The 112,630-nt window shown below is 62.0% G+C and carries 111 protein-coding genes (1 of these 111 cut by a window edge); 63 read left to right on the top strand and 48 right to left on the bottom strand.

Annotation, left to right across the window (positions count from 1 at the left end; translation table 11 throughout):
• On the top strand, positions 1–300 hold the 3' portion of the coding sequence (locus ACYPXD_RS32815; RefSeq protein WP_459722195.1) for a helix-turn-helix domain-containing protein. It extends 273 nt beyond the left edge of the window; the window shows 300 of its 573 coding nt (coding positions 274–573); its start codon lies beyond the left edge, outside the window; it ends in the stop codon at positions 298–300.
• Between the two features lie 37 nt (positions 301–337).
• Entirely contained in the window at positions 338–1,012 is a 675-nt protein-coding gene (locus tag ACYPXD_RS32810) for a hypothetical protein (protein ID WP_459722192.1), read from the top strand.
• A gap of 106 nt (positions 1,013–1,118) precedes the next feature.
• Here the strand turns inward: ACYPXD_RS32810 and ACYPXD_RS32805 are convergent, their stop codons facing one another.
• On the bottom strand, positions 1,119–2,018 hold the full coding sequence (locus ACYPXD_RS32805) for a LysR family transcriptional regulator (protein ID WP_459722185.1): 900 nt from the start codon (positions 2,016–2,018) through the stop codon (positions 1,119–1,121).
• A 263-nt stretch (positions 2,019–2,281) separates the two neighbouring features.
• On the opposite strand from ACYPXD_RS32805, the gene ACYPXD_RS32800 reads away from it, so the two are divergent.
• The 7 genes from ACYPXD_RS32800 (at position 2,282) to ACYPXD_RS32770 (ending at position 8,549) form a co-directional block, all read left to right on the top strand.
• Positions 2,282–3,235: an aromatic alcohol reductase gene (locus ACYPXD_RS32800; RefSeq protein WP_459722182.1), complete on the top strand. Its 954-nt coding sequence runs from the start codon at positions 2,282–2,284 to the stop codon at positions 3,233–3,235.
• A 147-nt stretch (positions 3,236–3,382) separates the two neighbouring features.
• Positions 3,383–5,350 carry a PhoX family protein gene (locus ACYPXD_RS32795; RefSeq protein ID WP_459722176.1) on the top strand — a complete coding sequence of 656 codons (1,968 nt, stop codon included), beginning with the start codon at positions 3,383–3,385 and terminating at the stop codon, positions 5,348–5,350.
• A 362-nt stretch (positions 5,351–5,712) separates the two neighbouring features.
• Positions 5,713–5,916, top strand: a complete 204-nt coding sequence (locus ACYPXD_RS32790; protein ID WP_459722170.1) for a cold-shock protein — start codon at positions 5,713–5,715, stop codon at positions 5,914–5,916.
• A gap of 337 nt (positions 5,917–6,253) precedes the next feature.
• The gene (locus ACYPXD_RS32785) at positions 6,254–6,478 is read left to right on the top strand and encodes a hypothetical protein (RefSeq protein WP_459722166.1); all 225 of its coding nucleotides are present in this window, start codon (positions 6,254–6,256) and stop codon (positions 6,476–6,478) included.
• 510 nt (positions 6,479–6,988) lie between these two features.
• Entirely contained in the window at positions 6,989–7,255 is a 267-nt protein-coding gene (infA, locus tag ACYPXD_RS32780; RefSeq protein WP_459722160.1) for a translation initiation factor IF-1, read from the top strand.
• A 113-nt stretch (positions 7,256–7,368) separates the two neighbouring features.
• The gene (gene rpsU / locus ACYPXD_RS32775; RefSeq protein WP_459722439.1) at positions 7,369–7,581 is read left to right on the top strand and encodes a 30S ribosomal protein S21; all 213 of its coding nucleotides are present in this window, start codon (positions 7,369–7,371) and stop codon (positions 7,579–7,581) included.
• Positions 7,582–7,931: 350 nt separating this feature from the next.
• Entirely contained in the window at positions 7,932–8,549 is a 618-nt protein-coding gene (locus ACYPXD_RS32770; RefSeq protein WP_459722154.1) for a rhomboid family intramembrane serine protease, read from the top strand.
• Between the two features lie 177 nt (positions 8,550–8,726).
• Here the strand turns inward: ACYPXD_RS32770 and ACYPXD_RS32765 are convergent, their stop codons facing one another.
• A complete protein-coding gene (locus ACYPXD_RS32765; RefSeq protein WP_459722151.1) occupies positions 8,727–9,698 on the bottom strand; it encodes a LysR substrate-binding domain-containing protein in 972 nt (323 codons plus the stop codon).
• 136 nt (positions 9,699–9,834) lie between these two features.
• On the opposite strand from ACYPXD_RS32765, the gene ACYPXD_RS32760 reads away from it, so the two are divergent.
• Entirely contained in the window at positions 9,835–12,129 is a 2,295-nt protein-coding gene (locus ACYPXD_RS32760; RefSeq protein ID WP_459722146.1) for an NADP-dependent malic enzyme, read from the top strand.
• Between the two features lie 124 nt (positions 12,130–12,253).
• On the opposite strand, the gene ACYPXD_RS32755 is transcribed toward ACYPXD_RS32760, so the two are convergent.
• From ACYPXD_RS32755 to ACYPXD_RS32735, 5 genes are read right to left on the bottom strand one after another with little or no spacing between them, the layout of a single operon-like run.
• Positions 12,254–13,708, bottom strand: coding sequence for an efflux transporter outer membrane subunit (locus tag ACYPXD_RS32755; protein WP_459722140.1), 1,455 nt, complete (start codon positions 13,706–13,708; stop codon positions 12,254–12,256).
• 13 nt (positions 13,709–13,721) lie between these two features.
• A complete protein-coding gene (locus ACYPXD_RS32750; protein ID WP_459722134.1) occupies positions 13,722–14,882 on the bottom strand; it encodes an ABC transporter permease in 1,161 nt (386 codons plus the stop codon).
• On the bottom strand, positions 14,879–15,871 hold the full coding sequence (locus ACYPXD_RS32745) for an ABC transporter ATP-binding protein (protein WP_459722131.1): 993 nt from the start codon (positions 15,869–15,871) through the stop codon (positions 14,879–14,881). The genes ACYPXD_RS32750 and ACYPXD_RS32745 overlap by 4 nt, the downstream gene beginning before the upstream one ends.
• Entirely contained in the window at positions 15,868–16,842 is a 975-nt protein-coding gene (locus ACYPXD_RS32740) for an HlyD family secretion protein (protein WP_459722128.1), read from the bottom strand. Before ACYPXD_RS32740 ends, ACYPXD_RS32745 begins: the two co-directional genes overlap by 4 nt.
• The gene (locus ACYPXD_RS32735; RefSeq protein ID WP_459722124.1) at positions 16,839–17,546 is read right to left on the bottom strand and encodes a TetR/AcrR family transcriptional regulator; all 708 of its coding nucleotides are present in this window, start codon (positions 17,544–17,546) and stop codon (positions 16,839–16,841) included. Before ACYPXD_RS32735 ends, ACYPXD_RS32740 begins: the two co-directional genes overlap by 4 nt.
• Positions 17,547–17,845: 299 nt before the next feature.
• Between ACYPXD_RS32735 and ACYPXD_RS32730 the strand changes: the two genes are divergently transcribed.
• Entirely contained in the window at positions 17,846–19,018 is a 1,173-nt protein-coding gene (locus ACYPXD_RS32730) for a porin (protein WP_459722121.1), read from the top strand.
• Positions 19,019–19,113: 95 nt separating this feature from the next.
• On the opposite strand, the gene ACYPXD_RS32725 is transcribed toward ACYPXD_RS32730, so the two are convergent.
• From ACYPXD_RS32725 to argC, 6 genes are all read right to left on the bottom strand, one after another.
• Positions 19,114–19,830, bottom strand: a complete 717-nt coding sequence (locus tag ACYPXD_RS32725) for a transposase (RefSeq protein WP_459722117.1) — start codon at positions 19,828–19,830, stop codon at positions 19,114–19,116.
• Between the two features lie 260 nt (positions 19,831–20,090).
• Positions 20,091–20,561: a ribonuclease gene (locus ACYPXD_RS32720; protein WP_459722113.1), complete on the bottom strand. Its 471-nt coding sequence runs from the start codon at positions 20,559–20,561 to the stop codon at positions 20,091–20,093.
• A 131-nt stretch (positions 20,562–20,692) separates the two neighbouring features.
• Positions 20,693–21,046 (bottom strand): hypothetical protein, encoded by a 354-nt coding sequence (locus ACYPXD_RS32715; protein WP_459722110.1) that lies wholly within the window; start codon positions 21,044–21,046, stop codon positions 20,693–20,695.
• Between the two features lie 181 nt (positions 21,047–21,227).
• A complete protein-coding gene (locus ACYPXD_RS32710) occupies positions 21,228–21,557 on the bottom strand; it encodes a cupin domain-containing protein (protein WP_459722106.1) in 330 nt (109 codons plus the stop codon).
• Positions 21,558–21,883: 326 nt separating this feature from the next.
• Positions 21,884–23,350, bottom strand: a complete 1,467-nt coding sequence (locus tag ACYPXD_RS32705) for an amidohydrolase family protein (RefSeq protein WP_459722100.1) — start codon at positions 23,348–23,350, stop codon at positions 21,884–21,886.
• A gap of 273 nt (positions 23,351–23,623) precedes the next feature.
• Positions 23,624–24,553 carry an N-acetyl-gamma-glutamyl-phosphate reductase gene (argC, locus tag ACYPXD_RS32700; RefSeq protein WP_459722096.1) on the bottom strand — a complete coding sequence of 310 codons (930 nt, stop codon included), beginning with the start codon at positions 24,551–24,553 and terminating at the stop codon, positions 23,624–23,626.
• A 129-nt stretch (positions 24,554–24,682) separates the two neighbouring features.
• On the opposite strand from argC, the gene ACYPXD_RS32695 reads away from it, so the two are divergent.
• From ACYPXD_RS32695 to ACYPXD_RS32680, 4 genes are all read left to right on the top strand, one after another.
• Positions 24,683–25,567 carry a LysR family transcriptional regulator gene (locus ACYPXD_RS32695; RefSeq protein WP_459722093.1) on the top strand — a complete coding sequence of 295 codons (885 nt, stop codon included), beginning with the start codon at positions 24,683–24,685 and terminating at the stop codon, positions 25,565–25,567.
• Positions 25,568–25,991: 424 nt separating this feature from the next.
• Entirely contained in the window at positions 25,992–26,420 is a 429-nt protein-coding gene (locus ACYPXD_RS32690) for a gamma-glutamylcyclotransferase family protein (RefSeq protein ID WP_459722090.1), read from the top strand.
• A 376-nt stretch (positions 26,421–26,796) separates the two neighbouring features.
• Positions 26,797–27,093, top strand: coding sequence for a hypothetical protein (locus ACYPXD_RS32685; protein WP_459722086.1), 297 nt, complete (start codon positions 26,797–26,799; stop codon positions 27,091–27,093).
• Between the two features lie 221 nt (positions 27,094–27,314).
• Positions 27,315–27,704, top strand: a complete 390-nt coding sequence (locus tag ACYPXD_RS32680) for a PPC domain-containing DNA-binding protein (protein ID WP_459722082.1) — start codon at positions 27,315–27,317, stop codon at positions 27,702–27,704.
• A 101-nt stretch (positions 27,705–27,805) separates the two neighbouring features.
• Here ACYPXD_RS32680 and ACYPXD_RS32675 read toward each other — a convergent pair whose 3' ends face one another.
• Positions 27,806–28,465, bottom strand: coding sequence for a response regulator transcription factor (locus ACYPXD_RS32675; protein WP_459722078.1), 660 nt, complete (start codon positions 28,463–28,465; stop codon positions 27,806–27,808).
• A gap of 285 nt (positions 28,466–28,750) precedes the next feature.
• Here ACYPXD_RS32675 and ACYPXD_RS32670 point away from each other — a divergent pair, with 285 nt between their 5' ends.
• Complete coding sequence (locus ACYPXD_RS32670; protein ID WP_459722075.1) at positions 28,751–29,818, top strand: AraC family transcriptional regulator; 1,068 nt, start codon at positions 28,751–28,753, stop codon at positions 29,816–29,818.
• An 85-nt stretch (positions 29,819–29,903) separates the two neighbouring features.
• On the opposite strand, the gene ACYPXD_RS32665 is transcribed toward ACYPXD_RS32670, so the two are convergent.
• The 3 genes from ACYPXD_RS32665 to ACYPXD_RS32655 form a co-directional block, all read right to left on the bottom strand.
• Positions 29,904–30,368, bottom strand: a complete 465-nt coding sequence (locus ACYPXD_RS32665) for a DUF302 domain-containing protein (RefSeq protein ID WP_459722071.1) — start codon at positions 30,366–30,368, stop codon at positions 29,904–29,906.
• Entirely contained in the window at positions 30,368–30,721 is a 354-nt protein-coding gene (locus tag ACYPXD_RS32660) for a carboxymuconolactone decarboxylase family protein (protein ID WP_459722435.1), read from the bottom strand. The genes ACYPXD_RS32665 and ACYPXD_RS32660 overlap by 1 nt, the downstream gene beginning before the upstream one ends.
• Positions 30,722–30,821: 100 nt before the next feature.
• Positions 30,822–31,808, bottom strand: coding sequence for an alpha/beta hydrolase (locus tag ACYPXD_RS32655; RefSeq protein ID WP_459722067.1), 987 nt, complete (start codon positions 31,806–31,808; stop codon positions 30,822–30,824).
• Positions 31,809–32,415: 607 nt separating this feature from the next.
• Here ACYPXD_RS32655 and ACYPXD_RS32650 point away from each other — a divergent pair.
• The 3 genes from ACYPXD_RS32650 (at position 32,416) to ACYPXD_RS32640 (ending at position 34,839) form a co-directional block, all read left to right on the top strand.
• Positions 32,416–33,345, top strand: coding sequence for a LysR family transcriptional regulator (locus ACYPXD_RS32650; RefSeq protein ID WP_459722060.1), 930 nt, complete (start codon positions 32,416–32,418; stop codon positions 33,343–33,345).
• A 66-nt stretch (positions 33,346–33,411) separates the two neighbouring features.
• Complete coding sequence (locus ACYPXD_RS32645; RefSeq protein ID WP_459722056.1) at positions 33,412–34,044, top strand: hypothetical protein; 633 nt, start codon at positions 33,412–33,414, stop codon at positions 34,042–34,044.
• A gap of 102 nt (positions 34,045–34,146) precedes the next feature.
• The gene (locus ACYPXD_RS32640) at positions 34,147–34,839 is read left to right on the top strand and encodes a GntR family transcriptional regulator (protein ID WP_459722053.1); all 693 of its coding nucleotides are present in this window, start codon (positions 34,147–34,149) and stop codon (positions 34,837–34,839) included.
• 85 nt (positions 34,840–34,924) lie between these two features.
• On the opposite strand, the gene ACYPXD_RS32635 is transcribed toward ACYPXD_RS32640, so the two are convergent.
• The 9 genes from ACYPXD_RS32635 to ACYPXD_RS32595 all read right to left on the bottom strand — a co-directional run bounded on the left by ACYPXD_RS32635 (position 34,925) and on the right by ACYPXD_RS32595 (position 45,628).
• Positions 34,925–36,229 carry an MFS transporter gene (locus tag ACYPXD_RS32635; RefSeq protein WP_459722050.1) on the bottom strand — a complete coding sequence of 435 codons (1,305 nt, stop codon included), beginning with the start codon at positions 36,227–36,229 and terminating at the stop codon, positions 34,925–34,927.
• Positions 36,230–36,354: 125 nt separating this feature from the next.
• Positions 36,355–37,200 carry a class II aldolase/adducin family protein gene (locus ACYPXD_RS32630; RefSeq protein ID WP_459722045.1) on the bottom strand — a complete coding sequence of 282 codons (846 nt, stop codon included), beginning with the start codon at positions 37,198–37,200 and terminating at the stop codon, positions 36,355–36,357.
• A gap of 62 nt (positions 37,201–37,262) precedes the next feature.
• Complete coding sequence (gene ilvC, locus ACYPXD_RS32625; RefSeq protein WP_459722429.1) at positions 37,263–38,276, bottom strand: ketol-acid reductoisomerase; 1,014 nt, start codon at positions 38,274–38,276, stop codon at positions 37,263–37,265.
• A gap of 29 nt (positions 38,277–38,305) precedes the next feature.
• Positions 38,306–39,316 carry a PDR/VanB family oxidoreductase gene (locus tag ACYPXD_RS32620; protein ID WP_459722041.1) on the bottom strand — a complete coding sequence of 337 codons (1,011 nt, stop codon included), beginning with the start codon at positions 39,314–39,316 and terminating at the stop codon, positions 38,306–38,308.
• A 2-nt stretch (positions 39,317–39,318) separates the two neighbouring features.
• Positions 39,319–40,872, bottom strand: coding sequence for a Rieske 2Fe-2S domain-containing protein (locus ACYPXD_RS32615; RefSeq protein ID WP_459722038.1), 1,554 nt, complete (start codon positions 40,870–40,872; stop codon positions 39,319–39,321).
• A gap of 421 nt (positions 40,873–41,293) precedes the next feature.
• Complete coding sequence (locus ACYPXD_RS32610; protein ID WP_459722035.1) at positions 41,294–42,013, bottom strand: substrate-binding domain-containing protein; 720 nt, start codon at positions 42,011–42,013, stop codon at positions 41,294–41,296.
• A gap of 131 nt (positions 42,014–42,144) precedes the next feature.
• Positions 42,145–43,164: a porin gene (locus tag ACYPXD_RS32605; protein ID WP_459722032.1), complete on the bottom strand. Its 1,020-nt coding sequence runs from the start codon at positions 43,162–43,164 to the stop codon at positions 42,145–42,147.
• A gap of 168 nt (positions 43,165–43,332) precedes the next feature.
• Positions 43,333–44,616: a dicarboxylate/amino acid:cation symporter gene (locus tag ACYPXD_RS32600; protein ID WP_459722029.1), complete on the bottom strand. Its 1,284-nt coding sequence runs from the start codon at positions 44,614–44,616 to the stop codon at positions 43,333–43,335.
• Positions 44,617–44,764: 148 nt separating this feature from the next.
• Positions 44,765–45,628 carry an amidohydrolase family protein gene (locus tag ACYPXD_RS32595; protein WP_459722027.1) on the bottom strand — a complete coding sequence of 288 codons (864 nt, stop codon included), beginning with the start codon at positions 45,626–45,628 and terminating at the stop codon, positions 44,765–44,767.
• A gap of 150 nt (positions 45,629–45,778) precedes the next feature.
• On the opposite strand from ACYPXD_RS32595, the gene ACYPXD_RS32590 reads away from it, so the two are divergent.
• Positions 45,779–46,702 (top strand): LysR family transcriptional regulator, encoded by a 924-nt coding sequence (locus ACYPXD_RS32590; protein WP_459722024.1) that lies wholly within the window; start codon positions 45,779–45,781, stop codon positions 46,700–46,702.
• 72 nt (positions 46,703–46,774) lie between these two features.
• Here ACYPXD_RS32590 and ACYPXD_RS32585 read toward each other — a convergent pair whose 3' ends face one another.
• Positions 46,775–48,130, bottom strand: a complete 1,356-nt coding sequence (locus ACYPXD_RS32585; protein ID WP_459722021.1) for an MATE family efflux transporter — start codon at positions 48,128–48,130, stop codon at positions 46,775–46,777.
• Between the two features lie 179 nt (positions 48,131–48,309).
• Here ACYPXD_RS32585 and ACYPXD_RS32580 point away from each other — a divergent pair, with 179 nt between their 5' ends.
• Positions 48,310–48,726 carry a hypothetical protein gene (locus tag ACYPXD_RS32580; RefSeq protein ID WP_459722017.1) on the top strand — a complete coding sequence of 139 codons (417 nt, stop codon included), beginning with the start codon at positions 48,310–48,312 and terminating at the stop codon, positions 48,724–48,726.
• Between the two features lie 8 nt (positions 48,727–48,734).
• Here the strand turns inward: ACYPXD_RS32580 and ACYPXD_RS32575 are convergent, their stop codons facing one another.
• Together ACYPXD_RS32575 and ACYPXD_RS32570 are read right to left on the bottom strand one after the other, a co-directional pair.
• Positions 48,735–49,055, bottom strand: a complete 321-nt coding sequence (locus ACYPXD_RS32575; RefSeq protein ID WP_459722014.1) for a hypothetical protein — start codon at positions 49,053–49,055, stop codon at positions 48,735–48,737.
• Between the two features lie 125 nt (positions 49,056–49,180).
• The gene (locus tag ACYPXD_RS32570; RefSeq protein ID WP_459722009.1) at positions 49,181–50,779 is read right to left on the bottom strand and encodes a methyltransferase regulatory domain-containing protein; all 1,599 of its coding nucleotides are present in this window, start codon (positions 50,777–50,779) and stop codon (positions 49,181–49,183) included.
• 102 nt (positions 50,780–50,881) lie between these two features.
• Between ACYPXD_RS32570 and ACYPXD_RS32565 the strand changes: the two genes are divergently transcribed.
• Positions 50,882–51,787, top strand: coding sequence for a YkgJ family cysteine cluster protein (locus ACYPXD_RS32565; RefSeq protein ID WP_459722005.1), 906 nt, complete (start codon positions 50,882–50,884; stop codon positions 51,785–51,787).
• A 6-nt stretch (positions 51,788–51,793) separates the two neighbouring features.
• Here ACYPXD_RS32565 and ACYPXD_RS32560 read toward each other — a convergent pair whose 3' ends face one another.
• On the bottom strand, positions 51,794–52,318 hold the full coding sequence (locus ACYPXD_RS32560; protein ID WP_459722425.1) for a sigma-70 family RNA polymerase sigma factor: 525 nt from the start codon (positions 52,316–52,318) through the stop codon (positions 51,794–51,796).
• On the opposite strand from ACYPXD_RS32560, the gene ACYPXD_RS32555 reads away from it, so the two are divergent.
• On the top strand, positions 52,235–52,510 hold the full coding sequence (locus ACYPXD_RS32555; protein ID WP_459722448.1) for a hypothetical protein: 276 nt from the start codon (positions 52,235–52,237) through the stop codon (positions 52,508–52,510). The genes ACYPXD_RS32560 and ACYPXD_RS32555 overlap by 84 nt on opposite strands.
• 60 nt (positions 52,511–52,570) lie before the next feature.
• Here the strand turns inward: ACYPXD_RS32555 and ACYPXD_RS32550 are convergent, their stop codons facing one another.
• Positions 52,571–52,861 (bottom strand): hypothetical protein, encoded by a 291-nt coding sequence (locus ACYPXD_RS32550; protein WP_459722422.1) that lies wholly within the window; start codon positions 52,859–52,861, stop codon positions 52,571–52,573.
• A gap of 132 nt (positions 52,862–52,993) precedes the next feature.
• Between ACYPXD_RS32550 and ACYPXD_RS32545 the strand changes: the two genes are divergently transcribed.
• The gene (locus ACYPXD_RS32545; RefSeq protein ID WP_459722002.1) at positions 52,994–53,464 is read left to right on the top strand and encodes a YaiI/YqxD family protein; all 471 of its coding nucleotides are present in this window, start codon (positions 52,994–52,996) and stop codon (positions 53,462–53,464) included.
• Positions 53,465–53,471: 7 nt separating this feature from the next.
• Here ACYPXD_RS32545 and ACYPXD_RS32540 read toward each other — a convergent pair whose 3' ends face one another.
• Together ACYPXD_RS32540 and ACYPXD_RS32535 are read right to left on the bottom strand one after the other, a co-directional pair.
• Complete coding sequence (locus ACYPXD_RS32540) at positions 53,472–53,930, bottom strand: hypothetical protein (protein WP_459722417.1); 459 nt, start codon at positions 53,928–53,930, stop codon at positions 53,472–53,474.
• Positions 53,931–54,545: 615 nt separating this feature from the next.
• Positions 54,546–55,370 (bottom strand): fumarylacetoacetate hydrolase family protein, encoded by an 825-nt coding sequence (locus tag ACYPXD_RS32535; RefSeq protein ID WP_459722000.1) that lies wholly within the window; start codon positions 55,368–55,370, stop codon positions 54,546–54,548.
• Between the two features lie 183 nt (positions 55,371–55,553).
• Between ACYPXD_RS32535 and cynR the strand changes: the two genes are divergently transcribed.
• The 3 genes from cynR (at position 55,554) to ACYPXD_RS32520 (ending at position 57,159) form a co-directional block, all read left to right on the top strand.
• Complete coding sequence (gene cynR / locus ACYPXD_RS32530) at positions 55,554–56,447, top strand: transcriptional regulator CynR (protein ID WP_459721997.1); 894 nt, start codon at positions 55,554–55,556, stop codon at positions 56,445–56,447.
• Between the two features lie 131 nt (positions 56,448–56,578).
• Entirely contained in the window at positions 56,579–56,815 is a 237-nt protein-coding gene (locus ACYPXD_RS32525) for a hypothetical protein (protein ID WP_459721994.1), read from the top strand.
• 89 nt (positions 56,816–56,904) lie between these two features.
• A complete protein-coding gene (locus tag ACYPXD_RS32520; protein ID WP_459721991.1) occupies positions 56,905–57,159 on the top strand; it encodes a hypothetical protein in 255 nt (84 codons plus the stop codon).
• 70 nt (positions 57,160–57,229) lie between these two features.
• Here the strand turns inward: ACYPXD_RS32520 and ACYPXD_RS32515 are convergent, their stop codons facing one another.
• Positions 57,230–57,466 carry a hypothetical protein gene (locus ACYPXD_RS32515; protein ID WP_459721988.1) on the bottom strand — a complete coding sequence of 79 codons (237 nt, stop codon included), beginning with the start codon at positions 57,464–57,466 and terminating at the stop codon, positions 57,230–57,232.
• Between the two features lie 396 nt (positions 57,467–57,862).
• Between ACYPXD_RS32515 and ACYPXD_RS32510 the strand changes: the two genes are divergently transcribed.
• The 8 genes from ACYPXD_RS32510 to ACYPXD_RS32475 all read left to right on the top strand — a co-directional run bounded on the left by ACYPXD_RS32510 (position 57,863) and on the right by ACYPXD_RS32475 (position 65,202).
• Positions 57,863–58,459: a hypothetical protein gene (locus ACYPXD_RS32510; RefSeq protein WP_459721985.1), complete on the top strand. Its 597-nt coding sequence runs from the start codon at positions 57,863–57,865 to the stop codon at positions 58,457–58,459.
• A gap of 128 nt (positions 58,460–58,587) precedes the next feature.
• A complete protein-coding gene (locus ACYPXD_RS32505; RefSeq protein ID WP_459721982.1) occupies positions 58,588–59,379 on the top strand; it encodes an IclR family transcriptional regulator in 792 nt (263 codons plus the stop codon).
• Positions 59,380–59,418: 39 nt separating this feature from the next.
• Positions 59,419–60,177 (top strand): transporter substrate-binding domain-containing protein, encoded by a 759-nt coding sequence (locus tag ACYPXD_RS32500; RefSeq protein ID WP_459721978.1) that lies wholly within the window; start codon positions 59,419–59,421, stop codon positions 60,175–60,177.
• Between the two features lie 17 nt (positions 60,178–60,194).
• On the top strand, positions 60,195–60,863 hold the full coding sequence (locus ACYPXD_RS32495) for an amino acid ABC transporter permease (RefSeq protein ID WP_459721975.1): 669 nt from the start codon (positions 60,195–60,197) through the stop codon (positions 60,861–60,863).
• 38 nt (positions 60,864–60,901) lie between these two features.
• The gene (locus ACYPXD_RS32490; RefSeq protein WP_459721972.1) at positions 60,902–61,627 is read left to right on the top strand and encodes an amino acid ABC transporter ATP-binding protein; all 726 of its coding nucleotides are present in this window, start codon (positions 60,902–60,904) and stop codon (positions 61,625–61,627) included.
• A 19-nt stretch (positions 61,628–61,646) separates the two neighbouring features.
• Entirely contained in the window at positions 61,647–63,047 is a 1,401-nt protein-coding gene (locus ACYPXD_RS32485) for a formimidoylglutamate deiminase (protein ID WP_459721968.1), read from the top strand.
• Positions 63,048–63,080: 33 nt separating this feature from the next.
• Positions 63,081–63,890, top strand: a complete 810-nt coding sequence (gene hutG, locus ACYPXD_RS32480) for an N-formylglutamate deformylase (RefSeq protein WP_459721963.1) — start codon at positions 63,081–63,083, stop codon at positions 63,888–63,890.
• A 136-nt stretch (positions 63,891–64,026) separates the two neighbouring features.
• A complete protein-coding gene (locus tag ACYPXD_RS32475) occupies positions 64,027–65,202 on the top strand; it encodes a GGDEF domain-containing protein (RefSeq protein WP_459722412.1) in 1,176 nt (391 codons plus the stop codon).
• 17 nt (positions 65,203–65,219) lie between these two features.
• Here ACYPXD_RS32475 and ACYPXD_RS32470 read toward each other — a convergent pair whose 3' ends face one another.
• The gene (locus tag ACYPXD_RS32470) at positions 65,220–66,020 is read right to left on the bottom strand and encodes a hypothetical protein (RefSeq protein ID WP_459721960.1); all 801 of its coding nucleotides are present in this window, start codon (positions 66,018–66,020) and stop codon (positions 65,220–65,222) included.
• A 141-nt stretch (positions 66,021–66,161) separates the two neighbouring features.
• Positions 66,162–67,127 (bottom strand): transcriptional regulator FtrA, encoded by a 966-nt coding sequence (gene ftrA / locus ACYPXD_RS32465; protein ID WP_459721956.1) that lies wholly within the window; start codon positions 67,125–67,127, stop codon positions 66,162–66,164.
• Between the two features lie 126 nt (positions 67,128–67,253).
• On the opposite strand from ftrA, the gene ACYPXD_RS32460 reads away from it, so the two are divergent.
• The 7 genes from ACYPXD_RS32460 (at position 67,254) to solA (ending at position 74,610) form a co-directional block, all read left to right on the top strand.
• A complete protein-coding gene (locus tag ACYPXD_RS32460) occupies positions 67,254–67,664 on the top strand; it encodes a rhodanese-like domain-containing protein (protein WP_459721953.1) in 411 nt (136 codons plus the stop codon).
• 186 nt (positions 67,665–67,850) lie between these two features.
• Positions 67,851–68,444 carry a DUF1007 family protein gene (locus tag ACYPXD_RS32455; protein ID WP_459721951.1) on the top strand — a complete coding sequence of 198 codons (594 nt, stop codon included), beginning with the start codon at positions 67,851–67,853 and terminating at the stop codon, positions 68,442–68,444.
• Positions 68,438–69,601 (top strand): nickel/cobalt transporter, encoded by a 1,164-nt coding sequence (locus ACYPXD_RS32450; protein WP_459721948.1) that lies wholly within the window; start codon positions 68,438–68,440, stop codon positions 69,599–69,601. Before ACYPXD_RS32455 ends, ACYPXD_RS32450 begins: the two co-directional genes overlap by 7 nt.
• A 134-nt stretch (positions 69,602–69,735) precedes the next feature.
• On the top strand, positions 69,736–71,067 hold the full coding sequence (locus ACYPXD_RS32445; protein ID WP_459721943.1) for an epoxide hydrolase family protein: 1,332 nt from the start codon (positions 69,736–69,738) through the stop codon (positions 71,065–71,067).
• Between the two features lie 504 nt (positions 71,068–71,571).
• Entirely contained in the window at positions 71,572–72,327 is a 756-nt protein-coding gene (locus tag ACYPXD_RS32440; protein WP_459721940.1) for an SDR family oxidoreductase, read from the top strand.
• A gap of 197 nt (positions 72,328–72,524) precedes the next feature.
• A complete protein-coding gene (locus tag ACYPXD_RS32435) occupies positions 72,525–73,103 on the top strand; it encodes a YbhB/YbcL family Raf kinase inhibitor-like protein (RefSeq protein WP_459721937.1) in 579 nt (192 codons plus the stop codon).
• Between the two features lie 343 nt (positions 73,104–73,446).
• Positions 73,447–74,610, top strand: a complete 1,164-nt coding sequence (gene solA / locus ACYPXD_RS32430) for an N-methyl-L-tryptophan oxidase (RefSeq protein WP_459721933.1) — start codon at positions 73,447–73,449, stop codon at positions 74,608–74,610.
• Positions 74,611–74,628: 18 nt separating this feature from the next.
• Here solA and ACYPXD_RS32425 read toward each other — a convergent pair whose 3' ends face one another.
• Positions 74,629–75,246, bottom strand: coding sequence for a 2OG-Fe(II) oxygenase (locus tag ACYPXD_RS32425; protein ID WP_459721930.1), 618 nt, complete (start codon positions 75,244–75,246; stop codon positions 74,629–74,631).
• Between the two features lie 342 nt (positions 75,247–75,588).
• Here ACYPXD_RS32425 and ACYPXD_RS32420 point away from each other — a divergent pair, with 342 nt between their 5' ends.
• Positions 75,589–76,596, top strand: coding sequence for a Gfo/Idh/MocA family protein (locus tag ACYPXD_RS32420; RefSeq protein WP_459721927.1), 1,008 nt, complete (start codon positions 75,589–75,591; stop codon positions 76,594–76,596).
• A gap of 15 nt (positions 76,597–76,611) precedes the next feature.
• Here ACYPXD_RS32420 and ACYPXD_RS32415 read toward each other — a convergent pair whose 3' ends face one another.
• Positions 76,612–77,115: a hypothetical protein gene (locus tag ACYPXD_RS32415; protein ID WP_459721924.1), complete on the bottom strand. Its 504-nt coding sequence runs from the start codon at positions 77,113–77,115 to the stop codon at positions 76,612–76,614.
• A 231-nt stretch (positions 77,116–77,346) separates the two neighbouring features.
• Here ACYPXD_RS32415 and ACYPXD_RS32410 point away from each other — a divergent pair, with 231 nt between their 5' ends.
• On the top strand, positions 77,347–78,111 hold the full coding sequence (locus ACYPXD_RS32410) for a tetratricopeptide repeat protein (RefSeq protein WP_459721920.1): 765 nt from the start codon (positions 77,347–77,349) through the stop codon (positions 78,109–78,111).
• Positions 78,112–78,126: 15 nt separating this feature from the next.
• Here ACYPXD_RS32410 and ACYPXD_RS32405 read toward each other — a convergent pair whose 3' ends face one another.
• The 3 genes from ACYPXD_RS32405 to ACYPXD_RS32395 form a co-directional block, all read right to left on the bottom strand.
• Positions 78,127–79,278: a PepSY-associated TM helix domain-containing protein gene (locus tag ACYPXD_RS32405; RefSeq protein WP_459721916.1), complete on the bottom strand. Its 1,152-nt coding sequence runs from the start codon at positions 79,276–79,278 to the stop codon at positions 78,127–78,129.
• Positions 79,279–79,336: 58 nt separating this feature from the next.
• Complete coding sequence (locus ACYPXD_RS32400; RefSeq protein ID WP_459721913.1) at positions 79,337–81,472, bottom strand: TonB-dependent receptor family protein; 2,136 nt, start codon at positions 81,470–81,472, stop codon at positions 79,337–79,339.
• A gap of 380 nt (positions 81,473–81,852) precedes the next feature.
• A complete protein-coding gene (locus ACYPXD_RS32395; RefSeq protein WP_459721910.1) occupies positions 81,853–84,591 on the bottom strand; it encodes an MGH1-like glycoside hydrolase domain-containing protein in 2,739 nt (912 codons plus the stop codon).
• 338 nt (positions 84,592–84,929) lie between these two features.
• Here ACYPXD_RS32395 and ACYPXD_RS32390 point away from each other — a divergent pair, with 338 nt between their 5' ends.
• From ACYPXD_RS32390 to ACYPXD_RS32380, 3 genes are all read left to right on the top strand, one after another.
• Complete coding sequence (locus ACYPXD_RS32390; RefSeq protein WP_459721906.1) at positions 84,930–85,364, top strand: GNAT family N-acetyltransferase; 435 nt, start codon at positions 84,930–84,932, stop codon at positions 85,362–85,364.
• A gap of 81 nt (positions 85,365–85,445) precedes the next feature.
• The gene (gene pdxR, locus ACYPXD_RS32385) at positions 85,446–86,879 is read left to right on the top strand and encodes a MocR-like pyridoxine biosynthesis transcription factor PdxR (RefSeq protein ID WP_459721903.1); all 1,434 of its coding nucleotides are present in this window, start codon (positions 85,446–85,448) and stop codon (positions 86,877–86,879) included.
• Positions 86,880–87,000: 121 nt separating this feature from the next.
• Positions 87,001–87,480 carry a carboxymuconolactone decarboxylase family protein gene (locus tag ACYPXD_RS32380; RefSeq protein ID WP_459721901.1) on the top strand — a complete coding sequence of 160 codons (480 nt, stop codon included), beginning with the start codon at positions 87,001–87,003 and terminating at the stop codon, positions 87,478–87,480.
• Between the two features lie 40 nt (positions 87,481–87,520).
• Here ACYPXD_RS32380 and ACYPXD_RS32375 read toward each other — a convergent pair whose 3' ends face one another.
• On the bottom strand, positions 87,521–88,210 hold the full coding sequence (locus ACYPXD_RS32375; protein ID WP_459721898.1) for an FMN-dependent NADH-azoreductase: 690 nt from the start codon (positions 88,208–88,210) through the stop codon (positions 87,521–87,523).
• A 117-nt stretch (positions 88,211–88,327) separates the two neighbouring features.
• Between ACYPXD_RS32375 and ACYPXD_RS32370 the strand changes: the two genes are divergently transcribed.
• The 6 genes from ACYPXD_RS32370 to ACYPXD_RS32345 all read left to right on the top strand — a co-directional run bounded on the left by ACYPXD_RS32370 (position 88,328) and on the right by ACYPXD_RS32345 (position 93,106).
• Positions 88,328–88,738: an ester cyclase gene (locus ACYPXD_RS32370; RefSeq protein WP_459721894.1), complete on the top strand. Its 411-nt coding sequence runs from the start codon at positions 88,328–88,330 to the stop codon at positions 88,736–88,738.
• A 95-nt stretch (positions 88,739–88,833) separates the two neighbouring features.
• Positions 88,834–89,412 carry an NnrU family protein gene (locus tag ACYPXD_RS32365; RefSeq protein WP_459721891.1) on the top strand — a complete coding sequence of 193 codons (579 nt, stop codon included), beginning with the start codon at positions 88,834–88,836 and terminating at the stop codon, positions 89,410–89,412.
• Positions 89,413–89,427: 15 nt separating this feature from the next.
• The gene (locus ACYPXD_RS32360) at positions 89,428–90,390 is read left to right on the top strand and encodes a BMP family ABC transporter substrate-binding protein (RefSeq protein ID WP_459721888.1); all 963 of its coding nucleotides are present in this window, start codon (positions 89,428–89,430) and stop codon (positions 90,388–90,390) included.
• A gap of 30 nt (positions 90,391–90,420) precedes the next feature.
• Entirely contained in the window at positions 90,421–91,761 is a 1,341-nt protein-coding gene (locus ACYPXD_RS32355; RefSeq protein WP_459721885.1) for a sensor histidine kinase, read from the top strand.
• Between the two features lie 632 nt (positions 91,762–92,393).
• Entirely contained in the window at positions 92,394–92,573 is a 180-nt protein-coding gene (locus ACYPXD_RS32350) for a hypothetical protein (protein WP_459721882.1), read from the top strand.
• Between the two features lie 206 nt (positions 92,574–92,779).
• Positions 92,780–93,106 carry an H-NS family nucleoid-associated regulatory protein gene (locus ACYPXD_RS32345; RefSeq protein ID WP_459721879.1) on the top strand — a complete coding sequence of 109 codons (327 nt, stop codon included), beginning with the start codon at positions 92,780–92,782 and terminating at the stop codon, positions 93,104–93,106.
• 22 nt (positions 93,107–93,128) lie between these two features.
• Here ACYPXD_RS32345 and ACYPXD_RS32340 read toward each other — a convergent pair whose 3' ends face one another.
• Positions 93,129–93,791 (bottom strand): chalcone isomerase family protein, encoded by a 663-nt coding sequence (locus tag ACYPXD_RS32340; RefSeq protein WP_459721874.1) that lies wholly within the window; start codon positions 93,789–93,791, stop codon positions 93,129–93,131.
• Between the two features lie 891 nt (positions 93,792–94,682).
• On the opposite strand from ACYPXD_RS32340, the gene ACYPXD_RS32335 reads away from it, so the two are divergent.
• Entirely contained in the window at positions 94,683–95,828 is a 1,146-nt protein-coding gene (locus tag ACYPXD_RS32335; protein WP_459721871.1) for a porin, read from the top strand.
• 57 nt (positions 95,829–95,885) lie between these two features.
• Here ACYPXD_RS32335 and ACYPXD_RS32330 read toward each other — a convergent pair whose 3' ends face one another.
• Positions 95,886–97,661, bottom strand: coding sequence for an MOSC domain-containing protein (locus tag ACYPXD_RS32330; RefSeq protein ID WP_459721866.1), 1,776 nt, complete (start codon positions 97,659–97,661; stop codon positions 95,886–95,888).
• 38 nt (positions 97,662–97,699) lie between these two features.
• A complete protein-coding gene (locus tag ACYPXD_RS32325) occupies positions 97,700–98,575 on the bottom strand; it encodes a DUF427 domain-containing protein (protein WP_459721862.1) in 876 nt (291 codons plus the stop codon).
• A gap of 255 nt (positions 98,576–98,830) precedes the next feature.
• Here ACYPXD_RS32325 and ACYPXD_RS32320 point away from each other — a divergent pair, with 255 nt between their 5' ends.
• From ACYPXD_RS32320 to ACYPXD_RS32295, 6 genes are all read left to right on the top strand, one after another.
• On the top strand, positions 98,831–99,478 hold the full coding sequence (locus ACYPXD_RS32320) for a DsbA family oxidoreductase (RefSeq protein WP_459721859.1): 648 nt from the start codon (positions 98,831–98,833) through the stop codon (positions 99,476–99,478).
• A gap of 403 nt (positions 99,479–99,881) precedes the next feature.
• On the top strand, positions 99,882–100,163 hold the full coding sequence (locus tag ACYPXD_RS32315) for a hypothetical protein (protein WP_459721855.1): 282 nt from the start codon (positions 99,882–99,884) through the stop codon (positions 100,161–100,163).
• 220 nt (positions 100,164–100,383) lie between these two features.
• Positions 100,384–101,466, top strand: coding sequence for a substrate-binding domain-containing protein (locus tag ACYPXD_RS32310; RefSeq protein ID WP_459721852.1), 1,083 nt, complete (start codon positions 100,384–100,386; stop codon positions 101,464–101,466).
• A 44-nt stretch (positions 101,467–101,510) separates the two neighbouring features.
• Positions 101,511–102,464, top strand: a complete 954-nt coding sequence (locus tag ACYPXD_RS32305) for an ABC transporter permease (protein WP_459721849.1) — start codon at positions 101,511–101,513, stop codon at positions 102,462–102,464.
• Entirely contained in the window at positions 102,464–103,267 is an 804-nt protein-coding gene (locus ACYPXD_RS32300; protein ID WP_459721846.1) for an ATP-binding cassette domain-containing protein, read from the top strand. Before ACYPXD_RS32305 ends, ACYPXD_RS32300 begins: the two co-directional genes overlap by 1 nt.
• Positions 103,268–103,436: 169 nt before the next feature.
• Positions 103,437–104,261 (top strand): hypothetical protein, encoded by an 825-nt coding sequence (locus ACYPXD_RS32295; protein ID WP_459721843.1) that lies wholly within the window; start codon positions 103,437–103,439, stop codon positions 104,259–104,261.
• A gap of 56 nt (positions 104,262–104,317) precedes the next feature.
• Here the strand turns inward: ACYPXD_RS32295 and ACYPXD_RS32290 are convergent, their stop codons facing one another.
• From ACYPXD_RS32290 to ACYPXD_RS32280, 3 genes are all read right to left on the bottom strand, one after another.
• A complete protein-coding gene (locus tag ACYPXD_RS32290; protein ID WP_459721840.1) occupies positions 104,318–105,454 on the bottom strand; it encodes a peptidyl-alpha-hydroxyglycine alpha-amidating lyase family protein in 1,137 nt (378 codons plus the stop codon).
• Positions 105,455–105,643: 189 nt separating this feature from the next.
• Complete coding sequence (locus tag ACYPXD_RS32285) at positions 105,644–107,080, bottom strand: sugar porter family MFS transporter (protein ID WP_459721837.1); 1,437 nt, start codon at positions 107,078–107,080, stop codon at positions 105,644–105,646.
• 237 nt (positions 107,081–107,317) lie between these two features.
• Positions 107,318–108,820 (bottom strand): carbohydrate porin, encoded by a 1,503-nt coding sequence (locus tag ACYPXD_RS32280; protein ID WP_459722408.1) that lies wholly within the window; start codon positions 108,818–108,820, stop codon positions 107,318–107,320.
• A 1,037-nt stretch (positions 108,821–109,857) separates the two neighbouring features.
• On the opposite strand from ACYPXD_RS32280, the gene ACYPXD_RS32275 reads away from it, so the two are divergent.
• The 3 genes from ACYPXD_RS32275 to ACYPXD_RS32265 form a co-directional block, all read left to right on the top strand.
• On the top strand, positions 109,858–109,998 hold the full coding sequence (locus ACYPXD_RS32275) for a hypothetical protein (RefSeq protein ID WP_459721834.1): 141 nt from the start codon (positions 109,858–109,860) through the stop codon (positions 109,996–109,998).
• Between the two features lie 182 nt (positions 109,999–110,180).
• Positions 110,181–111,941, top strand: a complete 1,761-nt coding sequence (locus tag ACYPXD_RS32270) for an ABC transporter permease (RefSeq protein WP_459721832.1) — start codon at positions 110,181–110,183, stop codon at positions 111,939–111,941.
• Positions 111,942–111,952: 11 nt separating this feature from the next.
• Positions 111,953–112,630 (top strand): ABC transporter ATP-binding protein (locus tag ACYPXD_RS32265; protein ID WP_459721828.1); only part of this gene is annotated, 678 nt, incomplete at its 3' end.

The raw sequence follows: 112,630 nt of genomic DNA, 5'->3' as shown, positions 1-112,630 counted from the left end.
ACACTCACCGCGCTGGGTCGGGCGTGCGGACTTTCGCCAAGTCATTTCGCGCGGGAATTCAAGCAATCCACCGGCTTGCCTCCGCACCAATGGGCGCTCAAAAACAAGATTTTTCAGGCGAAAGACATGCTGTTGCACAGCGGCCTTTCATTGCCGGCCGTTGCGTTCGCCTGCGGCTTCGTGGACCAATCCCATCTGGGGCGCTGGTTCAAGCGCCTCACCGGAATGAGCCCAAAGGCCTGGCAGCGCCGCCACCTCGATGGCGACCCCACGCAGGCGAACGCCAGCAGCGGCAAATAACATCATTTTCGTACCAGGCGCGGCAGAAACCGGATGCTTGATCGCGCTTCGGACCGATACGATACGCATCGGCCCACGCGAATCCGAACCGCCGCAAAACGGACGCCGATCTCGTTGTCGGGCCAAGACTGCCGTTTTGTTCTCAACTCATCCTCAATCCATGCTTCCGAATCAGAGGCCTCGCATGCATCGAATGCTATCGGTCGTTGTCGTCGCTTTGACTACCTCCACGGGCGCGCTCGCGGCCGGTTCGGTCACCTACCAGGAGCCGCTGGACGCGCAGTCGCTCGGCACCATTCGATCGAATTTTGTCGAACTCATGCAGTCGGCCAACCGCCACGACTTCAAAGCGCTGCATGAAATGTTCTGGCAATCGCCTTCGGCACTGCTTGTCGCCAAGAGTGCGGTCCCGTCGGAGGGGAATTGGGCCGGCTTCTGGGGCAACGACGCGATCGATCAGAAGCTGCACGATATCGGTACATCCGGCCCGGTCGTGCTTCAGCCGGATTATTCGAAATTCAAGGTCGTCGGTTTGACGAGGGACGTGGCGCAGTCGTACGCGCCGGTCACCATTACGGTTTCCTATGCGGGCCAGGATGGCACACCCAAGCCGTTTCTGATGTTGATCAACTGGATCAAGATCGAAAAGGACTGGAAGGTCGCCTCGGAAATCATCCTGCCCGTGCCCCCAGCGCCCGCGGCAAAGAATTAGGTATCCGGCGTATATCTCGACAACGTGTCCCGATCTTTCGTCAGAGCCCGCGTTACAGAACCCGCTGTCCTGCCAGGAGCCATCACGGGTACGCCGCCAGGGCACTTCACTGCGCCAGATCGGTCGTTGCGATCTCAACAATCCAGTCGACGAAGGTTCTGATCGCCAACGTCACGCGGGCCTGTGGATAGACAATGGAAACCGGCACAGGCGAGCATCTCGCCTGTGCGAGCACTTCCTTCAGTCGCCCGCTCTGGAGAAACGGAGCCACCGCAAATTCCGATAGCTGGATCAGTCCGAGGCCCTCCAGACCGCATTGGACGTAAGCCTCCGTTTCGTTGACCGAAAAGCGGCTGCGCATCGTCATTGTCACGTCTTCGCCGTCCATGCTGAACCGCCATTCGAGAGGCCGGCCAGTCGCATTCGATACGTAGTTGATAACACGGTGAGCGCCGAGTGCGGCCACAGAATCCGGCTCGCCATAGCGCTTCAGATATCGAGGCGAGGCGCAGGTGAGCCAGGCGAGCTGGCCCAGCCGGCGCGCGACCAGCGTCGAGTCCGCGAGCGCGCCAGTGCGAATCGCGCAATCGATGCCTTCGTAAATAAGATCCGATGGCCGGTCGCTCAGGCCGAGCACCAGTTCGATGTCCGGGTAGCGGGTCTCGAATTCGCGCAACCGGGGCAGCACGACTGAGCGCCCGATCACGCCGGGCATATCCACTCGAACCCGTCCGCGCGGTGTCGCGGCAGTCGCCGACAACTCGCTCTCCGCGTTGGCCACCTCCGCGAGGATGGCCTGACATGAGGCGAAGTACCGCGCGCCCGCGTCGGTCAGGCTCAGACTTCTCGTGCTTCTGCGCAGCAGCGGCGTGCCGAGATGCACTTCGAGATTCTTCACGATCGTCGTAACCGACGAACGAGGCATCGACAAGGTCTCCGCGGCCTTGCTGAAGCTTTGTGCCTCAACGACCCGTACGAAGGTTGTCATCGCTTGAAGTTTGTCCATGAGCGGTGCGCGCGGCGAATGGGTTTGCCTGGTCTGGGCAATAACGGCCTCCATGTTACCAACCCGACGCTGTCCGATGCGTTCGGCCGGACCGGGCGGACCTCGCGCGGCCGTCGTGGCCGTCGCGTTGTGTATTCACGTGCCGCGAACAATGCGCGGCGTTGGCGCCCCTACACTGCGAATCGTTCAAGGGCCGCTCCTCCGCATGAGGCAGAGGATGCGCCGGCCTTTCCCGCAACGCATTTTCCCGATGGGTCACGCATATGTTGAACGACAACTCCATTCTTGTTCTGGGTGCCGGCGAGCTCGGCATGGCTGTGCTGCGCAGTCTCTCCCAGCGCGCGAGGCACGCAGACAACGTATCGATCGCGGTACTGCTTCGTCCATCGACGATCGCGTCCGACCATCCAGCCCGACAGAAAGACGTGGCCGAACTGCGCGCCTTGGGCCTCGAACTCGTCGAGGGAGATCTCGCCACGCAAACGAGCGCCGAACTCGCGGCCATCTTTAGCCGGTTCGATACCGTCATCTCATGCACAGGATTTGTGGGCGGCCCCGGCGTGCAGCGCAAGATCGCACACGCGGCACTGGACGCCGGCATCAAGCGGTACTTTCCGTGGCAGTTCGGCGTCGACTACGACGTGATCGGCAGAGGCAGCGCGCAGGATCTGTTCGACGAACAGCTCGATGTGCGCGACCTGCTTCGTGCGCAGTCGCGCACCGAATGGGTCATCGTGTCGACAGGCATGTTCACGAGCTTCCTGTTCGAGAAGTCGTTCGGTGTCGTCGATCTGGCGACCCATACCGTGAACGCCCTGGGAAGCTGGAGCAATGCCGTGACGGTAACGACGGCCGATGACATCGCCGCGTTGACGGCGGAAGTGCTCTTCGCCGAGCCGCGAATCTCGAACCAGGTCGTGCATATCGCCGGCGACACGGTCACGTATCGCGAGGTCGCCGATACGGTCGACAGGGTACTGGGCGTGAAGGTCCACCGCAACGAATGGACCGTGCCTGAATTGAAGCGGCAGTTGGCCGAGGAGCCGCAAAACGGACTGCGAAAGTATCGTGTCGTGTTCGCACAGGGGCAGGGCGTCGCGTGGGATAGGAACCAGACATTTAACGCGAAGCGAGGTATCAAGGTGTGTTCGCTCGAAGCGTGGGTTCGGGACAATCTGTTGCACGTACCCCTTGCCTCCGGGCGTCTGGCTGGCTAAAGCCTGTCGGCTCGACATATTACTCAAAGCTGTCAATATAGTTTCATATTCATTTCATAGCATGCTCGCATTCCCCGAGCGCGGCTATGGACTTGCGTGGTCCGTTCGGCGTACTCGCGACTCCTTCAACCCGGACCCCACAAGAATATGGACCAGCACTTCGACTTGTCGCGCCGAAAGGCACTCAAACTGATCGCCGGCGCGCCAATGTTGCCGCTCGGTGGCGCGCTCGCGGCGTCGCCATTGCTTGCCGCGTGCGGTGGCGACGATACGCCGGCGGCGACCGCGCCCGCCACGCGTGCCGCGTTCGCATCGGCCTCGTTTAACGGCATGCCCGCGCCGACCTTGGACAATCCCGCCGCCATGGCCCAGACGACCGTCGGCTCGACGCTGACGGCACGCTTTGTCGACGGCAGCAGCATCGACTACAAGCTGGCCTACCAATCGTTCTTCACGACCGGCGACGCAATCGCGAACACGCAGGGCGGCACGATCATCGCCGGCGGTTACTACGACATCAACAACCAGCCGATCATCGACCGCTCGAAGCCCGGCAGCGAGCGTCAGTTCTTCTCCAATTGTCCCGATGGCACGTCGCTGCTCAAGCTCGACAATCCGACCGTACGCGGCGTGAAGGGCAAGGCGGTATTCGCGGTCGTGCAGTTCGAATACACCGATATGGATCTGAGCGGCGCGGATAAGTACGGCCAGTTGCCGTCGCCCATCGCAGTGCTCACGCTCGATCAGGATCCGGCCACCGGCAAGCTGTCGCTCGTCAGCTACGCCAACGTCGACACCTCGCCGGCGCATGGGCTGTGGATCACTTGCGGCGCGAGCCTGTCGCCCTGGAACACCCATCTGTCGAGCGAAGAGTACGAGCCGGACGCCACGAAAGCGGCCACGGATGCGCAGTTGCGTGCGTACAGCCAGAACCTGTACGGCGACCCGGCGAAGGCAAACCCGTATCACTACGGGCATGTGCCCGAGATCACCGTGCATCCGGACGGCACGGGCAGCGTCAGGAAGCACTACTGCCTCGGCCGCATCTCGCACGAGCTGATCCAGGTGATGCCGGACCAGCGCACCGTGCTGATGGGTGACGATGCAACCAACGGCGGCCTGTTCATGTTCATCGCGGACACCGCGAAGGACCTGTCGTCCGGCACGCTGTACGTCGCGAAGTGGAACCAGACGTCGTCGGCGGGCGCGGGCTCGGCAACGCTGTCGTGGATCAAACTCGGTCATGCGACCAGCGCCGAGATCGAAGCGCTCGCGGACCAGCTGAAGGCCGCGGACATCATGGACGTGATTCCGGTCAGCAATTCGGATACGACGCAGTACCCCGGCTACCAGAAGATCCACTTCAACAATACGTTCAACTGGGTGCAAATCCGGCCGGGTATGGAAAAGGCCGCGACCTTCCTCGAGACACACCGCTACGCGGCCCTCGCCGGCGCCAGCATGTGCTTCACCAAGCTCGAAGGAACGACCGTCAATGCGAAGGACAAGGTGCTGTACTCGGCGATGTCGCAAATCGTGACGTCGATGGTGCGCGGCAATGTCCATGCCACCGACATCGCGCTCGACAAGGCGATCAGCGCCGGCGCCGTCTATGCGCTGAACCTGCGCGGCGGCCAGCAGGCCACCGACGGTTCGGCGATCGACAGCGACTGGGTGCCGGTCGATATGAGCGCGCCGGCGGCACTGGTCGGCGAAGACCTGGCAACGGCCGACGCGCTCGGCAACACGGCGAACGTCGACAAGATCGCGAGCCCGGACAACCTGAAGTTTTCGGAAAAGCTGCGCACGCTGTTTATCGGCGAAGACAGCAGTCAGCACGTGAACAACTTCCTGTGGGCGTACAACGTCGACACGAAGATGTTGTCGCGCGTGCTGTCGACACCGGCCGGTGCGGAATCGACCGGACTGCATGCCGTCGACGAGATCAACGGCTGGACCTACGTCATGAGCAATTTCCAGCACGCCGGGGACTGGGGCGGCATTCACAGCAAAGTGCAGCCGACGCTCGATCCGCTGGTGCGCGCGAACTTCAAGGATGGATATGGCGCGTGGGTTGGCTATTTGACGGCGGAGGCGAGCGCGGTGAAGCTTTGATTGGTGGTGGGGAGCTGGACGTTTCAGGCCACGTGCAAGCGTGGCCTTTTTTTGTTGGCGGCCTGTTCATCGGTCGGCCAGGCGTTGATCCGGCTGGCCTGTGAGCCATAGCAGGCAAGGCGCGCAGCCCGGCTGTGCTGCATCGCTTCATCTATGGAACGGCCCGCCTGGTGAAACAGTTACAAGTTAAGCATTGACGCTGGTCCGCCCGGCGCGTACTGTTCGGGTCGAAGTTCAAGAAGTTCGATTGCTGTTCATCAATTGCTCGCTCCCACAGCGGTATTCGTTGTCCTCTCCCTCCTTGACGCTTCACGCGCTCTTTAATCGGGCAAATATTTTCTATTTTTTCTCAAGGATTCTTTATGGAAACCGGTACCGTTAAGTGGTTCAACGACAGCAAAGGCTTTGGCTTCATCACCCCGGACAAGGGCGGCGACGACCTGTTCGCTCATTTTTCCGAAATCACGGGCGACGGTTTCAAGACGCTCGCTGAAAATCAGAAGGTGAGCTACGAAACGAAGCAAGGCCCGAAGGGGCTGCAAGCCGCTAACATCAAGCCGATTTAAGGCTGAAGGACCCGGCCTCCCGCAACGGACGCCGGGTTGCAGCGACATCCCCGCGGGGCTCTGTCTCCGGGGTTGGCGCGATCGCTCCCGATTGCGCCTGATTGCTCGCGATCGCTCCCGGTTGCGGCCGATCGCGCCCGGTTGCGCCCGATCGGCATCTGTTTATTGAGCAGCTTGCCAGACGCCATGCGCGTCGTCGTGCCTCATTCTTCCTTCACGCTTCAACGCTACGCTTTCGTTTTTCGACTGCTTCGAGTTCGACTCGAATGGCTTTGAAGCGGCGCAGCCGTGCGCTTTTCGCGCAGGACGTGCGCACTCAAATATCATTAAAACTAAAATGCAAAGCAAACAGATTCAACAATACAACGGCTATGCCGTTCAGTCCTCGGCGCATCGTTTGCCCGACGGTAGCTTTTCATCCAACCTGCTGCTCGAACGCGTCGATAGCGCGCGAGCCGAAGGCCGCTACTGCTTCTATTCGCTCGATTACTTCAAGAGCGAAGAGCAGGCGCTGCAGCACTCGACCCAGTGGGCACGTAACTGGGTCGATACGCGCGGTTAACAACGACGCCACGGTTCGAACACCCCACGCATCCAGGGCGCGAGGGGAGGCGTAACAAACGCTCCCACGCCTCACTCCGGATTGCGAACTGTACAGGGTCGGCGCGCATGGCTGACAACGCCGTTCCTTCCGGTCTTGCCGATAGCGGTGGGGCCGGTGGCAGCCTTCGGTTATAATGACGTATTCATTCGCGTCGAACGGCACCGAAAAACCGCGTGTTGGCTTGTCGCGAATCTTTCCTTTGATTGATAGTCCGGCATAACCGTGCTCGCCGGACTGCACGCCCGACTCGCATCGGACCGGCTTGCGGACCGCCGCGTCTGACCCCATCCCCTTGCAACCTGGTTCGCCGCCCGCACAGGCGGGGTTCAAGACTCCCTCGCTGCAAGGGCAGCCCTACAAAGCTCATGTTTTCCGACGATCGCACGCGCGCGTGTCGATCGATGCTCGCGGGTTCTTTCTCAATGCAGCATCCGAGCCCATGTCCCGCCAATTGATCAGGAACCTTGAATGGCCAAAGAAGAACTGCTGGAACTCGACGGTATCGTTGACGAAGTGTTGCCTGACAGCCGCTACCGCGTCACGCTCGACAATGGCGTGGTGGTAGGGGCGTACGCGTCCGGTCGTATTCGCAAGAATCACATTCGCATCCTCGCGGGCGATCGCGTCACGCTGGAACTTTCGATGTACGACCTGACGAAAGGTCGAATCAATTTTCGACATAAAGATGAACGGAGCGGTGGCGCAGCGCAAAGAGCCACGTTTCGCCGTCGTTGATGGCGCAATACGCGACCGTCGACTGTGACCTTCATGTGTGACGGCGCTGGGTGCACATCCACTTCGCCATACGCCATTCGCCATTGCTGCCAGATTTCAAGCGAGGAAAGAAATTGACTACCGTAATTCTGAAACCCGACGAGCCCGTGGAAGTTGCATTGCGCCGTTTTCGTCGCGCGATCGAGCGCACCGGCTTGATTCAGGAGCTTCGTTCGCGGACCTCCTATGAAAAACCCACCGCGGAGCGCAAGCGCAAAAAGGCGGCTGCGGTCGCACGTCTGCGCAAGCAGATCAAACGGTCGTTGCCGCCGAAAAAGCGCTACTGACCGGGAACTGCCGGGCAGCGATGTTGAAGCGGGAGGTCCAGCGCCGAGCCGGATATCGCGCGTCACCGGGTTCCGGTCTGCGGCCCGGTAGCCGGATAGCCGGGTGGCCGGTTGAATCCGCATTCGCATGCCGCCCACTCGATTCACTCGAATTTCCGTGATCGATGCCGTAGGGCTATAGCGTCATCGTGTTCCCGTCCTTGCGGACGCGCCTTGGTAATCGGGCTTGGGACCGCAGGGTTCGGTCGGCAAAACCCGGAGACGACTGCTCCGCTACAATGTCGCGCGCGAAACACCGTCGATGACGGTTTTGCGCCGATGTTGCGTCGGCGTCTCCGGAGCTTCGTTCCATGCCTCAAAACAACGCGTCGCTTTCCCGCGCCGTCCATCAAGCCGTTGCGCAGTTCGAGACCCGGGTTCTGGTACTCGCGCTCTTTGTCGGTTCCATCTGGGCGGTTTTTATCGTGACCGCCGCCATGCCTGCCCTTCAGCTTTACCGCCATGGCGTGGTACCGCGTACGCTCAGCGGGCTTCAAGGCATTCTCTTCGAGCCATGGCTCCATGCGAGCCTCGGTCATATCGCCGCCAACACGGGCGGGCTGATTGTCCTCGGCTGGTTTTGCATGTGGCCACGCATCTCCAACTTTGTTTCAGCGACCGTGGCAGGCATGCTCGGGGGCGGCTTCTGCGCGTGGCTGTTTGGCGCGCCAGACTCGGTGCATCTCGGTGCGAGCGGCCTGGTGTTCGCGTATGCCGCGTACCTCGTGGCCTGCGGGTTCTATACGCGAAATCTCGCGTCGATTCTGATCGCCGCGTTCGTCGGATTCAGCTACGGGCTCACCATGCTGCTTGGACTGCTGCCGCTGTATCCGGGCGTGTCCTGGCAAAGTCACGTGGGTGGTGCGTTAGGCGGTGCGGTGGCGGCGCGCCTCGGCGTCCGCAAGCGGGCGCGCGCCGCGCCGCGTTGAACAGAACCGATCCGCCGCGTTTCCTGTACGAGTGAGTGCGTATGTCCATGCAGCGACGAATCTGGCTGATTACACGTTAATTGCCGTGTTTGCGATGTCGTCAGTGTTGGCGCGTCCGCCTGAGGACACACGGGCTGTGACCGGGCAGGGCAGGAGCATGCAGCGGCAACGTCGCCCTTAATCCCGCGTTTCAGCGTAGGTCTGCTTGCATATCTGGCGTAATGCTTCGACGAACAGATGCTGTGCCGCCGAGTACGGTCCTTCCGAGCGGGTAAACAGCGCAATCGGCGGAAGCGTCCATTCGAATGAATACGGCACGATGGCGACACCGGCAATGCGAACCAGTTCGTCCGCGATATCCGATGGCACGATCGACACGGCCTCTTCGCTCGAAGCAATCATTTCGCCGATGAGCTTCGACGAGTAACTCTCCACCACCGGCACCGGGGGCGTCGTTCCCGCCGCGAGAAACAGGTCGGCCACCTGTTCTCTCATCGGCGTATGAGGCGCACCGAGAATCCAGTCCAGCGTCACGAGCTTGTTCCAGTCGAGCTTCGTGCGCGCGAGTTTTGCCGCGAGACGCCGGCTCGCAATCATGCGCGGGCGTTGCCGGAACAGCACTTCAAAGCTGGCCTTGTGCAATTCGACCGACGCGGCCGCGCGGCCGATCACAATGTCGACGGTATGGTCCCGCAAGCGCGGCAACAGTTGATCGCTCGTTCCTTCGTGAATGGTCACCGTCACGCGCCGCTCCATGCTCGCATGCAGTTGCTTCAGCGCCGCCGACAGCAACTGGCCGGATATAAACGGAATCACGCCGACGTGCAGATGCGTCGCATGGCCAGAGGCCACCGCCTTGACGTCGCGAGCCAGATGATCGAGATCGTGGATCATCGCCCGGGCCCGCTCGAGCACAACCTCGCCGAGCGCGGTAGGCAACATGCCGCGCGACGAGCGCTCGAAGAGCGGCATGCCGAACATGCTTTCCAGTTCCGCCAACGCATTCGTCACGGCGGGCTGGCTGCTGGCCATATGTTCGGCGACGCGAGTCAGCGAACCGTGCTGCTGGATTTGCAGCAACAGCACGAGGTGCCGCATTTTCAGGCGCGCGCTCAGCCGCCTGACGATGTCGTTCGACTCAAGTGTCATTGACGAACCCATGCAACCATCACAAAAAGATGATGGGGCGATAGTAAAACAGAATCATCGGCTGATGGCGGCTCTCTAGAATCGCTTCAACGAATCGCGCCGGGATTGGCTCGACGCACTCATTGAGGCACCGAACATGAAGCAGACAGATACCGACCAGCAAGCCGCGTTCGACTATCACGAGTTTCCCACGCCCGGAAAGATCTCCGTCGTGGCCAGTAAGCCTCTCGTGACCCAGCGCGATCTGGCGCTGGCTTACACGCCAGGCGTGGCCGGTGTCTGCGAAGCGATTGCGGCGGACCCGCTCAAGGCGCATCGCTTCACGGGGCGTGGCAACCTGGTGGGTGTCATCACCAACGGCACCGCCGTGCTCGGGCTCGGGAATATCGGCGCGCTCGCATCGAAGCCGGTGATGGAAGGCAAAGCCGTGCTGTTCAAGAAGTTCGCCGGTATCGATGTGTTCGACATCGAAATCAACGAAACCGATCCGGACAAGCTCGTCGACATTATCGCCGGCCTGGAACCGACGTTCGGCGGCATCAATCTCGAAGATATCAAGGCGCCGGAATGCTTTACCGTCGAGCGTAAATTGCGCGAGCGCATGAAGATCCCGGTCTTCCACGACGATCAGCACGGCACCGCCATCACGGTTTCGGCGGCCTTTATCAATGGCCTGAAAGTGGTGGGCAAGGCCATCTCGGAGGTCAAGGTGGTGACCTCGGGGGCGGGCGCGGCGGCCCTGGCCTGTCTCGATCTGATGGTCGATATGGGCTTGCCGGTGGAAAACATCTGGGCGACCGACATCGAGGGCGTGGTTTACCGCGGCCGCACGGCGCTGATGGACCCGGACAAGGCCCGCTTCGCGCAGGAAACCGACGCGCGCACGCTGGCCGAAGTGATCGAGGGCGCCGATGTGTTCCTCGGGCTGTCGGTCGGCGGCGTGCTCAGCGCCGAGATGCTGAAGACGATGGGCCCGCGTCCGCTGATTCTGGCGCTCGCCAATCCGACACCGGAAATCTTCCCGGAGCTCGCTCATGCGACGCGCGACGATGTCGTCATCGCCACGGGCCGGTCGGACTATCCGAATCAGGTCAACAACGTGCTGTGCTTTCCGTACATCTTCCGCGGCGCATTGGACGTCGGCGCAACCACCATTACGCGCGAAATGGAAATTGCCGCGGTGCAGGCGATCTCCGGTCTTGCGGAAGAGGAGCAAAACGAAGTGGTCGCGGCCGCGTACGGCGTCTATGACGTGAAATTCGGCTCGCAGTACTTCATCCCCAAGCCTTTCGACCCGCGCCTGATTGCCCGGATCGCGCCGGCGGTGGCGAAAGCCGCAATCGAAGGCGGCGTGGCGACGCGTCCGCTGCCGGACCTGGCTGCGTATGTCGAGCAGTTGCAGCAGTTCGTGTATCACTCCGGCGCCTTCATGAAACCGCTGTTTTCGACCGCGAAGCGACTGGTGCGCGACGGCGGCAATGCACGCATCGTGTTTACCGAGGGCGAGGACGAGCGCGTGCTGCGCGCCGTGCAGGTGATCGTCGACGAAAAGCTGGCGCGGCCGATCCTGGTCGGACGCCCGGAAGTGCTGCTGGCGCGCATCGAGCGATTCGGCTTGCGGCTCAAGCTCGGGCACGACGTGGAAGTGACCAACCCCGAATACGACGAACGCTTCCCGCAATACTGGACGACGTATTGGGAATTGATGTGCCGCGATGGGATCACCAAGGAGATGGCCCGCGTCGAGATGCGCCGCCGGCTGACCTTGATCGGCGCGATGATGGTGCGGCTCGGCGACGCCGACGGCATGATCTGCGGCACGGTGGGCGCTTATCACGACCACCTGCGACTGGTCGATCAGGTGATCGGCAAGAAACACGGCGCGAAGACTTACGCGGCGATGAATATCCTGCTGCTCGATCAGCGGACCGTGGCGCTGGTGGACACCCACATCAACGATGATCCGACCGCCGAGCAGATTGCCGAGTTTACGATTAGCGCAGCGCGGCAAATGGAGTGGCTGAACCTGACACCGAAGGCTGCCCTGCTGTCGCGCTCGAACTTCGGCTCGGGCAGCGCGGCGTCGGGCGCGAAAATGCGTCAGGCACTGGCGCTCGTCAGGGCGCAGGCGCCGGAGATCGAAGTCGACGGCGAAATGCATGGCGACTGCGCGCTCGACGAATCGCTGCGCGCCCGGATACTGCCGACCTCGCCGCTCAAGGGCGACGCGAACCTGCTGGTCTGCCCGAATGTGGATTCGGGCAATATCGCCTACAACCTGCTCAAGACCGGCGCCGGAAGCAACGTCGCAGTGGGTCCCTTTCTGCTGGGCGTCAACGCGCCGGTGAACATCCTCACGTCCAGTTCGACGGTCCGCCGAATCATCAATATGGCGGCATTGACCGTGATCGAAGCCAATCGCGCCCAGTAGGCACATGGCGGCTCGCCCTCGAGCACAGAGGTCAGGGAAGGGGGGCCGCGTATCACGCCCGGCACGACGGCAAACCACGGCATAGCCGGGGATGCCGTTTTCGCGCGCCGTCTGGTGGCGGACATTACTGCTTCGCCGTCTGCTCCAGCCGTTCAGCGGGCGTGATTCCGCCCAGTGCCTGAAACAGCGCGGCCGTATCCGCGAGACGATCGGCCTGTGCGCGCGTCCTGTCGATTTCCGTCTGCAACGCTTGTCGCTGCGAGTCGATCAGGCCGAACTGACTGACGCCGCCCGCCGCATATTGCGCCTGCGCGATCTGCACGCTCGCTTGCGCTTCCGAGGCCGCTTCGTCGCGCGCCTGCAGTTCGCGTGCGTCGTCGTTCAATGCGTGCAGCGAATCGGCGACCTGCTGGAGCGCCTGCAACACGGTCTGCCGGTACGATGCGAGCGCGGCGTCGTAAGCGGCCAGCGCGGCGCGTTTCTTCGCGCGCAGCTCGCCGCCATGAAAGAGCGGCTGCGTCAGATTCAGGCCGACGTTCCAGATGTTCAAGCCGTTGACGACATCCTCGATACGCGTGCGCTCCGAACCGATACCCGCTGATACGACGAACTGCGGATAAAGATTCGCCGTCGCGACGCCGACATTGGCACTCGCCTGATGCAGCAGCGCTGCCGATGCGCGGATATCGGGGCGTTCGCGCGCGAGCGTCGAGGGCAGCGTGACGGGCACGGTGTCGGGCAGATGCAGCGCGCCGAGCGTGACGTCGCCGAAGTCCGCCTGGGACGGCTCGACGCCGAGCAGAATCGCAAGCTGATGATCGGCCGTCGCGAGTTGCGTGGTCAGCGGAGGCAGCTGCGCTCGCGTCTGCGCGAGCAGCGTGCGCTGCGTGTGCACGTCGAGTTGCGCGACGCCGCCCGCCGCATGACGTCCTTCGATAATCGCCAGTTGCCGCGCCTGCGCGTCGGCGAGTTGCTGTGTCAGCGCGAGCTGCTGCTGCAGCGATGCGCGCCGGATCGACGTCGAGACGACATTGCCCGCCAGTGTCAGGCGCGCGGCGTCGAGTTCATAGGTCCGGTAGTCGACTTGCGCAAGCAGCGCTTCGAGCGCGCGCCGGTTGCCGCCAAACACATCCAGCACGTACGAAACGCTGACCGACGCGTTGAGCAGCGTGAACGGCCCCGGGTTCGGCACATTCGGCACACCGAACGCGGCCGGATTGACCTTCTGTCGCGTGCCCGAGAGCGTCGCGTCGAGCGCGGGAAACGCGGTTGCACCCGCTTGCGCGACATAGTTTTCGCGCGCCTCGACAAGTTTCGCGCGGGCTTCGTCGAAAGTCGGGCTCTGTTGCAGCGCCGTGTCGACCAGACGGTTCAGCGTGTCGGAGCGAAATTGCGTCCACCATGCCGGCAGCGCATGATTCGCGGCAACCCGCGTTTGCGAGGCGCCCGCGGCATAGGTCGTGGCGGGCAAGGTCTCGCGCGTGTAAGACGGCGCATCGGGCGCAGCCGGCGAACGGAAGTCGGGGCCGACCGCGCAGCCGCATAGAACGAATGCGAATGGCAGCACGTAGCGTTTCATCGCCGCGCTCCTTCTAATCCAATGTGCGCCGGTAGAAGCGCACGGCAACGGCCATCACGACGACGGTGAAGATCGCGACGGGCCACACCGATGGCCACAGGTCCGCCCAGCCGTTGCCCTTCAGAAGAATGCCGCGCACGAGCCGGTTGAAGTAGGTGAGCGGCAGCAGGTTGCCGATCCATTGCGCCCAGACAGGCATGCCTGCAAACGGGAACATGAAGCCCGACAGCAACAGGCTCGGCAGAAAATAGAAGATGGTGAGCTGCATTGCCTGCAACTGGTTCTGCGCGATCGACGACAACGTGATACCGACCGTCAGGTTCGCCGCGATGAACAGCAGCGCGGCGATATACAGGGCGATCAGGCTGCCGACGAACGGCACCTGGAACACGTAGCGCGCCGCGGTCAGGATGATCGACGATTGCACGAGCCCGATCGCGATATACGGCACCAGCTTTCCCGCGATCACCTCGAGCGGCAGCACCGGTGTGGCGAGCAGATTCTCCATCGTGCCGCGCTCGCGTTCGCGCGTCATCGCGAGGCCCGTCATCATCACCATCGTCAGCGTCAGGATCGTGCCCATCAGACCCGGCACGACGTTGTATTGCGTAATGCCCTCCGGGTTGTACAGCTTGTGGATCTGCACGTCGAATGCGGCAGGCCCGCCATTCAGATGCGCGAGCGGCCCGGTGATGTCCTTGTCCGCGACCGATTGCGCGATGCCCGGCAGCGCGGCGAGCGGCGCCTGCGTCGCGGTTGGATCGGTTGCATCGGCTTCGACGAGCAGCGCGGGCCGTTCGCCGCGCAACAGCCGCCGCGAAAAATCGATGGGAATCGACACGACGAAGGTCACATCGCCTCGCGCGAGCGCGCGGCGGCCCGCTTCGTCGTTGGGCAGCGTATCGACGATATGAAAGTAATCGGAGTGCTTCATCGCGGCGACGAAGCTGCGTGAGAACGGGCTTTGATCGCTGATCACGACGGCGGTGCGCAAGTGCTTCGGGTCGGTATTGATCGCAAAGCCGAACAGCGCGAGTTGTACGATCGGCAAGCCGACGATCATGCCGAATGTGATGCGGTCCCGGCGCAACTGGATAAACTCCTTGAGGACGATGCCCCACCAGCGGGTGACGGAGAAGAATCGGGAAGAGAATCGGGAAGAGAAGCGGTTCACGATGGCTTCCCGTAGTTGTCGGTCGAGCGGCTCATCATGTAGATGAAGACGTCTTCGAGCCCGGTTTCGATCGGCTCGATCCGCACAGACAGGCCGGCGGTCACCTCTCTGATCGCTGTTTCGAGCGCGGCGTGATCGTGGCCGCTCGCATGCAGTGCGGAGCCGAACACGACAGTTTGATCGACGCCGGGCGTGTTGCGCAACCGTTCGGACAGATCGGCCAGACGGTCGCCATGGATGGACCACGTGGCAAGCGCCTGCGAATCGATGACCTGCTGCGCGGTGCCCTGCGCGAGCAGCTTGCCGTACGAGAGGTACGCGAGCTTGTGGCAGCGCTCCGCTTCGTCCATATAGTGTGTGCTGACCAGCACCGAAATGCCTTGTGCCGCGAGCCGGTGCAGCTCTTCCCAGAAGTCGCGGCGCGCGGTGGGATCGACGCCCGCTGTCGGCTCGTCGAGCAGCAGCAGCCTCGGCTCGTGCAGCATGCATGCGGCGAGCGCGAGCCGCTGCTTCCAGCCGCCCGACAACGCTCCCGTCATCTGGCCGGCGCGCGTCTGCAGTCCGAGATTCTCGAGCGCGCGGTCCACCTTCTCCTTGCGGTCGCGCATCTGATAGATGCGCGCCACGAAATCGAGGTTCTCGCGGATCGTCATGTCTTCCCAGTACGAGAAGCGCTGCGTCATATAACCGACGTTGCGCTTGATCTGCGCGCTGTCTCGCACGATGTCGTAGCCAAGGCAGGTGCCGCTGCCGGAGTCCGGCGTGAGCAGGCCGCACATCAGACGGATCGACGTCGTCTTGCCGCTGCCGTTCGGCCCGAGAAAGCCGAAGATTTCGCCATGCGCGACCTGCAGCGAGACGTCGTTGACGACGTGCTTGTCGCCGAAATGCTTGTTGAGATTGTGCACGTCGATGGCGAGCGGGCTTTGCGGCGATCCCTTCGGGGCGCCTTCCGGCTTGCCGTCTCGCGAACCGTGTTGCGGATTCATCGCAGCGTCACCGACACGGGCTGGCCGGGATGCAAATGCGGCGCGTCGTCGATGGAAGGATGCGCTTCGATCATGAACACGAGCTTCGCGCGGCTCTCGTTGCTGTAGATGACGGGCGGCGTGTATTCCGCCGAAGTCGATACGTAGGTGATCTTCGCGTTCACGTCCGATGCGCAGCCGTCGCAATGAATCGTCAGCGCGCGGCCGGGCGAGAGGGAGCCGACCACGGTCTCCGGCACGAAAAAGCGCACCTTGACGTTTTGCGGCGGCAGCAGCTGCACGACGGGACTGCCCGCCTGCACCCATTCGCCGATGCGGTACAGCGTGTCGTAGACGCGCCCTTTGGCGGGTGCGTTCACGCGCTTCTGGTCGAGCTTCCATTGCGCCTGCGCGACGGCGGCCTGCATCGCGTCGACCTGCGCGGCCTGCGCGAGCAATTGCTGCGAGCGCCCCGGCAGCCGGGCGACCTCGACCTCGTGCGTAAGCTCACGCACCTGCGCGTCGGCGGCATCGGCGGCCGCGCGCGAATCGTCGAGCTGACCCTTCGGAATGCCGCCCACGCGATACTGCGCCTCGTCGCGTGTCAGTTGCTGCGCGGCCTTACGCGCATTCGCGACAGCCTGCGCGAGTTGCGCCTTCGTCACGTCGATTTCGGGCCGGCGCTTGCCGGTCTGGATGTCCGCGAGTTGCGCGCGCGCAGCGGCAAGCTGTTGCTGCGCCTGTTGCAGCGCCGCCGCTTCATCGGCCGATTCGAGCGCGAACACAGGCGCATCCGCAGCGATGTCCTGGCCGCGCGCGACGTCGAGTTGCGTCAGCTTGCCCGATTGCGACGAGCCGAGATACACGAATTCGCCCTCGACATAGCCTTGCCAGGCGTTGTCGGCGCGCTGCGAGCATGCGCCGAGCGCGCCGCATGCGACGAGGGCGAGGACGAGCCGCATGGCGCGTGCGGAGAAACGGGAACGCTTCATGAACGGGGCCTTGTTTCAGAGCGGCGCGCGGTCCGGCGCGCCGCGCGCGTGGCCGGCGGATTCATGCCGCCCAGCAGCAGCGCCGTGACGTGACGCCGCAACGTTTCGCGCTCGATCGGCGCGAAGCCGCGGATGCTCTTCCACAACGTGGCGGCCGCTTGCGGCAGCATGACGAGCGCGATGATCGAGTTGAACGTCAGAAAGGGATCGAGTTCGGCATTGACCGCGCCCGCGTCCTGCGCCTGCTTGATTCGTGCGCCGAAACGCCTGATGTTGTCGAACGGAATACGTGTGACCATCCGGTCGCGCAGCATGCCGCCTTCGTTGACGACTTCGCGCAGCCACAACGGCGGCAGCCACGGCATGCGGCCCGTCACGTCGAACAGCCGCGTGACGAACTCGCCGACCATGAAGAACGGGTCGGCCTCCGACTCGCTCCCGGCGGCGCTCCACACAAAGGCGACTGACGGCGCCAGCCGTTCGTCGACGATCGCATCGAGCAACGTCTCGCGATTCGTAAAGTAGTAGTGCACGAGCGCGGAGGTGACGCCCGCGCCCGCGGCGATCTGCGCAACCGTGGTGGCCGCGATGCCGCGCTCGGAGAAAAGACGCGTGGCAGTGTCGAGCAGATGCTCGCGGACATCGAAATTCTCGACGACGGGGCGGCGGCCGCGCGGCCTGGCGGGTGGGCGCTTCGCTTTCATGGGTCGAAGCTTAATTGATGAGTTAGTTAAATTCAAAGCGGGGTTTACCTCAGATGCGGGAGCCGGGTGGCCGATCGGTATCTGGCCCGCGCCCTGACGGATTGGCCTGAGTCGGGAAATTTCGAAATTCGGAAGAGTGCATTTCCGGAACGATTATTGGCGGCGGCGACGCGCACGGACAATACGCGGGTTGGATCGAGGCGGCGCTTACGTTACGGGTGACGTGCCTGAAAACCGTATGGAATCCCGAGCTGTCTGGTTACAACCAAAAAACATCCGTTTTCTTATGGACTCCTTTCATGAAAAAGATGATTCTGACCGCCGCGTCGCTGGTCGCAATGAGCTCGGTCGCCCATGCGCAAAGCAGCGTCACGCTCTTCGGTACGCTCGACACCGCGGTGGCGTTCTTCAGCAATGAGCACGGCGCGCAGGGCTCCGGCAACACGTTCCAGCTTTCCTCGGGCAACCAGTCGGGGGATCGATGGGGCCTGCGGGGCAATGAAGATCTCGGTGCCGGACTATCGGCGGTATTCATGCTCGAGAGCGGCTTCAATATCAATAACGGCGCACTCGGCCAGGGCCAGCGGATTTTCGGGCGGACGGCGATGGTGGGCCTGAGCAGCACAACCTACGGTTCGTTGACGGTCGGACGCCAGTACGATCCGTTGGTGGACCTGCTCCAGCCGCTGACGGACGACGATACGTTCGGTTCGGCATTTGCGACGCCGGGTGACATCGATAACTACGACGACAGTTACCGCACCAACAACTCGATCAAATATACGAGCCCCAACTACGCCGGTTTCCAGTGGTCGTCGATGTATGCATTGGGCGGTGTGCCGGGAAGCCCGAGCGCGGGCCAGACATACGCCGTTGCGGCAGCCTACAATCATGGCCCGTTCGGGTTCGGCGTCGGCTATTTCCACGCCAACAGCGACAACGGTACCGCCACGACGTTCGACGGTCTTAATCCGGCCGCGGACAGTTTTGCAATCGATTCGCCGGCAATCAGCGGCGGCTTCGTGTCCGCCAACTCGATGCAGATCATCCGTGCGGCCGGTGACTATGCGTTCGGTCCGTTCACCGTCGGGCTCGCCTATAGCAACGTGGCCTACAACGATTACGCCACCGCCGCGGGCCGGGACAACAGCACCAGGTTCAACACCGGTCAGGCCTTCCTGAACTATCAGGTCACGCCGGCCATCGCACTTGGCGCCGGCTACAACTATACGAAGGGCAGCGGCAACGACGTGACGGCAAGTTACAACCAGTTCACCGTCGGAGCCGACTACTACCTGTCGAAGCGCACCGATCTCTATGCGCTTGCCGGTTATCAGAAAGCATCGGGCGACACGTTTAGCGCATCGACAGGGGAACTCGTCACCGCGGTCGCATCGATGGGCGACTTCGGCAACGACGCGAGCACCGACAAGCAGGCGATGGCGATGGTCGGCATCCGTCACAAGTTCTGAAGGGCGCGTGCAACGAGACCACCGACGTGCGGAATCGGCGTCGCGGGCGCGCGCGGGAGCTGTTGCGATGCGCTGGCTGAAGGCATCGGCTACGGCTAGCCCGCGTGCGCAACCGTACGTGTCGTGCGAACCTTCTGCGCCCGGTCGCGCAACAGCAACGGCATCAACCGCCGGTTAGCCGCCTGTGCCGCCCACTCGCAATACGCAGCGCTGCCGAGCACCCAGCCGTTGAGCGTCGACTGCATCAGGTGATCGACCTCGCCTTCGTCAAGCGGCAGCGTGCCCAGATTGCGGTAAGCCTGTTGACGTTCGATGGGCGTATTGCCGAGCGCCCAGTAGAGCGGATGGTCCTTGATAAAGCGATCGACGCGCTGCCCGATATGGTGCGTATAGCTCGACCACGGGTAGTTTCCCGGCTCGGCTACGAGCTGGTTGCGTACCGGCGCATGATCGATGACCCGGCTCGCGAGCAGGAAATACCGGTCCGGCTCGATCACGGTTGCCCGGTAGCCGCCGCGCCACACCATACCGCGCCGTCCATGGCGGCGGTTGAAGGTCTCGACATAGCGACGGCCGACCGCCTGCATCACCATCGCCACGCTCGACTCGTATGAAGGCGTGACGAGGAACTGCACCGCGTCAGGCATCAGTACCCACGCGTGAACGGCCAGGCCGGCGACGCGCGCGGCGTCCGCGAGGCAGGCGATAAAGTACAGGTAGTCGCCTTCGTCGAGAAATGCGGGTCCGCTGAGCCCCTGCAAGATAACGTGCTGCGGTTGTTCCGGGACGTAGTGCCGTGCAAGCCGTGTCATGATGAAATTGACCGCGAAAATCCGGTGTGAGCGAGCGATCCGACGAGTGTCGGACGCGTAACAGTGCGTAGTAGAGATAGGACGAAATCCTATCGGTGATGCGCGCGCGTGCACATCGCGAACAGGCCTTTTTTCAGGCCTCTTTTCGTCGATTTGCCGATCGCCACCCGCTTTTTGGGCGCCCAGCGCCGAGCGCGTTTGCGCGTTTCATATGGCCCCGCATGCGACGGAAACGTCAGACAAAACACCGGACGCGGTTTTTATTCGGCGATACGCTTGAAGCTCGCGTAGTAGTCGTCGGTGTAATAGCAGTCGCCAGTCTGTTTGCGCGGCCCGCCGCATACGATCCGGCGCAGTCCGCGATCCGACGCGCCAGGCGTTCGAACCGTGTAGGCGTGGTAATAGCCGCGCGGATGCTCCGGCAGCAGATGCGCACTGTTACGGAACAGCACGCCGTCTTCGCTAAAAGGAAAAGGGCCGCCCGCTTTGATCAGCCGCAGTGTTTCGGCTGCTTCCCCCGGCAACTGTGCCTTGGTGATGCTGCCCAGCGGGCCCTTCTGTTGCGCGCCCGATGCTGCGGGCGTATCGCTCGCGCCCGGCGTGGGCGGGACCGGCGCCTGGCTCGCGGATGCCGCCGATGCCTCAGTGGCGTTTTGCGATCCTTCCTTGCCGCATCCTGCGAGGATCGCGCTCAAGGCGACCATGCACGAGAAAGCCCACGCGTTGTTCACGAAATGGTTCCCCCTTCGCTAACCGCAGTTCGACGACCAGGATCGATGTAAAGGTATCGCTAATAGCAGAGCGAATCAATGATCGGCGAGCCGCGGAGTTAGTGCGCGACGGAAGCATCAACCGTTTTGCGTCATCTCCCGAATAGCTTCGCGTTGCGCCACGTGGCGAATGCGCCTTTGATAAAAGCATTGCCGGCCTTGCCGGCGAGCGCATCGGCCTGCTGTTCGGTCATCCAGTATCGTTCGCTAGCCGCGTCGTATTGAAGATAACCCGAAGCGGTGAGGTCGGCCAGCCACTCGCGCACGCAGCGCAATTCTGTTCGGGTTTTATGGGCAAGCGCTTCCGCTGACGACGGATTGTCCGCCAACGCCGCAAAGAGGTCGAGCCGGTTGCCGGCACCGATCGTGGACGCGTAGATGAGCGGCTCACGACGAGGGTGAATGGCACTGTAGAACCTGGCGAGCTTTCCGGTATCCATAGCCATGATTGCCTCCTGACCTTGCCGGGGACATGCAGAGTCGGATGGCGCCAGTGTGCCGCCGCTACCAGAAGCAGAAAAGCTAATTTAACTAACTTCGATTAAGGGACGCTAATGTGCGTTTGCACGCGGCGGTATCGGTTAATTGACCGATACCGCCGCGACAATCCACCTGCGAATCTTCCCCTCAGGCGAGCACGATGTCGCGTGCTCCTCCGGACTGAATCATGATGTACACGACATCGTCGGCCGTCTCATTCATGACGTGGTGTACCACACCGGGTTCGACGGTGTAGTGGTCGTGAACCTGCGTTCTATCGATGAGTCCGTCTGTTTTCGTTTCAACCGTTAGAACGCCTTGAACGACGACGAAGCGATCCCTCACATGCGTATGGTGGTGCCACTGCGTTTCGCCTCCGGCGCGAACCGTGGTTTGAGAGACGCTATAGCTCTGCTCTGTTAGCAGCGTTTTATAGAGAACCCTGGCATTGGCCAGGGGAATGTCCTGATCGTCCATTGAAGCCTCGTGATCGAGTGGTGTCGGCTTCACTCTAACCGCGAGAACGACCGGCGGGGTAGCGACAAATTTGTGCACAATGATGTGAGTTAATTCGACGTCTTCACCCCATGGGCCGATTCCCCCCGCTCAATGCGCTGCGCGCCTTCGATGCAGCCGTCCGTCAACTCGGTCTTTCCGCGGCCGCGCAGGAACTGCGATTGCCTGATCGTCAGCGGCCGGAGCTGGCCGGCGGACGTCGAGGCCGTGAGCCTTTTCGAAGACACCAGGAAGCGCGGGGCGGGTAAAGCCGAATCCGGAACGGTCGATTGGCGCGAAGCGCGTGCTCACGCGCCCCAGGCCTTCAAATTCAAGAACTCACGACGCGTCTTCGGGCCGTAGGTCACGAAGCTCGGATCCGGCCGCTCCGCGAGGTATTCGCCCCGTTCCGCCGCGATCCTGTCGCTTTTCACATGCTTGCGCAGCACGTCGTCGGGAACGGGATAGATCTTGAGCGCGTTGAGCCCGAAAATGTTCGCACGCATCGCCGGCGTGATCTCCGGGTAGCCGTACTGGTCGCGCAATGGCGCTGCAATCTGAAACGTGCGGAACGCCTGAATCTGATCCTGCGGCGAGCCATACCAGATCGAATCCGTGCCCCAGAGCACATTGTTTTCGCCGCAAGATTTCAGCAGCTTGCCTAGCGTGTGCGCGGCGGTGTTGGGGTCGCGCATCGCGAACCGCCACGTCGATCCGAGTTCCGCATAGACGTTCGACCCCGGCTTCACGTCGTTTTCGCGCAGGCTGGTGACGAGCGCGTCGACGCCGTCGGGGTGGCGCGGATTGTACGGTCCTTCGCCGGCGCCGGGCACGAAGCCCGAGTGATAGATGAGGAAGTTGACGTCCGGATAGCGCCTGGCCACCCGCCCGATGTCGACACACGTCGAGTGCTCGTACGACATGTCGCCGAACGGGATGCCCTTATGGATGGCGATGTTCTTCACGCCGAGCTTGCGCGCTTTCTCGATCATCGCGATGCCCGGTTCGTCGTCCATAAAGAAGCCCACGCCGGTGGGACCCCATTGCGTATAGGTTTTCCACGCCGCGATTTTGTAGCGTTCGGCGAGTTCGTCCATGCCCTCGAGGTCGCCCGGCTGGTTCGGATTGACCCGGCCGTGAATATAAACGCGGTGTGTGCCGTCGAGCCGCTCGACGATGCGGGCCGTCGCCTGCGCTTCCTCGATCGTGAGCGGTTCGTCCTCGCGCGTCGATGGCACGAACGACAGCACGATCAGGTCGGTGTCCGAGTCGAGGAATATGTCCTTGACGAATTCGTCGGAGCCGATGCACTGCAGATAGCCAAGCCGCCCCGCGCCTTGCGCAGGCACGCAGTGATCCGTTTTCGGAAACCGCATCGGCCTGGCGCCGGGCGGCAGCCGTTTGGTCCACGCGCCGGTTGGATTCACGAAGTGCCCCTGCACGTCGAAAATGAACTCCGATCCGTCGAGCGTCGAGCGCGCCAGCTGCAGATCGCGCGCAGCTTCGGGAGGTACGTCGAAGAATCCGCCGGTCAGGCCCGCTCTCGCGTAGGCATCGTTCATGCCGAGCAGCGCAGTCGCTGCGCCACAGGCGGTGACGAGAAAGCTGCGTCGGTCGAGCGCAAGGCGTTTCGCATGGTCGCCCGCGGCGTCGAGCGCGAGGCGACGCGCCTCATGGTGAACCGGATCGAGCGGAATCGGCATGAATTCGCCGTTGGTGGTTGTGTCGAGCTTGATGGGAAGCCGCTTGCCGTCCGGGTCGTTCAGAAACACCATGGCCGTCTCCTTGTCGCGCGAGCGCAAGAGAACCTGATGCGTCGAGGGGAATTGCTATCGCATTAGATGTGCGGTGGATCGTCGGGTTCAGGAAGACTGACGGGTCATTTCTTAGACGAACCGGCCGGCATGCCTTTGCGCACATGCCGGCGGTGAAGTGGATCGAACGCGGCGGATCGAACGCGGCGGATCGAACCTGCGCAGTGATGTTCGAGCATCGCTCTCCCGATACCGTTCCCGGCTGGCTCGATCCAGACGCGGAGCGACCGGCCGCTATTGCCGCGTAAGCATCAGATCCAGATTCTGAACCGCCGCGCCGGACGCGCCTTTGCCAAGATTGTCGAACACCGCGGACAGCAGAACGTGCCCGTGTTCCGCGTTGGCAAATACGCTCAAGCGCATATCGTTCGTGCCGTTCAGCACTTGCGGATCAAGGTGCTGCAAGGCGCGCGATTCGTGCAGCGGCAAGACTTGCACGTGGGCCGCGTCCGCGTAATGACGCGCGAGGCACGCGTGCAACGTCGCGCCATCCACATCGGGCGCCAGCAGCCGCAACTGCAGCGGCACCGTCAGCGCGATGCCCTGGCGGAACGCGCCATACGCGGGGACGAAGATGGGGCGCTGCGCGAGCCCCGCATGCTGCTGGATTTCCGGCGTGTGCTTGTGCGCGAGCGCCAGTCCATATACCACGTATGAAGGCGCGTTGACGGCGCCTTGCCCCTCGTGTTCCTCCACGCCGGCACGTCCGCGTCCGGAGTAGCCGGACACCGCATGAATGCCGATGGGGTAGTGGCCCGGTATGAGACCGGCCTGCATCAGCGGACGCAGCAAGCCGATTGCACCGGTCGGATAGCACCCGGGATTGGTGACCCGGCGCGCATTCGCAATGCGCTCAGCCTGTCCGCGTGTCATTTCCGGAAAGCCGTATGTCCAGTCCGGCTGCGTGCGGTGGGCGGAACTCGCGTCGATGACCCTGACGGCCGGATTGACGATGGCCGCCACTGCCTCGCGCGCGGCGGCGTCAGGCAAACAGAGGATAGCGATGTCGCAGGCGTTGATGGCTTCCGCACGACGCCGCGGATCTTTGCGTTCCGCGGCGGGAAGCGTGAGCAGTGTCAGGTCGGTCCGGTTGCGCAGCCGTTCATGGATTTGCAGCCCGGTAGTGCCCTGGTCGCCGTCGATGAAAACAACGGGAGAGCTCATTCGTGGAAAACTCCGGTAACGATGGGTCGTAACAACGAGAACGTGCTCCTATATTCCATCGACCGCTAGAATAGGGAAAGTTGAATTTCATAACCTGAACCTTCAGTTTTTCTGAATCTGGACGCCGATATGCGAGAGATCAGCCTGGACCGCTTGCGCACGCTGGTCGCGATTGCCGACCGCGGCTCGTTTGCCGATGCGGCGCGTGCATTGAACCTGGCTGCACCAACGGTCAGCCTCCATATCGCGGAACTCGAAGACCGCATTGGAGCGCCACTGCTGTCGCGCAAGCGCGGACAGGTCAGGCCATCGGCGATCGGAGAGGTACTGGTGGAGCGTGCGCGCCGGCTGCTGGCCGATACGGAGCAGGCGTTAGACGATATTCGACGCCAGGTGCAGGGGCTCGAAGGGCGCGTGCGGCTCGGCGCGTCGACGGGCGCGATCGCGCACCTGTTGCCGCAAGCGCTCGAGGTGCTGCGCCAGCACCACTCGGCGATCGACATTCAGGTTGCCGTACTGACTTCGCATGAAACGCTGTCCCGGCTGACGGCGGGGACGCTGGATGTCGGCCTGGTCGCGCTGCCTCAGCCGCCGGTGGCGGGACTCGCGATCAAGCCGTGGCGCCGCGACCCGGTGATGGCCTTTGTGCCGGCGCATTGGCGGTGCCCGGCGCGCGTGACGCCGGAATGGCTCGCTGCCCAACCGCTCATTCTGAATGACGCCACCACGCGTCTCTCTCGCCTGACTGCCGAGTGGTTCGCGAGCGCGGGACATCATCCGGTGCCGCGCATTCAGCTCAACTACAACGATGCGATCAAAAGTCTTGTGGCGGCCGGTTACGGCGCGGCGCTGCTGCCGCATGAGGCGACGACACCATTACCCGACAAGCGCGTTGTCATGCGTCCGTTGCGCCCGGCGTTGTGGCGTCGGCTCGGCATTGCTCATCGTGCGGGATACGTCGAGCGTTCCACGCAACATGTGCTTGATGTGTTATGGGGGTTGCGATTGGCTTAGGCGTTGCTCTTTAACGTATAACAAGAGGCTAAGCACACAAGCTAAGACCAGCGTTGCTTCAGGCTAACGCGCAAGACATTCCGAACGTTTGTGAATGTCAGCCGAAGGGAAGAGCTTTCACTTTGGATCGGTCCCCGTGCTAGGTGATCCTTTAGGAAAAGCCGCGCATTAAAAGATTAAAAGCCATTCATCGCGCGCTATATCCCTGTCAGATTCCGTCACTTTAAAGATCATCTGTGAGCTTTTACGCCTCACTTCGCTTCGCTTGATGTGAGCATGGCTACGTTAAAGCACCGGGCGACCTGGCCGCGCCTCACTAACATTTTTAGCAACGGGCTTGCGCGTGTCCGCGGTGGTTTCGCTCGTGGTCGCACGCAAACCGGATGTCGCGTCGCAACGGGTTACGAGGTTTGGAGAAGCCAGCATGAAGGCCATCCGTCTTTTCGTCTACGGCACGCTGATGCGTGGTCATCGCCAGGACCTTTCTTGTTACGAGCCCGTACCGGTTTATCTTGGAGAAGGGTGGGTGGCAGGCCGCCTCTACGATCTGGGACATTGTCCCGCGCTCGTGCTCGATCACGCGGCGGCTCCCGTTTGGGGCGAAGTCTGGAGCGTTCCGCGCGAGTTGTTCGAGGCATTGAACCATTACGAAATGGAATGCGGAGATTTCCAGCTGAGACAGGCTCCCGTGTTCTTCGAAGGCGCGCTCGCACAGATGGCGCTCTACGAAATCGGTGCGCGACAGCGGCTACCTTCCACGCAGCTTGCGGGCGGCCGGTGGTTGCCGTCTCGGCCGGTGGCAATGAATGAGCGCCCGAACCGCGCTGCGCATCGTGGGGACGGGTCGGCCTGACTCGCGCATCCGTACCGTCCGCACCGTCCGCACAACAGATCATTGGCAATCCTGCGCCATCGCCAGCACGACTTTGCCGCTTGTCCTATACTGCAGCAAGTACTTAAGAAAATCGATCCATTAGGTGTTTTGCATGCCCGTGGAATCGAGCACTCATCCTGCTGCAGCCACCAGTTATCGCGGCCTCTCGTGCCATTCAACTTCGCATGCCGAATGCATGAGTTCGTTCGTGCCGACTTCGGTCGCACGATGTTTCGCATACTGACCGACATCGAAATCGTCCACGGCGAGCGCGGCGGGAGATGGCTCAATCCATGGTCACGCAGATGGCGATCGGCTGCGTCAATATTCCAGCCCAATCTTGGAGACATAAACCTTGAACAAGGCAATCAGCACATTAATCGCGGCCGTCGCCGCACTGGCGTTGTCGGGCGGCGCTTATGCCCAGAACAACACATTGGCAACCCCGAGCGTCGTGTCGCCTGCCGCTGCTGCCAACACCGCGAACGGCTACGGCACGCCCGGTGCGACCGGTTCAGATAGTGGCACGAGCGCCGGATCGTCGAACTCCGGCGCGCCGAAGAGCGCGAATTCGAGCTCGACAGTCAACACCACCGCTTACGGCGCCAACAATACGCTGGCGACTCCGAGCACCGCGTCGCCGGTCAAGTAACCACACTCCGGTTGTGTATGGCGTAAAGGCCGCTGTCCGTATGGGCAGCGGCCTTTCGTTGTCTCGCACCCGTAGCCTCACACCCGTAGTCTCACACCCGTAGTCTCACACCCGTAGTCTCACACCCGTCTCGCCGACCCGGTACGATGTGTAGATCGCTCAGGTGCTGAACAGGGTGCTGAACAGATTTGTCTGGAAATCGACCGGATATTGAAATGAGTATGCACGCCTACCCTATGCGTCTCGTTCCCGGCAATGACGTGCGCGCCGCCGTCGAAGACGTGCTGCGTCAGCACAATGTATACGCGGCCTTTGTGATCCAGGGCATCGGGAGCCTCAGTGTCGCGCAATTGCGATTGGCCGGAGCCGAGGCCCCGGTTGAACTGCGAGGCGACCTCGAAATACTGTCGCTCGCGGGATCAATATCGCCTGACGGCGCACATCTGCATATGTCGGTTGCCGATGCGCGAGGTCAGGTGTTCGGCGGCCATGTGGCGAGCGGATGCACGGTTCGCACGACAGCCGAACTCCTGCTCGCGCTGCTTCCCGAACATCGCTTTGCAAGGAAGCTCGATCCGGCGACCGGCTTCCTGGAGCTTGTGATCCAGTAGCGGCCTCGGTGCGACGAAGGGCTGATGAACTCGCCCCGCGTCGGGGCGCGAGTGCCGATAGGCTGACCGCGCGGCAGGGCGGCCAGTGTCGCCTCGACCCTTCAGCGTGCCGATCCTTTCACGACATCGAGCCTGAGAAGCGCACCCGCCTTCAGCACGAAATCGGCAAACGAGTTCGCCTGCATTTTCTTCATCGCACGCATGCGATGAATCTTGATCGTGATTTCGCTGAGGTTCATTTCGGCCGCGATCTGTTTATTCAAACGTCCCTTCGCGACGAGGCTCATCACGTCTCGCTCGCGTCGCGTCAAACTTTCATAGCAACGGCGCAATACCTCCGACGACCGATCGAGTTCGCGCCGTATCCGGTCCGACGCCAGAGCGGCCATGACAGCGTCGAGCATTCGCTGACCGCGAAACGGCTTCTCGATAAAGTCCACTGCACCGCGCTTCATGGCCTGCACGCACATTTCCACGTCGGCGTGCGCGGTCATGAAAATGATCGGCAGGCCTGACTGGCGCGCGATGCGATCTTGCGCGACAAGACCGCTTTCTCCTTTAAGCCTTACGTCGAGGACAAGGCAACTCGGTGTCGCCGGCATGCGGTAAGCAAGAAGCTTCTGGATCGAGTCGAACGATTCGACGCTGAATTCGACGGAACGGAAAAGCGCGGCGAGCGACTCGAGCATTTCGACATCGTCATCGACTACGTACACGATCGAATCGGGTGCGCCGGCAGGTTTGTCAGTGGCGGCGTTCATTGCTTGGCTTGCATATTCAGAGCGAAATTGAACGGCGTTTCGCAGGCGCAACATATTGCAGACGGATGACGATTTTACCCGCGCAAACCGATGCGTCATTGATCGCAAATATGGTTTTCTTGATCGTTCGACCACAGCCGCTGGCGTGCAGATACTTTTCATGTACTCTCTGCCGGCCTATTCTGCGAATGTTCCATTGACTTTGACGAGAACGGTCCGTCGTTTGAAGCCGCCCCGAGTATAGGCGGCCGACGCTCGTTCATGGCCCGACGTGCCGCACCAACGATGCCCAAGCCAGAAATTCTTCCGGAAATCCTCAAGAACCCCGACAGTTACCGCGCGTCGGTTCCTCTGGACGAGCTTTTAAGGTCTATCCGGTTTTCGTCGTTGATCAAGGGGACCGCCTTGTTCAGCGCGCCATGGGGATACGATTCACCCGCATACAAAGATACCGTCGTTCTTTATTTGATCTTCGAAGGGGCGTGCCATGTGCGGATTCCCGAGCTGAATCAGTCGGTGCATCTTGCTGCCGGCGACGCACTCTACATCCCTAAATCTCGCGCACACACGGTCACCGATTCGGAGACCACCGCATCGGTGCCATTGGACAAGATGCTGAGTTCGTACGGCGACTTGCCTTACGGCAGCGATTTTTTGGGCAACATGTTCAGGCGTCCGCTTGTCTACGGAGGCGGTGGCCAGAAGACCCATATGGAAGCGCTGCGCTTTTTCGTCAACCAGCTGTTCCCCAGCGCGCTATTGAACAGCTTGCCGCCGATGGTCAAGCTTGAGGGGTTTGCACGCCAGCATGCCGAGTTTCTCAATTCCACGTTCCGGCAGATGGTCGAAATCGGCGCTTCGGGGTTCACGGGCCAGGCCATCGCCACGCGCCTCGGAGAAGCGATTCTCGTGCTGTTTCTTAGAGACTATTTTTCAAGCTCGACGAATTTTTCCGCCGGGATCCATAAAGCGCTTCGGGATCCTGCTATTTCCCGAGCGATCGGCGCCATGCAACAGGCGCCGTCGGAAAACTGGAGCGTTGCAAGGCTGGCGGCCGTGTCGACCATGTCGCGGTCCGCTTTCGTGCCGCGTTTTACAGAACTTGTCGGCCAGACGCCTAGTCACTTTCTCACGACGTTGAGAATGCTGCGCGCGACGGAGCTGCTCAAGACGACAAAGATGCCGCTGTCGCGTATCGCGGTGCAGAGCGGATACGGTTCCGAGGCCGCATTCAATCGGGCGTTCAAGCGCTGGTGTGGCGCGACACCGGGCTCGTTGAGAGAACGGCAAAAGGACGCGGCCGAGGTGCCCGCAAGCGCCGTCGACCCGGCGGCTAGCGCACAGAGCAGCTGACGCTCGATCAGAGACGGCCCGCGCCTACCGCGCGGGAAGCCGGTAGGCCGGCCATGCTGCGTGCGCCCGGCTCCCGCAGAGCGAGCTAGCTGCCCTGATCGGATAGCGCGTGGTCGACGATCGAGCGGCAGGTGAGCGCGAGTTCGCGTCCGATCGCGATCATCTCAGGGTGCCCGTAGCGCCCGAAGCTCTCCACCGGATCAATCCATCGAACGACCGTCTCGCCTGCATCGAGTTCGATGACCGCGAATTTGAGCGGCGCTTCGAGCAGAAGCGCCGGATCGATGGAAAAGACGCGCGCCAGCAACTGGGGATGAAAGAACAGGATTTGACGCGCGTTTCCGAGCCTGTAGTGGTCGCGCCGTACGATCATTTGCGGATCGATCTCGTGCAGTACCCACAAGTCGGCAGCCGCGATCGCCTGGCGCAGCCGCTCGACGACCTGCTCGAACGGAAGCGTCGAACTCGCGGCGTTCTGGTACGACAGCGCCCGCGGATCGAGGCGACCGTAGACGATTTGCTTCATGGGTTCGCCGTTGTCTCGTTCCATCAGCCCTCTCCCGCGGGTTGCGCGAGGGCGTCGAACGCATCGAGTACCCGCGTCGAATAGACAAGCGCAGCGCCGGCATTGACGCTGATCGCCACGCCGAGCGCCTCCGCGATCTCGGCGGCCGTCGCGCCGGCCTTCCTCGCTTCGGTTGTATGCACGGTGATGCAACCATCGCAGCGCAGACTGATCGCCACGGCGAGGGAAATCAGCTCGCGTGTCTTGCGGTCGAGCATGCCCTGCTTCGCGTTGGCGGCACCGAGCTGTCCATAGCCCTTGATGGTGTCGGGCGAAAGTTTGGCCATGCGGCTGACGCCGGCGACGAGCTGGCTGCGATAGCCGGTCCAATCGATCATATGCATGAGGGTCGACTCCGATCGTGTTAAGAGGAAGTGGGTGCTAGCGCGACGCGGCGCGGGGCACTGCGGTGCTCCCTGTTGCGCCGCGTCGGGCGCGTCAATGGTCCAGGTGCTCGCGAATTCCGTTGCTGGCCTGTTCGAGGGCTGCTTCGGTCGACGGCACGTGGCGCAAGCCGTTTAGCAAGACGAAGTCGTGGATCGTGCCGTTGTAGCGAACCGCTGCGACGCTCACGCCGGCTTCCTTGAGCTTGCGCGCATAGGCTTCGCCTTCGTCGCGCAGCGGATCGTTTTCGGCGGTAATGACCAGCGCGGGCGGCAAGCCCTGCAGTTCCTTCAGGCTCGCGCGAAGAGGCGACACATACGGATTGTTGCGCGTCGCTTCGTCGGGAGCATAAAGGTCCCAGCCATACTTCATGAAATCGCGCGCAAGAAAGCGCCCGGTGCCGAATTCGCGATAGCTGTCCGTATCGACGCTCGCGTCGGTGGCTGGAATCAGCAATACCTGGTAACGGATCTTCGGGCCGTCGCGATCTTTCGTCATCAACGTCAACGCCGCGGCCATATTCCCGCCGACCGAGTTGCCTGCCACTGCAATGCGGCTGCCGTCCGCGCCCAGTTCGGCGGCGTGGCTGGCCACCCACTTGAGCGCCGCGTAAGACTGATCGAGTTGCGTGGGGAATCTGGCTGACGGCAGCGGCGTGTATTCGACGAATACCCCAATCTGTCGCGAACCGACTACGAGGTCGCGCAACAGACGCTTGTGATTGTCGAAGTTGCCGACGATCCATACGCCGCCGTGAATAAACAGCAGTACACCGGGATGCAACGCAGGGCGCTCGGGCTTCATGATGTAGAGCTTCACCGATTGACCGTCTTCGTTGATCGTGCGTTCGCTGACGGTCACGCCGGACATGTCTACCGGCGTCTGATTCTGAAGATCGGTGATGATCTGTTGAGGCTTGGGCTGCGGCAGTTCCCAGATAGGACTCGGATTTTTATCGAGCGGAACAAGAAAGTTGCGCACCTGCGGGTCCAGATGCGGGTCATTGGCTACGTCCGGTGCGGCGTTTGCGGTTTGAATCATCAAGATTGCTCCAATAAGAATCAATGCGGCTCTTAAGAGATTTGCCACTTCTGCTCCTTTTAATGAGTGAGGTGCGGCAAGTCTATGAATGGTGCTTTAACGGTGTTTTCGCATTCGCACGCTTTTAATCCTGTTTCTTGAGTCCGAATGTCGATTTAATTCTCGTCTTGATCTGTGTATTGATTATTTGTTTTGATTCGTTGATCGTTTTAAAGTGTTATTGATCGTTTATCTAAAGGCACTATCCGGGTTGCGCGAGCGTCGGCACTCCGGCGCCCACTCCCGGGCATCGGGACGAGGCGTTCCGGGAGTCTGATCTGCTTATACGAAATCGGCCGCTGATTTGTACCAGGGCTGGTATAGGTCTCATGCTGGAGACCATCTATCTCTATGGGAAACGGTCGGGTAGGCTTCACGCGGCTACCTGTTTGTGTGAACTGGCAAGCTCGCGGCCGGCCGCGAAACATGGGCCCCGTGATAAGCTGAATATTCCCCGCAAATGGCTCGCGCGCGGGCATCTCCAAGGCTTGCGACGTGTAATCAGAGGCATTGGCGCGATTAACGGCGTCGTCTCGCATGCGCCGAAAAGAAGTAAAAGGTAAGACGGATGGATACGCTAAACCAGATGCGTGTGTTCGCACGCGTCGTCGAGTCAGGTACGTTCACGGCCGCGGCGATCTCGCTGAACACGAGTCCCGGCGCCGTTTCACGCGCGATCTCGGAGCTTGAAACGCGTATTCGCACGAGGCTGCTGAACCGTTCGACACGCAAGGTTGTGCTGACTCAGGCAGGCGAGGTGTATCTGAAGCGATGCAACCAGATTCTGGCGGACATCGAAATGGCCGAAGAAGAAGCCAGCGATGCGCAGTCGCGTCCTGTGGGAAAGCTGCGAGTGCATAGTTTCGCGGGCATCGGGCAATACTACGTTCTGCCTGCGATCAACGAGTACCGGGTGCGTTTTCCGGAGGTGTCGGTCGAGCTGGCCTTGTCCCAGCGCGTCCCGGAACTCTACGAAGGAAGCACCGATATGGCCGTCGTGGCGACGTCGTCCGTGCTGCCCGACTCGGACCTCGTTTCGCATCTGCTGGGCTCGTCGTGCAGCATTCTGTGTGCGTCTCCCGAGTATGTCCAACGCCGGGGCGCGCCGCAGACGCCGGCGCAACTGGCCGGTCATGATTGCCTGATCCTTCATTCGCCCGCTTTCCCTGCTTATGAATGGCTGCTCGAAAGCGACAAGGGAAGCGAGTCCATGCGCGTCTCGGGGCCCATAGAAATCAACGACCCCGCGGCGATCGGCATGGCAGCGCGGGCCGGCATGGGCATCGGCGTACTGCCGATTTACACCGCGCTCGAAGGGCTTGCCGACGGGAGTCTCGTGCGTGTGCTGCCTGCGTATACGCTTCAGAAGATGAACCTGTACTCGCTGCATCCTTCCAGAAGGTACACCGACGCCCGGATCAAAACCTGGGTGGAATTTCTTCGTCAGTATCTGCCTGCCGCCACGGCACGCGACGCTCAGCTACTTCAAGCGCACTAGTGCACTGACGCATCGCGCGTTGGTATTTCCACGGATAGTGCGCGGTCATTCCGTCTCTTACTCTCTTTGTATACGGAGTTCAAAGTTTCGCGGGCATTGCACTTTCTGGTGCTGAATGCGCGAATCTTGCCGACGATAGATCACGGAGACAATATGAACGAGCCTGACTTTCTGATAGCGAGCCCTGCAGGTGAGCATGATCCCGGGCGGTTCGCCATTGGCGAGACAGGATTTTCATTTGGCGAGCGCGAGCGCCCGCGCGCCGCGCTCGACGCCTGGATGGATGGCGCAGGCATTCCCGCCGGCGCACGAGACGTGCTCGAAAGTCACCCGCCGTTCAGGGATATCGTGGGTCTCATTGGTGTCCCCGAGAAGGTGCGCGCGGCGCGTGCTCCGTCTTCGGAATGGATACTTGCCGGCAGCGCCTGCGGCCTCGTGTCGATGGTGGTTCGCGACGCTCGCGATAGCACGCCCGGGCAACTTGGGGACGATGCGGATCGCGCGATTGCCGCGGCGAAACGCTATGGGGCGAGGAACGTCGTCATTTTTGTGCAGGCAGGAAACGATGGGGACGCAAAACGCGGACGCGAGGCGCTTCAACAGGCATTTGCGACGAATATCCCTGAATCGAATCGGCTCTTTTCCGTGGCGCGGGCCGATTTTCCGGTCTGGCTGGCGAGTCTCGTGGAAAAAGCCTGAACGGTCGGCCACTCCAGATACCCGGGCGATCCTCCTTTTCGCAGGCGTGTTAGTGATTGCTGGTAAGCTAACAGTATTCAGTATCCACAGCTTCTTCCAGCCATGGCAGTCAACCTTCTGAAAATACAGTCGCGGACCGACTACGTCGACGAGGTCTATAAGGTCCTGCTTGATGCGATCAGTGAGGGCTCGATAGCCCCCGGGACCCGGATTGTCCAGGAAGAGATCGCCGAGCAGTTGTCCGTGTCGCGTTCGCCGGTTCTGCAAGCGTTCCGCCTCCTCAAGAAGGACGGCCTGGTCGAAGACGCGCCTGGGCGCGGCCTTCAGGTCACACCGCTCGACGCGGCGCGCGTCGGTCACCTGTATGAGTTTCGTGGCGCGCTGGACAGTCTCGCCGCGCGCCTTGCTGCCCGTAAGCAGGTCAAGATCGACAAATCGCTGTTTGCAACGGGCCGCAAAGTGTCCAAAGGCAATGATATTCGCGCCATGGTCGAAGCCGATATGGCGTTTCATACCGCTATTTACGCCGCTTCCGGCAACCCGCTGATCGCGGAATCCGCGCGCCTTCACTGGATGCATTTGCGGCGCGTGATGGGCGCAGTCCATCAGGTGATCGGCCAACGCAAGAGCGTCTGGGACGAACATGCGGCGATTGCCGATGCCATTGCGCAAGGCGATGAGGAACTGGCTGCGAAACTCAGCCTGCAGCATACGGAATTCGCGCGTAAGAATCTTGTCGAGAATATGAGCAAGGCGCTTCCCGACGCGAGCACGCTCGAGCGTCGAGCGCGCTAGCCGATCGCATAGTGCCAAGGGTTGCGAAGAAACGCCGCTGCATCACGGATCGCAGCGGCGTTTCCATGTCGCGCTTTCGCCCCAGCTAGCGTCTGCGGTTGACTAAAGTCGGCGGCACAAATAGAACAAGCAGACCCGCAATCAGCAGACTTACTGACAACACAAGCACGCCCGCGCCTGCGGAACCGGTCGCATCTTTGACAATGCCGATCAGCGACGGACTCACCACACCGGAAATGCTGCCGACCGAGTTTGCAAAGGCAAGTCCCGCGGCGGCCGCCGCGCCGCCGAGGAAGGCGGGCGGAAGCACCCAGAATTGCGAAATGGTCGTCATGACGCCCATGGTGCCGATGGTTAGCGCGATCATCGCGAGCACGGTCGAATGCGCGAACCACACGCTCAGCGCCAGACCCGCCGCGCCCGCGAGGCCGGGCACGATCAGATGCCAGCGCCGTTCGCCGGTCCGGTCGGAGCTCTGACTGACAAGCACCATCGCGACAGCACCGACCGCATACGGAATCGACGTGAGCAGACCGACCTGAAATGTATCCGAGACACCGCTCGACCTGATCAGCGTCGGCAGCCAGAAACTCACGCCGTACAGCCCCATCGTGTAGAAAAAGTAGATGCCGCTGACAAGCAGAATCTTCGGATTGAGCAGTCCGTCCTTGACCGAGTGCAGCATATCCGCAGGCTTTTCGTCTTCCAGCTTTTGCTCGATGACGGCTTTCTGCGCATCGGTTAGCCACGTCGCGTCCTGCACCTTATCGTCGAGGAACAGGTAAGCCATCACGCCCAGTACGACCGTCGGCAATCCTTCCAGCAAGAAGAGCCATTGCCAGCCCGCCATTCCGTGCGCGCCCGCAAGCGCGGTCATCAGCCAGCCGGATAGCGGGCCGCCGATCACACCGGACATCGGAATGCCCGTCATGAAGAGCGCGGTCATTTTCGAGCGGCGCGATGCAGGAAACCAGTAGGTCAGGTAAAGCACGATGGCGGGAAAGAAACCGGCCTCGGCAACGCCCAGCAGGAAGCGCATGATGTAAAACGCCGTTGGCGTCTTCACGAACATCATGCCGACCGAGATCACCCCCCATGTGACCATGATGCGTGCAATCCACCGGCGTGGACCCACGCGCAAAAGTATCAAATTGCTGGGAATTTCAAAGAGCAGGTATCCGACAAAAAAGACGCTCGCACCGAATCCATACACCGCCTCGCTGAAGCCCAGATCGCCGAGCATCTGCAGCTTGGCGAACGCGACATTGATTCGATCGAGGTAGGCGGAGAGATAGCAAAGAAAGAGAAAAGGAATGAGCCGCCACGCTGCCTTGGCAAACGCGGACGATTCGCTTTCCTCAAGATATACGGCCGGACTATGGGAACTCATGGTTGTCTCCTGGGGGCCTTCTGTTGAAGTGGGGGCTGGGTTGACTTGATGTTGTTATGGCCACCCTTTGGTCGCTGCCGCGGCGCCCGTTTGGGTCGCCGCGGCAGGCGAGTCCGACGCGATGCTCAGTCGAACATGTCCGGCTGTGTCGCCACGAGGTCGTTCCAGATGGTCTGGAAGTGCAGCCAGCCGATGTATTCGCTACCGACGTGTTCGCGGCTGTAGCGTGCGCGTTCCGGCGTGACTTCCTTCGGCGTGATGCCGGTGGCTTCGATCATCAGTTGCTGCTGGCAGCAGCGTTCGAGTGCGATAAACCAGAACGCGGCGGCGTCGATGCTGTGGCGGCTGGCCGTCAACAGACCGTGGTTCTGATGGATGGCCGCCTTCACACCGGCGAATGCATTTGCCACCTTGTTGCCGCCCTTGACCTCGACCGCGACCTTGCCGGCCTCGTCGCCGATCACGACGTGATCTTCGTAGAACGCGGCGGCGTCCTGCGAAATCGGCGCAAGCGGTTTGCCGAGCGAAGCGAATGCGGTGCCGTAGACCGTATGGGCATGACACATCGCGACGATATCCGGGTGCCGCTCATGCACGGCGGCGTGCAGCACGAAGCCCGCGCGATTGATGGCGTACCTGCCTTCCACCACGTTGCCTTTGTGGTCCGCGCAGATGAGGTTCGACACCTTGACCTGATCGAAATGCACGCACATCGGGTTGGTCCAGTAGAGGCCCGGCTTTTCCGGATCGCGGATGGTCAGGTGGCCGGCGAAGCCGTAGTCGAAGCCCTCGATCGCGAACGCGCGGCAAGCTGCAACCAGGCGTTCCTTCAGGTGCTGACGATGCGCTTCCACGGAAGTGAATGACGGCAGCTCCGGGAAGATCAGGCCTTCCTGGTCGGGTTGATAGATGGAAACCTTGCCGGGCTTCACAATCGATTCAGTTCGGGGTTCCGCGACTGCTGTAGACATATGCAAGTCCTCCTACGTATTGGATGGGAACGTCAAAAGCCTCAAGCGGCGTGAGTTGAACGTCAGTTTTTCGAGCGATCGACCAGTGCGCCTTTGCTGATCCAGGGCATCATGGCGCGCAATTGGGCGCCGACCGTCTCGATCGGGTGATGGGCGGTCAGGCGACGGTGTGCCTCGAGCGTCGGGGCGCCCGCCTTGTTTTCGAGGATGAAGCTGCTGGCATACTGGCCGGTCTGAATATCGTGGAGGACCGCTTTCATCGCGGTCCTTGTCGCGTCGGTGATGATTCGCGGACCGGCCTGGTATTCACCGAACTCGGCGTTGTTCGAGATGCCGTAGTTCATGTTCGCAATGCCGCCTTCGTAGATCAGGTCGACGATCAGCTTCACCTCGTGCAGGCACTCGAAATAGGCCATCTCCGCTGAGTAACCGGCTTCCACCAGCACCTCGAAACCGGTCTTGATCAGATCGACGAGGCCCCCGCACAACACGGCCTGCTCGCCGAAGAGATCGGTTTCGGTTTCTTCGAGAAAGCTGGTTTCGATGATGCCGGCGCGACCGCCGCCAATGGCCGCGGCATAGGCGAGCGCAATGTCGCGGGCCGTGCCCGACTTGTCCTGTGCAACGGCAATCAGATGCGGAACGCCGCCGCCCGCCACGAATGTGCTGCGCACCGTATGACCCGGCGCCTTCGGGGCGACCATCATCACGTCGAGGTCGTCGCGCGGCGCGACCTGTCCATAGTGAATATTGAATCCATGCGCGAAGCCGAGCGTCGCGCCGTTGCGTGCATTCGGTTCGACTTCTTCGCGGTAAACATCGGCGATTCGCTCGTCGGGAAGCAGCATCATGATGACGTCCGCATCCTTCACCGCATCGGCGACCGTCTTGACGCGAAGACCGGCGTTTTCCGCCTTGGTCCAGGAGGCGCCTTTGCGTAGACCGACGCTGACGTCGATGCCGCCGTCTTTGAGGTTCAGGGCGTGAGCGTGGCCCTGCGAGCCATAACCGATGACCACAACGCTTTTGCTTTTCAGAAGCGAAAGATCGGCATCCTTATCGTAAAAGACTTTCATGCTGTTTCCAGAGGTTTTGCCAGAGGCGATTACAGATCCAGGACCAGCGTTTTGCTTACCGGTCTGGAGACGCAAGTGGTGAGGTATTCGTGCCGCTCGTCGTCGTTGAGGATGAAGTCGTTGTGCTCGACTTCTCCTTCCAGGTAACGAACCTTGCAGGTTGCGCACAGGCCGGCGCAGCACGAGGTCGGAACGACGACACCGGCGGCGTTCAGTGCGTCCGCGAGGCTCTGGTCCGCGTTCAGATGGACGACCTGGCCCGTGCTCGCGATGGTCACGGCGCACCCGTGCGCAGACTGCGCACTTGCTGGCGCGCGCTTTGGCTGCTCAGGTGCCTTGAAATGCTCGAAATGCACGGTGCCCTTCGGCCAGTGGCCTGCGGCATCCGCGCATGCCTTCATAAAGCCGGCGGGTCCGCAGTAGTAGACGTGCGTGCCCGGCGCCGGCTGGGCGAGCAGTTTCGCGATGTCGAGCTGATTGCGCTGTGCGCCGTCGTCGAAGTGATAGTGCAGCCTGCCGTCGCATTCCATGGCGGAAAATTCGTCGCTGAACGCAACCGCTTCGCGATTGCGGGCGCAGTAGTGCATCTCGAACTCGACGTGGTTCGTGTCGAGTTCGTGAGCCATCGCCTTGAGCGGCGTCACGCCAATGCCGCCGGCGATCAGGATGACCCTCTTCGCGTTGCCGTCGAGCGCGAAGTGGTTGCGCGGCCGGCTGATCGTGACGATATTCCCCGCGGCCACGTCGTCGTGCATGGCACGCGAACCGCCGCGGCCGGCTTCATCCTTGAGCACCGCGATCACATAACGGTTGCGCTCGGCGGGCGAATTACACAGCGAGTACTGACGGATCACGCCGTTTTTCAGGTGGATATCGATGTGCGAGCCCGCTTCGAATGGCGGCAACTGCTCGCCCGTCGGACTCCGGAGCTCGTACGAATGGATACCCTTGGCTTCGTATCGCACCTGCTTCACGCGTACCTCGAGCGTGCCGGCATCGATATCCTGAATGGCCTCTTCTGCTTCCAGCGAGGTTTCCATCGTCAGCCCCGGCTCTTCATCGACTGCTCGAGTTCGTCGAACCTGCCGCGCACAAACTCAGCACGTTCCTTGCCTTTCAAGGCTTCGCTCTCGGTGAGGATCCCCACGACCGACTTGAGCACTTTCCGCCGCCGCGTCACTTCCTCCTCGACGGTTTCGCCTTCCGCGACCTCGAAGACATTGCCCGAGCAGTAGCTGTTAGGCGATCCGCCGAGCTCACGGAACCACTCGGCAAAGCCTTGCGCGGACGCAGCGGCGTTGGTGCCGCGCACTGCGTCGCGCAGCATCTTGCGGAACTGATAGAGACCGGCATCGAAACGTGTCGGGTGTTCGAGTGCGTGCACCGCAATCGGCCGCTGGCTGATGATTGCTTCGTAGTCGCCCGGCGCGTACTGCGTGTCCTTGTAGTTGGCGCGTTCGCGATGGTTCGACGGGATGGGCGGCAGATCTTCCAGCTTGTATTGGCCGAAGCGTTCCGGACGGCGCATCGCGACCTGGCCTTCGAGGAAGTCGATCGTCTCGTAGCCGACCAGCGCCTTGTTGCCCACGCCACGCGTGTCGATGCCGGGGCCCATGACGCGCCAGCCGATCATCTTGCTGTTCTCGTCGTCGACCGGCACCGTCCAGCGGATGATGTGAAAGCGGCTGAACAGCTTCTTTTTCGAGCCGTCTTCGGATGTGTATGCATGCAGGCTCAGGTTGGGCAGCACCTGATGCTGAACGCGCACGAAAAGCCTGTGCTTGTCGACCCGCCGGGCGCCCGCGCAGGCAAGGCTGCGCCCGCCTTGCACCGGCACGAAATTCATGTCCGGCGCCACTTCCATCGACGCGGCGCCGACTTCGTCGAACGTCGTGCCCTGATAGTGACCGTCCACCACGTTCTTGCCGGCATGCAGGGCAGTCGGATGGTAGTTGTCGGCGGCGTTATCCTGCACCTGCAGCCAGTTGCAGTGCTGGAAATTGCTGTACGCAACGAGTTCGTCGCCGTCCATCACCGTGAAATCGCCTTCCCACTCGGGGAACGGCGGCTCTTCTTCCGGCGGTCCCATGTATGCGAACACAAGACCGTTTCGCTCGACGGCCTTGTAGGCGCCTTGACGGATCGAGCAGGCGAATTTCTCCGCTTCCTTCTCTTCGCCTTTCGGGAAAGGCACATGCAGACACGTGCCGTCGACGTCGAACACCATGCCGTGATAGCAGCACATGATGCCGTGCTCCTGGATCGCGCCGTATTCGAGCGATGCGCCGCGGTGCACGCAGTGGGCATGCAGCACGCCTACGCGACCGCTTTTGTCGCGAAACGCGACGAGTTCCTCGTTGAGGATCTTCAGAAATCGCGGCGTGTCGGTGAGTTCGATGGACATGCACACCGGATGCCAGAAACGGCGCATGAATTCGCCCATCGGCGTGCCGGGACCGGTTTCGGTCAATTCGGGGTCGTGGTCGGGCACCTTGTTCGTGTAATAGCCGCCGTACGGGATCAGCTTCTTCGCAATGGGAGCGGAGCCACCGCCCGTGTGCTTCTGCTCATCCATCTTTTCTGACTTGACGCTCATGTCCTATCTCCGATGATCGAGGGGAGGCGCGCCGGACGCTTGTCGTCCTTCGTCGCGCTCTGATTTTTGTGTTCTGAACTCTGTATCCAAAGAATAGGGGTAGAGGGCGTCGTTGTCTTGCTAGGGTTAACCCGGGATAAACGCGTCAGGCAGGCGTGCGCGCGTCATTCATGCTGTTCTTCGAAAGGGACTTTCCGATCCGCGACACGAATCGGCAGCGCGCGTTGCCACATCATCGACGGCGCGGCACCCGGCAGCCCAGGCTCGAACGGGTCTACCAGAAGGTCAGCCTGTCGGCGGATGTCGATGAACTCAGGGCGCCGCAGGGCGCGTTGATCGTCGCGCGACTGCGTGGAAGTCCGATCGGATGCGTCGCGCTGAAGTTTCGACTGCAGGTAACCAGCCGTCGGTTCCGAGCCGATCAGGCGGGTTCCATTCCATGCCGGCGTGCGAAGCTTGCCGCTTTGTCCGAGGCGATGAAGGCAAGAAACGACCTGGCGGCTTCGGGATGTGGGCAAGCGGACGTCATGGCCGCGCTGAACACCGTCACCGATGCCATGCTCGCCGGCAGCGTGCCGAGCACGGCGATACCTTCCACGTGCATCAGCTCGCTCAGTTGCTGGAAGCCGATCTCGACTTCGCCGCTCGCAATCAGCGACCCGACCGGCACGCCAGGTTTCGCCTGAATCACACGTGGTTCGTGCGGCTCGTGCGGCTCGTGCGGCTCGTCGCGCGAAATGCCCCACTGTTCGAGCAGCCGCAGCACATGTGCACCGCTCGGGCCGGTCGAATACCCCACCGCTTTGGCATGCAGCACCGCTTCGCGAAGGCCCGCTTCGCTGCCGATGTCGGGCGCTGCCGCGCCGGCTTTGACGGCAACGGCAATCGACGAGCGTACGACGTCCACCATGCTGTCGCGCGCGATACGGCCCGCATCGGCGAGACGCGCGAGCGCGTCCGATGCGAGCATCACGATATCGAATGCCTCGCCATTTTCCACACGCTTTGCCGCTTCGACGCCACCCACGGATTCGATCGCGACGCGCTGCTGCGTGTCCCGTTGATACAGCGCGCTCAGGTCGGCGAGCAGGCCGCGCGTCGCCATGGACGAAATGCCGGTCAGCACACGTTCAGTCGACATGGCGCAACGCTCCTTTTACAGTCGGTTTGCGCATCGGGCGATTGCGCCGCGCTTCCGGCGCGTGGGGCGTGGTCGTGCCGGGGCCGTCAATGTCGATCGTCATGAGAGCGCTTCCTCGTTGATAACGTGAACTAGAAGGTGTGCTGTATGCCCACGCCGAACGTGCTTCCCGACGGCTTGGCCGACTGCTTGTCGTACATGTACAAGGCGTAGACGTAAGTCCGCTTGGACAGGATGTAGTCGTAGGCGATGGTGCCGGTGTTGCGCACGTTGCCGGTATCGCGCGGGGCGGTGTGGTTCGTGCGGGCCCATTCGGCCCGGATGTCGTTGGTCGGATTGATGGGTACCGTGAAGCCGAGCTCGTAGGTATGCGATCCGGTTTCCGCGTTGTTGTTGCTCGTCATCTGCGCGGCGGCATAGAGCTTGACGACTCTGAAGTCGTAGGCGCCGCCGAGCAGATAGAGGTTCTGCGGCGCGACCACCGGCGCGAGGACCGACGATCGCACTCGCTGCGCGGAGAACACGGCCGTCATCGGTCCGTGGATATACGTGAGGTGCAGGCCCAGGTTGTCATGTCCCTGGTGCCCGGTCGTATCGCTCACGCCATAGATAACCGCCGCGGTCAATCCACCGAAGTTCGGCGACACGTATTCCACGGCATTGCGCCACACGGTGTCGCCGATTTCCGTGTTGTTGAAGCTCGCCGTGTACGACTGCACGATCAGCGGCGAGAACACCACCGACGAGCCGAACGGATTGACGAACTGCTGGTTCAGGTAAGTCGGGTTGGTCTGCTCGCCGAGCTTGACGGTGCCGTATGCGCCGGTCAGGCCGACATAGGCATTGCGCGAAAAGAGGCCATCCGTCGTATTCCGTCCGACCTGGCCCGTGTTCGGGCGGAAGAAGCTTTCGAGGCTGAATACCACGGCATTGCCGCCGCCGAGGTCCTCGCGGCCGCGAATGCCCCAGTAGGAAGTCGTCATTCCGCCGCCGCCGATCTGTGCGGTGCTTTTCGGTGTGGAGCTGAGCTTGGAGCTGTCGATGAACATGCCGATGAGCCCGTACATTTCCACGCCGGGATTGACCATCTGCGCCGCGCCGGCGGCGGCCTGCGAGGAATCGCCGGCATAGGCGTTTGCACCGACCGTCACGCAGGCGCACGTCGCGCATAAGCCGCGAAGCGCCATCGCTCGCATCGTTTTGCTTGTTGTGAATTTCAAGGCAGTCTCCATACTTGTCGTTTTTTTGGCGTAAAGCGTCCCCGCTGCGTGGCTGTTCGCCACGCAGGCTGAAACGTGTGATCGGTGATTAGCGTGTGATTAGTCGGCGCGCTGCTGCGACATGACCTCGTTCATCTTCGAGCGATCGAGTTCCTTTTCCCATGCGGCCACGACGAGCGTTGCCACGCCGTTACCGATGGTGTTGGCGATCGCGAGCCCCGTGCCCATGAAACGGTGGATGCCGAGAATCAGCACCATGCCCGACACGGGAATGATCGGAAACACGAGCAGCGTCGAGGTCAGCATGACGAAAGCCGCACCCGCCACGCCGCTCGCACCCTTGGACGTCAGCATCGCGACGCCGACCAGCGTCAGCTGCTGGGTCAGCGTCAGTTCGATATTGAAGGCCTGCGCAATGAACAGCACCGCCATCGAAAGATAGATGTTGGTGCCGTCCAGGTTGAACGAATAGCCGGCCGGAATCACGAGACCGACGACCGACTTCGAACAGCCGATGCGCTCGAGCTTTTCGAGCATCTGCGGCAGCGCGGCTTCGGACGAGCTCGTGCCGAGCACGATCAGAATTTCCTCGCGGATATAGCTCATGAAGCGCACGATGTTGATGCCGAGCGCCCGCGCGATCGCACCGAGCACGACCAGCACGAAAATCACGAGGGTCAAATAGAACGTGCCGATCAGTTTGAGCAACGGAATCACCGCTTCGATGCCGAACGTGCCGATGGTGAAGGCGATGGAACCGAACGCGCCGATCGCCGCCGCTTTCATGATGATGTGCACGATGCCGAAGAACGTATGCGCGATCTGATCGATCATCCGCGTAAGCGGCGCGCCGCGTTCACCGAGCGCGGCGAGCGCGGCGCCGAACAGCACCGAGACCAGCAGGATCTGCAGCACGTTGCCGGTCGCGAACGCACTGGTCACCGTTTCGGGAATCAGATGCACGAGGAAGTCGACCGCGCTCATGTTGTGCGCCGCCGTGGTGAAGGCGCTGAGCTCTTTTGTATCGATGGTCGCGGGGTTCAGGTTGAAGCCGGTGCCCGGCTTGAAAATGTGCCCCGCAATCAGACCGATCACGAGCGATAGCGTCGAGACCGCCTCGAAGTACAGCAGCGCCTTGCCGCCGACGCGGCCGACCTTCTTCATGTCGCCCATGCCCGCAATGCCGGTGACCACCGTGCAGAAGATGATCGGTCCGATCACCATCTTGATGAGCTTGATGAACGCGTCGCCCAGCGGCTTCATCTTGATCGCGAGCGATGGCGCGAAATGGCCGAGCAGCACGCCAAGCAGAATGGCGACAAGCACATGAAAGTAAAGCGCGCGATAGAACGGTTTCTTCGCGCGGCGGGCGGAAGCGCTCATGATTGCCGTCTCGTTCATGATGCCTCTCGCGACAGCAATATGTGGTCAAGCATGTACATCTTGGTTGTCTCCTTTTCACAAGCGGTGGCCGCCTGGGGGCGGTTCTTGTTGACCGTTTCTTTCTATGCCGGGTTCAAAAGCCGCCGGCTTAAAAGCCGTACAGTTTCGCCGGATTCGTCACGAGCAGCTTTTCACGCAAACCGGCATCGGGGCAGAACTGGAACATCAGATCGACGAGTTCGCCGTCGTTCGGCATGTCCTTGCTGATGTTCGGGTGCGGCCAGTCGGTGCCCCACAGCACGCGGTCCGGCGCGGCTTCGATCAGGGCGCGCGCGAACGGAATCGCGTCGTCGAACGGACGCTTGCCGCGCGACACGCGCTCCGAACCGCACACCTTGACCCATGCGAGCGGATTGCGCATCAGTTCGAGCAACTGCTGGAACGGCTGCTGATCGACGCCGGCTTCGGCGCGCACGCGGCCCATATGGTCGATCACGAACGGCACCTTGATGCGTGCGATACGCTCGGCGTACTGCACGATGTCCTGCGCGTCGAGATGCAGCACGACGTGCCAGCCAAGATCCTGGATACGCTCGAGCACGCGATCGAAGACGTCGAGATCGGGTGCGCCGCCCAGGTGCGCGACGAAATTGAAGCGCACGCCGCGCACGCCCTGCGCATCGAGATCGGCCAGTTGCTCATCGGTCACGCCGCCATCGACGATCGCCACGCCGCGATACCGCCCGTTGCCGCGCGCGATGGTGTCGAGCATCGCGGTATTGTCGGTGCCATGGCAGCTCGCCTGAACGATCACGCCGCGGCTCAGCCCGAGAAAATCATGCAGGGCAACGAGACGCTCGAAGGGCGCGTCGGGCGGCGTGTAGCTGCGATCCGGCGCGTACGGGAATACGTCCGCGGGCCCGAAAACATGGCAATGAGCGTCGCAGGCGCCAGCAGGCAGTTGATGGGACGGCTTGACGGGATGGGGATCGGGAGGCAGGCAGGATTTCATCGAGGTATGACTTGTCTCATGTTCGGCGACATCTGCGCGGGTGCGCGACACGTCTTTCTAGCGTGCGAATGAATTGTGAGAGCGTGGCCGTTCGCCTACAATCGTCATATCCAACTAGCTGATATGTGAATTTCACATAGATTCGACCGCATGGACCTCAAACAGCTCGAAGCTTTCGTGCACGTCGCGGAGCTAGGCAGCTTCACACGAGCGGCCATCACGCTCGACACCAACCAGCCGGCGTTGAGCCGCCTCGTGCGGCAACTCGAAGTGGAATTGCGTCATAACCTGCTGGAGCGCAATGGCCGCGGCGTATCGCTCACTTCGGCCGGCCAGCGGATGCTTTCGCACGCGAAGGGGATTCTGCAGCAGGTGCAGCGCGCGTCGCAGGACCTGGACGAACTGCGCGGCACGTCGGGCGGACATTTTGGCGTGGGCGTCACGCCGAGCTTTGCGAAGGTCGCCACGAACCGTCTCGTGCACAGCTTTCGCGAGTCGTTTCCCGGGGCGACGATCTCCGTGGCCCAGGGCTTATCCACGCACCTGATCGAATGGCTGATGATGGGCCGTATCGACGTCGCGGTGCTGTACGACACGTTCGATACGCCGCTTATCGACAAGCGCACGGTGCACACCGAGGAACTGTTTCTGATCGGCCCCGACACGGACGATAGCCTTGCTCAGCCGTGCATCGCCGGCCCGTCGATGGTGCCGCTGCGCGACATCGTGAAGTATCCGTTGATCATTCCCGGCCGCATGCATGCAATTCGCCGCATGGTCGAATCCGCGGCGGCCGAGCAGGGCGTGCGCCTGCGCATCGCGCTCGAAGTGGACGGCGTCGCGTCGATACTCGATCTCGTCAAGGAAGGCATCGGCTACGCGGTGCTGCCTTTGAAGGCGATATCGGGCGGCGCGCAGGATCCGCACTTCCGCATTCTGCGCATCTCGGAGCCGACGCTCTTCAGCCGGCTCGCCATCGCGACGAGCACGAAGCACACGCTCTCGCAACTCGCCATCCAGTCGATTGCCATGCTCGAATCCAGCGTGTTGCCGCTATACGGCAGCGCTAACTAGAGCGTCGTCAACACGTCGTTGGAACGTCGCTGGAACACCGCTGGAAACGCCGCCGAGTCCGCCTGGCTCGACTCATGTCGCGGAGCCCTTCATCGCAGCGGCGGGCAGATCGAGGCGTTTCCCCCGCGCGCGATACAGCACGACGCTCGCGACCAGCGTCGCCAGCTCGGTGACGGCGACGGTCATCCAGATGCCGTGCGGACCCAGCCATGCGGGCAGAAGCCAGAGCATCGTCAGCAGCAGCAGCCAGCTGCGCAGCAGGGCGACGACCAGCGATGCGAGCGGCGCCTCGATGGCGGTCAGATAGCCGCTGATCGAGAGATTGATTGCGGCGGGCACGAACGCCAGCGCACACCACGGCAATGCATCGCGCAGGAGCGCTTGCGCGGCCGGACTGTCTGGCACGAAGAGCGCGCCGAGCGGTTGCGCGACGGTCAGCGTCGCGAGCGCGGTGCAAAGCGCGAATCCCGCGGTGACCGTGATGCCGAGCGTAAAGGCGCGCGACACGGCTTGCGCATGGCCCGCGCCGCGCTCGAAGCTCACGATCGGCTGCATGCTTTGCACGAGCGCGATCATCGTGACCGACGCGATCATCGACATATATTCGACTACGGCGAAAGCGATGAGACCGGTGTCGCCGAGCCAGCGCAACACCGCGTGATTGAACGCGAAGATCGTCACGCTCGGCGCAATTTCGCCGAGAAATTCCGAGGTGCCGTTATAGGCCATGCGCCACGCGTGATCGAGGCGTGCGAAGGCATGGGCGACGGGGCGCACGTGCCGCGCCTTGACGAAGTGATAGGCGAGCATGGGCATGCACGCGAGCGCCTGACTGATGCCCGAGGCGAGCGCCGCGCCGCGCATGCCCCATTGCAGATGGCTCACCATCCACCATGTCAAGGCGACATCCGCAATGCCGCCTGCGATCAGGCAGGCCAGTCCGAACCTGGCCGCGCCTTCGATACGCAGGAACAGCTCGAGCGCGTAGCACGCGGTCGGGAACAGCACGAACGGCGCATAGGCGTGCAGGAAGTCCTTGGCGAGGCGCGCGAGGTCACCGCGCGCGCCGGTCCATTGCACGAACGTGTCGGCTTCGAAATGGATCGCCAGTGCGAACGCGATGCCGCAAAAGGCGAGCAGATACAGCGCTTGCGTGAACGCCGCGGCGGCGTCGTGCTCGCGCCGCTCGCCGAGCAGGCGCGCCACCAGCGTCGATCCGCCTACGCCGATCATCACGCTGAACGCATAAGGCAGGTAAAGCAAAGGGACCAGCAGGTTCAATGCGGCCAGCGCATCGGCGCCGACATAGCGTCCGATGAATATGCCGCTGATCACGGAGTGCATGCAGTACGCCCACGCGGCGAGCACGGTAGGCACGGCGTAGTTCGAGAATCGGCGAACGAGGGAGGTGTTGTTGAGCGAAGGCATGACTGAGCACCCGACGTAATTCGCCACCATAGCGCCGCACAATTAGCCCAGAATTATTCCGATGTGAGCGGTGGATGCATTCCGATCGCCTAGAATGAATGAACCTGTTGAGCCTGGGTGCTCAGCGATTCGGAGGCAGAATAGTTCGCGGGTGGTGTCACACGAACCTCTGAGGGAACATGAACTCCAACGACTGGCGAGGCCGCGGCAGACTGTTTATCCAGCGCTTCTGGCAGCCGACATGCGCTTGCATGACCTGCATGCCGGGAAGCTGGGGCAATTTTCCGAGCCTTCCGCACTGGGCGATCGCATTTCATACGGGGCTGGCTACCGCCATCCTCGCGGTGCTGCTGACTTTCACGCCAGCCGCGAAACTCTACGCAAACCGCTACGGTAATGCGTTCATCATGGGCGCGCTGACCATGCTGGGCGATGCCTACTCACACCCGAATCACTATGGCATCGCTTTTGCCGAGCCCATCGTCACGGGCATCACTTCCGGCCTGCTGGCGCTGGCCGGCTCCTATCTGCTCGAAGACCGTGCCCGGCGCCTGCGGGCCGTATGGACGTGGATTTTCCGAACGCCCGTCCACTGATGTGTGAATCAATACCCGTAGCCGCCGTCGCAAGGGACATAAGCGCGCCGATAGCTGTCGTAGCACGCGGCCGCCTGCGGCTGCTGATAAACCGGCTGTGCATAGGCGGGTTGCTGATAGACCGGCTGTGCGTAGGCGGGCTGCGCACTGGCCACGGACGTGACGAGCGCGCCGAGCACCGCGCCGCCGATCAGCGCCCCCACGATCGCGCCGCCATTGCCGCCGCCGTGACCGTGGCCATGCCCCCAGCCGCCGCGCCCATGCGCCGAGGCCTGCTGCGCCACCGACAAGCTACCGATTAACAACAAGACAAGCGCTGTGCGTTTCATGGTGACTCTCCGTTTTCCCGTTTGACGGGTTCATGGAGATCATCGTAAGCAAGCGTCTAAGAAATAACTGATGCAGTTGGTAACTGCACATTTCAAAAATTACACATTCATCTTTGGGGTCGCTGTCAAGGATCGACATCGATATGGGTTCGAATGGAGTCGGCCACTTCTCCAATGTGCAGCATTCGCAGTACCGGCAGATAGACATCGGCAAATCGAACCGCCTGCTCGACCAGTTCGTCACCAGGCGGCGTGAGCGGGGCGGGCATGGTGACATTGCTGGTGCTTTCTTGCGCCCCGCTCAGCACAGAATGCGCGAACTCCGCCCACTGCCGCGGCTCCTTGAGTCCGCGCATGGCCGCCAGCAAAAACAGCTGCGCGACATGCGGCATCGCCACACCCGATCCCGACACCGGGCTCACCAGAAACTGGAACGCGTCGCTGTCGTACGCGCGCTCGCAAATTACCGTGTTTAACCGCCTGGCGGAACCCTGCGCCAGCTGGATCTGCTGTTCGTCCTGCGCGTTGAGCACAGGGCCGGCGGCAATCAGCAGGGTCACGGCCTCGATGACCTGCTCAAGCGTAATACCTGCCTCGCTCGCATCGCGCTCGATCGTTCCAAGCGTCGTCACGCGGCCGTCCGCCATCGCCTGCAGAACGGGCCGATACAGTGCTTGCGGCAGCGCGGTTTCCCCCAGCGCGCCTCGCACCTTCAACGAAACCGCCCATTCCGGTACCGACAGCATCACACGATGCGCGCGCAATGCCGCAAGCCGTTCATTTGCCTCGAGCGCACGCGGCGGCTTAACCCAATAGTCGCGGCGAAACGAGCGGTTCATGCACAGATCGCGTGCCGTTTCGCGCAATGCCGGATCGTCGATGCCTGCAAGCAGGTCGCGCTGGTCCGCAAGCAGATTGATCGAGTCGACGTGATCGCGGTAGTCCGCCGATGCGAGATAAGAAAGCCCGGCCGGCTCGAGCGCCTGCGCAACCTGAAAAAACGAAGTCGGATGCCAATTGCGCGCAAAGTATTCGTGAGCAAGGTAGCGAGGATTCTCTTCGGATAAGCGATTCACGCGCTCGATCACCGAAGGATTGACCTGTGCGTAACCGGGCCGCGCGGCCACGACCTTCTGCGCAAACGCGATGGCGGCCCTGATCCGCTCGGTGGTGTGCCGCTCGTCCGGTGCGCTGCTGTCGGTCTCGTGCTGGCGGCTCGCCATGAAATGACCATGCATCAGTTCCCGGACCGGCATCATCGCGGCCCACCCGGGCTGCGTGTTGTAACTGATATACAGCACGCCGCCCGGTTTCAGCTTGCGGGCGATAAAACCGGCGATCGTTGCCCGGTCTTCGTCCGGGATCCAGCTCCAGACACCATGCAAGCCGATAAACTCGAAATCCGGCAAATCGTCGCGCCGGCAAAACTCGGCAAAACGCCCGGACGATAGGTGCGCGTGCGTTTGCGCATCGCTCGCGAGTTGCTGCGCGAAAGTGGCGTGCCGTGGGTCGGCGTCGACGCCATACCAGTGAGTGGTCGAACCGGCGGCATGAAGGTTTGCGCTGACGCCGAAACCGAACCCGAGCTCGCACGCGTTGTGTATGACCGGATACTCGTAACCGGCGCGCAGCAGAGGCAGCCTCGCGCGCAGCGGATTCAGTTCGTCGCAGTAACCATGCGTGTAGACGATCTCGTTATCGAACTCATGAGCCAACCCGGTCATCGTCCCGCCACATGCATTGAGGAGCGGCAATCTTAGCGACGATTCGCGAACCTGTCACTCCAACTGACGAATACCTTCATTGCGCATTGCGTACAAAAATAAGTGCAACCCGAATCAGATCTCGAGCGAATTAGCAGTGGGACGGATACTATGCCCACACCCTCGCAACCGACCGCAAGGCGGCGTTTTACCGGTTACGAATTTGAAAGCAACAAGGAACATCGACGAGACCCGATGACGATTCACTTCAGTTGTACCCAATGCGGCAAGTGCTGTCACAACCTGAGGCTTCCGCTGAGCCTCGCGGAAGCGTCGACATGGTTACGGCGCGGCGGCGCCATCGAGCTGTTTTGCGAAGCGATTCCGTGGCCCGTCGAGCCACCGGACACTGATGCGCAGGCAATGCACAAACGCAGGCTTTCATTCCCTGTCATGTGCGGCGCACTGCCCATCCGTGTGGTCGTCACCGTGGTAGCCGCGTTCGATGGCGCGTGCCCGAATTTGCAATCCAATGGACTATGCGGCGCCTACGAAGAGCGGCCGCGCGTGTGCCGGATCTATCCGGCCGAGGTCAATCCTTTCATTCCGTTGACACCCGTGTCAAAAGCTTGCCCACCTGAAGCATGGGCGGTGGATAAGCCGGTGTTTTTTGCGGACGCGCGCGTGACCGACGCCGCAACGGTCGACGTGATCAATGCGTCGAGAGCGGCCGCCTTACAGGACGCCCCGCTCAAGGAACTGCTTTGCGCGCGGCTCGGCGTCTCGCGTGTGGCGCTCGCTAACGAAGGGTTTGTCATTTACGCCTTTGAGCGCGACGTGATGATCGAGGCGCTCGAGCATCTTGAACGCGATGACAGGCATGCGTTGCCTGCATCGGAATGGCAATTTGTTTCCAACCGGCGAGCGACCGTGGACGCCCTCTTGTCGATCGAAGCCGGCTACGATATGCCGTCGTCGCTTACGGACACGCAGGTGCGCTACATGGAGTTCTTCCCATCCGACCTGTGACGCCTGTCACGTGGCGTGTCGCGCAACAGGTGCTGCGACGCGCCTGTGATGCGATGCGCAGGTCGTCGATGCCGGCGCCGATGGCGAGCGTGACGCCTCCATTCGTCTCGTCAGGCTCTTCATGCCGCGGTTGAGGCTGGCCTTGATCGCCGCTTGCGACCAGCCCGTCAGTTGCGCGGTCTCGAGGACCGAGAGGCCTTGCAGTTTGATCCACACAATCAGGACCTGCTGCTTGCGCGGCAGCTTCTTTAGCATCGTTTCGACGTCTCGCTTCGCATCGGCGCGTTCCGTGTCCGATGTGCCGTGCGACTCGTCATCGGTGTCGAGCAATTGATGCAGTGCGGACCAACGCGATTTCGCGCGCCAATAGTCCGTGAGCTTGTAGCGCGCAATCGCGTACACCCAGGCCGTCAGCGGTTCGTTCCACCGGTAGGTTGAGCGCGCATCATGAACGGCGAGCATGATCTCCTGGACAAGATCGTCGACATCGTCGAGCAGCGGGTAGAGTCGCCTGCGCAGGTAAGCGTGCAAATGCAGCGCGAGCGCATCGAGAAATGCGCGATAGGCAGCGCGATCGTCATTCAGCGATCGCTTGAGCAGCGAGCGAAGCGCATGCTCGACAGCGTGCTGCTGCGAAGCATCGATGGGCGGGACCATGGCGTTGTTTTCCCGGCAGGTCGGGTGGAAGACAACGCTTTGGTCGGGGCAGCGCGTGGGTTATGACAGCATGTGACGGCGCCTCGCGAGAAAAACTCACGAGCCGCCTGCGGCGTGCGGCTGTGCTCAGACGGCCGCGTCACCGGCGGCGAGAGCCTGCCGCAGCAACTCGTCGAGCAGGCCCGTCATGCCGCCAGGATGGGTGGCCGCACGGGCCTTGAGTGTTTCGACCAGCTCGCCGTTGAGCTTGCACGCAAACGGCACGAGCCCTTGAGCCTGATCGAGCTTGCGCTGCTCGCGCCGGTCGAGCGGCGCTTCAGCCGCGCCTTTGCCGAAGCGCTCCGAGTGCGTCTGCTTCATCGAGTGGGTAAGTTTGAGCGCCTTGTTTTTTTCAAGGTCGGTTTTTTTCATCGCCATGGGACAGGATCTCGCGGGTGGAATCAGGACGCCGTATTGTACGAGCTGTCGCCGGCAATCGAACGCGAAGCGACGGGCGATGGCGAACGCCGGCCTTGATATGATCGTTGCCTGATCACTGGAATGGCCTTCATGCAAGTACTTATCGATGCCGACGCGTGTCCCGCAGTCATCAAGGACATGTTGTTCCGCGCCGCGCGACGCACCGAAGTCATGGTGACGTTAGTGGCAAACCAGTTTTTGCGGACGCCCCCGTCTCCTTTTATCAGGGCGATTCAGGTGCCGGCGGGTATCGACGCGGCCGATGCCCGTATCGTCGAACTGGTCGAAGCAGGCGACCTCGTGATTACCGCGGACATACCGCTTGCCGCCGCGGTGCTCGACAAGGGCGCCCATGCGCTCGATCCACGGGGAGTGTGGTTCACAGCCGAAAACATCCGCGAACGCCTAACCCTACGCGACGTGATGGATCAACTTCGCAGTGCCGGTATCGATACGGGCGGCCCCGCGCCGTTCAGCCCGCGCGACAGCAAAGCCTTTGCGGGGCAGCTCGATCGTTTCCTCGCCGTTCACGGTGCGCCGCGCCGCGGCACGGCGTCCTAGCTGCCGGTTACGGCTGCGTGGACGGCGGCGCAATGTTCGCGCGCACGCGGTATAGCAGCGAAGGATCCTGGTTGACGATTTGCCAGCTGACCCATTGACCCGCCGGCACGATCAGTCCCGGATGGTTAGCGTGCACCTGGCCAGGCTGCGGCGGCAGCTTGCAGCCGCTGCGCGATGTGAGCGCGGTATTGCTTTCGATCGTTTCCTGCGCATCGATGGCGAGCACCGACTCGCTCGGGTTTGCGCGCACCGGCGAGACGGTGATGGTGCGCTGCAGGTCGATACTGCCCGCAGGCTGGTTCTTGCAGCCGACATTGTGCGTCACGACCTTGTGGTGCTTCTCGGTGCGGGTCTGGCCGACCGCGGTCGTTCCGTCGAATGAATCGATCTCCTGACCGTCCCGGATAACCTGCAGCGTCCAGCTCACGACGGGCTGCTCGCCCGATTCCGCAGCGGGCTGAGGCAGTGGCGCCGGTTGTGCGGGGACCTGCTGCGCGGGCGATGCGGGCGATGCGGGTTGCGCGTAAGGCTGCGGCGCCGGTGCGGGTTGCGTATAGGGCTGCGGCGCTGGCGCCGGCTGCTGCTCCGCGGGCTGCGGCGTGGGCACGGGGAGCAAAGGGGGCGCCGGCTGCACGACGGGCGGTGGCGCGGCCTGATAAGCGGGCTCATGCGCCCGCTTACGCGCGGGCTTATGAACCGGTTTTTCGGCGGGCTTCGTTACAGGCTTGGCAGGAGGCTTTTCCGCGGCCTTCTCAGGCGCCTTTTCAGACGGCGTCGCAGCCGGCTTTTCAGCGGGCTTCCCGGCAGGCGGCGCAGGCGCAGGCGGTGGGGCAGACGCGGGCGGGTGCAAAGGAACGGCATGCACCACCGGCGGCGACGCCGACACCGCCGGCGCCGCGGGCTGCACTACGCCTTGTACCTCCGTCTGCGCGCTCGCGGGCACGAACGCGGCGGCAGCGGCGGAAAGCGCAACGGCGAGGCAGTTCTTCCACAACATCATGCAGGCAGGCTCCATGCGCGCGTCCGGTTGCAAAGCACGTGCACAATGCGTGCCCGAACCGCATGAGAGCCGCGAGCGCATTCATCGCACGATCTCGTGCCGCTGGCTACCGAGATGCTCGATACCGCATTCGAGCACATCGCCTTCCTGCATGAAGCGGCTTTTGCCGAAACCGACTCCGGGCGGCGTTCCGGTCGCAAGCAGGTCGCCGGGAAGCAGCGTCATATGAGCCGAGAAATAAGCGAGCATTTCGTCGAGTGAAAACAGCATGTCGCTCGTGTTGCCCTGTTGCTCGAACTGACCGTTCAGCTTCGTCCACAGATCGAGGCTCATCCCGTCGACGCCAGTGACGAGGTAAGGGCCGATGGGCGAGTAGCCGGGCCGGGACTTGGCGCGCACGAGGTGCTGGTGGCCTTCCGCATCCACCTGGGTGGTGCGGTCCGACACGTCGTTGATGCAGACAAAGCCGAAGATATAGCCCGCTGCATCGGCCGCCGCGATATCGCGTGCCTCGCGGCCCACCACGATCGCCAGTTCGACCTCCCAATCGAGCTTCACGTCGGCATTCGGGCCGCGTGAGATCGGGTCGTTCGGCCCGGCGAGCGACGTCACTGCTTTGAGAAAGACTTCGGGTTCGGTCGGCGGCTTCATCTTGAACTCTTCGATGTGCTTCCGGTAGTTGAAACCGGTCGCCGTGATCTGCCGGATACCCTCGATCGGCGCGAGGTAGGCGAATTCGCCGTGCAGCGGCACGAGCGCGCTCGTATCGACGTGGTTCAGGATGCCGCTGGCGATGGCCTCAGGCGTGATGTCCGCCACGAGCGGACGCAAATCCAGATGTTCGTCGCCAGCGATGATGACGGGAACGGCACGGTCTTTCACGAGAACTCGGGCAAACTTTTGCATTTCAACGCTCCTTGATTGGCGGCTGCATACGGCGTCTCGCACGGGTGTCAGCCATTCGATGGGCGCTTGCTCCCATCCCGGAATCAGCGCGATGCTGCGCGCGTCTGACTGCAGAATAGAAGCGGAAGGTATAAGCTTCAAAGACTCATTACTTACGCTTCCCATAAGCAGGGCTTATAGAGAATGCTCCTTCGCCATATCCGGTATTTCAAGGCTGTCGTCGACCAGGGCGGCTTCACCCGGGCCGCGCAGATGCTGCATGTCTCGCAGCCGGCGTTGTCGCAGCAGATCAAGGAACTGGAACAGAGCCTCGGCGCGCAACTGCTGGACCGCAGTGGCCGCCAGGTTCGCCCCACGGATGTGGGCGCCGTGTACTTGCGTTATGTCAGTCACGTCCTCGAGCAGCTCGATGAAGCGGCCCGCGCGGTGCGAGACGTCGAGGACCTGTCGACCGGGTCGCTGCGCCTCGGGGTCACGCCGAGCGTGGCCGCCTATCTGGTCGGCCCGCTGTTGCAGCGCTTCCGGTCGGCCTACCCTGGAATCACGCTGTCGATTCGCGTCGCGGCGCAGGAAGAGGAAATCGAACCCGCACTCAGGAACGACGAGCTGGATCTGGGCATCGGTTTCGGCGACTTGCCCGCGGAGGACATCGAAGCGACGCTGCTGCACAAGGAGCGCCTGGCGCTGCTTGTCGGAAAGCAGTATCCGCTCGCGAGCAAGGCCGTGGTGACGGCGGCGGAGGTGGCCGCGATGCCGCTCGCGTTACTCGACGCCTCCTTCTCGACCCGCAGGGTCGTGGATCGCTACTTCAAAGGCCGCCGCCTGCGTCCCACGGTCGCTGTGGAAGCGAACTCCCTGCTCGCGCTCATGCAGGTAATCCGGCACACGGGCCTCGCGACCATCCTCCCCGAGAACATTGCGGATGCCGAACTGGCCGCCGTGAAGTTCCGGCCGGAACTCGAACTGCGGTACGCGGCGCTGCTGCAACGACGCGGCGGATACCGGTCAGCGGCGGTGCGCGCGTTTATCGCGATTGCTCACGAGGTCACGCAGGCGTTTGCGGACGGGCGATCGTGACGCGTTGGCCCACGACCTCGACCATGCCCGGCCAATGATCGGATTTAAGCGATCCTTGCGAAAAGGTAACAGTCACTCAGAAATTTCATCTTAAATTACAATAACCTTTCACAACATCGCCCAACGAGCAAATGGTCCTCTATCACTGCGGCGCCGCCATCTGGCCTTCCAGCACCCGACGTGGCAACACGTTCGTCGCACACGCGTGCGTTCTGAAAGACGACGGCGAACCCGTGTCGCTGGCGGATCTGGGGCAGTTCGCCAGCCGCAGCTGCGCCTATGCGTTCGCCCTGCGCTGTGCGACTGCCTTCGTCGACGGCAAGCCGCTGCCTCGCAAACCGTTCTGCGCGAACCCTGAAACGCGATGAACGGATGCACCGGCAAGCCACTTCGCTTGCTCCGACGAAGAGGCGCTGTCGAACAAGGTCATCCTTGAACCGGTCAACGGAGGAACGCCATGCACACGCCTGACGTAAGCCGCTTTCAGTACACACGCGTGCATGGCGAGCGTCGCACTTACGATGTCACGCTCAACGTCATGCGCAGGAATTCCGGTATCTACGCCTACGCGGCCTGGGTGCAATTTCAGGCCGAATACAAGGGCTCGGGACTGATGCTTCCGCTGGTTGCGACGACTCGCGAGCGCGCGGTGCACGAGGCGCGAACCCGCATACAGAACGAGATCGATCACCTTATCGGCGTAGTCGAATAATCGAAGCCGTTCCAGCGTCTCCTCCGACCGCCTCGAAAGCCGGATTCCGGATGCGTATCGTCTACCGGCCTTAGGCCGTGATGTTAATCAGACTGCCGATCAGGGACGTGCCCGCGGCGCTGGAAGCGCTCGAAGCGGCAGCATTGCTTTCCGCGCTTTGCAGCGCACCGGCGCCACCGCCGTGGCGATGGCCGCCGCCATGATGCTTCACCGCGGCCGGCGTGCTGCTCTGCGTTTGCGACGTACCGCCGAGCGGCTGTTGCTGCGGGTTGAAGATGTTGCTGGAGGAGACGGGAGAAATCGACATGAGTTTTTCCAGGTGCCTTAAGCGATGGTGATGCACGCCTTATCAAAAATGACGCGCGGATGGTTGAAAGCGATCCATACAAAGCAATTGCATTGACTTTCTTGTTTAATAAATAGCCTGAACGACGACTATCCTGCCCTGCAGTCGTTAACGACGCGATCGGCTAATAAATTGATAATGGTAAACCCGATAAAACAGCTAAATCGTGAAAGCTGAATGGTGCAATCCGGTAAGTAATAAAGCAGGAACAATTCAATTGAAATCCGTTTGAATGGCGTAAAGCCCGATTACGGATTTTTTCCGTTTGTTGATCGTAATTTAGCAAGCCGTTTATATCGAAGCGATTACGCTAGGGCCCTTGAACGACTGGGGCAGCCGCGCCCATTGGAACGTGTCATGCCGTACTCCTGGAAAGAGGTGGCGGAGGCCTGGTGTGTCACACTCGATGACTTTCTCGGAGCGCGTAACGCGATCCTGCCGGACTTCGAACCATTTGAGTACGTTAAAAAAGAAACCCAATGGCTTCCGCTCGACCCATTTGCGGCGATCAGGCTGCCAGGTGAGTCGGGGCTTACCGTCCATTTAGTGAAATCGCGTGTTCCCCACATTCGTATGGTGGCGGTATTACGGCAAGGCGATACCCGTGTCGGCTTTGTCGCCCGGAGACAGGAAGGCTGCGACCTTCTTACGCTTGCTCCGGAATTGCGAGGTAACGGTCTTTCAGCAGACTTGTTGCTTGCCACTCGCGTTCTACGCGCATCCCTGACATTCTCGGACGTGCCGCCGCTTCATCTGGCGTCGAAGCAGCTGTTTTGCGGCGGATGCTATTCCGTAGCAGGACTCGCTTCAGCACGAGCGGCGCACCGGCTGGCGGTATTGCGCGCACTCGCAACAGGAAAGGCGGTCCCCCCCGGGGTGCTCGCGGACTACCCGCATCTCATACGATCTGCCCATCTGATACGCCAATACGCGCTCTCGAGCGCGCTCGCCTGACGTCACGCGCTGACCACCGGCGCAGGGAAAACCCTGACTGCTCATTCCCATTGACTGGGAATCTCTTTTTTGACCACCGGGAATCTCGTGGCATGCTCCTCGCATCGCCGCAGTTTTAAGCCCTTACCGTGAATCAAGATCCGAGCGTCACCGGCGCCGAACGCCTGCTTCTCGTGCTCACCGCGCTGGCGAGCCACGGCAAAGCCATGTCCGTCAAGGACATGCTCGCCGTCACCGGTCTCGCGCAAAGCACGCTTTACCGACAGGTCGCGTTGCTCAAACGCTGGGGCTTCGTCGCCGAAGACGCCGGCTATTACGCGCCCGGACCCGTGAGCTTGCAGCTTGCCGTCGGCTTCGACATCAACTCGTTGCTGGTCGAGTCGAGCCGCGACGGCATGACGCAACTGTCGCGTACCACGCAGGAAAGCGTCGGCCTCGTCGTCGCGGTCAACGATCAGGTGATCTGCCTCGAGATGATCGAAAGCACGCACTCGCTACGCTGCTCGTTCGAAAAAGGCCGCGCGGTGCCGCTCAGAGCGGGCGCATCCGCGAAGTCGTTGCTTGCCTTCATGCCCGACAAAACGCGCGCCGAAACGCTTGACCGCCAGTTCATCAGCGACCCGCAAGGCCGCAAGGCAATCGAAGCCGAACTGACTGAGATTCGCGCGCGCGGCTATGCGGTCAGCGATAGCGAAGTGGACCCGGGCGTATGGGGCGTAAGCGTTCCCATTTTCCGCCGCGCCGCGCGCGGCACGAACGCGAACGCGAACGCAAGCGCAACAGCGAGCGCCTCGATCACGTTGATGGCGCCGTCTTCACGCGCAGCGGGCCGCGAACAGCCGCTCGCCGACTGGACCGTGCGCACCGCGCAGAGCATTTCAGCCCGTCTGCAAGCCGAATCATTCCAACGCAACGCCTGACGCAAACCAGCCAACCACTTTGGGGAAGAGGAACCAACGATGATCAAACTGCATAAAGTCCTGTCAGCCGCCTGCCTGAGCATCGCGATGGCCTGCGCCGTTACCCCGGGCACGGCTGCCGCGCAAGATTCGAACGTGCTGAACGTCGCCACCGATGCGACCTTCCCGCCGATGGAGTTCGTCGAAAACGGCCAGCGTACCGGCTTCGATATCGACCTCATGAACGCGCTCGCCAAAGCAATGGGCAAGCAGGTTAAATGGACCGACATCGATTTCAAAGGCCTGATTCCGGGCCTCATTGCACATCGCTTCGATGCGGCGATCTCGGGCATCTACATCACGCCGGAGCGCAGCCAGGTGGTCGATTTCACGCAGACGTATTTCGCAGGCGGTCTTTCGGTGCTCGTGAAGGCCGATTCTTCGATCAAAACGCCGGCCGATCTGAACGGCAAGAAGGTCACGGTGCAGGTCGGCACGAAGTCGGTCAACTTCCTGCGCGACAACTATCCGCAAGTGCAGCGCGTCGAGGTCGAAAAGAATCAGGAGATGTTCGATCTGGTCGGCATCGGCCGCGCCGATGCGGCCGTCACCGGCAAGCCGGCCGCCTATCAGTTCGCGCGCACGCGCGCTGGCTTTCGCGTGCTCGACAAGGAGCTGACGAAGGAGGAGTACGGCATCGCGGTGCGCAAGGACGAGCCGCAGTTGCGCGATCAACTGAATGCCGCGCTCGCGAAGATCAAGGCCGACGGCACCTATGCCGCGATCGTGCAGAAGTGGTTCGGCACGACCGCGAAGTAAGCGCGCGGATCTGACCCATGCAACTCGACTTTACGCCGGCCGTTGCCGGCTGGGCTGACATCGCGCACGGCGCGCTCGTCACGGTGGAAGTGACGGCCGCCGCGCTGCTGCTCAGTTGCGCGCTCGGCCTGTTGATCGGTATCGGCCGGCTCAATCCGCGACATAAGCTGATCTACGGCTTTTGCACCGCGTATCTGGTGTTCTTTCGCGGCACGCCGTTGCTCGTGCAACTGTTTTTGCTGTTTTTCGGCTTGCCGCAATTCAACATTCTGCTGCCCGCCTTTGTGTGCGGCATGTTGGGACTCGGGCTTTATTCGGCGGCGTACGTGTCCGAAATCGTGCGCGGCGCAATCCAGTCCGTCGATCGCGGGCAAATGGAGGCGGCGCGTTCGATCGGTATGTCGGGGCCGCAGGCCATGCGCGCGATCATCCTGCCGCAAGCGGTCGTGCGCATGATTCCGCCGCTCGGCAACGAGTTTATCGCGCTGATCAAGAACTCCGCGCTCGTGTCCCTGTTGACCATCGACGATTTAATGCACGAAGGCCAGAAGATCATCAGCGTGTCGTATCGCTCGCTCGAGGTGTATCTGGTCATCGCGCTCGTTTATCTCGTGCTGACGCAAGCGACCAACTACATGCTTCATCGCGTCGAGCGCCGTCTGCGCGCAGGAGGAATGGTCCAGTGAGCGGCTCAAGCGAACCTATCGTCCGCATTCGCGGACTCATGAAATCGTTCGGTGCGCATCGCGTGCTGAACGGCATCGACTTCGATATTCAACCGCAGCAGGTCGTCGTGGTGATCGGCCCGAGCGGTTCAGGGAAAAGCACTTTCCTGCGCTGTTGCAACGGGCTCGAGCAGCCCGAAAGCGGTACTGTCGATATCTGCGGACATCGTCTCGTCGAGCACGGCGCGATGCTGAAAGACCGTGCGCTGAATGCATTGCGCACCGAAGTCGGCATGGTGTTTCAATCGTTCAATCTGTTTCCGCATCTATCGGTGCTGCATAACATCACGGTCGGCCCGCGCATGTTGCGCGGCGCATCGAAAGCGGATGCGGAAGCGGCCGCACTGGCGCTGCTTGAAAAGGTCGGACTCGCACATAAGGCGCATGCGATGCCGGCCAGCCTTTCCGGCGGACAGAAGCAACGTGTCGCGATCGCGCGCGCGCTGGCGATGCAGCCGCGCGTGATGCTGTTCGACGAACCGACGTCCGCGCTCGATCCGGAACTCGTCGGCGAAGTGCTGCAGGTGATGAAGCTGCTCGCGTCGGAAGGTATGACGATGCTGGTGGTCACGCATGAAATGGGCTTTGCCAGGGAAGTGGCTGATGTCGTCGTCGTCATGGACGGCGGCGAAATTGTCGAGGCAGGTCCGCCCGCGACGATCTTTTCGGCGCCCTCGCAGCCGCGCACGCGGACGTTCCTGCAAGCGGTGCTGTCGCGCGCGTAAGCCTTTGGAGCAAGCAAACATGAATCAATCGACTCGCGCGATCTTTGCAGAACACGCGTGGCTGCCCGACGGATGGCGCCGCAACGTGCTGCTCGAATGGAACGAGCAGGGCGCGCTGCTCAATGTCACGCCGGATATGCGTGAAGCACCGGCGCATGTGGCGAAGGCATCGGGCCCGATCGTGCCCGGTATGCCGAATCTTCATTCGCATGCATTTCAGCGTGCGATGGCGGGCCTGACCGAATATCGCGCGAACCCTACCGACAGCTTCTGGAGCTGGCGCGACCTGATGTACCGCTTCGCCGCGCGCATCACGCCCGACACGCTTGGCGCGATCGCGCGCTGGCTGTACGTGGAGATGCTGAAGGCGGGGTATACGTCGGTCTGCGAGTTTCATTACGTGCATCACGCGGCGGACGGACAGCGCTATGGGAATCCGGCGGAACTCGCGCAGCGCGTCGTCGATGCGGCGCACGAGACCGGCATCGGCATGACCATGCTGCCTGTTTCGTACCAGTACAGCGGCTTCGGCGCGCAGCCGCCGCGCGGCGATCAGCGGCGTTTTATCAATACGCCTGAGCAACTGCTCGCGATTCTCGAAGCGCTCAGGCAGGCGAGGCCCGAGCACGGCGCGTTGCGCTATGGCGTCGCGCCGCATTCGTTGCGCGCGGTTTCCGAAGCATCGTTGCGGACCCTGATCGCAGGGCTCGACGCCATATCGCCCGATGCCCCCGTGCATATTCATATCGCGGAACAGACGGCGGAAGTGGAAGCCTGTCTCGCCGCCGAAGGCGCGCGGCCTGTGCAATGGCTGCTCGATCGTTTCGATGTGACGAAGCGCTGGTGTCTCGTGCATGCGACGCATATCGATACCCATGAGACGACCGCGCTTGCACAACGCGGCGCGGTGGCCGGTCTGTGCCTGACCACGGAAGCGAATCTCGGCGACGGCATTTTTCCCGCGCACGAGTATCTCGACGCAGGCGGCGTATTCGGCATCGGCTCGGATAGTCATATCGGCGTCGATTGGCGTTCCGAACTGCGGCTGCTCGAATACGGGCAGCGGCTTGCACGGCGTCAACGCAATGTTTTAGCATCGTCGCAAGCGGCGCACGTCGCCGACCGGCTTTTTCACGGCGCGCTTGCCGGCGGCGCGCTCGCGACAGGCCGCGCGGTCGGCGCCCTGAGGCGCGGCGCGCGCGCCGACTGGATGGTACTCGACGCGCAGCATCCGAATCTCGCGGAACAGACGCCCGGGACGTGGCTTTCGTCGATTGTCTTTGGCGAGCATGGCGAAACACCTGTTGTCGACGTTTATGCCGGCGGCGAGCGAGTGGTGCATCAGCGCTGCCATCGTGACGAAACGCGCCTCTATGCGGACTATCGCAAGGCGCTTTCGCATCTCCTTAGCGGCGCGTGACCGCGCGCTATCACCTGAATGGAGATCCACCCCATGAGCGAGCTGTTTTTTCTCGAACGCGGCACGGCGCCGCTGCTGATCTCGATTCCGCATCTTGGCACGCGCATTCCCGAGACGATGCGCGACCCGTACACCGATATCGCGTTGACCGTCGCGGATACCGACTGGCATCTCGATCGCCTCTATGCATTCGGCAAGGCACTCGGTGCGACGATGCTCGGGGCGCGCGTGTCGCGCTATGTGATCGATCTGAACCGGCCGTCAAACGATGAAAGCCTGTATCCGGGGCAAACCACGACGTCGCTGTGTCCGACCGAATCGTTCCGCGGCGAACCGCTCTATAAGGAAGGACGCGCGCCGGACAAAGCCGAACGGGAGCGACGCGTCGCGACGTATTGGCAGCCTTATCACGATGCGTTGCGAGCCGAACTGCAACACTTGCGCACGCAGCACGCGAATGTGCTGCTTTGGGAAGCGCATTCGATCGCGAGCGTGCTGCCGCGTCTGTTCGACGGCAAACTGCCGGATCTGAACATCGGCACGCAGGATGGCCGCACGGCTGCCGCGCCGGTGCTCGATGCGGTGAAACGGGCGGCCGCCGCGGGCCCGTTCACGTGGATCGCGAATGGACGGTTCAAGGGCGGCTTTATTACGCGTCACTTCGGTGCGCCGCACGACGGCATTCATGCGGTGCAACTCGAGATGTGCCAGTCGACGTATATGAGCGAGGACGCCCCGTTCGACTACCTGCCGGAAGTCGCGCAGCAGGTCGAGCCCGTTGTGCGGCAAATGGTGAGCGGCGCGCTCGATGCCGTGGTCGCGATAAACGCTTCGGCTCGCTAAGTGATGACCGTGTAAAAGTGACCGGATCGACAGCCTCGACGTGAACTCGCAAACGTTTCCGTCGGGAAATGTCTTATTTTCAGCGTAAAATGCGACTCCCGCCGCGATGCGCCGACGGAGTGCCGTTACGCCAGCGATGCATGTCGACCTAATTACTCTCTATCTTCTTGCGATCGGGACGCTACTCGCCAGCTCCGCGATGACGCTATGGGAGCATCGCGCCCATTCGGCGCGCAGCAAGGAGCTGAAGATACTGGCGGCGGCCTACGCGACGCTTGCCATTGGCTGTGCGGCGGCCCTGTATCGTCACAACGTGCCGGGCGTCATCGGCTCCGCGCTGAGCAATCTCATCATCTTTACCGGCTATCTGTTGATCCTCCATGGCGTCGCTTCGCTAAACGGCAGGCGATACGGAGCGGCTTCGTTAGGCCTCTTTGCCGTCAATGCGCTCGCGTGGGCGATCTCCGGCACGCGATGGCAGGAGATGATGTGGGCTTATGTGAGCGCGTTTCCGATTGCAATGGCTTCGGGCATCACGGCGTATGAACTGCTGCGAAACGATGGACGGAAACGCTTCCAGTCGCAGTACATCGCGGCGATGGTGTCGGGCGTTCATGCCGTCTTTTACGCCTTCAGGGCGTTGGCCTTGCCGTGGTTCGCGGCCCGGTACGGCAAAGAGGCGCTGATGGCCTCCAGCGTCGTCACGATGTACGAGGGCGTGCTGTATTCGGTCGTTCTCCCCATGACGTTGCTCAGGCTCGTGCGCGAGGAAGCCCATGGCCAGCTTTTGCGGGAATCGCAAACGGACTATCTGACCGGGCTTGGCAATCGCAGATGGTTTTTCGAAGAGGGCGCGCGCGTGATCCGCGACGCGGGCGGATCGCGGCCCGTCTCGCTGCTGGCGTTCGACCTCGACCACTTCAAGACGATTAACGATCAACACGGTCACGAGACGGGGGACGCCGTGCTCAGGTCATTCGCGGACGTGGTTCGCAGCGGCGTGGGGCCCGACGCGATCGTCGCGCGCATTGGCGGTGAAGAGTTCGTGGCGTTGTTGCCGGATCATGACAGCGGCGATGCGAAAGTGGTGGGCGAGGCCGTGGTCAGGCGCTTCGCCGAGACGATTACGCAGGGCTCGAATCGCGTGGGCGTGCGCGCCACGGTCAGCATTGGTCTTGCCCAGTTTGAGCGCGAGGCTTTAACGCTTGGCGATCTTTTGTCGGCGGCGGACCAGGCCTTATATAGCGCTAAAGCGCGCGGCGGGAATCGCGTGGAACTTTCGCAGAGCGATACGGGGTCGTCGGCTGCGTGAGTGGCGCGTGTGACGCGTTACGCGTGATGCGGGTCGTCTTCGTCGGGGTGGTGGGGTGTGCCGCCGAGGGCGCCTATGCCGCCGCTTGAGCCTGCGCCCGCGCCCGCGGCGTTTCCACCGGATTTTTCGCCCTGGGCGCCACCCCGGCCTCCTTCACGCCCCCCCTCCTTGTTACTACCGCCTTTTGCGCCCGAAGGCCGTGCTGGCCCTTGTCCGGGGATCTGCAAACCCTGCGGCACCGCGTCGAGGTCGAGCACTTCACGGATGAAATTGCGCAGCGAGACGACTAACTCCGCTGTATGAATGGGGCGGCCTTGGGTCATTTCGATGGCGGCTTTCGTGGCGAGCCGGACCTGTTCTTGCGTGCCTAGCAGGAGGATGTCGGCGAGCGCGGCTTCGACGGCGTCGCGGATGCGGCGAGGGCGGTCGGAGGCGCTTGCGTCATTCGTTGGCGTGGCTTCGCCTTGAACTGCGGCATCGCATGCGGTGGGGGGCGAACTGGCTGTTGCCTGCGCGCTGGCGGCTTCTGCGTCGAGCGCGGCTTGCGCGGCAGCGGGAATCGCCATCGATGCGCGCTTCAGGTCGCGCAGGTGAGTCGGGTCGACCGCGAGATTGCCAGTGAATGAACCGCCTAGCGTCTTGTAGGCGGCGATAAGCGTGCGCAGCCGTTCGTTGATCTGCCGGTTTTCCCGCTCGCGACGCTGCTGCACCGTTTGCATCAGCAGCAGGCGAATGCCGACACCGATCAAGGTAATGACGGCCAGTCCGACGAGCGTGGAGAGGAGGCCTTGCCAGGAACTGAAGTCGAGGTTGCGCATGGGGCTGGGCGGGCTTGATCCTGATTGAGCGGGAGGATAGCTGATCGAAGGCATTCCGCCATTATTTTCTTGAACGGAACGGTGATGGCGAATGCGCGCAATCGAGCAGGATGGTATCCAGCCGTGCAGCGCGCACGAGCCTCAAGCGATCGCACCCTCGCCGAACTTTTGTCGATACGCGGCCGGACTGGTGAGCGCGATTCGGCGGAAATGTCGACGCATGGACTCCTCTGACCCGAAGCCCGCCAGTTCCGCAACGCGCGCCATGGGCAAGGGCGCTTTCGCTTCGAGCAATTCGCGTGCAACGGCGACGCGTTCGCGAATCAGCCATTCATAGGGCGCCATGCCAGTGGCGTCATGAAACTGACGTTGCAAGGTGCGCGGACTAACGGCCGCACGTTCGGCAAGCGAGCGAAGCGTGTGCGGCACGGCGGGATGCGCGCGCACCCAATCCATCAGTTTCGCAAGCCGGCCGCCTTCATCGTGCTGCATCGGACGCGGAACAAATTGCGCCTGGCCGCCCTCACGATGTGGCGGCAATACAAGGCGTTGTGCGACCCGATTGGCCACCGCGCTGCCGTAATCGCATCGCACGAGATGAAGCAGCATATCGAGTCCGGCCGCCGATCCCGCTGACGTGATGACCTGCGCTTCGTCGACGTAAAGAGCGTCGGGCTGAACGCTGATACTGGGGTAGCGTTGCTGCAACGTGGCCGCATACCGCCAATGGGTCGTGACGGTCTTCCCGTCGAGCACACCTGCCGCCGCAAGCACGAATACGCCGGAACAGATCGAGCAAAGACGCGCGCCACGTCGATAAGCGGCGCGAATTTTCATGAGCAGCGGCTCGGGCGGCAGTTCATCCACATCACGCCATCCGGGCACCACGATGGTATTCGCGCGCTCAAGCATCTTGAGCTTATAGGGTGCCGAGACTGTGATGCCGCCCGCGGCCCGAAGCGGCCCCGGTTCGATCGCGCAGACCGCGAACCTGTACCAGTCGAGGCCGAGTTCCGGACGCTCGAGCGCAAACAGTTCGGTCACGCAGCCGAATTCGAACGTGCACAGTCGGTCGTAGGCGAGCGCGACGACGAGATGAGTGTTCATGGCGCGATGTTACCGGAGATTGACCATTACGCCACTTATCGGGCGAACGGGCGGAAGACAGAATGAGAACGCCTGATTCGTTTTGCCGGGACATCCACGCCTATCTTGTTCATCGGGACTTCAAACATGTCGACTATCAACGGAATCAACCCCGTCACCGATCTCGCCGCGGCAGACAGTGCGACCGCGCTCGCACACTTCCAGGCGTCGCTGCAATTTGAAACGGATTGTTCGGATGTCGCTAGCGCGCTCGACAGCGGTATGCCTGGTTTCGTATTGCTCGATGTGCGCAGTCCGGCGCTGTTTGCGACGGGTCATGTGCCCGGCGCGATCAATCTGCCTCACGGAAAGATCGTTGCGTCGAAGCTCAGCGGGTATTCTCCCGACACGCTTTTCGTCACGTACTGCGCAGGGCCTCACTGCAACGGCGCGACCAGAGGAGCGATACAACTGGCGAAGTTGGGACGACCGGTGAAAGTGATGATAGGCGGCATCACCGGCTGGCTTGACGAGGGTTTGGAACTTGTCACGGCGTAAGTCCAATGGCCTGTTCTTTTCCGGCAAAGCTGCTCTTTGATAACGCAAACGTTTGCAATGGCGATCGGATCGACGCGCGCCAAAGTTTAATGAAATCGCGTGGCCATGTTTCACTGCTTTGAATGCCGCGCGGCCTGACAGTCATGCGAGAATGCCGCGTCATGATTGAACCGGCAAGCGAATGCGATGTTGAATCTGCGTGTCATCCGGCGGGCGTTGTCCATTGCCGCATTGCTTGTGTCGGGCACGGTGGCCGCGCATCCGCATGTGTGGATCCGCTTTACGGCACGCGTGCAGATGCGAGGCACACACGTTATTTCAATAGCGGAAAGCTGGCGCTTTTCTGAAGGCTTTCCCGTTCAATTGGTCGGCATCGATGCATTGCCCGATAATGGGCCACTCGATGCAAAGCAGACGGCTATCTTCCGCGAACAGGCATTTTCATCGCTCGCGGGCACCCAGTACTTCACCCATCTCTTTGCGGACGGCGAAGCGCTCGGTCTGGGCGAACCCGCCGGCTTTCGCGTATCGGTCGAACACGGCAAGCTCGTCTATACGTTCATGTTGCCGCTCAAGAAGCCCGTCGACGTGAAGGCGCACTCAGTCTCACTCGGCATCTGGGACGATTCGTTCTTCGTCGACTACGAACCCGATGGCGTGAACCCGGTCACGATCGAAGGAAATGCCGCGTCGACTTGCAACGCGAAGCCGTTTGCGGATCGCGCGCATCCTATATTCAACGGCATCGTCGTGCCACAGGCGATGGCGATCTCATGCTGACATTCGACCGGTCGATGCTGCACGTTCTGCTGGCACTGTGCGTTGCGGCCATGAGCATGGCATTGACTTCGCCGGCGTATGCAACATCGGCGCGTGTCGATGTATTCGGCCGGCCTGTGCAAGCGCCGCCGGCGTCTACGGCGCCGGACGATGCAGGCGCATCGAGCGCATCGAGCGCATCGAGCGCAGCGGGTACGGTGTCTATCGCGGCGCCGGCACACAAGTTCGTACTGCCCGAATTCGTGCGAAAAGTGTTGGCGTTTTCGATCGTCTGGCAGGGCAGGCTCAACGCGCAAATGGCCGATGCTGCGCAAGCCTTGCGTCGCTCATCCACGCCATTCACCTGGTTCACGTTGATCGGCCTCGCATTCGCCTATGGCGTTTTGCATGCGCTCGGACCGGGGCATGGCAAGCTCGTCACGGGCACGTATCTCGGTTCGCGCAATACGCGCGTCGCCGAAGCGGTCTCGCTTGCGGCATGGACCGCGACAGTACAGGCAATCAGCGCAATCGTGCTCGTCTTCGGTGCCGCGTGGTTCGCGAAGGAGGGCATATCGAATGTGCTTTCGAATGCGGCTTCACTCGATGTCGCGAGTTGTCTGCTGCTCTGTTTTGCGGGCGGCTGGTCGATCTACACGACCCTTGCGCGCCGCGACTGTTGCGACCATCCCGGCGCCTTGAGGCTCATACCCGATGAGCGGTCTATCAAGTCACCGCGGACAGCGTCACAGCACGAGCCGGCGTATCTCGGCCGAAAACTCCAGCTTCATGCACGGCGCGCCGCAAGCACGAGCATGTTCGCGCGTCCGAAACGCTCCACCGCATCGCAAATCCTCGCAACAGGGTTCGCCGCGGGTGTGCGGCCGTGCGTGGGATCGATCTTCGTTCTGATCGCCGCGATAGCGGCACACACGCCGTTCGTCGGCATCGCGGCCACCTTCGCGATCGGTGCGGGCGTTGCGCTAACGGTGACGCTATTCGGCCTCGGCGCCGTGGGTATAAACCGTCTGATCAGTGCTCGCGGCATCCGCATTCGTTCGAAAATGAAAACGGCACAACGCGTGTTCGCCGTGGCGGGCGCGCTTGTGATCGTGCTTTTCGGCGCCGTGCAGGTCGCACTGATCCTCACGGGCTATCTCGAACCGGCCATCACTTAGGTCAACGTGTTTGTTACCTGTAAGGTACAAGTGATGTTCTGCTGAAGGTATTTACGCTCCTGGCGTGCATTCGCACAATCACGCCATCTTCTGTGAACTACTGTTCGCAGATAACGACGCTAACAGGAGCAATCATGTCTAACGATATCCTTCCCTCGGTCCCGTCCCGCCGTCGCTTTCTCGGTGTGGCGGCAGCGGCTGTTGCAGCGGGCACATTGAGCAAGCTCGCATTTGCGGATACGAATCAGGCGATCAGCGAAGTTGCGCCACCGAAGGGCGGCGATAAAACGGCGCTTCGCCGTTTGCGCGTGCACGCGCCGGAAGCTCAACTCACCGATTTGCGCAGACGGATCAAAGCGACCAGATGGCCCGAGCGCGAAACCGTCACCGATGCGTCGCAAGGCGTTCAGCTCGCGACGATGCAAAGCCTCGCGCGTTACTGGAGCACCGATTACGATTGGCGCAAGGTCGAAGCACGATTGAACGCGTTGTCGCAATTCGTGACGGAAATCGACGGGCTCGATATCCATTTCATCCACGTACGCTCGAAGCATGAAAACGCGCTGCCGATGATCGTCACGCATGGCTGGCCCGGCTCGATCATCGAGCAGATGAAGATCATCGATCCGCTGACGAACCCGACCGCGCATGGCGGCAATGCATCGGACGCCTTCGATCTTGTGATTCCGTCTCTGCCCGGCTATGGTTTTTCAGGCAAGCCGACGCAGACCGGTTGGGATCCGCAGCGCACTGCGCGCGCGTGGGTCACGCTGATGAAGCGTCTCGGCTATACGCGTTATGTCGCGCAAGGCGGCGACTGGGGCAATGCGGTGACCGAGCAGATGGCGCTTATTGCGCCGCCGGAACTGCTCGCCATCCACACGAATATGCCGGCCACCGTGCCCGACACTATCGCCGAGGCGCTCAAGTACGGCAATCCGCCGCCGGCCGGCCTGACGCCAGACGAGCAGCATGCGTTCGATCAGCTCGATTACTTCTACAAGCATGGCCTCGGTTATGCGCAGGAAATGGCGAACCGTCCGCAGACGCTGTATGGAATCGAAGATTCGCCAATTGGCCTTGCCGCGTGGATGATCGATCACGACGCGGCCAGCGAGGCGTTGATCGCTCGCGTGTTCGCAGGCCAGACCGAGGGTCTTTCTCGCGACGACATTCTCGACAACATTACGCTGTACTGGCTGACGAACACGGGCGTCTCATCGGCGCGGCTGTATTGGGAAAACAAACTCAACTTCTTTGCACCGAAGCATGTCGCGATTCCGGTCGCCGTGAGCGTGTTCCCCGATGAAATCTATGCGGCGCCGCGTAGTTGGACGGAGAAGGCCTATCCGAAGCTGATTCACTACAACCGTCTCCCCAAAGGTGGGCACTTCGCCGCCTGGGAGCAGCCGGTGGAATTCACGGCGGAAGTGCGCGAGAGCTTCCGGTCGTTCCGCCAGGCGTGAGTCGGCGTACCGTTTGCGCCTGCCCGGTGTGTGCGCGGCCTTTTGCCTGAGGCCGCGCACGCGCTTGCTTTCTGGATTGGTGCATATCACGCAACACCGCGAGCCTGTTTGCGTGTCTACTGCGCGCTACGTCGTCTGCCTACGATGACGAGGTGAAGCGCATTCATAGGGCAGTGCCACATGATTCGACTTCGCACATTTCAATCCGGAGGCAACCATCATGGCGCAAATAATCTTGATCGTCGGTGCCGGCTTCGCCGGAGTACGGGGCGCACCCGGGGCAGCTCGCGTGCTCGATGGCGCCGGTGTGAGAAACAGGCGATGTCGCCCGTCGCGGCTGATGTGCGCGGCGCAAAGCGTTCCAACCGGCTTGGCGCATGTTCAGCGCATTGCTTGCGTGAGCCTTGCATTTAGCGGCGCGCGGCCTATGCTGAAGAACCGTCCAATGCACGGCAACCAACAGGCTGCAAGCAAGGGCCTGGTCGTCGACAAAAGAGGCAAATCATGAAGATCGTCGTTATCGGCGGCACTGGGCTGATCGGCTCGAAGGTCGTCACGATCCTGCGCGAAGGCGGCCATGATGTTCTTGCCGCATCACCGAGAAACGGTATCAACACCATCACGGGCGAAGGCTTGAAGCAAGCGCTGGATGGCGCGCAGGTCGTGGTCGATCTCGCCAATTCGCCATCCTTTGAAGATAAGGCCGTGCTCGAATTCTTCGAAACGTCGAGCCGCAATCTGCTGGCGGCGGAGACCGCGGCCGGCGTGAAGCACCATGTCGCGCTCTCGATTGTCGGAATCGAACGGACGCCTGAAAATGGCTATTTTCGCGCAAAGGTTGCTCAGGAAAAACTGATCGAGCGATCGGGCATCCACTACACGATCGTGCGCTCGACGCAGTTCTTCGAATTTCTCGGCGGCATTGCCGATAGCGCGATGGAGGGGGGCAAGGTCAGGGTTTCGCCGGGCCTGTTCCAGCCGATTGCATCGGACGACGTCGCCGCGATCGTCGCCGACGTGGCGATCGCGCAGCCCAAAGACGGCATCGTCGATATCGGCGGCCCCGAACGCGGGCCGTTCAATGAAATCGTCGCGCGGTATCTGAAGGCGGTGGGCGATCCGCGCGAAGTCGTGCGCGACCCCGAAGCGCGCTATTTCGGCGGCCTCGTCGACGATCAATCGCTTGTGCCTTTAGGCGATGCACGCCTTGGACGCATCGGCTTCGACGAATGGTTCAAGCGATCCCGCGCGAAAGCCTGATTGTTAAACACGCGTCAACATAAACGGAGCTGAAGGTCGCTTTGGTGGCCGCAGTTCCGTTTGTCGCTCACCACGCCTTCATCGCGAATCGCGTTGCTTGAAAGGCAACGCGCTGATTCGAGAATCCGTCTTCCGCAGCGCTTCGTTGAAACCTATTGTGCCGATCGAGGCACACGTTTTTTCCCACGGAGCGAATCATGCGATCGGCGCACACGTTACCCGGCACACTCCTTATTTCCGCGGTTCTCGCGATGATGACGGCACCCACCGTCGCTCGTGCCGAGCCATTCACAGTGAAGGTCGACAATCTCGATCACGGACGCTTTGCGAACGAGCAGGTGTACGGCGGATTCGGATGTCACGGCGAGAATGTATCGCCGCATATTTCATGGCGTCATCCTCCGGCTGGCGCAAAGAGCATGGTCGTGACGATCTACGACCCTGATGCTCCGACTGGCGGCCTCGGCTGGACGCATTGGGAAGTGGTCAACATACCGGCTTCGCAATGGTCGCTTGAAAAGGGCGCGTCGGGCAAGGCGGGCTTGCTGCCGACGGGCGCTGTCGAGACGCTGACCGACTTCGGCGAATCGAAATACGGCGGACCTTGTCCGCCTCAAGGCACATCGCATCGATACATCGTGACCGTCTCGGCGCTCGACGTTGCGCATCTCGATGTCGGGAAGACATCGAGTCCCGCGCTCGTCGCCTATCAGATGCACGGAAAGGTAATCGCGCAAGCGCGGTATGTGGCGAAGTATCACCGCGTGGCCGATTGACGCGCGACGATGCGTACGGGACTGGCTTTTTCCTCGTCGATTCGACTGCAATGGAGTCGTGTCGTGGCACTGGCCGCTCACCACGTCAGGATCGACGGCGTCTCGCCTGGCCCAACCGTCATGCCGATCTGGTCTTCGCCAGGTTTGCCGGATGGCGTGCTTTCCGAGGTGGCGGGACGGGTGAGTCAGCGGCGGCTGCCCGGCCGCTTTCTTGAGCCTGCCCGCGATCGCGGATGCGATTCTTTTCCTGCCGTCGAATGCGGTACGTGGGCCCGCTATCGACAGTTCCGCGCGAATTGCGGACAATCGAAGCACTTGACCGCACGGCACGCAACAGAATCTCATGCAGAATTCAACGGCAAACAAACACACATTCGACACGCTCATCGTCGGCGCAGGATCGATGGGCATGGCAGCCGGCTATTATCTGAGCCAAGCGGGAAACAAGGTATTGCTGATCGATGCCGGCAATCCGCCTCACGATACGGGCGCGCATCACGGAAGCACGCGCCTTATCCGTCACGCGTACGGCGAGGGCGCGGCGTATGTTCCGCTCGCCTTGCGTGCGCAACAGCTTTGGCACGAGCTGGAACAGCAAACGCATACGGCCATCTTCGCGCGCACCGGAGTCACGAATATCGGCGTGGCGAGCGACCTATTCCTGCAAAGGGTCCAGCAAAGCGCAACGCAGTATGGCTTGCACGTAGAAACGCTAAGCGGCGTCGAGGCGGGCAAACGCTGGCCGGCATGGCGGCTTTCCGCCGAGCAGCTGGTGTGCTTCGAACCCGGTGCCGGCGTGCTGTTTTGCGAGCGCGCGATCCGCGGCTATCGCGAACTCGCGACCGCGCTCGGCGCGACGCTGCTGCCGGATACGCAAATCACGCGCATCGAGGTGCACGATCAAGGCAGGGTCAGCGTCTTGACCGATAAGGGCGAGCAATTCACCGCACGCGACATCATCGTATGTGCCGGCAAGCGGACCCGTCAGTTGCTTGCGCCGTTAGGCCTCGACGTTCCCGTTACTCGCGTTCGCAAGTGCTTCGCGTGGTTCGAATCCGCGCAGACGGTCTTTACGCCGGACCGGTTTGCGGGCTTTATCGCCGAGTCGGCCGTCGGTCATTTTTATGGTTTTCCCGACGTGGACGGCAGCGGCCTGAAGATCGGCCGCCATGACGGAGGCCAGCCTGTTTCCGCGGATGCACGACTTGTTCCCTTTGGCGATGAGCCATCGGATCTGGCCGACCTGCAAAGTTTCCTGCAATTGCATTTGCCGGCTGCGGGCAAGCTGCGCATGGGCAAGGTCTGCGAATACGATATGACGCCCGATACGGATTTCATCATCGACCGCGTCGCCGCTTGCCCCAACGTGCATGTCGCAACGGGATTTTCGGGGCACGGCTTCAAATTCGCCAGCGCGATTGGCGAGGCGTTGGCCGAGCGCATCGTGCAAGGCGAGAGCCGCATCGATCTTTCGATGTTTTCATGCGAGCGCTTTAGCGACGGCTAAGGCCGCGAGGACAGCGTATCAAGCGCGCCGCCGCGTGAACCACCCCGCGATCGATAGCCGGTTACGCGTCGTGAGCAGTACCTCATGTTCGACATCGGCCGACAGAAACACCACGACGCGCCCGCCCTCCGGCGCGATGTCGCGTGTGCCGCCATCGTCGCCATGCAAACGCAGCGCGCCGCCATGCTCGGGTTGCCATTGTTCGTTGAGGTAAGCGATCACCGTCATGACGCGGCTATCGTCGTTGCGAAACCGGTCGCGATGCCGCACATACGACGTGCCCGGCGCGAACCACGCGAAATGCCCTTCGTAGTCGCCGAGCCCCGCGCATAGTTCGCGGTTCAGCGCGAGCCGCAACGCGTGTATCTGCGCGAGCCAGGCATCGCATGCCGCCGATTGCCCCGCCTTGGTCCAGCAGATGCGGTCGCCGCGCACCTCGGGTCGGCACGCGCGCGCTGCGCCACGGCCGACTTCCGCGGCGCAGAGTGCACCGGCGTGCGCCAATGCGCGGCATTCCGCTTCAAGCGCGCGCGTTAGTGCCGCCGGGAGAAAGTGCGGCTGATCCGACCAGCCTTGCCGGTGGAGATCGTCCGCAATTGCGCGATGACGTTCGGCCACACATGCGTCGATATTCACGGGCCATTCCGGACGGAGCAAGACGCGAACCTTGACAGGGATGCGAAGAAAAAGCATTCGAAGCGGTTCGCGCATCGCCGCACCTGCGATACGGAACCGGTCGATCGACCGCGCTTCGAATGAACGTGCAACTGAGTCTATCCAAGCCTCTTCGCTGCAACGTCATTGCATCATTGAGCGCATTGCGGGCTTGCAAAATCGGCGGCGCGTTTCGCTAATAACGCGTTAATTTCAGAGCCGCCTTGCATCGGTGCTCAGTGTAGACTGGGGCCTCTGGAGCGCGCGGTCCCGGGTGCTCCCGTCCGATCCATTTTTCACCTACGGAATTCGAAAGGGAACGTCATGGCAAAAGATGAGATTGTCTGGGGAGTGCTCGGCGCGGCCAATATCAACGACAAGGTCGTCGTGCCGATGCACAAGGCGCCTAAATGCCGCGTAAAGGGCATCGCCTCGCGCGATCCGCAGAAGGCGAAAAGCGCCGCCGCGAAATATGGTCTTGCCGTCGCGTATGACAGCTACGAGGCGCTGCTGGCCGACCCCGACATCGACGCGGTCTATATTCCGCTGCCCAATCATGTTCACGTGGAATGGACGATCAAGGCTGTCGAGGCAGGCAAGCACGTGCTGTGCGAAAAGCCGATCGGCCTCGACGCCGCGCAAGCCGAACGCCTGATCGCCGCACGCGACAAAAGCGGAAAGGCCATCCAGGAAGCCTTCATGGTGCGCACGCATCCGCAATGGCTGAAAGTGCGCGCGTTGATCGAAGAGGGGGCGATCGGCGAACTGCGCGCCATATCGGGCGGCTTCACCTACAGCAACACGGACCCGAACGATATTCGCAACCAGGCCGCGATTGGGGGCGGCGGATTGCTCGATATCGGTTGCTATCCGATCACGACGTCGCGCTTCGTGACGAGGCGCGAGCCGCGCCGCGTGGTGGCGATGCTCGAGCGCGACCCGAACTTTAAAACCGATCGTCTCGGCTCAGTGCTGATGGATTTCGACGGCGTGCAGGCGAGCTTCTTCTATTCGACGCAAATCCACGGCTATCAGCGCATGCAGTTTCACGGCACGCAAGGGCGGATCGAGGTCGAAATTCCGTTCAACGCGCCCAACGATCGGCCGACGCGTCTGCTGGTCAGCGAGCGCACGAGCGATGGCGGCAGCGAGGAGCGCTGGCTCGACATTCCGGTGTGCGATCAATATGGCGTGGCCGCCACGGTGTTCGCGGAAGCGATTTTGAGCGGCGGCCAGCAGGCTATTCCGCTTGAAGATGCACGCGCGAATATGCGCGTGATCGATGCGGTTTTCCGTTCCGCTCAAACGGGCGCATGGGAAAGCATCGCTTAAAGCGGCTATCGCGGCTTATCGCGGCTTCGCGTACCCGCTTTCTATCCACTCCGATGCGCTCTTTACCGACAGTTTGAAGGTCGGCGCGACGCGTATCTTTGCGAGCGATTCGCCGGATGCGTTTTCGGCCGCAAGCACCGCATGCGGGTCGTCTTCGTCGGGCACGATATCGAGCGTCACATTGATGCGGTCGTTCGCCGTGTCGACCCAGACCTGCTTGTGAAGTTGCGCATGCAACTGCTGCTCGTGGCGGCGCAGCACTTCCGATGCCGTCTTTACCAGCGTATTGAAGGCGGACACGTCGAGCGGCTTCGGGTTCTTCTTGTCGCGGCCCATCGTCCAGGGCCCGACGAGCGCCGGTTCCGCTTCGCCTTCTTTCGTCATCTCGACGGCCCAGCCGTCGTCCTCTTCGTTCTTGATCACACGGCACGTCCATCCGTTATCGCGCCAGAGGCGGTCTTCGTGAACGACGTCATCGGTATCGGCAGTGTCGTGCGAGGAATCGGTAGCTGAGTTCATACGGATTATGCGGTGGGCGATGAATGGATGCGGCGGCGGCTCATGCCGGATGTGAGGGGCTATTCTACGCGACTGGCGACGGCGCAGATCGACGCGCGCATGACTGCCCGGAGCGGGGCGTCAGCTATTCGCTGGCAGCATCGAAGCAACGCAGTAGAATGGCGCTCGTCCCAACACGACCTGCGCGACGAGCCTTTCGCATGCGACGACCGGCTCGAACGTCGAATCTCTATGTCCTATTTCGGAATCGGTCTGCACGTCATTATCGCCATCGGCTTTGCGATCCACGCCGTGCATACGCGTCAAAATATTTACTGGCTTTTTATTCTTTTTGCGTTTCCGCTACTCGGCAGCCTTGTTTATTTCTTCGCCGTATGTCTGCCCGCCATGCGGCAGTCGCGCAGCGGCTACGTGGCGTCGCGGGCGATCTCGCAACTCGTCGATCCCGATCGCGCGCTGCGCGAGGCGCGGGCCGATTTCGAGCGTGCGCCGACGGTGCAGCACAGAATGCGCCTCGGTGCGGCATTGCTCGAGGCCGGACGCGCCGGCGAAGCGCTCGAACAGTATCAGGCGGCGGCCAACGGCCCGTTTGCCGACGATCCTGGCCTGTTGCTCGGCCTCGCGCAGGCGCAATTCGCGGTGGGCCAAGCTGCGGCCGCGGACGCGACCTTGACGCGTCTTTTCAACGCCAACCCGCAGGCCCGCAACCAGGGCGAGCCGGCCTTGCTTTACGCGCGCACGCTCGATGCGCTCGGTGCGCCCGGCACCCGCGCGGCTTACGAGGCCGCGCTCAGGTGCGCGAGCGACGCGGCGCCCCGATGCCTGTTCGCCGACTGGCTTCTCAAGCAGGCCGATCAGGCGGACCGCGAAACGGCGCGCAGCCTGTATGCCGAGATCGTGCAGGACGCGAAATACTGGCCGCGCCACGCGAAGGAACACAATCGCGAATGGCTGCAGCGCGCGCAGTCGGCGTTGGCGTCGATGCCGGCGCGGTAAGCGCCGGCGCAGGCATCAACGCACATCCCGCCCGTCGCCGGCGGGCACGCGACTCGCGCGCCGCGCGCTGCGCATCGCACGCCGGCGCCACCAGAGCCACAACCCCGTCACCGCCATTCCCGCAAGCGTCACGCCGTTCACCATTACGACGCCCTCGAGCACCGGCCCGCCCAGCACACCGGTATGCAGCGGATAAACGACCGCCACCGCTCGCGCGCCGATATCGAGCCTGTTCCATCGCTGTGCCGCCAACACCTTCCCGCTGACTGGGTCGACCCAGACCCATGTGCGCCCGTTCGGATGCGGATCGTCGGGAAGATGCAGCCGCACGTGCACGGGCAGGTCGGCTTTAGCCGGTACCTGGACCAGATAAACGCGGCTTTGCGCAAACGCGGCGCGCGCCGCATTGACGAGCGTATCGAGCGGCAGCCGCGCGCCAGAGGCGGTGCTCGATGCTAAAGGCAGCGCCGGCGCACGCATCGGCTTTGCACCGCTTAACGTCGTGACAACACCCCTTAGCGGCTGCCAGGCCATATAGGCGCCGGTCGCGACTGAAACCGCGATCAGCACGCCAAGCGCCGCGCCGGTCACGCGATGCAAATCGAAGAGGCTGCGAACGAGCCCTTTGCGCAACGCGATGCGCCAGCCCGACTGCCCATTGCGTGGCCACCACAGGATCAGACCTGTCGCGAGCAACAGCAGATAACAGAGCGCGATGATCGCCAGCACGGATCGGCCGAAGTCGTCCATGAACAGCGAACTGTGCAGCTTGAACAGAAAGTTGACGGCACCTTCGTTCTCGCCACGCCGTCCGAGTTCGGCGCCGCTAAACGGATCGATATAGACAGTGCCTTGCCACGCGCCGCGCACGAGCACCGACAGACTGTCGTCCGCATTGCGCGGAGGCAGGAACGACAAGCTCGCTTGCTTGCCGAATTCGGCGCTGAGCGTTGTCCGGATCGCCTCGAGCGGCAGCGTCGAACGACGGTCGACGCCTGTCGCACCGTGAGCGACGACCTTGAACAGTTGCGGATGCAACTGTTCGTCGAGCGGCGGTGCAATGACGAGCAGCGCCCCGGTGAGGCCCATCATGCCGAGCGCCCAGCCGAGGCTCAGGGCGAACCATCGATGAGCGCTAAGCCAAAGGTCACGCAGTCGCCGCATCATGCGCATACCCCTTGAGCTGAAGAGAAATCACCGTGGAATCCGCATTGCGCCTTCCGCATCAGTAAACAAGATGTGCTTGCACATAAACCATGCGCGGCGCGCCGACCATTCGCCCGGCGTTGCCGTCCACGTTGCGCGTGTAGTACCGCTTATCGGCGACATTGTTGATGCCGACTGCGATATCGCTGCCTTTCCAGTTCGGAATCTTCCAGTCGGCCTGGAGGTCCCAGACGCGAAAGCCCGGCACGCGGCCGACGCGTGCATCGGGCGTTTCAGCCACGGTGTTCGCGGCATTGGAGTACTGCGAACTCTGGTGCGTCGTCGAGACGTTGAAGGTCCACGCATTGAGCGTATAGCGCAAGCCCATCGTGTCGGTGATGCGTGAATAAAACGGCACGTCCTTGCCGGCGTTGACGCCCTGCAACTGGATCGCCTTGGTGTACGTGAAATTCGCGTAGGCATCGAGGCCGCGCAGCACGGTGTCTTCGCCGAACTCGTAATCGATCGCTGTTTCGACGCCCTGGTGGCGCGTTTCGCCGATGTTCTGAAACAGCGGCGGCTGCGTGCCCGCGATCTGCTCGATCTGGTTATCGAAGTGCAGGTTGAAGGCGGTCACTTCCGCATGCAGATTGCGGCTCGACCAGCGCGCGCCGACTTCATAGGTCTTCGCGACTTCCGGCTGCAGCGGGTTCGTTGCCGATAGCGAATTGAGCTGCAGGTTCTGCACCGGCCCGAACGACGTGCTGTAGTCGGTGAAAAGCGTCAGCGCCGACGTCAGCAGGTACGCGACGCTGATCGCAGGCAGCCCGCGATTGTTATTGTTGTCGAATGACCGATTGGTGGCGTCCTCGATACGCGACGATTCGATATGCTCGAAGCGGATGCCCGGCGTGATGCGCCAGCGCTCGTACGCGATGCGGTCGTCGATATAGACGGCGTTCGCATCGGTCGAATTGTCGAACTTCGCGGTCGCTCCGTTAAGACCGGTTGCGATCGACTGGTTGAAGCTCGAATCGTCGCCGCGTTCGCGCACATAGCGGTAGCCGACTGTCACGTCGTTGGTGGTCGGCCCGAGCCGGAAGCGCTGCGTAAAGCGCGGCTCGATACCGAACACCGAGTAATTGCGCGGCTGGTGCTGCAATTGCGTGCTGGTTGAATTGATCAGCACGCTGTTGCGGTAGCTCTCGTTGTAGAAGGTGCGGATTTCGAATTCCTGCGTCGACGAGATCGTGTTCAGGTAACCGATATCGAACGCCTTGCGGTTACCTTCCCAATAGTCGGTCGGCCGTGTGTTCTGGAACGGGTCCTGATTGAACTGCGCGACCGTGAGGCCGCCCGGCGTGCGCGATTTGACGTCGTAGTACGAGAACTTGCCGTCAATTTCGGAGGTCGGCGTCAGTTCGTAACGGTACTTGAGCTGCAGATCGTTGAACCAGTCCTTGCTGCCTTCGCGCCAGTCGCGGCCTTGCTGGCCCGAGTAAAGCAGCGCCACGCCGAGTCCGTTGTCGAGCTGCGTGCCGAGGAACGTGTTGTATTGCGTATTTTCGCCGCCGCCTTCGGTGTAGATGTTTTCGCGCACCGAGGCATCGGCGGTCAAACCGGCCTTGTTCGGAATCGAGCGCGTTTCGAAGTTGATTACGCCGCCGACGTTTTGCGGCCCATAACGCACCGAGCCGCCACTGCGCACGACGTCGATCGATTCGATATTGCCGAGGCTCACCGGCGCAAACGACAGCTGCGGCTGGCCGTACGGCGCAAACGCGAGCGGAATGCCGTCGAGCAGCACCGTCGAGCGCGGTGTATAGCGTCCGGTCAGGCCGCGCACGCCGATGTTCAGCGAAATCGAACTGCCGGCCGTGCCCGAGTTGTCGGTCACCTGCACGCCCGGAATGCGCCGCATCACATCGCCGATGCTGGCCGCGCCGCTTTGCTCGATTTCTTTCTTGTCGACGATATCCCTCGCGCCCGCGAACGTCTTCACGCTGTTCTGCAGCCCGGAACCGAGCCAGTCGCCCGACACCGAGATCGGGTCGAGCACCGTCGTTTTGTCGTCCTTTGTACTGCTGGCTTCTTTCTGAGGCGCGGCGTCGTCGGCAAACGCGGCGCCCGGCACGGCGAAGTACAGGATGGCGGCAGCCGCCGCGTAAGGAGTCAGTTTGCCGATCGGCGCGCAGCGTAATCCAGCTAAAGCCATGATTTCCGGGGTTCCTTCGCTCAGCGAATGCGGCCCGCGCGGGGGCGCGGACTGTTACGGAATGTTTCCGTAAAAATTGAGACCGCATTCTAGTTGCGAATCGTTGTCATTTGCAACTGTAAAAATATGTAGGCGAAAAGATGGCTTGTGATGCGAAGAAAGCGTCCGGAACGCGACGAAAAATCGCGCGCTACGGGCAAATTCAGGTGACTTCCGAGGAGAAGGGCCGCTTACGACAACCAGGCAGGAGTCTTTTGGAATGATTTTGAAAGGCGAAAGGCAGGGACGAACGTCCGTTCGTATACGGACCTTATCGCCGGCAAGAGGCGAGGCTAGGGCAGTGCCCGACCCGGCACGGGTACGCGCATGGGTGAAAGGCCTTACGCCGCGCGAGCCGGTTCCGGGCTCACGGGCGCTTTGCCCATCTGGGTCATCACGCGCATGCGGTCATTCTCGAGCGCAAACGGTGCGTCGATCCGTCCGAAGAGATCGATCATCGGCGCGACCAGGCCCGTCCACCCCGTCTGGTGGCTCGCGCCGAGGCCTGCGCCATTGTCGCCGTGAAAATACTCGTAGAACAGAATGAGGTCGCGCCAGTGCGGGTCGCTCTGGAATTTTTCGGTACCGCCATAGACGGCGCGGCGTCCGTCCGTGCCGCGCAGGAAGGTCGAGGTCAGGCGGCGAACGATTTCCTGCGCCACCTCGAATAGCGTCATCTGGCGCCCGGACCCGGTCGGGCATTCAACCCTGAAGTCGTTGCCGTAGAAGCTGTACAGATTCATCAGCGCGCGCACGATCAGCAGATTGACCGGCATCCACACGGGTCCGCGCCAGTTCGAGTTGCCACCGAACATGCCCGTGTTCGATTCGGCTGGCAGATAGTCGACCGTGTAGATATGTCCGCCGACGTCGATCGAATACGGATGCCTCAGGTGATGTTGGGAGAGCGAACGGATTCCATGCGGCCCAAGGAATTCGTTCTCGTCGAGCATGTAGCCGAGTACCCGTTCGAGTTTGCGCTTGTTGAGCACTGACAGCAGCCTGCGCCCGTTGTAACCGATGAAACTGCCGTCAGTCGGTGCGACCTGTTCGATCAGCTCCGGGTAGCGCTGGCGAAACTGCAGGATCAATTCCATCAGCTTCGGATAGCGCGCCACGGATGGCGCCTCGAATACCGTCGATGCGCACAGCGGCAGCAAGCCGACCAGCGATCTGATCTTCAGACGCATCGTGTGTCCATCGGGCAGCCGCAGCAGGTCGTAGAAAAAGCCGTCTTCCTCGTCCCACATCTCGTCGTGATGCTCGCCGCGGCGATCCATCGCATAGGTAATCCACATGAAATGCTGGACGAACTTGAACGCGACCTCTTCGTACATCGGGTCGTATTCGATCAGATTGACCGCCATCTCGAGCATGCACTGGCAGTAGAACGCCATCCACGCCGTGCCGTCGGCCTGCTCGAGCGATCCGCCGTTCGGCAGCGGCGCGCTGCGGTCGAATACGCCGATATTGTCGAGACCCAGAAAGCCGCCCGCAAACACATTGCGGCCCATCGGATCCTTGCGATTGACCCACCAGTTGAAATTGAGCATCAAGCCCTGAAACGAGCGTTCGAGGAATCGCGGGTCGGCGCGTCCCAACTGTTTTTCGTACTTGTACAGCCAGAGCGTTGCGGCGGCATGCACGGGCGGATTCACGTCGCCGAAGTTCCATTCGTATGCGGGAAGCTGACCGTTCGGATGCACGTACAGGCTGCGTAGCATCATCAGCAACTGGTCTTTCGCGAAGTCGAAGTCGACGAGCGCGAGCGCGACCGTATGAAAAGCGAGATCCCAGGCTGCATACCACGGGTATTCCCACTTGTCCGGCATCGAAATGATGTCGGCGTTCAGCATATGAAACCACTCCGCATTGCGCACGTTGCCGCGGTTGCGATCGAGCAGCGGGTGGCTGCCGTGTTCGCGCAGCCACAGCTCGAGATCGAAGTAGTAGTACTGCTTGCCCCACAGCATGCCCGCGAGCGCCTGGCGATGGACGCGCCGCTCATCGTCGGTGAGCGTTGCCGGCGTGATGTGTTCGTAGAATTCGTTCGCCTCCGCGATGCGCGTGTCGAACGTCGCGTCGAAGCTGCGGAATGCATCGGCGGGGCGCGCTGCGGTGAGTCGCAACCGGATGGTGGCGCTGCCGCCGGCGGGCACCTCGCGCATGTAAAGCGCTGCGGCCTTGGTTCCCGTTCTGGCGGGATTCACTGCGTCGCGTTGCCCGGAGACGACATACGAATGAAATGCGTCCTTCACGTAGGGCGACGGATTCGGCTGATTCCACAGACGCTCTGCATTGCTCTCGTTTTCGGTGAAGAGCAATTCCGCTGCGCCCTCGCAATAGAGCCAGTATTCACCGAGCGCGGCATGCTCCGCGCGAATCACGCCTGTGCCCGCCTCATGCAGCGTCGGTTTGTAGTCTTCTTCACCCCACGACCACGTATTGCGAAACCACAGTGTCGGCAACACATGCACCGGCGCGGCTTGCGGGCCGCGATTATAGGCGGTGATGCGCACGAGCACGTCGTCCGGCGTGTCCTTGGCGTATTCGATGAAGACGTCGAAGTAGCGGTTGTCGTTGAAGATACCGGTGTCGAGCAGTTCGTACTCCATTTCGTCGCGCGAGCGCCGCTGGTTAGTCTCGACGAGATCCCGATACGGGTATGCCTGCTGCGGGTACTTGTACAGGTATTTCATGTACGAGTGCGTGGGCGTGCTGTCGACGTAGAAGTAATATTCCTTCACGTCCTCGCCGTGATTGCCTTCGCTATTCGTGAGGCCGAACAGGCGCTCTTTCAGGATCGGATCCCGCCCGTTCCATAACGCGAGTGCGAAGCACAGGCGCTGGTGGTCGTCGCACAGTCCGCCGAGTCCGTCTTCCCCCCATCGGTAGGCGCGCGATCGCGCATGGTCATGCGTAAAGTAATTCCACGCATCGCCGTTGTCGCTATAGTCTTCGCGGACCGTTCCCCACTGACGTTCGCTCAGGTAAGGCCCCCACTTTTTCCACGGCACTTGCGCTTCGCGTGCTTCGTTCAAACGCGCTTGCTCCGTTACGTCGACGATGACCGGGCACATGCATTCCTCCGTAACGGCTGAATGACGATCTCTAAACAATGTAGGTGTCGTCAGTGCTCAAGGCAATAGGATGTTCGACGGGGTTGCGGTCGTGAAGACATCAAGGCGTTCATGACCGACTTCCGTGCGGCCTTTCCGGATCTCAACTTGCGGGGCGTTACGGACCCGCGGCCGCGCCCGTCTTGGCCCAAAGAACAAGTCCGATCTTGGACCTTTCGCCATACCGCCGCGCTGCGGAAAAATAGGCCAATTCAGTTTGCCAAACTAACCAAGGTCACCAGCGGCGGTCCGGGTTAGTCGCACGGAGCACGCTACACGGCCGCTTCAAGGGAGTTCTCATGAGCCAGGAAATCGACATTCGAATCATCGAGCAGGCCGCGGACATTGCGGCTTGCTATGAAGTCATGGCCGAACTGCGTCCGCATCTGAAAGATGCCGACGGGTTTGTCCGGCAGGTGATGCGCCAGCGCGAGCGCGGTTATCGCCTCTCCGCCGCGTGGAGCAAGGGCCGCGCGATCGGGGCGATCGGTTATCGGCGGCAGGAAAACCTGATGTACGGAAACTTCGTGTTTGTCGACGACCTTGTCGTGCATCACGACTTCCGCAGCCACGGGATCGGCGCGCAACTGCTTTCCACGGCGCGCGACTACGCGCGGGAACAAGGCTGCCGCCAGTTCGTGCTCGACACGGGCCTGCATATGCCGCACGCACAGCGTTTCTACTTTCGCCAGGGGCTGCTCGCGCACGCGATGGGCTTTACCGAGGTGCTTTGAGCGCGCATCGATCCTTAGCCGATTTGCATGAGCCGCAACTGTCGGTCAATATGACGGGATCGTTTGCTATGCGCGCGCCAGATGAACCCGTCGACGACCGCCGTCAAGGCCAGCCCCATTTCGCCGTTGGATCCGGCGGAGGCCGCCCCGTTCTATCGCCAGATTTACGATCGGTTTCGCCATGCAATCGCGAGCGGTGTTCTGAAGCCTGGCGATCGCATCCCATCGGCACGTGCGCTGACCGAAGAGCTCGGTCTGGCAAGAGGCACGATCGAGGCCGCTTATTCCTTGCTGGCCGCGGAAGGCTATGTCGTCGCGCGCGGCCAGGCCGGCACGATTGTGACGCCGGGTCTCAAGCCACGCATGCCGGCTTCAGGCGTGCTGCCTGAGTCTCGCGGCAACCTGTCCGCGCCCGGTGCCCATTTCAATGGGCTTTTGCCGTTCCAGATGGGTCTGCCGGCCCTCGATGCGTTTCCGCGCAAGATCTGGGCGCGCGTGGCCGCACGCAGCGTGCGGGCGATGCAGGCACCCGATATGGGCCACCCGTCCACTGCCGGCCTGCAGGAACTGCGCACCGAGATCGCGGCCTATCTTCAGGTGTCGCGCGGCATCAACTGCACGCCCTCGCAGGTTTTCATCACCTCGGGCTACCGGCATACGCTCGAGCTGATCACGTATGCGCTGTTGAAGCGAGGCGACAAGGTGTGGCTCGAGAACCCCGGCTATCCCCCTACGCGCGCGCTGTTCGGCAAGATGAATCTCGCAGCGGTCCCCGTGCGCGTGGACCACGAGGGCATCGACATTTCCGAGGCGCTTAAGTCGGCGCCGCGGGCGCGCGCGGCGGTCGTCACGCCCGCGCATCAAAGCCCGCTTTGCGTGTCGTTATCGTTGCCGAGGCGCGTTGCGCTGCTCGACTGGGCAACGCACAACAATGCGTGGATTATCGAAGACGACTACGACGGCGAGTACCGCTATGTGAGCCGTCCTTTGCCTGCGCTAAAAAGCCTCGACCGCGACGGCCGGGTGCTTTATGCGGGCACCTTCAGCAAGGTGCTTTTTCCAAGCCTGCGGCTCGCGTATCTCGTCGTGCCGGACGCACAGGTCGAACGCTTCGAGCAGACCCTCTACACGTTCTCGGGCGGCGGTCCCAACCTCACGCAGGCGATCGTCACCGCCTTTATCAAGGAAGGACACTTCGCGCGCCATATTCAACGGATGCGCAAGCTCTATGCGGAGCGACGCGAAGCCGCGGCGGCGGGGCTTGCCGGCGTGCTCGGCAAACATATGCAGATCGAAGCGCAGCCCGGCGGAATGCATCTGGTCCTGCGCCTGAACGGCCGGCGTTCGGATCGCCGTCTCGCCGCGCGCATGGAGGAAGAGGGCCTGTTTGCCTCGGCGCTGACGGACTGGACGATGGGCAGCGATGCAATGTCCGCCCTGCTGGTCGGCTTTACGAATATCGATTCGGCCCAGACCGCGGAGCAACTGGCGGCGCGCATCCTGAAGCTGCTCTAGCCGCGAACCGTTGACACCCCGGACAATCATGGCCTGGTGCCAAAGCACGATCATGGTTCTTCCCGGCCAGGCCATGAACTTGCATCATCGAAGTCCTTCGCTATTACATTTGAGGACCACCATGAGCAACCGGATCGACTACGCAAATGCATCGCCCGCAGGCTACGAGGCGTTTGGGAATGTACACGTCACGCTGCAGAAATGCGGCTTGCCCAAGAGCCTGATCAACCTCGTTTACCTGCGCGTTTCGCAAATCAACGGCTGCGCGTTTTGCATCGACATGCATTCGCGCGATCTGCTTAAGGCGGGTCTCGAAGTCGATAAGCTCGTGCTGGTGCCGGTCTGGCGTGAAGCGGGCAACGTGTTCACGGCGCGCGAACGCGCCGCGCTCGCGTGGTCGGAAACCGTCACACGGGTGGTCGAAACCGGCGTTCCCGATGCCGACTACAACGCCGCCGCGGCCGAGTTCAACGACAAGGAACTCGCTGACCTGACCTACGCAATCGGATTGATGAATGCGTTCAACCGGCTTGGCGTGGCATTTCGTCCCACGCCTGCCGCCGCGGCTAAAGCGAATAGCGCCGCGGCCAACGCGAGCTGATCTCACGCGATGTTGGGCGCGTTCGCTTGGCTTCGGATCGTCAGCATCCTTCGGTTTTAAGACTTTCTACGCGATGTCGCGGCGCCGCAGCGGCGCCGGCGGGCTCCGCGACGGGCTGGCGCACGCGGTACGTCGAGAAATACGCTTCGATGGCCTCATGCGCCTTGCACCTTGCTTCGGCGACCACTGCTTCGCTCATCGTGGTTCCCTCGAGGGAGAAGAAGGTCACATTGTGGAGGCCGATGATGCCGAAAACGGCCTTGAGATACGGCGTCAGAAAATCCGGTTGACGCGCGTGGTCGCCCGAATACCGGCCACCTGAAGAGATGGCGACAAACACCGGCCGGTCGCGCAGCGTGCCGACTTTCCCTTGCGGCGTCACATTGAAGGTGTGGCGAACCCGCACCACGTGATCGATCCATGCCTTTAGCGCAGAGGGCACGGTGAAGTTGTGCATCGGCGTGCCGATAACGACGATGTCGGACTGGTCCAGTTCGTGAATCAGCGTGTTCGACTGCGCGGCCGAGCCCTCCTGGGACCGGTCGCTGCGCGAATGCATCGACACCGCGAGAGCTTCGTCGATGTGCGAGAGGGCATCGTCGCTGAGGTGCCGGGAGATGAGGTGCGCCGACGGGTGCTTCAGAAGCAGGCGCTCGATGATCTTCAGCGATAGTCGATGGCTCTCGGAGGCAGACCGGCGAGGGCTGCAACTGACATGCAGAATCTTCATCATGTATCCGGTAGGGGGGTGCGAAGCCAGTCTACAAACCGCGCGGTTCGAGTCCAAGAGCCATGAACCGCTTTTGGAATGGGTCCATGATTGCATGACGACACAGGAGCGCACGCCATGGCCGATATCGATCTTGCCGACATTTACCGCCGCTACATTGCCTGTCTGAACGCACAGGATTGGCCATCGCTGGCGCAGTTCGTCGATGACGGCGTGAAATACAAGGGCCAGCGCATCGGCTTATCGGGTTACCGCCGGATGCTGGAGCGCGACTTCCGCGACATTCCCGATCTTCACTTCAGGATTGAATTGCTCGTTGCCGAACCGCCCTTAGTGGCAAGCCGCTTGCAGTTCGATTGCGCGCCCGCGGGCATGTTTCTCGGGCTGCCCGTTCACGGCAAACGGGTGTCCTTTAGCGAGAACGTGTTTTACGAGTTTCAGGCGGCGAAGATTGTGCAGGTATGGTCGATTATCGACAAGGCAGCCATCGAAGCGCAGCTACAGCAACGAAGCAGACAGGGCAGATAGGGCAATGAACGAGCCGCTAGCGGGCGTATTGGCATAACTGCGATCATGCGAGACAATCGCGGCGATTTATCGGCATTCGACACATGGAGCCTGCGATGACGGTTTTGATCCTGGGGTTGCTGATATTCCTTGGTGCGCATTCGGTGCGGATCTTCGCCGAAGACTGGCGCGAGGCGCGCATCGCCCAGATGGGTGAAAAGCGCTGGAAATCCGCGTATTCGATCGCGTCCATTGTCGGACTCGTGCTCATTATCTGGGGTTACGCTATCGCGCGGCGCGAGCCGACGGTGCTCTGGTCGCCGCCGGTATGGGCGCCGCACCTCGCCGCGCTGCTCACGCTGATCGCATTTATCCTCTTTCCGGCCGCGCATATGCCGGGCAATCACTTCAAATCGGCGCTCAAGCACCCGATGGTCATCGGCGTCGCGCTGTGGGCGTTCGCGCATCTGGTCGCGAACGGAACACTCAACGCGCTTGTCCTGTTCGGCGCGTTTCTGGTCTGGGCGATCGTCGATTTCGCGGCTGCCCGGCGGCGCGATCGCGCCGCACGGATCGAATATCCCAAGGGCACGCTGTCGAGCGATGTGAAGGCCGTGGTAGCCGGCGCGATTGCATGGGTGATCTTTGCGTTCTTTCTGCATGGATGGTTGATCGGCGTTAAGCCGTTGGGCTAAAGCGGAGGCTAAGACATGATCGCCGGCTATCCAAAGCGCATCGGCGACGGCCAGCCGGGGCAGCGCGTCTCGCGCCGGTGCTTCACGCATGCACTGATCGGTCTCGCCGCGTTCGGCGCGATGGGCGCGATGGGCGCGGCGGAGTCTTCCAACGGCGCAGCGGAAGGCAAAGCGGCGCATGGCTTTAGCACCGTGCTCTTTATTCCGTCCGGCGGGGACGATCTCAGCTTTAGTGAGGCCGCTTATCGTGGATACGCGGCGTTGCGGCGCGAGGGCTATCGTATCGAGGTCGTGCGCGATGCAGACAGCCTCGGCGAACAGCAGATACTCGCGACGATCGGCGCGCGCCATGCGGCCGGCGCGCGCGGTTTCATTCTGGCGGGCTCGGAACTGAGCGCGGCGACCACGGCCGCGGCCGCACGTTATCCGGGCGCATTTTTCGCGACGGTGGCCGGCTCGGCGCGCGGGCCTAACGTCATCAACTATTGCGTCGACTGCCGGCCGCTAGGCGGCGCGCTCGCGGGCCAGGTCGCCGCGAGCAGGTCCACGACGAAGATCGTCGGTTTCGTGGGCGGCGTCGAATCGGTCGATGGCGTCGAGGCAAACCGGTTCAGGCAAACCGTGCTCGATGCGGCGCCCGATGCGAAAGTGCTGATCGACTGGACCGGCGATTGGGGTGACCGCCAGCGCACGCGGGAATTGACCGAACACCAGATTCGCGCGGGCGCCGATATCGTCGTCGCCGACGCGAACGACACGGTCATCGCGGCTGCTTCGTCTTGCCGGCACGTCAAGGCGATCGGCTGGATGACGGATGCGTCGTACCGCTATCGCAACGTCGTGGCGAGCGTGATCGTCGACATGAGTGTGATTTTCCGGCGCTTTGTCGACGATGCGGCGGCCGGGCGCTTTACGGGCGGCGATTATGTAGTCGAGGAATCGGACAATGTATGGAAGATCGTCTGGCCGCGTCGCTAGCGGTCGATATCGTCAGCGGAGCCGTGCGGCATGAAATCGCTCAAGAGCCGAATTATCGGAACATTGGTCGTGCTGTTCGCCGCAGTCGGCGTGGTCGACGCGTGCATCACGTACTGGCTGTCGATGCGGCATATCGACGAACTGCTCGACGTGCATCTGCAGGGTGCGGCCGTCTGGCTCGCGGCCGGCAGGGTGGGCACGATCGGCACGAACGGCCCGCCGCAGCATTCGATCGACGGCTTCGTCGGGCAAATCTGGGAAGCAGGGCGCGCGACGCCGACCGACAATACGGACCCCGAAGTCACATTCAATCGCAACGCCCCCGCCGGTTACTCGGCCGCACGGATCAACGGCCATCGCTATCGCATCTATACGCTCAGAAAGGACGCGGACGGCTTGACCTATCAGGTCGGCCAACCCGTGTCGTATCGCGAGCAGACTGCGGAACGCGCGGCAATCGAAAGCCTCGTGCCGACCGTTTGCCTGATCGTGCTCGTCTGGATTGCGATTCCGCTTGTCGTCAACGCCGCGTTCGCTTCGCTCGGACGCGCGAGCTCGGATGCGGAAGCGGTCGGTATTAGCCATCTGACGCCGCTCGACGTGTCGCATGTGCCCGACGAAGTGCGTCCGTTCGCCGATTCGATCAACCGCATGATCGGGCGTCTGCAGGTCGGCATCGACGGCGAGAAGCGTTTTATTGCCGATGCCGCGCACGAACTGCGCACGCCGATCGCGGCTTTGCAATTGCGCATCGATAACCTTGAAAATGCGTCCGATACGAACGCGCGCGGCGAACGTCTGCGCGAACTGCGCGAAGCGATTGTGCGCACGGCGACAATGATCCGGCAACTGCTCGAACTCGCGCGCGCGGACGCGCAACCCGATCCCGGCGCGGCATCGGATAAGGTCGACGTGCGTCAGATGGTTCAGGCGCTCGTCGCGGACCTGCTGCCGGTTGCGGATTCGCGCTCGATCGATCTTGGCGTCAAGCGCTTCGAAGCGGCACATGTGCGGGCGCACGCGGGCGAATTGCGCATGGCCGTGCGCAATCTCGTCGAAAACGCGCTGCGCTATACGCCCGCCGGCGGAAGCGTGGATATCGACGTATTCGAAGATCAGTCGGGCGCCATCGTGCGTGTCACCGACACAGGCCCCGGCATTCCGGAGGACGCGCTGGGCCGCGTCTTCGACCGCTTTTTCCGGTTGAACTCCGAAACGGTCGAAGGCAGCGGCCTCGGGTTATCGATCGTGAAGTCGGTGGTGGCGAAGCACGGCGGTTCCGTTTCGCTCGAGAACCGGCGCGACGGTCAAAGCGGCCTGATCGCCACGCTCGTGTTGCCGGCGCGCGCGTCGGCCACGGTCGAGGCCTGAACGCGGCTTCGGCCGGCACTCGATACTCCGGCTGCGCCGCACTCGATTCGACGGCCTGCAACGTCGCTTGCGCGCGTTCGACCGGCGTCGGCGAGTCGAACCGGGAGCGAAGCTGCGCGCTATCCAGCGCGCGGCAGCTCAGCTTGCGCACCTCGCTGTCGGCGTGAAAGTCGACGGTTTGCATATCGCGGCCGACAGGCACGCTGGCGCGAAAATCGGTCGATGCGATCGCGCTCGAATCGACCTGCTCGAGCCCGCTCAGGTCGAGCGTCGGGCCAGCGACGGATGTAAGTCCATCGATTGAAGAATGAAATACGTTGGAAAGCTCTTTGAGTGCGGTTCGATTCGGTGCGCCTGGCGAGCCGCTTATTGGTCTGCGTGCATTCAACGTTTATTACTAACGGCAGACTTTTCCTGAAACTTGAGTGAAAGCGAATTCGAGCGGACCGTTCGCGCGGCGCATGCATGTCATTGCCGGAACAGGGCTTTGTTGCGAAGCAGCATCCGGCGGCGGCAGGCCGGGCAGCGTTTCACCGGTCACACCAGGTAACACCTGTAAGTGCAGGCGAAACCTGGCAATGAGGGCCCGGCACTAGACTTGAAGCGTCTATTTCAATTGGCGGGACAAGCCGATGACACGCCTCCTTATTGCTTTCACTCTGATCAGCGGCCTGTGCGGCTGCGTCATTGCGCCGCCGGGCTACGGTTATGGCTATGGATACCCTGCGCCGGCTTATTATGGCTATGCGCCAGGCTATTACTACGGGCCGCCGGTTAGCGTCGGCATCAGCGGCAGGTTCCATATTCACTGATGCCGCGGTGTGCGCGAAGCCGGGATGCATGCTGGCGCCGGCGCCGACTGATGTGCCGGTTGCGACTGATGTGCCGGCTGCAACAGTGTTTTCGGCGAACGCAACTCGACGCGGCCATTGCGGATAGCGATACTTTGCTCACCGCACAAGCGCCTCTCAAGACGGCGCGACGAGTCGATCAGAAAGACATCTGGAGGTCACGAAAAATGGATGAACGTAAACGCGAAAGCATGATTGCCTATCTGCGCCGCCGTATGGCCAAGGTGGGGCTGAAGGCGGCCGACATTGCGGCCGCGCTCAAGGAAGACCAGCTGCGCCAGAAGTCGGTGCGCTATCGCAGCGCATTCGGCGACACGTGGGACGGCAAGGGCAGCATGCCGCAATGGCTGCAGCAAGCGACGAGCGCTGGGCAATCGTTGCAGCACTTTGCCGTAATCGGATCGGAAAAGCCGGCTGCGCAACGCCGCCCGGCTGTCGACTGGAGCAAGGACCCGTTTGCGGGTACGCGGCTCGCCACGGCGCCGCGCGCCTGAACGACTGGGTAGCGTTATGCGCCTAGCTGCCTGCCTGGCCGCCGCCAAGCAGCTTTGTTCGTAGCGATTTCGCGCGTGTTTGCGGATCGAACCAGATATTGAAGAACGCGCGCGCGAATTCAGGGTCTTCGATCGTCGCCGTCGGTGCGCCATTCGCAAAGAAGCGTACGCCGGTCCCCGGCAAAAACACGCCGCACAGCCAGTCGCCCGGTGCGACATCGACGAACGCCTTCAGCATGTCGTCGCGCCAGCGCGCGATGAGCGAATCGGGCAACGGTGTCGGCGCAAGGCGCTTCATTTCATTCAGGCCGAGCGTGGCGAGGCGTTCGCGCGTTGCGGACGTGGTGTACGTCAGTTGCAGCGCGAAACGGTTATCGAAGCTGACCGGTAGACGCGCGCTCCATAGCTGCGCATCGTACAGATGCAAGCCGAGAAAGCGATACTCGCCCGAGCCCGAAAACTGGGCGGCGGGGATTTCCGCGTGGCAATCCTGAGCGGCGAGTGCCGTGCCCGACGTCACGGCGCACAGGCCGGTTACGCAGGCGATGGAGGCGACGGCGAGCGCGATACGCCGGCCCATGGCGCTCAACGCGCGACGCGGCGCGTCGGGCCGCATTGCAACGGCTTCCTGCGGGCCGCCGGCGACTGCGTGTAGGGCGCCTTTCTGTTGGTCAATCGGTTTCACTATTCCGGAGTTCCGTATCGTCGCGGGCCGGTTGGGGCCGGCATCGGCGCTCCATGCGGCGGGCATGCTCATTCGTCTGAAAAGAAGCAGAAAGCCAAATGCCGAATTTTAACCGGTAGTGCGCGTGCGTCCGTACAGAAAAATAATGGAGCCGCGTGCCGTGTATGTGCGCCGACTCACCATCGCGAGAGGGGCGCTTCATTTCAGGCATCCTGCCTAATACGGAGAATCGGCGGAAAGTCGGAATCGGTGGAAAGTCGGCAGCGTATCGGCGGGGTGTCGGTGCAACGTATCTGATCTTTTATACGGATGCCGAAGTTTATCGGTGACGGGTCGATCAGGTGAAGTCGCACCTGGGCGGATTGACGCGACCGGTGTGAGCGCACGCACGGATCATCGGGAGCGCAAGCATTCACTGCGGCCGGCTTTGCCTACGTTTTCTTTTCATTCGCAATCGGCGCATGGTCCCGTTGAAAACACGAAAGGCGCAGCCGATCAACATTACGCGTTCATCGCAATGCGCAGGCATGGCTATTAAAGCGATGTTCCCGTTGAAAGCCATCGCTATTCCGATCTTGAACACCTGAGACAAAGAAGCAGGACTAGTTCAAGAAAATCAAGCCTCTGCCGCTTCGCTTCGATCGGGACGGTCAGGTTTCCCTCGCTTACAGAGGCGGGAAGCGCGCCTGACACGCGGAACCCGCATGCAACGCTCCGCTCTATGTTTGCGGTCAAGAAGCGCGTTACCTCATCGCAGTGTTGAACTGTCGATGTTTTCAACGCGCCTATTGATCCTTGAAATCCCCCTACAGCCTGTTCACGACATGTCGCGTCCGCGGGGTCGCATAGGACGCGCATGCCTGACATTTTATTTCGCGCTTTGGAGACAAGATGAAGAAGATGACGGCCGCTCTTGCGGTGACCGGTGCGTTTGCAGGTCACGCGTATGGCCAAAGCAGTGTCACGTTGTACGGCATCATTGACGAAGGAATCACTTATACGAATAACCAGGCAGGACATAGTACCTGGCAGGAAACCGATGGCGCGATCAACACAAGCCGCTTTGGATTGCGCGGCAATGAAGATCTCGGTGGCGGTCTCCAGGCGATCTTCCGGCTCGAAAACGGCTTCAACGCGGGCAATGGCACCCTGCGTCAGGGCGGCCGTCTGTTTGGACGGCAAGCGTATGTCGGGCTGGCATCGTCGCAGTTCGGCACGGTCACGTTAGGCCGTCAATACGATAGCGTCGTCGACTACCTCGGCCCGCTCGCCTTGACGGGCACGCAATACGGCGGCACTTTCTTTGCGCACCCGTTCGATAACGACAATCTCGACAACGACTTTCGCGTCAACAACTCGGTCAAGTTTCAAAGTCCGAATTACCGCGGCTTCCAGGCGGGCGCGTTGTATGGGTTCTCGAACGATGCGGGAGATTTCGCCAACAATCGCGCATACAGCTTCGGCGCATCGTACGCGTTCAAAGGCGTGTCGGTCGCGGCGGCCTATCTGCAGATCAACCAGAACCTGACCACCGCTGCGATTTCGAACACGAGTGGCGCGCTCAATGGCGATGCCACGTTCTTTGCCGGCCGGCAAAGAATCTGGGGCGCCGGCCTGAAATACTCGTTTGGCCCGTTCACGACAGACTTCGTCTATACGACGACGCTGCTCAACAACGCGCTGGGCATTTCGGCGGGAGAGTCGGGCGTATCGGGCGGCTTCGGCCTGAATGGCGGCAGCGTGCGCTTTAACAACTACGAAGTGAACGGACGCTATACGCTCGGCTCGCCGTGGACGATCGCGGTCGGCTATGTGCATACCGACGGCAGCGTCGACGCGGCGCGTCCGCACTGGGATCAGGTCAATGTCCAGGCGGCGTACCTGTTCTCGGTCCGCACGCAGGTCTATGTGCAGACCGAGTACCAGCACATCGCGCAGGACGGCCTGCCGCTCGGCGCGATCATCAGCGGCTTGCCGGCGGCGTCGACGACGCCGAATCAGGTTGCGGTGACGCTGGGGCTGCGTCACACGTTCTGATCGGCGCCTGTAGATCCGGCTTATAGGTCCGCCTTATAGGTCCGCCTATAGGCCGTCTTAAAGGTCGATCACAACGTCGCCGACGGGCTGCGAGCAGCAGATGAGCACGTTGCCGTCCGCGGGCTTGTCGAGCGGCTCCGGCCCGTACGCGACGTTTCCCGACACCAGGCCGCTCTCGCAGTTATGGCATACGCCGGTCCGGCACGACCATCGGACCGGCACATCGCACGCTTCAGCCAGCTCGAGAATGCTCGGATACACGGCCGCATTCCAGTGCGCGGCAATGCCGCTGCGTGCAAACGAAACCAACGCGCCGGTCTTCGCATCGTCTCCGGGCGGATGCGGCGCACGCGCCTGCGCGCCGACGATGCCCGGCGTCAGCGATTCGCCGCCGTTGAAAATTTCCGCATGAATGCGCTCGGGTGCGACGTTCATCGCGGCGAGCGTGTCCTTCATCTCCGCCATGAAGCGAGCCGGCCCGCACAGATAGAAATCCGCATTGCGTTCGACGCCGGCCTGATCGAAAACCGCGCGCGACAGGCGGCCCACCGCATCGAAATGTTGGCCGGGCTGGTCGCTCGGATCGGGCTTGCTATAACAGACGTAGCTGTTGCCATGCGCGAGTGCGCGAGCCAGACGTCGCGCTTCGTCGGCGAATGCATGGTGACGCCCATCGCGCGCGCCATGCAGCCACCACACGTGGCGAGTCGAGCCCGCCGCCGACAGCGCGTGCAGCATCGCCAGCACCGGCGTTGCGCCGATACCGGCGCTGAGCAGCACGACGGGGCCGTCACCGGGCTGCAGCACAAAGCTCCCTCGCGGTGCGCTCACATCGAGCCTGTCGCCGACGTGCACCTGCCGGTGCAGATACGTTCCGCCTGCACCGTTCGGTTCGAGCTTCACGCTGATCCGATAGCGCTGCGTCGAAAGCGCGCCCGAGAGCGAGTAGCTGCGAAAGAACGGCGAACCGCCGTCGGCACGCGGCAAATGCAGCACGACATATTGTCCGGGCAGCGCCATCGGCAGCGGCTCACCGTCGCCGCTTTCCAGCGTGATCGACAGCACGTCCGCGGACGCCTCTTCGAGCGCGGCCACTTTGAGCGAGCGAAAGCCCGGCGCAACCGGATGCGACGCGGCGGCCGGTGCGAGCCCCGCGTTGCCGCCGGTCGGGCCGTCCTGCGCACCGCTGGTCTGCTCGCGCAGCAGCGCATCGAAAGACCAGCGCCAGCCGGGCGAGAGCGCCTTGATTCGCAACGCGCGCTCGAGTTTGTCGCGCGGATGATGCGGCGAATAGAGCAGGGCGTTGATTTCGGCGACCGTCATCCGCTCGTCGGCCCCGCCGACCTTGACGATTTCGTCGCCGGCGCCGACCTCGCCTTCCTGCAGCACGCGCAGATAGAACCCGGGCCGGCCGCTCGACGTCAGCAACGCCGGCATGCGCGGTTCGTTGGTCCGGATACCGACGCGATAGCAGGTTACGCGCGGCTGTGTGACTTCGAACACCGCGTCGCCGATCCGGTAGCGGTCGCCGATGCAGACCTCGGAATCGGGCAGCCCTTCGATCGTGAAGTTTTCGCCGAACTGCCCGTACGTGAAGTCGCTGCGATGCAACTGCTGCTGCCAGTGGCGATACGATTCGATCTGGTAGACGAACACCGCGCGCTGCTCGCCGCCATGCCCGGCCGTATCGCCTTGACCGTCGCCGGCGAGATTGAGGCGGCTCGCGCGGCAGCGGCCCTGCACCGGATCTTTCCAGATGCCGGTGTACACGGTGCGGCCTTTCCATTCGATATTGCGCGGCAATCCAACGTTGACCGATAGTAGTCGACCCATGTTTCCCCTCCGCAACGATGCTTGAGCGCTGTGATGACTTATGCCGACGGCCGCTCGCGCAATTGCACTTCGTGCACCGTGAGCTCGCGATCGACGCCGTGTGGAATCACCGTTTGCCCCGGCTCGAGATGAAGCGCCTTGCCGTCGATATGCACGCTGACGATGTCGGGCTCGAACGACACGTAGTTCGCCACACGGCTCACTTCCGGGTAAGTCTCCGGATACGTCCACGCGGCAAGGCGCGCGTCGTCGATGTCGTAGTAGCTGCAAACGCCCTTGTACGGGCAGAACGTTTTCGTCTCGACGCTGGTGAGCGCGGACAGGTCGATATCGTCGCGCGGCACATACCAGCGCGGCGCAAAGCCCGATTCGTAGAGCGCGAGCGGCCGCTTGGTATCGGCAATCACGCGGTCGTGATGACGGACCACGAGGTGACGCGACGTCTCGCGAATATCGATGCGGTGATACGGGTCCGCTGCATGGCCGACGATCCGTTCGTCTTCCTCATAGAACGCGTCCATCATGCGCCACGCGAATGCCACGCGGTTGTCGAGCACGTCCGCATGCTCCGGTAAGCCTGTATGCTGCCACGCACCGCGCTGTGCGACCTGCTCGCCCGCGCGCACCGCGAACCACGCGGTCGCGCCGAGATCCTGGTGACGCGTCGTATGTTCGAGGCGCTCGAGCACGCCCGTCGCAATATCGCTTTCCGGGAAGTACGCAACCGGGTAGCGCGCCGGTTCGAAAAGCAGCACGACGTTTTCGCTATCGGCAATCCACTTGCCGCCGAAGTGCACGCGCATGCGGCGGCGCAGCGGCTCGGCATAGAGCAGGCGTTTGGGCAGCGGGTCGGGAACGAGAAAGCGGCCGATCGCTCCGGACGCGAGCGGGCCTTGTTGCCATGAGAGTCCCATTGCGGTTCCTCCGTGTCTTCATGTAACCGGTAACCGTTAAAATATCGGAATGCGCCATGCGATGCCGTCATACGTCATATGAACCGCGCTCGCGTGGTCGGCAAACGGCATGAATTCGAGTGTCGCCGAATTCGACGGTTTGCGCATTGTGTGTATGCAGAGCAGAACTTTTCGAATCGCGTTAACCTGTTTCGCGATCGCCGCCTTTAAAGGTGAAGGGCGGTGCCCGAAACAGATGTCTTCATCAGGATCACGATGACTCCGCTACGAATCGACTTCATCTCCGATATCGCGTGCCCGTGGTGCGCGGTCGGCCTTGCCTCGCTGCAACGCGCGCTTGCGAACCTCGGCGAAGCGGGGCGCGCCGAGTGGGTCATGCACCCATTCGAGTTGAACCCGCAGATGGGCCCGGAAGGTCAGGGTATCGTCGAATATCTGGGCAACAAATACGGCCGCACGCCGGCGCAGATCGCCGAATCCCAGGCGGTGATACGCGAGCGCGGCGCAAGCGTCGGCTTTGCGTTCGGCGAGCGCGAGTTCGTCTACAACACGTTCGACGCGCACCGGCTGCTGCAATGGGCTGGTGAAAAAGAGGGCAAACAGCTCGCGCTCGAAACAGCGTTGATGCGGGCCTATCACGGCAACGGCAACGATGTGAGCGATCACGACGTGCTGGTTGCTGCCGCGCAATCGGTCGGGCTCGATGCGCAGGAAGCGCGCCGTGTGCTGCAGAGCGACGCCTATGCCGACGCGGTGCGCGCCGACGAACAGGAAACGCACGCAATGGGTATCAGCTCGGTGCCCGCGATCATTTTCAACCGGCGCTATCTCGTGTCCGGCGGGCAGCCCGTCGAAGCATTCGAGCAGGCGCTGCGTCAAATTCTCGCCGAAGAAAAAGCGTAGCCGCCATCGCTGCGACCGCGCCAGACGATTGAACCGGATCTCCGGTTTTTCAAAAGCGCGGCTGGATTTTCGACCAGCACGAGCCTATAACCTTAAAAAAGAACAATCGGCTTCCACGAATAGAGCTTGATTATCGGCTCTCCGGTGCGTGCATTAATTATAGAAATCCGGCCACGCGTGGCGTATCTGCCTCACACGCACCGTCTTTCATCGTGCTTTCGCGCTCCGCCGCTTCCGGAGCGCATCTTGGGCTTTGCCGAGAGCGGACTCTTTTCCTGCAATCGGTAAGCAGTAGTCTGGTCGATACAAATCGCTTTCAGTATCTGTTTTTCTTACTCACGCAATTCGTTTTGACATCCTTATCGGATGAAGGCGGATTGCATTCCGAATTCAGGTGAAGAAAATGAAAGCTCTTTATGTTCCGGTGTTGGCGGCAACCGCGCTATTTTCCATTTCCGGTGTCGCTTTTTCACAGACATGGCAGGCCCCGGCCAATGCCGACCCGCAAGCGGCGCCAGGCGCGACATCGACGATGTCGCAGCCGAATGCCGACCCGTCTCGCATGAACCGCTATGAAAACGACGCGACGGGTCCGCAGCCCGGCGGATCGAGCGGCAGCGGACGAGGCAGGAACGGCGCCCGCTGCACAGTCGGATTGTCGTGCGACATCTATCAGGGAAGCTAAACGGCATAGCGCCGTGGAGGCGCTACATCCCAATAGTCGGACTACTTTAGGGTATACATTGATTATTCGGCCACAGGCCGTGTTATAGGATTTTCCGCAGTTGTCAGGAGCACAGGCATGCACGCGGTTTGTAAGGTGTATTGAAGTCCGGCTCCGGCGCTTTCCTGGCCCGCGCCGTCATGCACACAGCAAGTCAATAACTAAGAGACTGGAGGATGACATGGCCGGTAAGCCGGAACGCGATGGGGAAGAAGTGCAGGAAATGCGCCGTGGATTGCTGCAGGGCGCGGGCTTAGGCGCCGCACTGGCGCTGCTGGGAGGCGCAATCACGCCAGCGCAGGCGGCGGAAGGCGCGCCGTTTCCAGGTCACAAGCGCTGGAAAATCGTCTTCGTCAATCACGTGACGACGAATCCGTTTTTCGTGCCGACGCAATACGGCATTCAGGACTCCACCGCGTTGCTCGGCATGGACTACCAGTGGACCGGTTCGGCCAACGCCGATATCGGCGAGATGGTGAACGCGGTCAACGCCGCCGTGGCCGCGAAAGCCGACGCGATCGCCGTGCCGATCGTCGATCCGAAAGCCTTCGACAAGCCGATCCAGGCCGCGCTCGACGCAGGCATTCCCGTGTTCTCCTACAACGCCGATGCGCCCCAGGGTTCGAGCAATCCGCGCCTCGCGTATATCGGGCAGGATCTGTATCTGTCCGGCTATCAGATGGGCGAGCGCATCGCGAGTCTCGTCGATAGCGGTCTCGTTGCGCTGTTTATCGCGACGCCGGGCCAGCTCAATATCCAGCCGCGCCTCGACGGCGCCGTGGCGGCGATCAAGAAGTCGGGCAAGAAGATCGACGTGCAGACCATCGCGACCGGCGCGACCGTCAACGAGGAATTGTCGAAGATCAAATCGTTCTACCTTGGTCACCAGGACCTGAAGGGCATGTTCGCGGTGGACGCGGGCAGCACGCAAGGTGTGGCGCAGGTGATGAAGGAGAACAATCTGCCGTCGAAGGGTGTGCATGGCGGCGGCTTCGACCTGCTGCCGACCACGGTGCAGCTGATTCATGACGGCTTCCTCGACTTCACGATCGATCAGCAGCCCTACGTGCAGGGCTTCTATACGGTAGTCGAGGCGTTTACGTATCTCGCATCGGGCGGACTCGTCGGGCCGGCCAATATCAACACCGGCCTCAAGTTCGTCACGAAGGGCTCTGTCGATCCGTATCTGAACACGTCGACGCGTTACGAAGGCAAGAGCACCAAGCCGCAAATTGTCCCTCACTCGGGAGCGATTAAAGGGTGACGTCTTCGGTCGCGGATCAACATAAGGCTCGCCGGCGGCCGCGATTGCTATCGCGGTCGCTGATTCGCTCGAGCGAGGTGCGCATCTTCGTGGTCGCGCTGATTCTTTGCGCGTACTTCCAGTTCGTCAATCACGATTTTCTGCTGTCGGGCGCGAGCCTGCAGAACCTGTCGCAATACATTGCGCCGGTCGCGCTGATTGCATTCGGCGAAATCATGCTGATGATCGGCGGCGAGATCGATCTGTCCGCCGGGATGGTGTTCGCGTTTGCGCCGTTCATCATGTATTTCGGCATCGAGGCGGGTTTTCCGGTCTGGCTCGCGATACTTGCGGGTCTGGCAGCCGCGGGCGTGGTCGGTTTCATCAATGGCGCGGTGACGGTGTATTTGCGCATTCCGTCTTTCGTCACGACGCTCGGCACGCTGTTCTTCGTCAACGGCTTCACGTTGACGATCTCGCAGGGCACGCCGGTCCCCTCGCCGCAAAACACCTGGCTTGCGAAGTGTATGGGCGAGTGGGGCTATAGCGAGATCATCTGGGCCGTTGCGCTCGCGGCAATCATGCATGTATTGCTCAGGCACACGCGCTGGGGCCTGCATACGGTGGCGTCGGGCGCGAATCCGCTCGGTTCGAGCGAAGCGGGCATTCGTATCAAGCGCCTGAAGCTCGGCAACTTCGTGATTGCGGCGATGCTCGCGGGCCTGACCGGCATTCTCGAATGCCATCGCATCGCATCGATCGATCCGCAGGCCGGCGGCAATCAGATCATGTTCCTCGCGGTCGCTGCGGGCGTGATCGGCGGGACGCCGCTCGCGGGCGGCTCGGGCACGATTATCGGCGGACTGATCGGCGCCGCGGTGCTCGGCATTCTCAGCGACGGCTTCACGCTGATCGGCATCAATGCGTTCACGTTCAATATGATTCTCGGCGCGGCGATTCTCGCGGCGATGATCTTCAATATTCATGTGGTCCGGCTGGCACGCAAGGGAGAGTACTGATGTCCGACGTGCCCGAGGTGCCGGTTCAGACGCGCAATGAGGCGCCGGTCGAAGCGCTGCGCGGCGACGATATCGTCAAGCGGTTCGGCGCGGTGACCGCGCTCGACGGGGTTTCGTTGACGCTCAAGAAAGGCGAAATTCTCGGCATACTCGGCGACAACGGCGCGGGCAAGTCGACGCTGATCAAGATTCTCACCGGCTTTATTCAACAGACGAGCGGCAAACTCTTTCTGAACGGCGTCGAAACGATGCTGCGCTCAGTCGATCACGCGCGCGCGCTGGGTGTCGAGTGCGTGTATCAGGATCTCGCGCTTGCGAATTCGCTGAGTATTTATCACAACATGTTCCTGAACCGCGAGATCATTCATCGCGGCCCGATTCCGCTGCTCAACAATCGTGCGATGCGCGCTCGCACGGCGGATTTTCTCGAAGAGATCGGCGTGCACGTGCCGTCGGTCGATCTGCCCGTCGAACAATTGTCGGGTGGCCAGCGGCAGGCGATTGCGGTCGCGCGCGCGGTGCATTCGGACGCGAAGATCCTGCTGCTCGATGAACCGCTCGCCGCAATGGGCGCACGCGAAGCCGGATTGATCATCGATCTGATCCTGCGGTTGAAGGCGAAGGGCGATCTGTCGATCATCATGATCATGCACAACTATGCGCAGACGCTCGATATCGCCGATCGCGTGATGCTGATGCAGCGAGGCCGTGTCACGTACCAGCGCGAAGCGGCGAGCACATCGGTCGCGGAACTGATGGACATCGTACGGCGCGAATATCGCACGATGCGCACGGCGTCCTGAGTTCGCCGAAACGTTATTTCCCCTTTATTTCCGCGATATTTTTTGTTTTCTTCAGACTGAATCGTCGATATCGGGCAATTTTTTTCCGCAGCGCAAAAGGGCGTGTTTGCGGAAGCGTCGGCTATCATGAAAGGATCGTTTGCAAGGGCCGTCGTCCGCAGGTGCAGATATGACGAAAGTAGGTAAGACGCTCATCGGAGTGCTGGTCGCGGTGGACCTGGCGTTCGTTTTTTACATCATGTCCCCGCAAATCGACCACGCGGGCAGTAAAAGTGACGACTCCGCAGAGGCCGCGGCAAAAGGAGCCGAACTTGAAGCAGGTGTGATTGCGAGTGCGAGCAACGGCGCGCAGGTGGCGTCGGGCTCGATTGCAGGCGGTACGTCGGACTCCTCCGCGCCGAGTGCCACATCGAGTGCGGGGCGCGTTGCCGTGGCGCCGCCTCCCGCCACATCGAGTGCGAGTCGTATTGCGGCAGCACCGCCACCCAAACCTGTCGCGGTTCCCAATGCGTTGCTCGACCGCAAACCCGGTCCCGCAGCAGTGGCAGCCGCGTCTTCTCCGGCTACGGCTCCGGTGCCCACTGCATCGGGCAATGCGACCCAGGAGCGCGTGGCCGTGCGTCAACAGGCGGTCAAAACCGTCGACGTGACGAATGCTCGCAAGGTCGTCGATGCGAAAACGAGCGTCGCTTCGCGTAGCGAGCGCGCCGCGGATGACGCCCATTCGAATGCTTCAAATACTGGCTCGAGCGCGGGATCGAACGCTGTCGGCGCTGCCATGACCGAGGCGCTCGTCAGGCAGTCCGCGATGCTCGATCCTAATTTACCGCCGCCCGATATGTCGAAGTCCGTTTCGATGCACGATGTTTCCGATACCTCGTCGCGCGGTGGCGCGAATCCGGTTGCGGCCGCGATGACGGAGCAACTGGTCAGGGAATCGACGAGGTTCACTCCGCCCGCGCACCACGCGCCAACGCAGGCGGGCGCGCAGTAGCGACGCGTATTGACGACTCACCACCGGTGCCCCCTGGCCATGTAAAGCATGGCTTGTCACGCATGCAGAATCAGCTTCTGCACGCGCCAGTTCAAAAGCTCGCCCACCCAAAGCACGTTTTCGGCCGGACATGCCATTTCGTGTATCCAGCCGAACTGCTTGAGCTGCTTGCCGGATTCGCCGAGCACACCGAGCAGCTGACCATCGAGCGTCAGCTTGTAGATGCGCCCAGGCCAGGCGTCCGCGCTATAGAGCACCGGGTTCGGCCCCGGCGAGATGCAGATCGCCCACGGCGAGCCCGGCGCAAACGTGCCCGCTGCGACCTCCGCTTCGCTCGGAATATTGCCGATCGCGGGACGCGCGCCCGAAGGCACGGGCACATCGATCGTGAATTGCCGCAGAAAGTTGCCATCGGTGTCAAACACCTGGATGCGCCGGTTGCTGCGGTCCGCCACGTAGATATGGTTGTTCCGATCGACCGCGATGCTGTGCGGCGTATGAAACTGCCCAGGCCCTGTGCCGCGATCGCCCCATGATTTAAGCCAGTTGCCGTTGCGGTCCACCTTGGCGACGCGCGAGTTGATATAGCCGTCGCTGATATACGTGTTATCGGACGAGTCCCACGCGACGTCCGTCACCTGACGGAAACGCCCCGGCTCCGCGGGCAGCGGCGGATTCGGATGCTTGAGCGGCGCGGTGTCTTCATCGGAGGCTTCCTGTTTGCGGCCGAACACCATCGCGACGCGCCCTTCGGGCGTGAACTTGATGATCATGTCCGAGCCCTTGTCGGTCACCCAGATATTGTCGTGACGATCGATCTTGACCGTATGCGCAAACGACCACGCATAGAGGTGGTGGCCGATCTCGCGAACGAACTTGCCGTTCGGTGCGAATTCGAGCAACTGGGCTGCCGCGGCGCCATAGGCGGGGCCGGTGGAGTTGCCGCGCGACAGCACGAATACGTGGCCGTGCGAATTGACCGCGACACCCGAGCATTCGCCGAAGTAGATATCATTCGGCAGCGTCACCGGATTGGGGACCGACTCGTAGGAAATCGAAGGAACGGTCTGCGCGCTTGCAAGACCCGGTGCGGCGGCGAGTGCGGCAGCGGCGGTAAGAAATTGCCGACGTGTAAAACCGCGTAGAGAAGGATCGGTACAACACGGACAGAACAGCGTGTGCTGCGCGCTCATCGAACGTCCCCTCGTCAGTGGATGACCGCGACGATGGTTGCAACTTTCGTCGTACAGGTCAATCCTGTGTAACGAGAGATCGGGCGTATTTCCGGTTCGGGCGCGATGCGAGCGACTGCATGAGCGGCATGAGCGGCATGAGCGCGAGCGCGTGTTCACGCGCCGCGCATACGCATGGCAGCGACGTCGTCAATCGATCTTGCCGAGATCGCGCAGCCGCTTGCCCGCCAGCAGATTCTGGCCGATCCGCTCGAGCGACACGCCACGCGTCTCCGGCACATAAAGAAACACGGCCACACCAAACGCCACATTCAGAATCGCGTAGAGCAGGAACGTGTTCGATTCGCCAAGCGACGAGAGCAAGCTAAGAAAGGTTGCGGCCACCACCATATTGGCGGCCCAGTTGACGAATGTCGAAACCGCAATACCGAAGTCGCGTCCTTGCTGCGGCTGGATTTCGGAGCACAGAATCCACACGAGCGGTCCCGCCGACATCGCGAAACCGGCGATAAACAGCAGCAGCGAAGCGACCGCAATAATCTGCGCGGCCGTGCTCGCAATGCCGGCATGCAGCAGCAGTCCGAGCACACCCATGCCCACCGCCATCACCGCGCAACCGGCATAGAGAATCGGCTTGCGGCCCCAGCGGTCGACAAACGCGATCGCACCGAACGTGGCGATCACATTGACGAGCCCGACGACGACCGTGGCCCATAACTGCTGCTCGTGCGTCGCAAAACCGGCGAGCCCGAAAATGCGTGGTGCGTAATACATCACGACGTTGATGCCCGTCAGTTGCTGGAAGATCTGCAGCACCGCGCCCAGCGCCACCGAGCGGCGGAAATTCGGGTTTGCGCGCAACAGGCCCCAGCCCTGCTTCGGCTGCGCATTCTGTTCGGTGACTTCGCGAATTTCAGCCTCGACATCGGCCGGATCGTCGTAAAGACGCTGCAGCACTGCCTGCGCTTCGGGCATGCGGCTGCGCGCCATCAGCCAGCGCGGGCTGTCGGGCAATGCGATCACGCCGAGCAGAAAGATCACGGCGGGAATGGCGATCACGCCGAGCATCCAGCGCCAGTCGGCCACATACGAGAGCCCGATGTTCGATAGAAAGGCCGCGAGGATGCCAACCGTGATCATCAACTGGTACGTCGAGATCATCGCGCCCCGCACTTGCCGCGGCGCGACTTCCGACAGGTACAGCGGCGCGGTGAACGACGCGACGCCGACCGCGAGACCGAGAATCAGCCGCGCGGCGATCAGGTGCTCGGGGTTGCTCGCGAAGCCCGACCACAGCGAGCCGATCATGAACAGCACCGCGGCGAGCCCGAGCGCGTAGCGGCGCCCGATATGCCATGCAAGCCAGCCGGCGCCGATCGCGCCCATCGCCGCGCCGACCATCATCGAGCTGACGATCCACTCCTGCACGCTGTCGTTGAGCATGAACTGCTTCGCGATAAATGGCAGCGCGCCGGAAATGACGCCGATATCGAGCCCGAACAGCAGGCCGGCCAACGCGGCCATCAGGCAGACAAACACGCCGTAGGGATTCGAACCCAACGAAGCAAAAACAGACGTTCTGGCGGCGGGGGATGGGGTAGCGGGGGGCTTGGCGATCGTGGTCATATAGACGGCTCCGGTTTAATGGATGGTGGCGGGAGCGGCGCCATCGGTCGCATCGCGCGGCATCGATTATTGTCGTTTCGCCGGTCTTCCGGTCCCCACTGCACCATGATCGGACATCGCAATGAGCGCAGACTTAGCGCAGGTGCGCAAGATTGGCGAAATCGCACGATCGCGCGCGTCGCGCCGATGCGCTCATGTGCGCTCGGGCGTGATCACGTGCGATCAGACCTCACCAGTTTAGAACGTCAGCGTCGTGCGCACACCAATCACGAACTCGTTGCCGATGCGCTCGGCCGGATTGTCCGGATTCGGAATGCCGCCGGATGGCCGGAAAAAGTACTGCGCGTCGCCCTGCACCTGCCACCACGGCGCGATCTGATAATCGTACGTCGCTTCGATCACCGTTTCCGCGCTGCGCGACGGAAAACCCGGTGTGGTTTGTGCGGTAACGCTCGCGAGATCGCGCGCATGCGAACCGATACGCGCGTAGCCGACCGCGATGCCGGCGACATCGTTGTCGCGCCCTTTGAACGGCGCCTTGAGTGTGACGCCGGCATTCATGCCCAGGCTGACCAGATTGCGGTCGCCGGGCGCGCCCATGAGCCGCGCGAACACGCCGACCGAACGGGGGCCACCGTTGCTGTCGCGCCAGACCATCTGGTCCGCGACCGCATAGACGCTCCAGTTGCCATGATGGCTTTGCGCAATGCCGCTGCTTGCCGGGCTTGCGAGCGATACGCCGTTGCTCGCGATGCCCTGATCGTCGAACGACTGCGTGTCGTACCAGAAGCCGAGCTTCCACGTGCCGGGCAAGCCCGCGGATGGCGCGTCGGCCGGGGCGCCGGCGGGATTGGCGGCGGAATTGGCGGAATTCGCGGCCGGCTGATTGAACGCGTACTGGATCTCGCCGATGATCAACGCGCCGTCGCGCAGGCTGAAGTTCGTGCCATGCGCGTTGAACTGCTGCGGATCGCCAGTGCCGTTGCCGGCCGGATTGCTGCCGAATACGCCGGCGAGCACGGTCACCTTGTCGCTCGGCGTCGCGCGCACGCGCACGCCCGGCGACGCGAGCGGATACGAGGGGCCGCCGGCGGGCAGATCGACCGACGGCAGCGCCGACCAGCCGAACGTCGCATTCATGAACGTGCTTGCGTATTCGCTCGTCATGAATTCCTGGTCGACGCTTTGTTCGCCGAGCTTGATATCGACGCGGCCGCCCGCGAGCGACTGCTGATACCACAGCTCCCACAGACGCGTCGACGCATCGGCCTCGACGCCGCTCGCGAACTGCAAGGTCTGCAGATTGCGCGTGCTCAGGTTGGTGCCGTGAATCTGCAGGCCGGACACGTTGAAAATGCCGCCTGGCAGGCCGAACGCCTTTTGCGTGTCGACACCGATGCTGAATTCGGTGACCCCGTCGTATGCGCCGCCGCGCGCGGTGCCGCCCGACAGGTTGTTCAGGTACTCGCTGGTTTCCTGCAGGCCGAAGCTCACGCCGTAACGGCCGAGCCACGGGCGCAGGCCGCCGAGATCGCCGAACAACGTTGCGCGGTTCCAGAGGTCGGTTGGCGCCGAATCCGGTGCCGAATTCGGTGCGGGGTTCGACGCAGGGTTTGATGCAGGGTTTGATGCAGGGATCGGTGCCGCGGTTTGCGCGGAAGGCTGTGCCGGTGCCTGCGCGGCGGGGTTCGCGTCGTCGGACTGCGCGAGCGCCTGCACGCTGCAGAGCGCGAAAGGCATCGCAAAGCCGAACGCCTTCGCGAAACGCGTAACAATCGGGTCAATCGGGCGAATGAACATAGACACCTCTGTCCAGCTTGTCCGTATGCGGACAGGCGACGTATCGAAACGCGGCCGTCTTCGCAAAGTCCTGCAGCAGGCGAAAACGGTCAGACAAAGTAAGCGTGCGGAAAGACGCGCGCTAACTCCGAAACAGGGAGCTAGCGGCCAGGCATGATCCTCGCGGCTAGCTCGTCGCAATGGCGCCGGCTTTGGCCGGCATCGGACTTCCACTACTTGAGCAAGTGTCCACAAGGGACTCCTTTTATCGAGACGGGCGGATTTTATTCACGGCCCCCCCAAAGCCGCAAGCAAAAATTTCGTAGACGTGTGAGATCGATACCACGCGGCCGGATGCGACGAAAAAGCGGGGCGGCCCTGAGGCAGAGCGGGCAGAGCGGATTGGGCGCCGTAAGCTTTGAAGGCTGGGTGGTTTATCGGACACGGGTTCACGGATAAGGTTGACTCGGCAATGTCCGGCTGATTAAAATCCGCGAGTCTTCACAAAAGGGGCCGTCATTGGACTCCAGCAGTAGTCGATCTTCGAACAGTTTGTCTGTCTGAACGACGGAACGTCCGCCCTCCCCAGCAGTTTCCTGGCCGCCGTTCTGCCCTCAGGCAGGCGGTGCGCGTCTTGCAAGATCCCCCGTGCACCTGTTGAGTCTATCTGGACGCGGCATCCGCGCGCCTGGATGACCTGCATCGCGACTGTGCGTTCGCGGTGTGGAATCGTAGTGCCAATATTTACGTCCGCTTTATGCGGGCGCCGTTAGCATAAAGCGGCGTCGTGCATAAGCCTGTATGCCCATGTTCATCGGTAAGGATGTCGAAATGCCAGACAGTGACAGTTATCCCATACGGCCATTCAGCCCATTCGCATTGCCTTTGTGTCTGACCGGAGCCAGCCGGTAGACGTCCACCTCAGCGAAGTGAGGTGTGCGTTTCTCGGGTAAAGCGTGCTTCGGCAAGTTGCGTCCGCCGGACGCTGGAGAAACCTCATGAACTTCGCTCTTCTGTTGCCTCAATTGCCTGACATTCTCGCGTCGCACGACTCGTTCGACGCGATGCCCGCCGCGCGTCCAGGCGCACTTCATCGGCTCGTCGCCTTCTGGCGCGGCCTGAAATCGGGCGGTCGCTGACACGAAGCCGTTCGTGTCATGCGGGGCGCGACGCCGATCCGGCGGCGCACCTTCGGTTCGCCACGCCGCCGTTGCCGCGCACACGGCGCCACGCCCCGCACCGATGTCTTGCCGGCCGCTCCGGCCGCGGCGAAACATCGGACAGCTTCTGCCGCATAAAAAACAGTGTCTGGTAACGCACGATGAATTTCAAACTCCATACAATCCCGACGCCCCTCGCATCGGCCACGCGCGTGCTGCCAAACCGCTGGGATTTCGTCGCCTTCCCGCTGATTTTCTGTGTGATCGCGATGGCGGCAAGCGGCCTGCACCAGACGTGGGCGCCGATGTCGACGCTGCGCGACCACGCGGTTTCGCTGGATCCCGCGAACCTGCCCGACTACGCGCTGCGCACCACCTTGCGCATGCTCGCGGCGATGGTCGCGTCGCTCGTGTTCACCCTTGTGTATGGCACGCTCGCGGCGAAGAGCCGCCGCGCCGAAAAAGTGCTCGTGCCGATTCTGGACATCCTGCAGTCCGTGCCGGTGCTCGGCTATATCTCGTTCACGGTCACGTTCTTTCTCGCGCTGTTTCCGGGCCGTGTGCTCGGCGCCGAGCTTGCCACCATCTTCGCGATCTTCACGAGCCAGGCCTGGAACATGACGTTCAGCTTCTATCAGTCGCTGCGCACCGTGCCGCGCGATCTGACGGAAGTGTCGCGCGGCTTTCATCTGACCGGCTGGCAGCGCTTCTGGAAGCTCGAGGTGCCGTTCGCGATGCCGGGCCTCGTCTGGAACATGATGATGTCGATGTCGGGCGGCTGGTTCTTCGTGGTCGCCTCGGAGGCGATTACGGTCGGCAACAACACCATCGTCCTGCCCGGCGTCGGCGCGTATCTCGCGCAGGCGATCGCGCAGAAGAATCTCGCGGCAGTCGGCTGGGCGATTGTCGCGATGACGGTCGTGATACTCGCGTACGACCAGCTTCTGTTCCGGCCGCTTGTCGCGTGGTCGGACAAGTTCCGCATGGAAACGACGCGCTCGAGCAATGCGCCGCAGTCGTGGCTGCTCGACCTGATCCGCGGCACCCGCCTCGTGCACCGGATGCTGCTGCCCGCGGGCATGATGCTGGCGAACGCGGCGCGCTGGCCGCTGCGCATGCCGCCGGCGCTGCTGCCGCGGACGGCGACCGCGGCGAAAGGCTCACAGCGCGACGCGGGCAAGCTCGGCGACGCGATCTGGTCGGTCGTCGTGTTCGTCGTTGCCACGTATGCGCTGTTTCGCGTCGTCAGCTATGTGCGCACGGGCGTCACGGCGGCCGATGTCGGCCATGTATTCGTGCTTGGCGCGATCACGCTGTTACGCGTGTTTTCATTGATCCTGCTGTCCTCGCTGATCTGGGTGCCGCTTGGCGTGCTGATCGGGCTGCGCCCCAGGCTCGCGGAAAAGATCCAGCCGCTGGCGCAGTTTCTCGCCGCGTTTCCGGCGAACCTGCTGTTTCCGGTATTCGTGATCGCGATCGTCCGCTGGCATCTGAACCCGGACGTATGGCTTTCGCCGCTGCTGGTGCTCGGCACGCAGTGGTACATCCTGTTTAATGTGATTGCGGGCGCGAGCGCCTATCCGAACGACTATCGCGAGGCGGCGAAGAATTTTCATATCCGCGGCTGGCAATGGTGGCGCCGCGTCATGTTGCCCGGCATCGTTCCGTACTACATCACGGGCGCAATTACCGCGTCGGGTGGCGCGTGGAATGCGAGCATCGTTGCCGAAGCCGTGCAGTGGGGCGACACGAAGCTCGCCGCGCACGGGCTCGGCGCCTATATCGCGCAGACCACATCGGACGGCGATTTTCAAAAGATTGTGCTCGGCATTGCCGTTATGTCGTTGTACGTGACGCTATTCAACCGCGCGCTGTGGCGCCCGCTCTATGCCTACGCCGAGTCCAGACTCCGGCTCGATTGAGGGAGGTTCAAATGAATGCTGAACTGCTATTGAATGAAGCGCTCGACCATGCGCCGCAAGCGGGCGTCGAAGTCTTGCGGGTCGACAACGTGCGCCACGGTTTCAACAAAATGCAGGGCGAACAGCTTGTGCTCGACGGTGTCGACCTGTCGCTGCGCGAAGGCGAAATCGTCGGGCTGCTCGGCCGTTCGGGGTCGGGCAAGTCGACGCTGTTGCGCATCATCGCCGGGCTGATCGAGCCGACCGACGGCGAAGTCACGTATATGGGCAAGCCGCTCGACGGGCCCGCCGAAGGCGTCGCGATGGTGTTCCAGACCTTCGCGCTGTTTCCGTGGCTCACGGTGCTGCAGAACGTCGAGGCGGGGCTCGAAGCGCAGGGCGTGCCCGCGCGCGAGCGGCGCGAACGCGCGCTGGCGGCGATCGACCTGATCGGTCTGGACGGTTTCGAGAATGCGTATCCGCGCGAGCTGTCGGGCGGCATGCGCCAGCGTGTGGGCTTTGCGCGCGCACTGGTGGTCGATCCGACGCTGCTGCTGATGGACGAACCGTTCTCCGCGCTCGACGTGCTGACCGCCGAAACGCTGCGTACCGACCTGCTCGACCTGTGGACGCAGGGCCGCATGCCGATCAAGTCGGTGCTGATCGTCACGCACAATATCGAGGAAGCGGTGTTCATGTGCGACCGCATC

This window comes from Paraburkholderia sp. 2C, assembly GCF_054589215.1.
The sequence above is the reverse complement of the archived record's forward strand: the minus strand, read 5'-3'. Positions and strand labels throughout refer to the sequence as shown.

Excerpts from the sequence above, each read along its gene's own strand:
- ACYPXD_RS32805 (WP_459722185.1), bottom strand. The coding sequence starts at position 2,018 with ATGGACAAACTTCAAGCGATGACAACCTTCGTACGGGTCGTTGAGGCA.
- ACYPXD_RS32800 (WP_459722182.1), top strand. The coding sequence starts at position 2,282 with ATGTTGAACGACAACTCCATTCTTGTTCTGGGTGCCGGCGAGCTCGGC.
- ACYPXD_RS32795 (WP_459722176.1), top strand. The coding sequence starts at position 3,383 with ATGGACCAGCACTTCGACTTGTCGCGCCGAAAGGCACTCAAACTGATC.
- ACYPXD_RS32790 (WP_459722170.1), top strand. The coding sequence starts at position 5,713 with ATGGAAACCGGTACCGTTAAGTGGTTCAACGACAGCAAAGGCTTTGGC.
- ACYPXD_RS32785 (WP_459722166.1), top strand. The coding sequence starts at position 6,254 with ATGCAAAGCAAACAGATTCAACAATACAACGGCTATGCCGTTCAGTCC.
- infA (WP_459722160.1), top strand. The coding sequence starts at position 6,989 with ATGGCCAAAGAAGAACTGCTGGAACTCGACGGTATCGTTGACGAAGTG.
- ACYPXD_RS32770 (WP_459722154.1), top strand. The coding sequence starts at position 7,932 with ATGCCTCAAAACAACGCGTCGCTTTCCCGCGCCGTCCATCAAGCCGTT.
- ACYPXD_RS32765 (WP_459722151.1), bottom strand. The coding sequence starts at position 9,698 with ATGACACTTGAGTCGAACGACATCGTCAGGCGGCTGAGCGCGCGCCTG.
- ACYPXD_RS32760 (WP_459722146.1), top strand. The coding sequence starts at position 9,835 with ATGAAGCAGACAGATACCGACCAGCAAGCCGCGTTCGACTATCACGAG.
- ACYPXD_RS32755 (WP_459722140.1), bottom strand. The coding sequence starts at position 13,708 with ATGAAACGCTACGTGCTGCCATTCGCATTCGTTCTATGCGGCTGCGCG.
- ACYPXD_RS32745 (WP_459722131.1), bottom strand. The coding sequence starts at position 15,871 with ATGAATCCGCAACACGGTTCGCGAGACGGCAAGCCGGAAGGCGCCCCG.
- ACYPXD_RS32740 (WP_459722128.1), bottom strand. The coding sequence starts at position 16,842 with ATGAAGCGTTCCCGTTTCTCCGCACGCGCCATGCGGCTCGTCCTCGCC.
- ACYPXD_RS32735 (WP_459722124.1), bottom strand. The coding sequence starts at position 17,546 with ATGAAAGCGAAGCGCCCACCCGCCAGGCCGCGCGGCCGCCGCCCCGTC.
- ACYPXD_RS32730 (WP_459722121.1), top strand. The coding sequence starts at position 17,846 with ATGAAAAAGATGATTCTGACCGCCGCGTCGCTGGTCGCAATGAGCTCG.
- ACYPXD_RS32725 (WP_459722117.1), bottom strand. The coding sequence starts at position 19,830 with ATGACACGGCTTGCACGGCACTACGTCCCGGAACAACCGCAGCACGTT.
- ACYPXD_RS32715 (WP_459722110.1), bottom strand. The coding sequence starts at position 21,046 with ATGGCTATGGATACCGGAAAGCTCGCCAGGTTCTACAGTGCCATTCAC.
- ACYPXD_RS32710 (WP_459722106.1), bottom strand. The coding sequence starts at position 21,557 with ATGGACGATCAGGACATTCCCCTGGCCAATGCCAGGGTTCTCTATAAA.
- ACYPXD_RS32705 (WP_459722100.1), bottom strand. The coding sequence starts at position 23,350 with ATGGTGTTTCTGAACGACCCGGACGGCAAGCGGCTTCCCATCAAGCTC.
- argC (WP_459722096.1), bottom strand. The coding sequence starts at position 24,553 with ATGAGCTCTCCCGTTGTTTTCATCGACGGCGACCAGGGCACTACCGGG.
- ACYPXD_RS32695 (WP_459722093.1), top strand. The coding sequence starts at position 24,683 with ATGCGAGAGATCAGCCTGGACCGCTTGCGCACGCTGGTCGCGATTGCC.
- ACYPXD_RS32690 (WP_459722090.1), top strand. The coding sequence starts at position 25,992 with ATGAAGGCCATCCGTCTTTTCGTCTACGGCACGCTGATGCGTGGTCAT.
- ACYPXD_RS32680 (WP_459722082.1), top strand. The coding sequence starts at position 27,315 with ATGCACGCCTACCCTATGCGTCTCGTTCCCGGCAATGACGTGCGCGCC.
- ACYPXD_RS32675 (WP_459722078.1), bottom strand. The coding sequence starts at position 28,465 with ATGAACGCCGCCACTGACAAACCTGCCGGCGCACCCGATTCGATCGTG.
- ACYPXD_RS32670 (WP_459722075.1), top strand. The coding sequence starts at position 28,751 with ATGCCCAAGCCAGAAATTCTTCCGGAAATCCTCAAGAACCCCGACAGT.
- ACYPXD_RS32665 (WP_459722071.1), bottom strand. The coding sequence starts at position 30,368 with ATGGAACGAGACAACGGCGAACCCATGAAGCAAATCGTCTACGGTCGC.
- ACYPXD_RS32660 (WP_459722435.1), bottom strand. The coding sequence starts at position 30,721 with ATGATCGATTGGACCGGCTATCGCAGCCAGCTCGTCGCCGGCGTCAGC.
- ACYPXD_RS32655 (WP_459722067.1), bottom strand. The coding sequence starts at position 31,808 with ATGATTCAAACCGCAAACGCCGCACCGGACGTAGCCAATGACCCGCAT.
- ACYPXD_RS32650 (WP_459722060.1), top strand. The coding sequence starts at position 32,416 with ATGGATACGCTAAACCAGATGCGTGTGTTCGCACGCGTCGTCGAGTCA.
- ACYPXD_RS32640 (WP_459722053.1), top strand. The coding sequence starts at position 34,147 with ATGGCAGTCAACCTTCTGAAAATACAGTCGCGGACCGACTACGTCGAC.
- ACYPXD_RS32635 (WP_459722050.1), bottom strand. The coding sequence starts at position 36,229 with ATGAGTTCCCATAGTCCGGCCGTATATCTTGAGGAAAGCGAATCGTCC.
- ACYPXD_RS32630 (WP_459722045.1), bottom strand. The coding sequence starts at position 37,200 with ATGTCTACAGCAGTCGCGGAACCCCGAACTGAATCGATTGTGAAGCCC.
- ilvC (WP_459722429.1), bottom strand. The coding sequence starts at position 38,276 with ATGAAAGTCTTTTACGATAAGGATGCCGATCTTTCGCTTCTGAAAAGC.
- ACYPXD_RS32620 (WP_459722041.1), bottom strand. The coding sequence starts at position 39,316 with ATGGAAACCTCGCTGGAAGCAGAAGAGGCCATTCAGGATATCGATGCC.
- ACYPXD_RS32615 (WP_459722038.1), bottom strand. The coding sequence starts at position 40,872 with ATGAGCGTCAAGTCAGAAAAGATGGATGAGCAGAAGCACACGGGCGGT.
- ACYPXD_RS32610 (WP_459722035.1), bottom strand. The coding sequence starts at position 42,013 with ATGTCGACTGAACGTGTGCTGACCGGCATTTCGTCCATGGCGACGCGC.
- ACYPXD_RS32600 (WP_459722029.1), bottom strand. The coding sequence starts at position 44,616 with ATGAGCGCTTCCGCCCGCCGCGCGAAGAAACCGTTCTATCGCGCGCTT.
- ACYPXD_RS32595 (WP_459722027.1), bottom strand. The coding sequence starts at position 45,628 with ATGAAATCCTGCCTGCCTCCCGATCCCCATCCCGTCAAGCCGTCCCAT.
- ACYPXD_RS32590 (WP_459722024.1), top strand. The coding sequence starts at position 45,779 with ATGGACCTCAAACAGCTCGAAGCTTTCGTGCACGTCGCGGAGCTAGGC.
- ACYPXD_RS32585 (WP_459722021.1), bottom strand. The coding sequence starts at position 48,130 with ATGCCTTCGCTCAACAACACCTCCCTCGTTCGCCGATTCTCGAACTAC.
- ACYPXD_RS32580 (WP_459722017.1), top strand. The coding sequence starts at position 48,310 with ATGAACTCCAACGACTGGCGAGGCCGCGGCAGACTGTTTATCCAGCGC.
- ACYPXD_RS32575 (WP_459722014.1), bottom strand. The coding sequence starts at position 49,055 with ATGAAACGCACAGCGCTTGTCTTGTTGTTAATCGGTAGCTTGTCGGTG.
- ACYPXD_RS32570 (WP_459722009.1), bottom strand. The coding sequence starts at position 50,779 with ATGACCGGGTTGGCTCATGAGTTCGATAACGAGATCGTCTACACGCAT.
- ACYPXD_RS32555 (WP_459722448.1), top strand. The coding sequence starts at position 52,235 with ATGAACGGCGAGCATGATCTCCTGGACAAGATCGTCGACATCGTCGAG.
- ACYPXD_RS32550 (WP_459722422.1), bottom strand. The coding sequence starts at position 52,861 with ATGGCGATGAAAAAAACCGACCTTGAAAAAAACAAGGCGCTCAAACTT.
- ACYPXD_RS32545 (WP_459722002.1), top strand. The coding sequence starts at position 52,994 with ATGCAAGTACTTATCGATGCCGACGCGTGTCCCGCAGTCATCAAGGAC.
- ACYPXD_RS32535 (WP_459722000.1), bottom strand. The coding sequence starts at position 55,370 with ATGCAAAAGTTTGCCCGAGTTCTCGTGAAAGACCGTGCCGTTCCCGTC.
- cynR (WP_459721997.1), top strand. The coding sequence starts at position 55,554 with ATGCTCCTTCGCCATATCCGGTATTTCAAGGCTGTCGTCGACCAGGGC.
- ACYPXD_RS32525 (WP_459721994.1), top strand. The coding sequence starts at position 56,579 with ATGGTCCTCTATCACTGCGGCGCCGCCATCTGGCCTTCCAGCACCCGA.
- ACYPXD_RS32520 (WP_459721991.1), top strand. The coding sequence starts at position 56,905 with ATGCACACGCCTGACGTAAGCCGCTTTCAGTACACACGCGTGCATGGC.
- ACYPXD_RS32515 (WP_459721988.1), bottom strand. The coding sequence starts at position 57,466 with ATGTCGATTTCTCCCGTCTCCTCCAGCAACATCTTCAACCCGCAGCAA.
- ACYPXD_RS32510 (WP_459721985.1), top strand. The coding sequence starts at position 57,863 with ATGCCGTACTCCTGGAAAGAGGTGGCGGAGGCCTGGTGTGTCACACTC.
- ACYPXD_RS32500 (WP_459721978.1), top strand. The coding sequence starts at position 59,419 with ATGATCAAACTGCATAAAGTCCTGTCAGCCGCCTGCCTGAGCATCGCG.
- ACYPXD_RS32495 (WP_459721975.1), top strand. The coding sequence starts at position 60,195 with ATGCAACTCGACTTTACGCCGGCCGTTGCCGGCTGGGCTGACATCGCG.
- ACYPXD_RS32490 (WP_459721972.1), top strand. The coding sequence starts at position 60,902 with ATGAAATCGTTCGGTGCGCATCGCGTGCTGAACGGCATCGACTTCGAT.
- ACYPXD_RS32485 (WP_459721968.1), top strand. The coding sequence starts at position 61,647 with ATGAATCAATCGACTCGCGCGATCTTTGCAGAACACGCGTGGCTGCCC.
- hutG (WP_459721963.1), top strand. The coding sequence starts at position 63,081 with ATGAGCGAGCTGTTTTTTCTCGAACGCGGCACGGCGCCGCTGCTGATC.
- ACYPXD_RS32475 (WP_459722412.1), top strand. The coding sequence starts at position 64,027 with ATGCATGTCGACCTAATTACTCTCTATCTTCTTGCGATCGGGACGCTA.
- ACYPXD_RS32470 (WP_459721960.1), bottom strand. The coding sequence starts at position 66,020 with ATGCGCAACCTCGACTTCAGTTCCTGGCAAGGCCTCCTCTCCACGCTC.
- ftrA (WP_459721956.1), bottom strand. The coding sequence starts at position 67,127 with ATGAACACTCATCTCGTCGTCGCGCTCGCCTACGACCGACTGTGCACG.
- ACYPXD_RS32460 (WP_459721953.1), top strand. The coding sequence starts at position 67,254 with ATGTCGACTATCAACGGAATCAACCCCGTCACCGATCTCGCCGCGGCA.
- ACYPXD_RS32455 (WP_459721951.1), top strand. The coding sequence starts at position 67,851 with ATGTTGAATCTGCGTGTCATCCGGCGGGCGTTGTCCATTGCCGCATTG.
- ACYPXD_RS32450 (WP_459721948.1), top strand. The coding sequence starts at position 68,438 with ATGCTGACATTCGACCGGTCGATGCTGCACGTTCTGCTGGCACTGTGC.
- ACYPXD_RS32445 (WP_459721943.1), top strand. The coding sequence starts at position 69,736 with ATGTCTAACGATATCCTTCCCTCGGTCCCGTCCCGCCGTCGCTTTCTC.
- ACYPXD_RS32440 (WP_459721940.1), top strand. The coding sequence starts at position 71,572 with ATGAAGATCGTCGTTATCGGCGGCACTGGGCTGATCGGCTCGAAGGTC.
- ACYPXD_RS32435 (WP_459721937.1), top strand. The coding sequence starts at position 72,525 with ATGCGATCGGCGCACACGTTACCCGGCACACTCCTTATTTCCGCGGTT.
- solA (WP_459721933.1), top strand. The coding sequence starts at position 73,447 with ATGCAGAATTCAACGGCAAACAAACACACATTCGACACGCTCATCGTC.
- ACYPXD_RS32420 (WP_459721927.1), top strand. The coding sequence starts at position 75,589 with ATGGCAAAAGATGAGATTGTCTGGGGAGTGCTCGGCGCGGCCAATATC.
- ACYPXD_RS32415 (WP_459721924.1), bottom strand. The coding sequence starts at position 77,115 with ATGAACTCAGCTACCGATTCCTCGCACGACACTGCCGATACCGATGAC.
- ACYPXD_RS32410 (WP_459721920.1), top strand. The coding sequence starts at position 77,347 with ATGTCCTATTTCGGAATCGGTCTGCACGTCATTATCGCCATCGGCTTT.
- ACYPXD_RS32405 (WP_459721916.1), bottom strand. The coding sequence starts at position 79,278 with ATGATGCGGCGACTGCGTGACCTTTGGCTTAGCGCTCATCGATGGTTC.
- ACYPXD_RS32400 (WP_459721913.1), bottom strand. The coding sequence starts at position 81,472 with ATGGCTTTAGCTGGATTACGCTGCGCGCCGATCGGCAAACTGACTCCT.
- ACYPXD_RS32395 (WP_459721910.1), bottom strand. The coding sequence starts at position 84,591 with ATGTGCCCGGTCATCGTCGACGTAACGGAGCAAGCGCGTTTGAACGAA.
- ACYPXD_RS32390 (WP_459721906.1), top strand. The coding sequence starts at position 84,930 with ATGAGCCAGGAAATCGACATTCGAATCATCGAGCAGGCCGCGGACATT.
- pdxR (WP_459721903.1), top strand. The coding sequence starts at position 85,446 with ATGAACCCGTCGACGACCGCCGTCAAGGCCAGCCCCATTTCGCCGTTG.
- ACYPXD_RS32380 (WP_459721901.1), top strand. The coding sequence starts at position 87,001 with ATGAGCAACCGGATCGACTACGCAAATGCATCGCCCGCAGGCTACGAG.
- ACYPXD_RS32375 (WP_459721898.1), bottom strand. The coding sequence starts at position 88,210 with ATGAAGATTCTGCATGTCAGTTGCAGCCCTCGCCGGTCTGCCTCCGAG.
- ACYPXD_RS32370 (WP_459721894.1), top strand. The coding sequence starts at position 88,328 with ATGGCCGATATCGATCTTGCCGACATTTACCGCCGCTACATTGCCTGT.
- ACYPXD_RS32365 (WP_459721891.1), top strand. The coding sequence starts at position 88,834 with ATGACGGTTTTGATCCTGGGGTTGCTGATATTCCTTGGTGCGCATTCG.
- ACYPXD_RS32360 (WP_459721888.1), top strand. The coding sequence starts at position 89,428 with ATGATCGCCGGCTATCCAAAGCGCATCGGCGACGGCCAGCCGGGGCAG.
- ACYPXD_RS32355 (WP_459721885.1), top strand. The coding sequence starts at position 90,421 with ATGAAATCGCTCAAGAGCCGAATTATCGGAACATTGGTCGTGCTGTTC.
- ACYPXD_RS32350 (WP_459721882.1), top strand. The coding sequence starts at position 92,394 with ATGACACGCCTCCTTATTGCTTTCACTCTGATCAGCGGCCTGTGCGGC.
- ACYPXD_RS32345 (WP_459721879.1), top strand. The coding sequence starts at position 92,780 with ATGGATGAACGTAAACGCGAAAGCATGATTGCCTATCTGCGCCGCCGT.
- ACYPXD_RS32335 (WP_459721871.1), top strand. The coding sequence starts at position 94,683 with ATGAAGAAGATGACGGCCGCTCTTGCGGTGACCGGTGCGTTTGCAGGT.
- ACYPXD_RS32330 (WP_459721866.1), bottom strand. The coding sequence starts at position 97,661 with ATGGGTCGACTACTATCGGTCAACGTTGGATTGCCGCGCAATATCGAA.
- ACYPXD_RS32325 (WP_459721862.1), bottom strand. The coding sequence starts at position 98,575 with ATGGGACTCTCATGGCAACAAGGCCCGCTCGCGTCCGGAGCGATCGGC.
- ACYPXD_RS32320 (WP_459721859.1), top strand. The coding sequence starts at position 98,831 with ATGACTCCGCTACGAATCGACTTCATCTCCGATATCGCGTGCCCGTGG.
- ACYPXD_RS32315 (WP_459721855.1), top strand. The coding sequence starts at position 99,882 with ATGAAAGCTCTTTATGTTCCGGTGTTGGCGGCAACCGCGCTATTTTCC.
- ACYPXD_RS32310 (WP_459721852.1), top strand. The coding sequence starts at position 100,384 with ATGGCCGGTAAGCCGGAACGCGATGGGGAAGAAGTGCAGGAAATGCGC.
- ACYPXD_RS32300 (WP_459721846.1), top strand. The coding sequence starts at position 102,464 with ATGTCCGACGTGCCCGAGGTGCCGGTTCAGACGCGCAATGAGGCGCCG.
- ACYPXD_RS32295 (WP_459721843.1), top strand. The coding sequence starts at position 103,437 with ATGACGAAAGTAGGTAAGACGCTCATCGGAGTGCTGGTCGCGGTGGAC.
- ACYPXD_RS32290 (WP_459721840.1), bottom strand. The coding sequence starts at position 105,454 with ATGAGCGCGCAGCACACGCTGTTCTGTCCGTGTTGTACCGATCCTTCT.
- ACYPXD_RS32285 (WP_459721837.1), bottom strand. The coding sequence starts at position 107,080 with ATGACCACGATCGCCAAGCCCCCCGCTACCCCATCCCCCGCCGCCAGA.
- ACYPXD_RS32280 (WP_459722408.1), bottom strand. The coding sequence starts at position 108,820 with ATGCCTTTCGCGCTCTGCAGCGTGCAGGCGCTCGCGCAGTCCGACGAC.
- ACYPXD_RS32275 (WP_459721834.1), top strand. The coding sequence starts at position 109,858 with ATGAACTTCGCTCTTCTGTTGCCTCAATTGCCTGACATTCTCGCGTCG.
- ACYPXD_RS32270 (WP_459721832.1), top strand. The coding sequence starts at position 110,181 with ATGAATTTCAAACTCCATACAATCCCGACGCCCCTCGCATCGGCCACG.